This is a genomic window from Streptomyces sp. NPDC026394 (assembly GCF_055567735.1).
In genome coordinates this window covers 221,742-337,084 of sequence record NZ_JBVHPX010000006.1, presented here as the reverse complement: position 1 = coordinate 337,084, position 115,343 = coordinate 221,742, and the positions used below count along the sequence as shown (strand labels likewise).

Sequence of the window (115,343 nt, the reverse complement as noted above, 5' to 3'; positions counted from 1 at the left end):
CCGGCCGCCGCGCGTCCAGCCGCAGCCGGTCCGTGCCGACCCACACCAGCCGGTCCCGCCAGACGAGCCGGCCGGTGGGCGCCGTCGCCCGGCCGCGTGCCGGGCCGGGACGGCGCTTGGCCAGGACGAGGTCGAGGCGGCCTGCCGCCAGCAGTTCGTGCAGCGTCCCGGAGAGTTCGACCGTCAGCTCCAGGTCCACCTCGGGGTGATCGCGCCGGAACTCCTCCAGTACCTCCGGCATCCGGGTCAGCACGAAGTCCTCCGAGGCGCCGAACCGCAGCCGGCCGCGCAGCCGCGTGCCCGTGAAGAAGGTCGCGGCCCGCTCGTTGGCCTCCAGGATGGTGCGGGCGAAGCCGAGCATCGCCTCACCGTCCTCGGTGAGGTCCACGGCATGGGTGTCCCGGGCGAACAGCCGCCGCCCGGCCGCGTCCTCCAGCTTGCGCACGTGCTGGCTCACGGTGGACTGCCGCAGGCCGAGCCGGTGCGCGGCCTGCGTGAAGCTCAGCGTCTGCGCCACCGCGAGGAACGTCTGCAGTTGCACGGGGTCGAACATCGCCCCGGTCCGGTCACTCGTCACGCGTCATCATCCGTCATCACACTTCATGATGACAGTCACCACGGTAAGAGGGCTTCCCGATGGCTGTGCCGCCAGGCAGGCTGGAGAGGGCACCGTCCGCCCCACCTGCACCTTCAGTCCCTCGGGTACTGTCCGCCCCCGTCCCGCCCGCTCCGTCAGCCCCACCCGCTCCGTCCGCCCCGCCCCGCCCGCGAAGAGAGAACATGCGCCGTCCTCAGCTCAGAATCCCCTCCTGGCTCCCCGTGGACGGATTCATCCTGACCCTCGTCGGTACCGTCGGCCTCGCGGCCCTGCTCCCCGCCCGGGGTGCGGCCGCCACCGTCGCCGGCGACGCGTCGACCGGCGCCGTGGCGCTGCTCTTCTTCCTCTACGGCGCCCGGCTCTCCACCCGGGAGGCGGTGGACGGGATGCGCCAGTGGCGGCTGCACCTGACGGTGCTGGGGTGCACGTTCGTGCTCTTCCCCCTGCTGGGGCTGGCCGCCGGCGGCCTCGTCCCGTACCTCCTGACACCGCCCCTCTACACCGGCCTGCTCTTCCTGTGCCTGGTGCCCTCCACCGTGCAGTCCTCGATCGCCTTCACCTCCATGGCGCGCGGCAACGTCGCGGCGGCGATCTGCGCGGGCTCCTTCTCCAGCCTCATCGGGATCGTCGTGACGCCGCTGCTCGCGGCGCTCCTCCTGGGCGGTGACGGCGGCGGGTTCTCGGCCGGCTCACTGGTCTCGATCGTCTTCCAATTGCTGGTGCCGTTCCTCGCCGGTCAGCTTCTGCGCCGCTGGATCGCCGGCTTCGTCACCCGCCACAAGAAGATCCTCGGCCTCGTCGACCGCGGCTCGATACTCCTCGTCGTCTACACCGCCTTCAGCACGGGCATGGTCGAGGGCATATGGCACCAGGTCTCGCCGTGGCGCCTGCTGAGCCTGCTGGCCGTCGAGGCCGTCCTGCTGGCGCTGATGCTGACGATCACGTCGTACGGTTCCAGGAAGGCCGGTTTCGCCCGCGGCGACCGGATCGCCATCACGTTCGCGGGCTCGAAGAAGAGCCTGGCCGCCGGGCTGCCCATGGCCAGCGTCCTGTTCGGCGCCCAGGCCGGGCTGGCGGTGCTGCCGCTGATGCTGTTCCACCAGATGCAGCTGATGGTCTGCGCGGTCCTCGCGAAGCGGTACGCGGCACAGGCACCCGACGAGCGGGAATCCGGGGCCGAGCCCGGGGCGCTGCCCGAGCCCGGGGAGAGCAAGGCGGTCGTGCGGCCACGGCGCGGCGAAAGCGTCGGCGCGGGCGGCTCCCGCTAGCCCTCGGGACCGCGCCACCAAGCGGCCGACATCGCCCGCCGGACCCGGGCCCCGGCCGAACTCTCCCGGCTGCGCGCGAGGCCAAGGGGCAGGCGGCGGCGTTGCTGCCGCCCGCCGAGACGCTGGCGGACGGGCGCACCGTCGAGCCGGGCGGGCGGGTCCCGGAGCCCCCGGCGGCCCACCGGGTGGACGCCGTCGGCCGTCGGCCGGCTGCTCGCCGGGGCGTGGCGCGCCGAGCAGTACCTGTCGGTGCTGCTGCTCACCAGGGGCGGGACGCACGTGGTGCGGGTCCGGCCCTCCTCCGACGGCAAGAGGGCCGCCGGCGCGGCCGGGCACGCCTACGCCGTCGCCCGCCAGGACATCACCTGGCTGCGGGACCGCGGGGAGGTGCGGCACGGTACGCACGGGACCGGCTTCGCCGACGGCTCGTGGGCGACGGTGTTCTTCCCGCTCGGCGGCTGGAGCACGCTCGCGAAGGCGTTCCCGCACCGGCTGCGGCACACCGGCCCGATCGCCTGAGCGTCCGCTCCGGGGCCCGGGGCGGCGCGGAGCAGGCCGGTGCGGTACGACCGGCCTGCTCCGCGATCACCGCGGGGTGCCTGGGGCATGACGCTCCGTCAGTGATACTCGTCCACGCGGTCCAGCGGCAGATTCAGGACCACGGGGCCAGGGACGCGCGCGTTGTCCCGGCGTACACGTGCCAGCTCGTCGTCGTCCAACGCGCGCCCGTAGACCCGCACTTCGTCCAGATCGCCGGAGAGCTGGGAACGGCTGTCCGCCTTCTGCCCCGCGTGGACACCGAAGACCGAGGTGCGGCTCACGGAGCCCGGCACGTCGGGGACCGTGCGGGTCTCGGCGCCGTCGACGGTGAGCGTCAGCCGCCCGCCGGTGCGCCGCAGCGCCAAGTGGTGCCACGCGCCGTCGTTGTACGCGGCGGTGGCGGCGACCTCGGCGGTGGCGGGCGGCCGGGCGCCGTCGAGCGCGGTGATGTGGGCGACGACCCGGTTACGGGCGGGGTCGCCGCGCAGCGCCACCTGTGGACTGCGGCTGCCCACCCCGCCCATCCACAGGAAGGGCTGCTCACCGGAGGCGGCGCGGTGGCGGAACCAGAGGCTGCACGTGAAGTCGCCGCTGCCGAGGGGCAGCGAGCGGCGGAAGGGCAGTCGTACGGCGTCGTCCCGGCCGTCGAAGGAGAGCCCGTAGCCGAAGCGTCCGGCGGTCGGCCGGGCGCCGCCCAGGACGAGCGCCGCGCGGGCGTGCCGCCCGAGGTCGGGTGTCGTCGGATCGGGCGCGCGGCGCGGGCCGAGCCAGCCGTCGGTGAAGCGCGCGAAGCGGATCTCGTCGCGGGCGTCGGCCGCGCCGCCCTCGTACAGCAGACCGGTCAGGCCGGGCGCGACGGACACCAGGTCGGAGTAGCCGGACCAGTCGGTGGTGACCCGGGCGCCCCGGTCCACACCTTCCCAGGTGCGGCCCTCGTCGTAGGAGGAGCGGACGGTCATGGTGCGGCGGCGGTCCGGGTCGGCGGGCGCGGCGAGCAGCGTACGGCCCGTCTTGCCGGGGCCGCGGGCCGGCAGCCGTAGCACCGAGCCCTGCACCATCGGCGCGTACAGGCCGGGCAGGGTGCGGAAGGGCCGGGTGAAGGTCTCGCCACCGTCGTGGCTGACGGCCGCCGTGCGGTGGCCGAGGTCGGTGCCGTCCTGCTCGCGTGCGTTGACGTGGACCGAGCCGTCGGAACGTTCCAGCAGGCTCATCTCGGACGGCTTCTGGCGGAACGTGCCGTCGGCGGCGATCGGGTAGCTGTCCACGGCGCCGACGCGCCAGTTGTCACCGCCGTCGTCGCTGAGCATCAGCGCCGCGTGGTTGGCGGTGATCCGGCCGCCCGCGTAGCTCTCGGCGTTGACGGTGAAGACCAGGCGCCCGGCGTGCCGGCCCCGGGCGAGCTGGACGCCGTGCACGGGGCCGGTGGCGTACCAGGAGTTCCATCCGGCGGGCCGGAGTTCGGCGGTCAGGTCGCGTGGCGTGGACCAGGTCGCGCCGTCGTCGTCGCTGTACTGGAGGTGCGGGGTGCGGTCGCAGGGCACGCCGCAGTTCGCGGCGTCGGGGCGGCCCTTGTTGTAGGTCTCCGCGAGCAGGATGCGGCCGGTCTCGCGGTCGACGACGGGGGCGGGGTTGCCGTGGGTGTCCCCGCCGCCCTCGTTGACGATCTGGAGGGGACCCCAGGTGCGGCCGCCGTCGGTGGAGCGTTTCAGTACGAGGTCTATGTCGCCGGCGTCGCCGCAGTCGCGCACCCGGCCTTCGGCGAAGGCCAGCAGGGTGCCGTCGGCGGACCGGACGATCGCCGGGATGCGGAAGCACGCGTAGCCGTGCTCCTGGGACGCCTTGAACAGCACCTGCTGCTCGAAGCCGGTGGCGGGGGAGGCGGCGCCGGAAGCGGTGGCGGGCGCCGCCGGGCGGGCCTGGGCGGTGGCCACCGGGACGAGGACGGCGGCCGCCGTGGCGAGCGCGGCCAGGGTGCGGACCCGGGGCCGGTGGCCGCCGTGGGCGGGACCACCGGCCCCGGTGGCGGGTCTGCGGCGGTGGTCGTCGTGGGCGCAGAATGGTGACGTCATGATCCGACCTGCCCTTCGAGGCATCGGCGAGGCGTCGGGGAACCGGGGAGGAGGGGAGAGGAGCCATGCGACCTGAGATGTCCGGCCTGTGCCGGACATCCGACGTAGAACGTCCCATGTCTGCTCTCCGGTGCGCAGGAAGCTACTGGGCCCCCGGCACCGCCACAAGCCACACGCGGCGGTTCTTCGCACCCGGCCGGATTTCCCCCGTCCGTACCATGGCGGGCACATCCGTACGGGCCTTGCCACGGGGCCGCTCAGGGGGTCAGTACGACTTTGCCGAGGTTGGCGCGGGCCTCGATGATCTCGTGCGCGCGAGCCGCTTCGGTCAGCGGAACCCGGGCGTGCACGGCGGCCCGCAGGCGCCCGGCGAAGAAGTGGTCCCACAGCTCGGCGCCGTGCCGCGCGTACAGCTCCGGGCGGGTGGCGGCGAACCGCGCCATGGTGAGGCCGGTGATCGTCTTCGAGCCCGCGAGGAGGTCGTAGGCCGGGACCGTGCCGCCGCCCGAGGCGAAGAACGCCAGCCGCCCGCCCGGCGCGAGGGCCGCCACCGCGCGCGGCAGCAGCTCCCCGCCGACGCCGTCCAGGACGATGTCGACGGGCTCGCCCCAGGACGCTTCCTCGTACGTCACGACCTCGTCGGCGCCGAGCCCGTACAGGAAGTCCGCCTTCGCGGCGGAGCCGACGGCCGCCACCACCCGCGGCACGCCCCGCAGCTTGGCCAGTTGCACCGCCAGGTGCCCGGTGGCGCCGGCCGCGCCCGTGATCAGTACCGACTCCCCGTCGGCCGGGGCGGCGGTGGCCAGCGCCGCGAGCGCGACCTGTCCGCCGCGTACCAGTGCGACGGCGTCCACGCTGGACGCGGCGTCCGGTATACGGGCGGCCATCGCGGCGGGCACGGTGGCCGCCTCGGTGTACGAGCCGGTGAAGGAGAGCGAGGTGACGCGGTCGCCGGCCGTGAAACCGGTGACGTCCGGGCCCAGGCCGACGACCTCGCCGGCCACCTCGCCGCCGAGTACGGCGGGCAACGGTACGCCCCCGCCGTTCCCGTCACCGCGTGTCCGGCGGACGGACGGCAGGGTCACGCCGATGGCCTCCGTACGGACGAGCAGCTCGCCGGGGCCCGGCTCGGGTGCCCGGGTCTCTTCGACACGCAGGACTTCGGGTCCGCCGTAGGTATGGAAACGGACTCGCCGCACGGGCACCTCCGGGAGGGGGGGCGCGGCCGGACGCCGCGCAGGGGCGGTCGCCCGGGGCGTCCGGGAACCGTTGGGCGCCCCAACGGTAACAGTGATTGTTGGGTGGCCCAATGGTTTTACGGATAGGGTGATCCCGTGCCAGAGACTCCGTACGCCCCCTCCCGCATCCGCTCCCTCCCCAGTTGGCTGCTCGGCCGGGCGGCGGCCCGCGGCCACCGCCTCGTCGCGGAAGCGCTGGCCGAGGAGGGGATGCGGATGACGCACCACGCGGTGCTCTCGGCCGTCGGCGAACTGGGGCCCGTCTCCCAGGCCGAACTGGGCCGCAGTGTGGGCATCGACCCCAAGGACATGGTCGCGGTCGTCAACGACCTGCAGGCCGACGGGCTGGTGACGCGCACCCCCGACCCTGAGGACCGGCGCAAGAACGCCGTCGAGATCTCCGCGGCGGGAGAGCGCCGGCTCCGGCGTACGGAGGAACTGGGCGACCGGGCCAACGACGAGCTGACCGCGGGCCTCACCCCCGCCGAACGGGAGCAACTGATGGCGCTGCTGGCGCGCATCGTGGAGCCGGGGGCGGGGGCGAAGGAGGGATCGGGGGCGGGCTGACGCCGTGTCCTGGCCTGCGCCTCGCTCTCGGACCCTCCCGCTCTCAGGTCCGCCCCGCCGCCGCGCCCAGCGCGAGCCGTTCCTCGCCCGCGTACACGTTCATCGACGTCCCCCGCAGGAACCCCACCAGCGTCAGGCCGCTCTCGACGGCCAGGTCGACGGCGAGGGAGGACGGCGCGGAGACGGCTGCGAGGGCCGGGATGCCCGCCATGACCGCTTTCTGTACGAGTTCGAACGACGCCCGGCCCGAGACCATCAGCACGGTGTCCCGCAGCGGCAGCCGGCCCTCCTGGAGGGCGCGGCCGACGACCTTGTCGACGGCGTTGTGGCGGCCCACGTCCTCGCGGACGTCGAGGAGTTCGCCGTCGGAGTCGAAGAGCGCGGCGGCGTGCAGCCCGCCGGTCCGGTCGAACACGCGCTGCGCGGCCCGCAGTCGGCCGGGGAGGGCGGACAGGGTCGCGGGCGTGATGCGGGCCGCGGCGTCGGCGGGCGGGTCCAGGCGCCAGCGGGCGGACGTGCGGACCGCGTCCAGGCTCGCCTTGCCGCACAGGCCGCAGGACGACGTCGTGTAGACGTTGCGCTCCAGGGAGATGTCGGGGACGGGGACACCGGGCGCGAGCTGCACGTCCACCACGTTGTACGTGTTCGACCCGTCCTCGGTGGCGCCCGCGCAGTACACGATGTTCGCCAGCTCCCCGGCGCTCCCCAGCACGCCCTCGCTGACGAGGAAGCCCGCGGCCAGCGCGAAGTCGTCGCCCGGTGTGCGCATCGTGACGGCGAGCGGCCGGCCGCCGAGGCGGATCTCCAGCGGCTCCTCGCCGACGAGGGTGTCCGGGCGCGTGCTCACGGCGCCGTCGCGGATGCGGATGACGCGGCGTCGCTCGGTGACCCGTCCCATGTCTGATCAGTCCCGTCCGTCCTGGTGCGCCGGCCCGTGGCAGCGGGCCGGTCTCGGCGGTTCCATTGTCCGGTACGCGTTCGGCTGCCCGTACGGGGTCCGCCGTCCGCTGTACGAGGCCCGCCGCCCGCCGCCGGTGCGTACGCGCCCCACTCCGCCGCCAATGCGTACGCGCCCCGCCGCCCGCGGCCGGTGCGTACGCGTCCCGCTGCCCCTACCGCTTCGTCCCGCGCGCCACGGGCCTGTTCGCTCCCCGCAGTGCGCGCCCGCCGAACGCGGCCGCGCCCGCGCCGGCCCACAGCGCGTCCAACTGCGCCTGACCCACCGTCCGCCAGTCGGTGCTCCGCAGGACGAGGGCCTCGCCCAGCCGGCGGCCCAGCTCCATCATCGAGACTCCTACGGGACCGCGCGCGGCCTCGTACGCGGCGGACACCTCGGACCAGGTGGACGCGGCGGCGAACGCCGTCTCCAGCGCGGTGGCGTCCTGAAGGGCCTTCACCGCGCCGCTGCCGGTGTGCGGCCGGGCGACCGTGGCCGCGTCACCGGCGAGCAGCAGACGGCCCGCGGCGTAGTGGGGCGCCGTGAAGTCGTACAGCGGCTGGATGAACAGCTCCTCGGGCCGGGTCAGCCGGAGCAGGCCGCCCCAATAGGGCGGCAGGAGTTCCCCGGTGACCTGTGCGAAGCAGGCGTGCAGCGCCTCGCTGAGGGTGCCGGGCGGCAGGCTGGTGGGGGTGTCCAGGCCGAGGGCGGTGCCCGGCGGCGGGACGGCGTACAGCACCCAGTTGGCGCGGTGGCCCCCGGTGCCGTCCGGAATGCGGTAGATGACGGCGTGACCGCGGGGAAAGACGGCGAAGACGCAGTCCTCGACCGGCCAGGCGTCGTCCGGGTCCGGGCCGAGCGCGGCCAGCCGCTCGGCGGGGAACGCGCCGCGCCAGGCGAGGTATCCGGCGTACGCGGGCCGTATGTCGGGGAAGGCGGCGCCGCGCACCACGGAGCGGTAGCCGTCCGCGCCGACGACCAGGTCGGCGTGGTGGGCGCTGCCGTCCTCAAGGCGCACCGCGGCGCCGTCGGGTGAGGTCTCGACCGTACGGACCGGGCTGTCACCGCGGAACACGGCGGTCTCGGGCATCCGGGCGCGCAGCTCGCGCCAGAGCGGCCCCCAGTTGTACGTACGGAACGGGAAGGGCAGTTCACCCACCGGCCGGCCGAGCGGCAGTTCACCGTCGCGCGTGTACCAGCGGCGACGGCAGAGCTGTAGCCACGGGATGCCGGTGTCCAGGTAGCCCGCCGACGCCAGCTCCGCGTAGCGGTCGTTGTGCACGGCCAGCCCGGCGCCGCGGTCCGCCAGGTGACCGGCGGCCCGTTCGTACACCGTGACCTCCGCCGCGCCGCCCCGGTGTGCGGCGAGTGCGGCGGCGCAACCGGCGATGCTGCCGCCCACGACGGCGACCGTTCCTCCGTGCATCGGCAACCCGCTTCGCTCGGCGGCTCCGAGAGCAAGCGGAGCCGCGGTGGATCGAGGGTGTGGAGACGGGCGTAGTTTCTCAGGAAGCGCCGGTGTCCGGGATGACGGTGGTCGGCGGTGGCTGAACGTGGCGGCTGTGCGAGTGACCTGCGCGGGGGCCGCTGCGGTCGGTAGACTGTAGACGATAACCAATCGTGCGTCCGCAGCACGGACGCCCGCGCGGGAACACCGTCCCGGCCGCGTCACGGAGGGGTACTCGATGCTGTCCACAGGGCTGCCGCAGGGCGCCGTACCGAAGCTGGAACGCCCCGGACCGCTGCGCGAGCGCGTCTACGAAGCGCTCCTCGAACTGATCACCACGCGCACGCTGCGCCCCGGCCAGCACCTGGTCGAGAGCGAGCTGGCGGGGCACCTCGGGGTCTCCCGGCAGCCGGTCCGCGAGGCGCTCCAGCGGCTCAACACCGAGGGCTGGGTCGATCTGCGCCCGGCGCAGGGCGCGTTCGTGCACGAGCCCACCGAGGAGGAGGCCGACCAACTGTTCACCGTACGGACGCTGCTGGAGGCGGAGGCCGCCCGGCTCGCCGCCGCCAACGCAGGGTCGGCGGGCATCGCGGAGCTGGAAGCGCTGTGCGACAAGGGTGAACAGGCGGTACGGGACGACGCGGTGGAGACCGCGGTCGCCACCAACGCGGAGTTCCACGCCAAGGTGATGGAGCTGGCCGGCAACGCCGTACTGGCCGGTCTGGCGGCGCAGGTCGGGCGACGGGTGCGCTGGTACTACACGCCCGTCGCCCGGCAGCGCGGCAAACAGTCCTGGGCCGAGCACCGGGAGCTGATCGCGGCGATCACCGACCGGGACGAGGCACGGGCGTCCGCCGTCATGCGGGCGCACACCGAGCACACCCGGCGTACGTACCACGAGCGCGACCGGGACTGACGGCGGAGCCGAGGCACTCAGCCCGCCGGCCGGGCCGCTTCGGCCGCCTTGGTCGCCTCGTCGGCCTCGTCCGTCTCGTCGGCCGAGACGGCCCGCCCGCCGCCGGACGCCTACTCGACGAGCCTGCCCTGCGCCCGCAGAAACCTCTGCGTCAGAGACAGCGCGGCGTCGTCCGCATGGTGCAGCGCGGCGGTCAGGGTCCTGCTGCCGTCGAGCGTGCTGCCCATGGCGACCGGGTCCTGCTGCCCGACCGGCTTGCGCGGTCCTGGACCGGCTCACCGACCTCGGCTCCGGCCCGACTACGCGGCCGCTCAGCGGGAGGCGCTGGTGCTGGCCCGGGCGCTTGGTCCGGAGCCCGTCGACAGCCTTCTGCCCCGGCTCGAACTCCTCCTCGACGATCCCGGACACGTCGAGCTGACCCGGCGCGGCGGGGACGCGCGGTCCTGGGAGCCGGACGACCCGCGGACCGGGGAACCGGCACCCGCGCTGACCGGCGAACTGCTGGCCGACCGCGCGCGGCTGACGATGCCGGCCGGCTTCGGGAACCAGTCCGACGCCGCCGCACGGTACGGGCTGGTCAACCGGCACGGTGAGGACCAGGCCTCGCCCATCGCCCGGTTGAACACGCTGATCGAGGCGAACCTCCGCGCGGTCGGCGTCGGCGTCCCGTGGCGGTGACGCCCCGTCAGGCCGCCACCGCCACGGACAGCGGGCTCAGTCGGACGCCATCTGGTGCAGCGGGCCCATGGCCACGTCGTTCACCGGGTCGACGGCCGTGTCACTGACCGGGCGGGGCGCGACGTGCGATGCCTGGCCCTGGGAGGTACCCGGCGCCTGCTTCCGAGGGGCGGCCGGCGTCTGCTTCTGGGCGGTGCCCGGTGCCTGCTTCTGGGCGGTGCCGGTGGTCCCGGGTGACGTGCCGGCGGCTGCCGGTGCGGCGAGCCGGACCGTACCGTCCCCGTCGAACACCCGCTGGCCCGCGGCGAGCGGCGAACGCCCCTGGAACGCGCCGCGGAAGGCGCCGACACCACGCTCGGTCAGGGTGAAGGGAAACTGCGCACGCACCTGTCCGCCGCCCACCTTGACCCGGTTGCGGTCCACGCGGAACGCCAGGAAGTCGGTCCGGTGCGCCTTGGAACCGCCCACGTTCGCGGTGACGCGCGAGGTGGCGAGGTCCGCCCGCAGGGAGTCGACCTTCAGATGGCGCTTGTCCTTGCGTACGAAGTCGAAGCCGCCCCTGAAGGTGAGGTGCCCGGAGGTGAAACGGGGGTCGAACGCGCCGCCCGCGACGGGCGCGGACACGCACCGCCGCCCGGTCGGGCCGGTGAGCTTGGCCGGGGCGATCGCCGTGAGGCGGATCCCGGCCGTGGCGAGCGCGCGGGTGGCGCCGGGGGTGAGGCAGAAGTCGGCGGTGCCGGTCCCCACCCGCACCGACGCGTCCCGGGGTGCCTGCGGCGCGGCGTGTGCGGGGGAGGCGGCGAGGGCGGTTCCGGCGCCCAGGGCGGCGGCGAGGGCCATGACGCCCGCCGCGGCGAAGGGGTGCGGGCGGCGGCGGTCCGTGGGCAGGGGCATGGTGTGGGGTTCCGTTCTCGTGCGGGATCTCGTGCGGGACGGCTGTCAGCAGACCTATTGACGGTGGAGCGCCCCCTGTGACGGCCCTGCCGGCGAATCACCCGGATAGCTGGGCCGCGCGCGGCACGCGGGACCGGCTTTCCGTGCGGGGGGGCGTCGTACACGCCCGTACGTGCCCGTGCACGCCCGTACATGCCCGTGCAGGTGAGCTGTAGGCGGCGTGTCGGCGGTGGCTGCGACGGTCGTGTCCTCCCTGTCCCGCACAGCGCGCCACCGCCGCAGTCGGCCGGTGGCCCGCCTCTCAGGAGAAGTGATGCAGCAGCAGACTCCCCGGCCGGAACGCCTCCCCGTCCGATACCTCCAGGTCACCGCGGTCCGACGGCTCTCGCCGCACCTGACCAGGATCACCTTCGGCGGCCCCGGCCTCGCCGGATTCCGCCTGGACGGGCCGGACCAGCAGGTGAAGCTCTACTTTCCCCGGCACGGTCAGCGCGCCCCGCGGCTCCCGGAACCGTCGGCCGACGGCGACCTGATGCGGTGGTACCAGGCGTTCCGGACGATCCCCGAGGACGAACGGCCGTGGATGCGCAGCTACACCGTCCGCGCGCACCACCCCGGGGACGGCACGATCGACATCGACTTCGTGCTGCACGGTACGGACACGGCGAGGGGACCGGCGACCCGCTGGGCGCACCGCGCGGCGCCGGGCGACACGCTCGGCATGTTCGGCCCGTCGGCGTACTTCGCCCGTCCGGTCCCGCTCGGCACGGCCGACTGGATGCTGCTCGCCGGGGACGAGAGCGCGCTGCCGGCCATCGGCACCCCGGCCGAGTGGCTGCCCGAAGGCGCCCGCGCGGCGGCGTACATCGAGGTCCCGGACGCGGCGGACGAGCAGACCTTCGACACCCGCGGGGACCTGACCGTGCACTGGCTGCACCGGGGTACGGGCCCGGGTCCGGCACCGGGTACGGGTCCGGCCGGGCCGGGTGAGCGGCTGGTCGAGGCGGTGCGCGGGGCCCGGTTCCCGGTGGGGTCGGTGTTCGCCTGGCTCGCCGGGGAGGCGGGCGCGGTCCGCGCGCTGCGCAGGCATCTCGTCGAGGACCGCGGCCTGGGCAGGCGGGACATCGACTTCACCGGTTACTGGCGGCGCGCGCTGACCCAGGACGACGCGCCGACGGAAGCCGACCTGGCCGATGCGCGGGAACGGTCGGCCGACGCGCGGTAGGGCAGGCGGCGCCGCCCGTCAGACGAGGGCGGCGGCTTCACGCACCGTGAGGCCGCCGCCCTCGGCGTGGGCGCGCCGGTACGCGTCAGTGCCCAGCGCGGCACGCAGTGCCGCCTCGGCCTGTTGCCGGATCCGGGCCTCGGCCTCGGGCGGCAGCAGCGGCCGGAGTCCGAAACCGTCGGCGCCGGTGGCGTGCCGGTCGTACGCCCCCAGCAGGCGGGCCCCGTCCTCGGCCGCGCCCGAGTGGGCCATGGACCACCCGCCGCAGAGCAACTGATGGGCCAGCAACTGCGGAGCCACCAAGGGCGCGAGGTCGGCGAGTTGCCGTACGGCCCGGCGCACGTGCTCGCGCGCCCGTACGAACTCCCCGTCGAGACAGTCCAGCCAGCCGTGCAGCCCGGTCACCATGCCGGTGAAGAGGGCCGGAGTGCCGGTGGTGAACGCCTGCTCGGCCTCCCGCAACTGCTCCCGGGCGAGGCCGGTGCGCCCGGTCCGGCCGTAGTGCCGGGCCAGCAGCAGCCGCGCCGTGCTGAGCGTTTCGCCGGCGGAGGGCCGGGACTCGGCCACGGCTTCCAGCAGCAGCCGCTCGGCCTCCCGTGCCCGGAGCGGGAGGGGAACGTCGGCTGCCACGGAGTTGCCGCTCTCCACGGCGTTGCCGACCTCCGCACCTGCCCTGTACGTGTCGTCCCTCCCGTACGTGCCTTCCAGTCGTACGGCCGCCAGCCTCGCCTTGAACTCCGGCACCTGCACGTCCGCCCCGATCCGGGCGGAAAACTCCATGGCGCGCTCGAAGTCCGCGTCCGCCAGTGCGTACTGCCCGCGCCGCTCGTACGTGTCGCCGCGCGCGGAGAGGGCCTCGGCCGTACCCCACAGGTCCCCGGCCGCCTCGAAGAGCGCCAGCGCTTCCTCCGCGTCGCGCGCCGACCGGTCCAGCTCGCCCGGCCGCCCGCCGAGCACCTTGGTGCGCAGCAGCAGGGCCAGGCCCAGGTCCCAGCCGTCCCCCGACTCCCGGCAGTGCCGCACCACGGCGTCGACGGTCTCTTCGAGCCCCGCGAACCCGCCGGCCATCAGCTGGGCGAAGAACCACATGACGCCCGGCTGCCGCACGGTCTGCGGCAGTCCCGGCCGGTACGCGGCCACCACCGACTCCGGCCGCACCGTCGCGGACGGCCCGGCTCGGTCGCTGCTGCTCGCCAGCACCAGCAGCCGGACGCCACGCCGTGCCTCGCGCAGCCGCTCGCCCGACCACGGCGGAGGGACCGCCGTGCACCGCTCCGCCAGTGGCCCGGCGGGCCGCACGGGGTCCGCGAAGGGGTCGGGGCCGAGGCCCGCGACGGCGGCGGCCCAGTGCCGGGCGTCCGCCTGGTGGTTGCGCAACTGCCAGAACCAGCTCATGGACAGCGCCAGGCACAGTCCTTCCTGCTCCTCGGCCAGGGCGACCGCCGTACGCAGCGCGGCCCGTACGTTGGCGTGCTCGGTCTCGAAGCGCTCCAGCCACACCGCCTGGCCCGGCCCGCGCAGCTCGGGCTCCCCGGTCCGGGCCAGTTCCCGGTACGCCGTCAGGTGCCGCCGCTCCACGGCCGCCCGCTCCCCGGCCTCCGTCAGCCGCTCCCCGGCGTACTCGGCGACCGTTTCGAGCAGCCGGTAACGCATCCCGCGCGGACTCTCGGGGGCGGCGGTGACCAGGGACTTGTCGACCAGGGAGGTGAGTACGGGCAGCACGTCGGCGGGGGAGTGGGGGCCGTCGGCCGGGGCGGGGACGGCACACACGTCCTCCGCCTCCGTCGCCTCGCAGCCGCCGGAGAAGACGGACAGGCGGCGCAGCACCGCGCGCTCGTCGGCCGTGAGCAGGTCCCAGGACCAGTCCACCACGGCGCGCAGCGTCTGCTGCCGGGGCAGGGACGTCCGGCTGCCGCCGGTCAGCAGCCGGAACCGGTCGTCCAGCCGTTCCACGATCTGACGCGGCGTCAGGGCGCGCAGTCGTGCGGCCGCCAGTTCGACGGCGAGCGGCAGCCCGTCCAGCCTGCGGCAGACCTCGGCGCACGCGGCCGGATCGTCCTCGGTACGGAATCCGGGGCGCGCGGCGGCGCCCCGCTCGCCCAGCAACCGGAGCGCGGCCTGCGGCGGCAGCGGCTCGACGGGGCGTACCGACTCGCCGGGGACACCGAGCGGTTCTCGGCTGGTGGCCAGCACCGTCACGCCCGGGCAGTGGGTCAGTACGGTGTCGGCCAGTTCGGCAGCCGCGTCGATCACGTGCTCGCAGTTGTCGAGCACCAGCACCATACGCCGCTGCCCGCAGTACTCCACGAGCTGGCCGAGCGGGACCGCCGGGCTCCCGGAGGCGCGCAGGCTGTCGGCGCCCGGCGCCCGTACCTGTGTGGTCCGGCCGCCGAGCGCGGTCAGTACGGCCTCGGGCACGCTCTTCCCGTCCCGTACGGAGGCCAGCTCGGCGACCCGGATGCCGTCGGGCCACCGTTCGCCCCGCGTGCCGGCGGCGTCCGCGGCCTCCAGGGCCAGGCGGGTCTTTCCGACGCCGCCCGCGCCCAGCAGCGTCACGAGGCGTTGCTCGGTCAACTCGCGGGTGAGGGAGATCAGTTCGTCGGCGCGCCCCACGAAGGAGGTGATCCGGGCGCGGAGACGGCCGGGCGGTGCGGGGGTGGTGGGAGCCGGTGCGGTGGGTGGTGCTGGGGTGAAGGGGACTGGTGCGGTGGGTGGTTCTGTGGTGGATGGAGCCGGTGCGGCGGGCGGTTTCATGGTGACGAGGGCTGGTGCGGCGGCGGGAGCCGGTGCGATGGGCGGTTCCATGGTCCCGGCCAGCAGGTGTGCGTGGAGGGCGCGCAGTTCGGTGCCGGGGTCGGCGCCCAGCCGCTCCGCGAGTCCCGTCCGTACTTCCTCGTACGCCTGCAGCGCCTCGGCCTGCCGCCCCGCCGCCCACAGGGCCCGGATGCGCAGGGCCTGCAAGGGCTCGTCCAGGGGTTCCGCCGTGGCCAGCGACGCCAGTTCGGCCAGTGTGTCCGCCGCCCGGCCCAGCGCCACCTCGGCCGCCAGCCGGGTGCGGCGGGCCTCGCCGTGCCGCCGTTCGGCCCGTACGGCGAGCGGATCGCTGTCCCTCCCCGGCAGGTCCGCCAGGGCAGGGCCCTGCCACAGCGCCAGCGCCTCGTGCAGCAGCGCGGCCGCCCGCGCGGGGTCGCCGTCGCGCAGCGCGGCGGTGCCGTCCGCCGTCAGCCGTTCGAAGTGGAAGAGGTCGATGCTGTCCGGCCCGGCCGCCAGCGCGTACCCGCCGGGCGACGAGGTGACCGCCGGCCCGCCGAGAGCCCGGCGCAGCCGGCCGACCAGGGCCTGGAGCGCCGCCGGGGCGTCCGCGGGCGGTTCCGCGTCCTCGCCCCATACCTGGGCGATCAGCCGGTCCGCCGGTACGGGCCGCCCGCCGCCCGCCGCGAGCGCGGCCAGCAGGGCACGGAGTCGCGCCCCCTTCACGGGCGCCTCGGTGCCGTCGGGGCGGCGCGCCTGAGTGGCGCCGAGCACGCGGTAGCGGTAGTTCACCGGCCCATTCTCCCCGGACCGCCGCCGGCCGGTGGCGGCGGGAGCTGTGCGGGGCTTTGTCCTCACACAGGAGAAAGTCTGTGGCGATCCTGTCCCTACTTCTTCCCCGCCCGGACAAGCGCTGCTACGTTCCCCTCGAAAGCCCCGGCGCCTCCCGGTGCCGGACCACGTACGGCCGACGACGGCTGGAGGGGTGGCGTGAGGCGCATGACGGCGAGGCCGGCCAACGCGCACCAGGCGCGGCTCCTGCGCCTGCTCCGCGACCACGGCCCCAACTCCCGTGCCCAACTGGGCGACCAGGTCGACCTCTCGCGTTCCAAGCTGGCGGTGGAGGTGGACCGGCTGCTGGAGACCGGGCTGGTCGTCGCCGACGGTCTCGCCGCCTCCCGGGGCGGCCGCCGCTCGCACAACGTCCGGCTCGCGCCCGCCCTGCGCTTCCTGGGCATCGACATCGGCGCCACCTCCGTCGACGTGGCCGTCACCAACGCCGAGCTGGAGGTGCTGGGTCATCTGACCCAGCCCATGGACGTGCGCGAAGGGCCGGTCGCCGTCTTCGAGCAGGCCCTCGCGCTGGCGGGCAAGCTGAAGGCGAGCGGGGTGGCCGAAGGGTTCGACGGCGCGGGCATCGGCGTGCCGGGGCCGGTCCGCTTCCCCGAAGGCGTACCGGTGGCGCCGCCCATCATGCCGGGCTGGGACGGCTTCCCCGTACGGGAGGCGCTCAGCCAGGAACTGGGCTGCCCGGTCATGGTCGACAACGACGTCAACCTGATGGCGGTGGGGGAGCAGCACGCGGGCGTCGCCCGCACCGTGCAGGACTTCCTCTTCGTCAAGATCGGTACGGGGATCGGCTGCGGCATCGTGGTGGGCGGCGAGGTCTACCGCGGGACGACGGGCAGCGCCGGCGACATCGGCCACATCCAGGTCGAGCCGGACGGCCGTCCGTGCGCCTGCGGCAACCGCGGCTGCCTGGAGGCGTACTTCGGCGGGGCTTCCCTCGCCCGTGACGCGGAGGCCGCCGCGCGCGAGGGCACCTCACCGGAGCTGGCGGCGCGGCTGGCGACGGCCGGTTCGCTCGGCGCGCCCGAGGTGGCCGCCGCTGCCGCCGCCGGCGACCCCGTCGCACTGGACCTGATCCGGACCGGCGGGAGCCGCACCGGCCAGGTCATCGCCGGTCTCGTCAGCTTCTTCAACCCGGGGCTGGTGGTGATCGGGGGCGGGGTGACCGGCCTCGGCCACACCCTCCTCGCCGCGATCCGCACCCAGGTCTACCGCCAGTCGCTGCCGCTGGCGACGAACAACCTGCCCATCGTGCTGGGGGAGCTGGGGCAGGCGGCCGGCGTCACCGGCGCCGCCCGCCTCATCAGCGACCACCTCTTCTCGCCCGCCTGACGCACCGTTCGCAGCACCACCCGCCGTACCGCTTCACGCACCATGTCACGCGCCCGCTCCCGCACACCGCCCGCACACCGCCCGAGCGGCGCCCGGGCGGCGCCGAGCACGCCGTACGTCCGTACCGAAGTGACTCCGTACGCCAGTGACCGCCGTACCGCCCCTGTCGCGTCGTACCGCCTGCGTTTCGTCGTATCGCCACCGTTCCGTCGTACCGTCCCCGTTTCGTCGCACCGCCTGCGTTCTTTCGTACCGCCCCCGTACCGCCGTACCGCCCCGTACCGCCTTACGTTCCGCACGCGTCCGTCCGCGCCGCAGCGTGCCTGTACCGCCCGCACCGCCCGCACCGTCCGGCCGCTCACCGACGTCGTCGAGGAGGCTGCACGCCATGGCACCAGAGCACCACCCCGGACCGCCGGCCTCGTCCGGACCGCCGGGCCCCGGTGAACCCCTGCTCACCATGTACGGCATCAGCAAGTCCTTCCCCGGCGTACGGGCCCTGGACGGTGTCGACCTCGATGTGGCGGCCGGTGAGACGCACTGCCTCCTCGGCCAGAACGGCGCCGGGAAGTCCACCCTGATCAAGGTGCTGGCCGGGGTCCACCAGCCCGACGCGGGCGAGATCTGCTGGCAGGGCGCACCGGTCGTACTGAAGTCGCCGGCCGCCGCCATGCGGCTCGGCATCGCCACCATCTACCAGGAACTCGACCTGGTGGAGCAACTGTCGGTGGCCGAGAACGTCTTCCTCGGGCACGAACGGGCCACCGCAGGTTTTGTCCGCCCCCGTGAGGCCCGGACCGCCACCGCCACGATCCTGCGCCGTCTCGGTCACCCCGAGATCGACCCGCGCGCGCCGGTCGGCTCGCTGTCCGCCGCCGGGCAGCAGATCGCCTCCATGGCCCGTGCTCTTTCCCACGACGTACGGCTGATCGTCATGGACGAGCCGTCCGCCGCCCTCGATCCGGACGAGGTCGGCAACCTCTTCCGGATCGTCGCCGGCCTGACCGGCGCGGGTGTCGCGGTCGTGTACATCTCGCACCGGCTGGAGGAGATCCGCCAGGTCGGCGACCGGGTCACCGTCCTCAAGGACGGCCGGGCGGCGGCCCGTGGGCTGGACGCGCGGACGACCCGTACCGGGGACATCGTGACCCTGATGACGGGCCGCACCGTCGAGCACACCTTCCCCGTACGGCAGCGCGCGGCGCCCCCCGCGGCCCCCGTGCCCACCGCGGACAGTGCCCCCGCCCCCACCCCGGCCTTCACCCCCGTCCCCACCGCCGCCCCCACCCCCACCCCCGCTCTCACCGTCCAAGGGCTCGCCCGCCGCGGCGAGTTCGCACCGCTGGACTTCGACCTGTACCCGGGGGAAATCCTTGGGCTCGCCGGGCTCGTCGGGTCCGGGCGCTCGGAGATCCTGGAGACCGTCTTCGGCGCGCGCCGTCCGACCGCGGGCCGTGTCCTCGTCGGCGGACGCCCGCTGCGCCCCGGCAGCGTCCCCGCCGCCGTACGCGCGGGGCTCGGCCTCGCCCCGGAGGAGCGCAAGTCCCAGGCCCTGCTGCTCCTGGAGTCCGTCAACCGCAACGTCGCGGTCTCCTCGCTGCTGCGCTTCTCCCGTGCCGGGTGGCTGGACCGCGTGGCGGAACGTTCCGCCACCAGCGCCGCCACCCGGAACCTGTCGCTGCGGCCCGACGACCCGGACCGGCCGGTGCGGACCCTGTCCGGCGGCAACCAGCAGAAGGCCGTACTGGCCCGCTGGCTGCTGCGCGGCTGCCGGGTGCTGCTGCTCGACGAGCCGACCCGCGGGGTGGACGTCGGCGCGCGCGCCGAGCTGTACGCGCTGGTCAGGCGGCTCGCCGACGACGGGGTGGCGGTGCTGCTGGTGTCGAGCGAACTTCCCGAAGTCCTGGGTCTGGCCGACCGCGTGCTCGTCCTGCGCGAAGGCCGGGTCGTGCACGAGGACAGCGCGGCGGCCCTGGACGAACACCGGGTGCTCGACCTGGTCATGGCAGGCAGCGCCGACACACCGCGAGGAGACCGACCGTGAACACCTCCGGAGAGAAAGTGCCCCGCCGACCGGTGCCCGCGGGTGCCGGAAGCGCCCCGGCGTCGGACCTCGCGCCGGGCCCCGCGCCGGAAGCGCCCGGCCCGCCGCCGGTCCGCGCCCCCGGCGTGCGCGGCCGGCTGCGCGCCCGCGCCGACGTCCGCAACCTTTCCCTGCTCGGCGTGCTCGCGGCGCTCGTGGCCGTCGGCGCCCTCACCCGGCCCGAGCAGTTCCTGAGCGTGCAGAACCTGCAACTGGTGCTCACCCAGGCATCGGTGATCGGTGTGGTGACCGTCGGCGTCACCTTCGTGATCATCGGGGGCGGGATCGACCTGTCCGTCGGCGCGATGGTCGCCCTCGCGACGGTCTGGGCGACGACGGTGGCCACGCAGGAGTACGGACTCGGCGGCATCCTGCTCTGCGCGCTGCTGGTCGGCCTCGGCTGCGGGCTGGTCAACGGGCTGCTGGTCTCGTTCGGCGGCATGGTGCCGTTCATCGCCACGCTCGCCATGCTCGCCGCCGCCCGCGGACTCGCCCTCCAGATCAGCCAGGGCGGCACGCAGATCGTGTCGGTACCGTCCGTACTGGATCTGGGCCGCCGCGACGCGTACGTCCTCGGCGTCCCGCCGATCGTGCTGGTCTTCGCCGCCGTCACCATCACGGGCTGGCTGCTGCTGAACCGTACGACCTTCGGGCGGCGCACCGTGGCCGTCGGCGGCAACCCGGAGGCGGCGCGGCTGGCGGGCATCGACGTACGGCGGCAGCGGCTGCTGCTCTACCTGCTGTCCGGACTGTGCTGCGGCATCGCCGCGTTCCTGCTGATCGTGCTGACCGGGTCGGGCCAGAACACCAACGGCAACCTCTACGAGCTGGACGCCATCGCCGCCGCGATCATCGGCGGCACCCTGCTCAGCGGCGGCCGCGGCACCGTCACCGGCTCGGTGCTCGGCGTCCTCGTCTTCACCACGATCACCAACCTGTTCGCCCTGAACAACCTGGAGACCGCCGTCCAGCAGATCGCCAAGGGCGCCATCATCGTCGTCGCCGTACTGGTCCAGAAGGGGCACAAGTCATGACCGACAGCACGCCAGGCCCGTACGGCCCGCCAGCCCCGTACGGCCCGCCAGGCGCGAACGACATGCCAGGCCCGTACGACACGTCTGACACGTTCGACACGTCTGGCCCGTACGACACGTCTGGCTCGTACGGCACATCCGGCCCGTGCGGCAGGGAGGCGGGCGCCTCGGCCACTGCCCGCTGCGGCAGTCGCCGGAGCATGCTCTTCGGCGCGGCGGCCGTCTCGGCCGGAGCCCTGCTCAGCGCCTGTACGAGCAACCAGCGCGGCGACGCGTCCGCGGGCGCCACGCAGCAGCAGGCGGACGGCGCCGACGACAAGCCGGGCAAGAAGGTCACCATCGGTTTCGCCGGACCGCAGGCCGACCACGGCTGGCTCAACGCCATCAACCAGAACGCCAGGAACCGCGCGAAGCGCTACCGGGACGTCACCCTCGACATCACCGAGGGCTCCAACGACACCGCTCAGCAGATCGGGCAGATCGAGACCCTCATCAACAAGAGGGTCGACGTCCTGGTCGTCCTCCCTGCCGACGGCAAGGCGCTCACCCAGGTCGGGTTGAAGGCCATGCGGGCCGGCATCCCCGTCGTCAACCTCGACCGGGTCTTCGCCTCCCCGCAGGCGTACCGCTGCTGGATCGGCGGCGACAACTACGGCATGGGCCTGAACGCCGGGCGCTACATCGGCGAGCAGCTCAAGGACAAGCCGGACGCGAGGGTCGTGGAACTGGCCGGCATCGACACCCTCGAACTGACCCGGGAGCGCACCAGGGGATTCGACGACGCCCTGAAGAACTACCCCAACATCCGCAAGGTGGGGCGGCAGGCCGCCGAGTTCACCGTGGAGTCGGGGCAGGCTAAGATGGCCGGTCTGCTCCAGGCACACCCCTCCTTCGACGCCCTGTGGAACCACGACGACGACCAGGGCGTGGGCGCCGAGCGCGCCATCGAACAGGCCGGGCGGGACGGCTTCCTGATGGTCGGCGGCGCCGGCTCCCGGCGCGTCATGGAGACCATCAAGGCGGGCAACTCGGTGCTGAAGGCCACCGTCCTGTACCCGCCGACCATGTCGGCCTCGGCCGTCGACCTGGCCCGCGCCCTCGCCCAGGGCCGGGGCATCTCCGGCACCGCCGAGCTGGAGATCCCCGCCTCGGTGACCCTCTACTCCGCCGTCGTCACCAAGGACAACGTCGACGACTACCTCCCCACCGGCTTCAACTGACCGAACCGACCGCACAGTTCCACGGAAGACCGCCGACCACGGCCGACCGACGAGGTGATGCATGAATGACCGCGACGAGCACGGTGAGAACGCCGACCGTGACGAGCACGGTGAGCACGGCGATCGTGGTGACCGCGACGATCGTGGTGACCGCGACGACCGCGACGACCACGTGCGGAATCCGGCCCCGCACGCCGCACGGCCGGTTGCGGAGGTGACCCCGCCGGCCCCGCGCCCCCAGCAGCCCCCGTCGCCCGGCCCGCGGGCCGAACTCGGCATCGGCATGGTCGGTTACGCCTTCATGGGCGCCGCCCACTCCCAGGGCTGGCGCACCGCGGGCCGTGTCTTCGACCTGCCGCTGCGCCCCGCGATGAACGCGGTGTGCGGCCGGGACCGGGACGCCGTCGCGGCGGCCGCGGCCCGGCACGGCTGGGCCGCCGCCGAGACCGACTGGCGGCGCCTGCTCGACCGCGCCGACGTGCAGCTCGTCGACATCTGCACGCCGGGCGACAGTCACGCCGAGATCGCCCTCGCCGCGCTGGCGGCCGGCAAGCACGTACTGTGCGAGAAGCCGCTGGCCAACTCCGTGACGGAGGCGGAGGCGATGGCGGCCGCCGCCGAGACCGCCCGGGCCCGCGGCCAACGCGCCATGGTCGGCTTCAACTACCGCCGCACCCCGGCCGTCGCCCTCGCCCGCCGTATGATCCGGGACGGCCGGATCGGCACCCTGCGGCATGTACGCGCCACCTACCTCCAGGACTGGCTGGTCGACCCCGAAGCGCCCCTGACCTGGCGGCTGCGCCGGGAACAGGCGGGCTCCGGAGCGCTCGGCGACCTCGGCGCGCACCTTGTCGATCTCGCCCAGTACCTGGCGGGGGAACAGCTCGCGGGCGTCTCCGCGGTCACCGGCACCTTCGTACGGGAACGGCCGCTGCCCACCGGCGGCCCGGGCGCCGTCACCGTCGACGACGCCGCGCTGTTCACCGGCCGTTTCGCCTCCGGCGCGCTCGCCTCCTTCGAGGCCAGCCGGGTCGCCGCGGGCCGCAAGAACGCGCTGCGCCTCGAACTCAACGGGGCCCACGGCTCGCTCGCCTTCGACCTGGAACGGCTCAACGAACTGTCCTTCCACGACCACACCGAACCGGCCGTCGCGGCCGGCTTCCGCCGCATCCTGGTCACCGAACCCGACCATCCGTACCTGGAGGCGTGGTGGCCGCCCGGCCACGGTCTCGGCTACGAGCACACCTTCGTCCACCAGGCACGCGACCTCGTGCACGCCATCGCGGCCGGCCGTGAGCCCGCGCCGTCCTTCGCGGACGGGCTGCAGGTGCAGCGGGTGCTGGCGGCCGTCGAGGACAGCGCGGCAAGGAACTGCGCGTACACGCCCGTACCCGTATCCGCACCCGAATCCGCTTCCGCCCCCCACTCCGCTCCCGTACCCGGATCCGGTCCCGCAGCCGTGCCGGTGGCCGACATCCCCACCTGACGCGGCCCTCCCTCTTGTCAGCCGCGCCCGCCGACCGGATCGTTTCCTCGCAAGCGGCCACCGCACCACCCGTACCGCCCCGCTCGCCTCCGTACTCCCGTACCGCCCCGTACTCCCGTACCGCCTCGTACCCCCGAACCTCTCCGCCCGCCCGCCCACTCGTCCGCCCGCCCCGAGGAGTCACGTATGGCCAGACCGTTCACGCTCTTCACCGGCCAGTGGGCCGACCTGCCCCTGGAGGAGGTCTGCCGGCTCGCCCGCGACTTCGGCTACGACGGTCTCGAACTCGCCTGCTGGGGCGATCACTTCGAAGTGGACCGGGCCCTCGGCGAGCCGGGCTACCTCGCCACCCGGGGCGGGCTCCTCGACAAGTACGGCCTGAAGTGCTGGGCCGTCTCCAACCACCTGGTGGGCCAGGCCGTCTGCGACGCGATCATCGACGAGCGGCACCGTGCCATCCTGCCCGCCCGCGTCTGGGGCGACGGCGAGCCGGAGGGCGTACGGCGCCGGGCCGCCGCCGAGATGGCGGACACCGCACGCGCCGCCGCGGCCTTCGGCGTACGGACCGTGGTCGGCTTCACCGGCTCCGCGATCTGGCACCTGGTCGCCATGTTCCCGCCCGTACCGCCCTCGACGATCGACGCCGGTTACACGGACTTCGCCGAGCGGTGGGGGCCGGTCCTGGACGTCTTCGACGCGGAGGGCGTGCGCTTCGCCCACGAGGTGCACCCCGGCGAGATCGCGTACGACTACTGGACCACCCGCCGCGCCCTGGAGGCGGTCGGCGACCGGCCCGCCTTCGGTCTGAACTTCGACCCCAGCCACTTCGTCTGGCAGGACATCGACCCGGTCGGCTTCCTGTACGACTTCCGGGACCGCATCTACCACGTGGACTGCAAGGAAGCGCGGCGCCGGCTGGACGGCCGCAACGGCCGTCTCGGCTCCCACCTGCCCTGGGGCGACCCGCGCCGCGGCTGGGACTTCGTCTCGGCCGGGCACGGTGAGGTGCCCTGGGAGGACGTTTTCCGGATGCTGCGTTCGATCGGTTACGAGGGCCCGGTGTCGGTCGAGTGGGAGGACCCGGGCATGGACCGCCTCCAGGGCGCGCCCGAAGCGCTGGCCCACCTCAAGTCGTACGACTACGAGCCGCCCGCCGCCGCGTTCGACGCGGCATTCGGAGCGGACCCGTCCGGCGGCTGAGGACCGGGCGCTCACGACGTATCTCCGCGGGCATCGCGACTCCCCAGCTTCCGCCGGGAGGTGCCCCCAGGCGCGCACCCCGGCCGGGCCGCATGGCCGAGCGTCACCCCTTCGCCCACCCACCCGCAAGGGAGGCACCGTGCACCGAAGATCACGCCGAGGCACCCTGCGCCCGGCACTCGCCCTGTTCGCGAGCGCGCTGCTGGCCGCCACGTCCCTGTCCCTGGCCGGAGTCCCGGCCGCCACCGCCGTACCGGCCGCGGGCGCGACGCAGTCCGCCGCGGCCGCCGCCGAGGACTTCCAGCAGGTCACCCTCGCCAAGGGGGAGCCGGAGACGGGCGAGCCGATGACGCTCGCCGTGCTGCCGGACCGGTCCGTGCTGCACACCTCCCGCGACGGAACGGTTCGCCTGACCGACGCGGGCGGCACCACCAAGGTCGCCGGCAAGCTGCCCGTCTACAGCCACGACGAGGAGGGCCTCCAGGGTGTCGGCATCGACCCCGGGTTCGCCGCCAACCGCTTCGTCTACCTCTACTACGCGCCCCCGCTCGACACCCCCTCCGGCGACGCCCCCGACGAGGGCACCGCGGCGGACTTCGCGAAGTTCGACGGCGTCAACCGCCTCTCCCGCTTCGTCCTGAAGGCCGACGGCACCCTGGACCCGGCCAGCGAGAAGAAGATCCTGGACGTGCCCGCCTCCCGTGGCATCTGCTGTCACGTGGGCGGCGACATCGACTTCGACGCACAGGGCAACCTCTACCTCTCCACCGGCGACGACTCCAATCCGTTCGCCTCCGACGGCTACACGCCCATCGACGAGCGCGCGATCCGCAACCCTGCCTACGACGCCCAGCGCAGTGCGGGGAACACCGATGACCTTCGCGGCAAGATCCTGCGTATAAAGGTCAACGCCGACGGCACGTATTCCGTTCCCGACGGCAACCTCTTCCCGGCCGGCACCGCGAAGACCCGGCCCGAGATCTACGCGATGGGCTTCCGCAACCCCTTCCGGATGAGCGTCGACAAGCCCACCGGCACCGTGTACGTGGGGGACTACGGGCCCGACGCGGGCACCGCCGACCCGAAGCGCGGCCCGTCGGGCCAGGTCGAGTTCGCGCGTGTCACCAAGCCCGGCAACTACGGCTGGCCGTACTGCACCGGCGACAACGACGCCTACGTCGACTACGACTTCGCCACCGAGACCCCGGGCACCCCCTTCGACTGCGCCGCGCCCAGGAACACCTCGCCACGCAACACCGGGCTGGCCGACCTGCCGGCCGCCCAGCCCGCGTGGATCCCGTACGACGGCGGGTCGGTGCCCGAGTTCGGTACCGGCTCCGAGTCCCCGATGGCCGGACCCGTCTACCGCTACGACGCCGCCTCCACCTCGCAGATCAAGTTCCCGCAGGCGTACGACGGGAACTTCTTCGCCGGGGAGTTCGGACGCCGCTGGATCAAGCGCATCGAACAGGCCGCCGACGGCACCGGGCGGACCATCAACGCCTTCCCCTGGAAGGGCACCCAGGTCATGGACATGGCCTTCGGCCCGGACGGCGCGCTGTACGTCCTGGACTACGGGACCGGCTACTTCAACGGAGACGAGAACTCCGCCCTCTACCGTATCGAGAACGCCACCGGCGGCCACTCACCGGTCGCCGAGGCCAAGGCCGACCGTACCTCCGGACAGGCGCCGCTCCGGGCGAAGTTCACCGCCTCGGCCACCGACGCGGACGGCGACGCGCTGACGTACACCTGGGACTTCGGCGACGGCACCACCTCGCAGCAGCAGAACCCCGCCCACACGTACCGCAAGAACGGCACCTACACCGCGACAGTCACCGCCGAGGACCCCGGCGGCCGCACCGGCACGGCGAGCGTGTACCTGACCGTCGGCAACACCGCTCCCAAAGTCACCCTGCGACTCCCCGGGGACGGCCAGCTCTTCACCTTCGGCGACAAGGTCCCGTTCGAGGTCGAGGTCACCGACCCCGAGGACCGCACCGTCGACTGCGCCAAGGTCAAGGTCACCCACATCCTCGGCCATGACAGCCACGGCCACCCCGTCACCTCCGCCACCGGCTGCTCCGGCACCATCCAGACCTCTGCGGACCACGAGCACGACCCCGACGCCAACATCTTCGGGGTCTTCGACGCCGAGTACACCGACCGGGGAGCCAACGGCCAGCCGCCGCTGACCACCCATGACCAGGCCGTCACCCAGCCCCGGCACCGCCAGGCCGAGCACTTCGGCACCTCCCGCGGCGTCCAGGTCATCACCCACACACCGGCGCACGGCGGCCGGACCGTGGGCGACATCCACGACGGCGACTGGATCGCGTTCCAGCCGTACCTCGTCAAGAACGCCAAGAAGTTCACCGCCCGGGTGTCCTCCGCCGGGTCCGGCGGCACGCTGGAGATCCGTACGGGCCGGGCGGACGGACGGCTGCTCGGCAGCGTCAAGGTACCGGTGACCGGCGGCTGGGAGACCTTCACCGAGGTCTCGGCCGTCCTCGGCGGCAAACCCCCGGCCGGTACCACCACCCTCTACCTCGTCTTCAAGGGCAGTGGCACCGGCGCCCTCTACGACCTGGACGACTTCACCTTCACCACCGGCTGACCCCAGGTGGCCACCGGGGCGGGCGGACGGCGCCCGGGACGACCGGACGCGGAACCGCCGGCCGCCCGCCCCGTGGCCGGAGGAAGGAGACCCCGTATGCACCCGTTTGCCCGGCTGGCCACCACCGCGGCCGCCGCCGCCCTGCTGGCGACCACGGCCCTGCCCGGCGGCACCACCCGTGCCCCGGAACGCGACGCGCACCGGGTCCTGGTCTTCTCCAAGACCGCCGGATTCCGGCACGACTCGATCCCCGACGGCATCGCTGCCGTCAAGGCCCTCGGCAAGCAGCACGGCTTCACCGTGGACGCCACCGAGGACGCCGACACCTTCAACGACAAGCACCTGTCCCGGTACGCCGCCGTCGTCTTCCTCTCCACCACCGGAGACGTGCTGCACCCCGCCCAGCAGCAGGCGTTCGAACGCTACATCGCGCGCGGCGGCGGATACGTCGGGGTGCACGCTGCCGCCGACACCGAGTACGACTGGCCCTTCTACGGCGAACTGGCGGGCGCCTACTTCCAGTCCCACCCCGCCGTGCAGCCCGCCACCGTACGCGTCGAGGACCGCGCCCACCCGGCCACAGCCCACCTTGCGGCGGTCTGGAACCGCACCGACGAGTGGTACAACTACCGCAGCAACCCGCGCACCCGCGCCCACGTCCTCGCCACCCTCGACGAGTCCACCTACAACGGCGGTACCATGCGCGGCGACCACCCCATCGCCTGGTGCCAGGAGTACCGCGGCGGCCGGGCCTTCTACACCGGCCGCGGCCACACCCGTCAGTCCTTCGCCGACCCCGCCTTCCGCACGCACCTGCTGGGCGGCATCCGCTGGGCCACCGGCGCCGCACAGGCCGACTGCCGCCCGGAGACCGGCTACCGGCCCCTCTTCGACGGCACCTCCACCCGTGGCTGGAAACAGGCCGGCCCCGGCTCCTTCGCCCTGGAGGACGGCACCCTCACCTCCACCGGCGGCATGGGTCTGCTCTGGTACGCGGCAAAGGAGTTCGGGTCGTACTCCCTCAAACTGGACTGGAAGATGTCCGGCGCCGACGGCGACGACAACTCCGGGGTCTTCCTCGGGTTTCCGCCCTCCGACGACCCCTGGTCAGCGGTGAACAACGGCTACGAGATCCAGATCGACGCCACCGACGCCCCGGACCGCACCACCGGTTCCGTCTACGGATTCCAGGCAGCCGACACCGAGGCGCGCGACGCCGCGCTCAACCCGCCGGGGGAGTGGAACACCTACGAACTCCGGGTCGAGGGCGAACGGCTACGCGTGTTCCTCAACGGACGCAAGATCAACGACTTCACGAACACGGACCCGGCGCGCAGCCTGCGCCAGGGCCACATCGGCATCCAGAACCACGGCGACGAGGACCGGATCTCCTTCCGCACCATCCGGGTGAAGGAGTACGAGACGGCGGCGAAGGGCGGCAGATGATGACGGGGTCGGAGTGGGCGGTGGGGGCGGAGCGCACGGCGGAGGCGGGCATGGGTGTGGAGGGGGTTGGGAGTGGTAGTGGGCTGAGGCCGGGCTGGGGTGCTGGGGGTGGTGGCGGGTCGAGGCCGGGTAAGGGGGCTGGGGACGGTGGCGGTGGCCGGCTGGATTCTGGCGGGGAGTTCAGGGGCGGTGGTGGGCGCACGGGGGTGTGGCTGGTCGGGGCGCGGGGATCGGTCGCGACGACCGTGGTCGCCGGCTGCGCCGCCGTCGCCGCCGGGCTGCACCCGCCGACCGGCATGGTCACCGAGACCGCGCCGTTCGACGGAGTCCCGCTGCCGCCACTGTCCGCCCTCGTCTTCGGCGGCCACGACACCACCTCGTACCCGCTGTCCAAGCGGGCCGAGGAACTCGCGGCCGGCGGCGTGCTCCCGTACGGCCTGCCGGACGCCGTACGCGCCGAACTGGTCGCGGCGGACGAAGCCGTACGGCCCGGCGGCCCGCTCCCCGGCGACGACCGCGACGACCGGGAGCTGGTCACCGCCTTCACCGCCGACCTGCGCGCGTTCCTGCGGACCCACGCACTCGACCGTGCCGTCGTCGTCAACGTGGCCTCCACGGAGCCCGCGGCCGGGGGCGAGCGCGCTGACGACCGCCTTCCGCCCAGTTCCCTCTACGCGCACGCGGCGCTGCGCGCGGGCTGTCCGTACGTCAATTTCACGCCCTCCACCGGGATGCACCACCCGCTGCTCCAGCAGATGGCCGTGTGCAGCGGGCTGCCGTACGCGGGCCGCGACGGCAAGACCGGACAGACCCTGCTGCGCTCCGTGCTCGCCCCGATGTTCGCCCAACGGGCCCTCTCCGTCCGGGCCTGGTCCGGCACCAACCTGCTCGGCGGTGGCGACGGTGCCACCCTGACCGACCCGGCGGCCGCGGCCGCCAAGAACGCGGGCAAGGCACGTGTCCTCGCGGACAACCTCGGCGCCGCACCGCCCGGCGAGGTGCACATCGACAACGTCCCCGCCCTCGGCGACTGGAAGACCGCCTGGGACCACGTCGCCTTCGAAGGGTTCCTCGGCAACCGCATGATCCTCCAGACCGTCTGGCAGGGCTGCGACTCGGCGCTCGCCGCGCCGCTGGTCCTCGACCTGGTGCGGCTGGTGGCCGCCGCGCACGCGGCCGGCATCTCCGGGCCCCTCGGCCCCCTCGGCTTCTACTTCAAGGACCCGGACGGCGGGCCCGCCGCCCTGGCCGACCAGTACGCCGAACTCCTCGCCTTCGCCCACGACCTCCGGATCCGCCGATGAACCTCCCGCCGACCGCCGCCACCGGGTCTACCGGGCCTACCGGCCCCGCCGACGTCTCTTCCGTTCCCTCTCCCTCACGCGTCGCGCCGATCCGTGCCTCCTCTCCCTGGCTGGAACTCTTCCGGGTCTCCGCCCTGTTCAGCGTGCCGGGGGACCTGCTGACGGGGGCCGCGGCAGCCGGCGCCCGGCCCGGCCGCCGCACCCTCCTCGCCACCGGCTCCTCGCTCTGCCTCTACGAGGCGGGCATGGCGCTCAACGACTGGGCCGACCGCGACACCGATGCTGTCGAACGCCCAGGACGCCCCATCCCGTCCGGCCGCATCGCCCCGGCCGCCGCCCTCGGCGCGGCCGCCGGGCTGACGGGGGCGGGCCTCGCCCTGGCGGCCGCGGCCGGTCGGCCGTCCCTCGTCACCGCCACGGCGCTCGCCGCCACCGTCTGGGCGTACGACCTCCACCTCAAGAACACCCCGGCGGGCCCGCTCGCCATGGCCTGGGCCCGCGCCCTCGACGTACTGCAGGGCGCGGCTTCGGTGGCTCCGGTGCGATCGGGGCGGGCGATATGGACGCTGCGGAGGGCGTTGCCATCGGCCGCGTTGCTCGGCACGCACACGCTCGCGGTCACCACGGTCTCGCGCCGCGAAGCGCAGGGCAGTTCGCCGGCCCTGCCGCTGGCCGCGTTGGGGGTAGTGGCTGCGGTGGGCAGGGTGGTCGGAGGGGCGAGGGGGATCGGTGGTCCCAGTGGTTCTAGTGGATCCGGTGGTACGAGTGAGCTCTATGGTGCTAGTAGGTCCATCGGGCCCGTCGGGACTGTCGGTGCCAACGGCAACACCTCCGTCACCGACCCGGTGACCAAGCCCCTCGCCAACGCCCTCCCCGACGCCTTCCCCGCATCCCTCGCCAGGCCCCTCGCCCGAGCCGCCGCCGTCCTCTACGCCGGGACCGCCGCCCGCCCCTTCTTCCACGCGGCCCTCAATCCCTCGCCCTACCTGCTCCAGCGCGCCGTCGGCAGCGGGATCCGCGCCATGATCCCGCTCCAGGCGGCTCTCGCGGCCCGGGCCGGCGCTCCCGGAACGGGGGCCGCACTGATGGCTCTGGTGCCCGCCGCCCGGCGGCTGTCCCGGAAGGTCAGCCCGACATGACCACGACGAGTCCGCTTCGCCTGGCCTACGGCACCAACGGCCTGACCGACCTTCGGCTGACCGACGCCCTGGCCCTCCTGGCCGACCTCGGTTACGACGGCGTCGCCCTCACCCTCGACCACATGCACCTCGACCCCCTCGCCCCCGACCTCGCGTCGTGCACCGGTCAACTGGCACGCCGCCTCGACACCTTGGGCCTGTCCGTCGCCGTCGAGACCGGCGCCCGGTACGTCCTCGATCCCCGGCGCAAGCACCACCCCACTCTCCTCGATCCCGATCCGGACGCCCGTACGGCCCGCGTCGACCTGCTCCGCACCGCGGTCCGCGTCGGCGCCGACCTCGGCGCCACGGCCGTGCACTGCTTCAGCGGGCCCCGGCCCTCCGGTACGCCGGAACCGGACGCCTGGCACCGCCTCGCCGGTGCGCTCACCCCTGTACTCGATGCGGCCGCCACCGCCCGCATCCCCCTTGCCGTCGAACCCGAACCGGGCCACCTCCTCTCCGACCTCGCCGGTTTCCACCGCCTACGCGCCGCCCTCGACGCCCCGCCCGCCGAAGTCCTCGGCGTCACCCTGGACATCGGCCACTGCCAGTGCCTGGAGCCCGAACCGCCCGCCGCGTGCGTCCGCGCCGCCGCGCCTTGGCTGCGGCACGTCCAGATCGAGGACATGCGGCGCGGCGTGCACGAGCATCTCCCGTTCGGCACGGGGGAGATCGACTTCCCGCCGGTCCTGGCAGCGCTCCGGGACACCGGCTACCAGGGCCTGGTCAGCGTCGAGCTGCCCCGCCACTCCCACGCGGGCCCCGACCTCGCCCGTACCTCCCTCTCCTTCCTGCGCGCCGCCGACCCCGCCCACACCGACCCCGCCCACGCCGACACCGGACCACCGAGCCCCACCCGCACCCCTGAACCGGCCCGCGCCACCGTCCCCTCACACCCGTCCTTCCCGAGCGCAGGAGACCCGCGATGCTGACGCCGGAGGCATGGATGGCCCAGCTCCAGACGGCCCTGCGCGACCGGCTCGGCGGCGCCGCACGCGCCTGGCTCGACGAGGCGCTGGACGAAGCACACGCCGAAGCCCGAGCCACAGCCCGAGCCGCAGCCGAAGCCCGAGCCACAGCACGAGCCGGAGCCGAAGCTGAAGCCACAGCACGAGCCACGGCCGAAGCCGCAGCCGCAGCAGAAGCCCGGACCGCAGCACCAGCCGCGCCCGAAGTCCGGACCGCGGCACCAGCCGAAACCGCAGGCCCCCGGGCCCCGGCGAGCAGCAGCGGCCCCGCCCTCTCCTACACGGCATACGCCCCGCCCGTGTGGGAGATGCGCTTCGCCTCGGCGGGCCGGCACTGCACCCGTCGTGAGCCGCCGCACGCGCGGGACCGGGAAGCGGCCGAGGCCGCCCGCATCCTGCTCCTGCACACGGCCCACGCCGACACCCGTACCGTCACCCGGCTCTACGAGCACGGCACCGCCGCCGAACGCCGCGCCGTGCTCATGGCGCTGCCCCACCTGGACCTCGGCCCGAGCGCCCGGCCGCTCGTCGAGGACGCGCTGCGCACCGACGACACCCGGCTGGTCGCCGCCGCCGTGGGCCCGTACGCCGCCCGTCACCTCGACGCGCACACCTGGCGGCACGCCGTACTGAAGTGCCTGTTCACCGGCGTCCCGGTGACTGCCGTGGCCGGCCTGGCCGAACGTGCCCGCGGCGATACGGAGCTGGCCCACATGCTCACCGCGTACGCCCGGGAGCGCACTGCCGCGTACCGCCCCGTACCCGCCGACCTTCAGCGCGTCCTGGACCTCACCGCACCGTCCGCATCCACCGCCCCACACGCACCCCCTTTCCCGTCCGATCCCGACCTCGACCCTGATCCCGCACCCGCCTCCACGCCCGCGTCCCCTCCCGCCTCCACGCCCACGTCCCCTCCCGCCTCCACGCCCCCTCCCGCCTCCGCGCCCGCAGCCGCGCCCGCCACCGCTCCCGACCCCGCCTCCTCACCCGACGTCCCCCTGCGACCTCCCGTACCTCCCTTCCAGCACCGCACCGCGCCTGAGCCCGGCACCTGAGCCCCGCACCTGAGCCCCGCACCCGAGTCCGGCACCGGCGTCCCCGCACTTGTCCTCACCGGTGTGCCGAGCCCGGCCCCCGGCACGCGCACCGGCTCCACGTCCCCAGCCCCGTCCACCGGCCCCGCCTCCCCCGGCCCGCGAGGAGACCAAGATGCGCATCTTCGACCCGCACATCCACATGACCTCCCGCACCACGGACGACTACGAAGCCATGCACGCCGCGGGTGTCCGCGCCGTCGTCGAGCCCTCCTTCTGGCTGGGGCAGCCCCGCACCTCGCCCGCCAGTTTCTTCGACTACTTCGACTCCCTCCTCGGCTGGGAACCCTTCCGTGCCGCCCAGTACGGCATCGCCCACCACTGCACGCTCGCCCTCAACCCCAAGGAGGCGAACGACCCCCGCTGTACCCCCGTCCTCGAAGCCCTGCCCCGCTACCTCGTAAAAGACCCGGTCGTCGCCGTCGGCGAGATCGGCTACGACTCGATGACCCCCGCCGAGGACACCGCCCTCGCCGCCCAGCTCCAGCTCGCCGTGGACCACGGCCTGCCGTCCCTCGTCCACACCCCCCACCGCGACAAGGCGGCGGGCCTCAGGCGCACCCTCGACGTCCTGCGTGAATCCGACCTGCCCCCCGATCACGTCGTCCTGGACCATCTCAATGAGACAACGGTAGGGGAGGCCACTGACAGTGGCTGCTGGCTGGGCTTTTCCCTCTACCCGGACACCAAGATGGACCCCGACCGCATGGTGCGCATCCTGCGTCTGCACGGCACCGGCCGGGTACTGGTCAACTCCGCCGCCGACTGGGGCCGCAGCGATCCGCTGAAGACGCGGCGCGTCGGCGAGGCCATGCTGGCCGCCGGGTTCACCGAGGACGACGTGGACCAGGTGCTGTGGCGCAACCCCGTCGAGTTCTACGGGCTCAGCGGCCGGCTGGACCTCAGTACGCCGTCGCCGGGCGCCCTGCACGAGGGCAACTCCATCCTCCGCGGCGGGGAATGAGAGGGGGCGGGCCATGCGCTTCCGGCACCCCGACGGTTCGACCGTCCACCTCGCGTACTGCACCAATGTCCACCCGGCCGAGACCCTGGACGGGGTGATCGCCCAACTCCGTGATCACTGCGAGCCCGTACGCAAGCGGCTCGGCCGGGACCGCCTCGGTATCGGCCTGTGGCTGGCCCGCGACGCCGCCCGCGCGCTCGTCCACGATCCCGCCGCACTGCGCGGGCTGCGTCGTGAACTCGACCTCCGCGGCCTCGAAGTCGTCACCCTCAACGGTTTCCCGTACCGCGGCTTCGGCGACAGCCACGTCAAATACCGCGTCTACCGGCCCGACTGGACCGAGCCCGCGCGCCTGGACCACACGGCCGACCTCGCCCGGCTGCTGGCCGCGCTCCTCCCCGACGACATGACCGAGGGCACGATCTCCACCCTGCCCCTCGCCTGGCGCACCGACTTCGACGCGGTACGCGACGCCGCCACCCGGCGCGCCACCGTTCGCACCGCCCTGCACACCCTCGCCGGCCGGCTCGACGCCCTCGAAGAACTCACCGGCCGGTCCGTCCGTGTCGGCCTGGAGCCCGAGCCCGGCTGTCTCGTCGAAACCACCGCCGACGCCGTCGAGGCGCTGGGACACGGACGAAGCGAGCCGTCCGGGCCCGCCGAGCCACCAGGGCCCGCCGGCCCCGCCGGCCCCGCCGAGTCACCCAGCCCCGCCGGCCCCGCCGAGCCGTCCGGCCCTGCCAGGCTGCCCGGCCCCGCCGAGCCGTCCCGGCCCGCCGCGCCCCCCGCCCACCGCATCGGTGTCTGCGTCGACACCTGCCACCTCGCCACCTCCTTCGAGGACCCGCACACCGCCCTCGAAGCCCTCGGCCGGGCAAGCATCCCCGTCGTCAAGGCCCAACTGTCCGCCGCGCTGCACGCCGAACACCCCGACCGCCGGGATGTACGCGCCGCCTTGGGTGCCTTCGCCGAACCGCGCTTCCTCCACCAGACCCGCACCCGCACTTCCGACGGGCGGCTGCGCGCCACGGACGATCTCGACGAAGCCCTGGCGGGGGAGGCCGCCGGCGGCCTGCCGGACACGGCGCCGTGGCGCGCCCACTTCCACGTGCCGCTGCACGCCCCGCCCGAGCCGCCGCTCACCTCCACCCTCCCTGTCCTCCGGGACACGCTGGCCCTCCTCGTGGGCGGGTCCGTACCGCGCACCCGTCACCTCGAAGTCGAGACCTACACCTGGCAGGCCCTCCCGCCGGGCCTGCGCCCCCGCAGCAGAAGCCGCCTCGCCGACGGCATCGCGGCCGAACTCGCCCTCGCCCGCGACCTGCTGGCCGACCTCGGACTCAAGGAACTCCCATGAGCGCAGCACCGAACCGCCTGCTCGTCCTCGACGTCGTCGGCCTCACCCCCCGCCTCCTCGCCCACATGCCGCACCTCCAGGCGCTCGCGGACACCGGCGCGACCGCACCGCTGGACACCGTGCTGCCCGCCGTGACCTGTACGGTCCAGTCCACGTTCCTCACCGGCGCGACGCCCGCCCGGCACGGCGTCGTCGGCAACGGCTGGTACTTCCGGGACGTCGGCGAAGTCCACCTCTGGCGCCAGCACAACGCCCTCGTCGCAGGTGACAAGGTCTGGGACGCCGCCCGCCGCGAACACCCCGGCTACACGGTCGCCAACGTCTGCTGGTGGTACGCCATGGGCGCCGACACCGACTGGACCGTCACCCCGCGCCCCGTCTACTACGCCGACGGCCGCAAGGAACCCGACTGCTACACCCGGCCGCCGTCCCTCCACGACGAACTCACCAGCCGCTTCGGCACCTTTCCCCTCTTCACCTACTGGGGGCCCACCGCATCCCTCCCCTCCTCCCAGTGGATCGCCGACGCGACCCGCCACCTGCTGCACACCCGCCGTCCCGACCTCACCCTCTGCTACCTCCCGCACCTCGACTACGACCTGCAGCGGTACGGCCCGGACGACCCCCGCGCCGCCGTGGCCGCCGCCGCGCTCGACACCGTCATCGGTCCCCTCCTGTCCGACGCGCGCTCCGCGGGCGTCACGGTCGTCGCCCTGTCCGAATACGGCATCCGGCCCGTCCGGCGGTCCGTGGACGTCAACCGCGCCCTGCGCCGCTCCGGCCTGCTGGAGGTGCACACGCAGGACGGGATGGAATACCTGGACCCCACCGCTTCCCGGGCCTTCGCCGTCGCCGACCACCAGATCGCCCACGTCTACGTACGCCGTCCCGAAGACCTCGACGCGGCCCGCGCGGCCCTCACCGGACTGCCCGGCCTGGACCGGCTGCTCGACGACGAAGGCAAGAAGGCGTACGGCCTGGACCACCCCCGCTCCGGCGAACTCGTCGCCCTCGCCGAGCCCGACGCCTGGTTCACCTACTACTACTGGCTCGACGACGCCCGTGCACCCGACTTCGCGCGCCTCGTCGAGATCCACCGCAAACCCGGCTACGACCCGGCCGAACTCTTCATGGACCCCCGGGACCCGTACGTACGCCTGCGCGCGGCGACCGCCCTGGCCCGCAAGAAGGCAGGCCTCCGCTACCGGATGGCGGTCGTCCCGCTCGACCCCGAGCCCGTACGCGGCAGCCACGGCCTGCTCCCCGCGGCCGGAGCCGACCCCGCCGACGGCCCGCTCCTCATCTGCTCCGCACCCGACGCACCCCTGCACACCCCCTTCGCCGCCACCGACGTGAAGTCCCTGCTCCTTCATCTTGCCCGCACCCACTGACAACGCGCCCCCGGCCAGCCACCGACAACGCGCCCCGCCACCCACCGCCCACCCACCGACAACCCGCTTCGCCCACCCACCGGCCATTGATCGAGGAGCCCACCCACCATGCCGTTCCACCGACACAGCCACGACGACCCGCAGCAAGCCGCCCTCAGACGCACCCTCCACCGCCGCGGATTCCTCGGCGTCGCCGCCGGCGCCTCGGCGGCCGCACTCCTCACCACCGGATCGGCCCCCGCACGTGCCGCCCAGTCCGCCGCCCCGGCGACTCCCGCCCGGTACCCCCTCCACCGCCCCGTACTCCCGCCCGGCCGCCTCGGCATCCAGCTCTACACGCTCCGCGACCAGACCTCGTCCCTCGGTTTCGCCCGCGTCTTCGAGGAGCTGGCCCGGTACGGCTACGACGAGGTCGAGTTCGCCGGCTACACCCAGGGCTCCGCCGGCGCGATCACCCTGCGCCGGATCAGGCGGCTCCTCAGGGACAACGGCCTGCGCGGGATCGGCAGCCACGTCGGGTACGCCTCGGCAGACCCCACCGCGTACACGTTCGCCACCGCCCTGACCAGGGTCCTCGACGACGCGGAGGCCCTGGGCCTGCCGTACGTCGGCACCCCGTCCGGCCCCGACCGGTACGGCAACACCGTCGACGCCTGGAAACGTGCCGCCGCCGAATTCAACGCGTACGGCGCCGCCGCCCGGGCCCGCGGCATGCGTTTCTACCACCACAATCACGCCGAGGAATTCGCTTTCGCCACCGACGACCCACGCGTCCGTCTTTATGACGTCCTGCTCGCGGAGACCGACCCGCGGCTCGTCTTCTTCGAGATGGACATCTTCTGGGCCTATGTGGCGCAGTACCGTTTCTCCCGGCGTCCGGACGGCACCCCCGCCCCCTTCGAACCTCTCGACTACGTCCTGGCCGCGCCCGCCCGCTACCCCCTCTTCCACGTCAAGGACGGCGAGCACGACACCGCTACCCAGGACGGCTACCGCATGGTCGACGTCGGCGACGGCGACATCGACTACCGCCGCTTCCTCTCCGCGGTGGAACACCGCCGCGGCCGCCGCTCCGTCCACTGGATCGTCGAACGGGACGACGCCGTGGACCCGGCCGCCAACCCGGCGGGCTCCCTGTCGACCGCCCGCCGCTCCGCCCGCCATCTGCGGAGCCTGCGCGCACCGTGCGGTTAAGCCGTACGCCGGTGGCCGGGTAGTGTGCTCAGGATCAGCGCTACCCGACCGGGGCCACCGGTACGACCAGATTGGCGAGACGTACATGAGCGAGAGGACCGCACCACCGGCGGGCGACGCGACCTCCGTCGCCGACGAGGAGGCGCGGGAGCGCCTGCTCTACCTGCGCGGCAGCATCGACAACCTGGACGCCGCACTCGTGCACCTGCTCGCCGAGCGCTTCAAGTGCACCCAGCAGGTCGGTGAACTGAAGGCCCGCCACAACCTCCCGCCCGCCGACCCGGCCCGCGAGGCCACCCAGATCGCCCGCCTGCGCAGACTGGCCGAGGACGCCAAACTGGACCCGGCCTTCGCCGAGAAGTTCCTAAATTTCATCATCGGCGAGGTCGTACGCCACCACAAAGCCATCGCGGACCAGGAAGTCGGCCGGGAGGACGCCCCCGGCCGACGCGATGTGGCCATCGGCTGACGGTCCTCCCGACACGCTCAGGTCCGGCTGAGAGGGCGAGGGCCGCCGGTCCGGGGAACCCCCGCTGTCAGTGGCCGTCGTTATCGTCCTTGCCATGACCGCGGGAAACCGTCTGCTGGACCGGATCGAGCGCACCCCGGACGTCCGGGAACTGCTGCGCTCGTCCTTCGCCTTCGACACCGGGCGGCGGAACGGCGACGGCCTGCGCCTCGCCTCGGGCGCGCCGCTGGAGCCGATCGCCGGGGAGTTCGCAGGCGGGACGTACTTCCTGTGCCCTGAAACAGACGGCCGTCGGCCGGTGGTGTACGCGAACTCCGAGGGGCAAGGCGGTCTGATCGCCGACGACCTGGCGGATGCGCTGGAGATCATCGTCGGCCTCGACTGGAGGGACTGTCTCGGCTTCTCCGGCGGCGGTGACGCAGCCGTCATGCAGGTCTCCGCCCAGCACCTCGAACGGCAACTGGCCAGGGACGATCCGGAGATCGCCGAGGACCGTGCCCGGGTCGCGGAGGCTCTTTCGCTACGTGTCGTGCCGGTCACCGACCTCGTCGTCCGGCTGCACGAGGCCGCCTCGCGGACTGTGCCCGAGTACGTGGTGACCACCGAGGGCGGGGACGAGTACGGGCCGCTCTTCGGCGCACCCTCGGAACCGCGTCCCGGAGGGTGGGACTGAGCCACCGGCCGCGCCCGGCCCCGCGAACAGGTTTTCCCCCGGTTCCGCGTACAACCCTTGCCGGTGATCGGAGGTCTCCGTCTCCGTCACGGTCTGTTACGGCGTCGTCTCTGAACCGGCGTCCTTCCCGTACTGGGGGAACCATGCACCGCACCACCGTCTCCGCCGCTGCTCTCGCGGCGCTCTGTCTCGGGCTCACCGCCTGTCAGCCCGCGGGGAGCGCCGACGGCGGTGGGGGCTCGCCCACGAAGGCGGTGGCGGAGCCCAGTGTGGCCGCGGAGACCACACCAGGGCCCGCTCCGGCCCGGAAGGCCACGTTGCCCGATCTGGTGGGGAAGGGGTTGCAGAGCGCGCAGGACTCCGCCCAGGCGGCGGGATTCCGGGTGCTGCGCAGTCATGATGCGCTCGGCCGCGGACGGATGCAGGCGCTCGACCGGAACTGGAAGGTCTGTACGCAGACCCCGGGGCCAGGCCAGGCCGACACCGGCAGGACGGTGGACTTCGGCGCGGTGAAGCTGACGGAGTCCTGCCCCGAGACCGACGCCGGGTCCGGGGCCGCGGCGGACGCGTCCGCCGCGGCCGGATCAGCCATGCCGGACTTCCGGGACAAGTCGGTGAAGGTGGCCCGGCGCGCTCTCGACGCCGGTACCGGCATCACGGTCAAGGACGCGTCGGGCCGCGGGCGGATGGTGCTCGTGGAGTCCAACTGGAAGGTGTGCCGACAGAGCCCGGCAGCGGGCACGAAGCTGGAGGGGCAGCCGGTGACGCTGGAGGCGGTGAAGTTCCAGGAGGACTGTTGAGGCTGGATGGGCCTGTTGAGATCCGCTGAGTCTACTGAGCCGGCTTAGTCCGCTGAGCCGGTTGAGCCTGCCGAGCCCACTGGGTCGGCTGAACCTGCCGAGTCGGCTGGTTCGGCTCAGCCTGCTGAGTATGCCGAGTCGGCCGAAGTCCGGTTCAGCGCGGGCGCCGGGCTCGCAGGACGGTGTCGTGAGTGTGGGGGGTGCCGGCGGGCGCGGGAACCGTCCGGGGGCGGGTTTCGTTGATCTGTACGGTCCAGTCGGGGTCGAGGAGCCGGGCGACGTCCGCGGGCCGGTAGTAGTCGGCCGGATCGAAGTCGGGCTGTGCGGGCAGGCCGGTCATGTCGTGGCCGACGAAGAGCAGGGTGCCGCCGGGGGCGACGGCGGCCAGCAGCCCGCGCAGCGCGGTGTGCTCCGGCTCGCGCACGAGCGGGAAGTACTGGACGGACACCAGGTCGAACGCGTCGGCCGGGGGCGGCGTGACGGCCAGGTCGGCCCGTGCCCAGGCGACGCGGTCGGCGACGTCCGCGGTCGCCTCGGCGGCGCGCCGCAGGGCGACCTCGGAGATGTCCACCCCGGTGACCTGCCAGCCTTGCCGGGCGAGCCACCGGGCGTCGGCGCCTTCACCGCACCCGACGTCGAGTGCCTGCCCCGGCGGGCAGCCGGTGATCTCGGTGACGAGCACACCGTTGGGCGATCCGCTGAAGAGCTGGTCGCGGCTGCTGTACCGGTCGTCCCAGAACTGGGCGTCCATGATGTTCTCCTGCATGTGTTTCTCCTGGGGGAGAGGAAGAGGGGTCGGGGTCACAGGCCGTGGCGTCGGTCGCCGGCCACCAGCTCGCAGACGCGGGTCTCCGACGCGACGGAGAACGGGTCCTTACGGGACCGCACCGCGCGGCGGGTGTCCTCGGCGACGAGGTCGGCGTTGATCGCTCCCGCCGCGGCCGAGCCGGAGGCGGCGGCCGCGAGGACGTTCGCGGTGAGGTCGGCGGCGTTGCCCGCGGCCCATACGCTCGGCACGGACGTCAGTCCGGCCGGACCGGCGGCGAGGTACGAGCCCATGCCGCTCGGGTGCTCGGTGGGGGCCAGCCCGAGGGAGTCCAGGAACGCGGCCGCAGCGGCGCCCGGGACGGCGCGGGGCGCCACGGTCAGCGCCCGGAGCGGGAACAGCTCGCCGGTGTCCAGGTGGACCCCGCTGAGACGGTCGTCGGTGATCTCCAGGCCGGTCACCTCGCCGGGGACGACCGCGATGCCGCGCGCCGCCAACTGCTCGGACTCCTCGTCCGTAGGGCGGGGGCCGGTGTGCAGCAGGAGGGTGAGCCGGTCGGTCCACTGGCGGAACAGCAGGGCCTGGTGCACGCTCATCGGGCCGGTGGCCAGGACACCGATCGGCTCGTCGCGTACCTCCCAGCCGTGGCAGTACGGGCAGTGCAGCACATCCCGACCCCACCGCCGGGCGAGGCCGGGGACGTCGGGCAGTTCGTCGGTGAACCCGGTGGCCACCAGCAGCCGCCGCGCCCGTACGGTACGCCCCGCCTCGTCGGTGACCGCGAACAGACCGCCGTCCCGTACCGCCGACCGCACCCGGCCGGTGCGCACCTCGACCCCGTAACCGGCCACTTCCCGCCGCCCCGCCGCCAGCAGATCGCCGGGCGGCGCGCCGTCGCGGGAGAGGAAGCCGTGCATGTGCGCCGCCGGCGCGTTGCGGGGCTCACCGGCGTCGATCACCAGGACGGACCGCCGGGCGCGGCCCAGCATGAGCGCCGCGCTCAGGCCCGCTGGACCGCCTCCGACGATCACCACGTCGTACCAATCGCCGTGGCCCGTCCGGGCTTCGCGGGCTTCTCGGGCTTCGCGGGTTTCCCGGGTATCTAGGGTTTCTCGGGTCATCGTGACCACCTCCGCCCCCAACCTGCGCCCTCTCCCACCGGGCTGACAAAGTTCTTTGCGGAAACCGCAAAACAGGGGCACGATGGAGCGGTGGGCAGCGAGCGGGCAGGCGACGACTTCGATGCCGTGCTGGCCGCGGTCGGGCCGCGGCTGCGCGAGGTACGGCGCCGCCACGGAGCCACGCTGACGGCCGTGTCGGAGACCACCGGCATCCCGGTCAGCACCCTGTCCCGGCTGGAGTCCGGGCACCGCAAGCCGGGTCTGGAACTGCTGCTGCCGTTGGCCAAGGCTTACCGGATGCCGCTCGACGAGCTGATCGCCGTCCCGGCCGCCCTCGACCCGCGGGTGCACCCGCAGCCGTTCACCCGCAACGGCATGACCGTCGTCCCGCTGAGCCGCAACCCCGGCGGCCTCCAGGCGTTCAAGCAGTTGCTTCCCGCGGGCCCGGCCGACCTGGAGCCCGACCCGCGTTCGCACGAGGGCTACCACTGGCTGTACGTCCTCAGCGGACGGCTGCGCATCGTCCTCGGCGCTCAGGATCTCGTCCTGACCAGCGGCGAGGTCGCCGAGTTCGACACCCACCTGCCGCACTGGTTCGGCAACGCCGACGCGCGGCCGGTGGAGTTCCTCAGCATCCTCGGTCCCCAGGGCGAGCGCTTCCACGTCAAGGCCCGCTACCGGCCCACCGATTCCCGGTAGGCCGGAGCGGGCCCGGCACGTCCGCCCGCACCCGGAGCGGGCCGAACCCGGCCCTCACCCCGGACCGGCCGGCCCTCCCTTCCCCGCCGGCCGCCGCAGCAGCAGGGACAGGCCCGCTGCCAGCAGGCCCACGCATCCGGCAATCGCGTACGCCCCCTCGTAGCCCCACGCCGCCACGACCGCCGCGCCGATGCCGCCGCCCAGGAGGCCGGAGACCAGTTTCGAGCTGTAGACGAGGCCGTAGTTCGACGCGTTGTTGTTCTCGCCGAAGTAGTCGGGGACGAGGGCGGCGAAGAGCGGGAAGAACGCGCCGCCGCCGAAGCCGGACAGGAAGGCGAAGACGAGGAACAGGGGCTGGTTGGCGCTCTCCCCGGCCCACAGGACACCGAACTGGGCCAGGCCGAGGACCAGGCACACGTACGTCAGGGTCACCCGCCGCCCCAGCCGGTCCGAGAGCCAGCCGACCACGCCCCGGCCCGTCCCGTTGACGACCGACATGATGCCCATGGAGGACGCCGCGACCAGCGGCCCGAACCCGGCGTCCTTGGCGTACGGCACCTGGAAGGAGATGCCGAAGATCGAGACGCCGGCGGTGCACAGCAGGCAGACCCACATCAGGGGCAGCATGCCCGTACGGACGGCCTCGCGCGGGGTGAACTGGGCCGCCGCGGGCGGGTTCTTGCGCAGCGCGGCGGAGGTACGGGCGTCGCGCGGTACGGCCAGCGGGTCGACGTGGGCGGGCCACCAGTTCTTCGGCGGGTCCTTGAAGAACAGGCCCGCCACGGCGGTCAGCAGCAGCACGTACAGGCCGACCAGGTCGAGGACGGTCCGGTAGTTGTCGGCGTCGAAGCCGTAGGAGAACAGGAAGATGAACGGCACGGCGCCGTACGCGAAGCCGCCGTTGACGAACCCGGTCTTGCCGCCGCGCCGTTCCGGATACCACTTGCCGACCGTGTTGATGCAGGTCGCGTAGACCAGCCCGGCGCCGGTGCCGCCCAGCACGCCGAACCCGGCGATCGCCCACCAGACGTCCGCGGCGTGGCTCAGGCTCAGAAAGCCCGCCAGGGACAGTACGGACCCGCAGAGCATCGCGGCCCGGCTGGTGAGCAGGCCCTTCTCCCGCAGTCTGCCCGCGGGGAAGGCCACCGCCGCCTGGAAGAAGACCCAGACGCTCAGCACCCAGAACGTGTCCGTGTGCGTCCAGTGGTGCGCCGCGGAGAGGGTGGTCTCGGCGGCTCCGAAGGCGTACTCGAAGATGCTGATGCCGAGCATCGCCGCCCAGGGCAGCAGCACCATGGTCCACCGGGGGTGACCGAGCAACTGCCGGTCGGTCTCGCCCAGGCGGTAGACCCGCCCGTGTGTGTCGCGGACCTCGGTGACCGTGGTGCGGTCCGCGCTCCTGACGTCCTGAGTGGTCACCTCACATCGCCTCCCGTCGCGCAGCCGTCCGGATCACAGCAGGCCGGCGGCGCGTGCCCACCGGTATTTCGCGCCGAGCGCCGCCACCGGCTTCTCGGTCGTGTACGGGTACGCCACCACGCCCCGCGCGAAGAGGTACGCGCCCGCCTCCGCCACCTCGGTGTCCCCGGCCAGCGACGCCACCACCGGCTTCTCGACACCGGCTGCCCGGAACTCGGCCACCACGCGCGCCGTCAGCTCCGCGAACACCATCGGCGGGGTGACGAGGGTGTGCCAGTAGCCGAGGACCAGGGCGTGGACCCGGGGGTCGCGCAGGGCGAGCCGGATGGCGGCCTCGTACGTGGCGGGCGGTTCGCCGCCCGTGATGTCCACGGGGTTGCCGGACGCCCCGAAGGGCGGGATGAGCTGCCGGAAGGCGGCGTCCAGGTCGTCCGGGACGGTCATCAGGCGCAGCCCGTGATCGACGGCCGCGTCCGAGAGCAGGACGCCGGAGCCGCCCGCCCCGGTGACGATCAGGACGTTCTCGCCCTGCGGTGTGGGCAGCACCGGCAGCGCCCGCGCGTACTCCAGCATCTCGTCGAGTCCCGGCGCCCGGATGACGCCGGCCTGCCGCAGGATGGCGTCGTAGACCGCGTCGTCACCGGCCAGCGCGCCGGTGTGCGACCCGGCGGCCTTGGCGCCCGCACCGGTCCGCCCCGCCTTCAGCACCACGACGGGCTTCTCGCGTACGGTCTTCCGCGCGGCCGCCACGAACGCGCGGCCGTCCTTCAGGTCCTCCAGATGCATCGCGATGCTCCGGGTGTGCGGGTCGTGGGCGAAGTACGTGAGGAGGTCGTCCTCGTCCACGTCCGCCTTGTTGCCGAGGCCGACGATGGCCGAGACGCCCGTCCCGGTGGCGCGCGCGAAGCCCAGGACGGCCATGCCGATGCCGCCGGACTGCGAGGTCAGCGCGACCGGGCCGGTGACGTCGTACGGGGTGCAGAACGTGGCGCACAGGCGGTGCCAGGGGGAGTAGTAGCCGTAGATGTTCGGGCCGAGCAGCCTGGTCCCGTACTTCTCGGCGATGGCCACCAGCCGTTCCTGGAGGGCGTGTTCGCCGGTCTCGGTGAAGCCGGAGGGGATCAGTACGGCGTTCGGGATGCCCTTGCGCCCCACTTCCTCCAGGGCCGCGGGCACCAGGCGCGCCGGAACGGCGAAGACCGCCACGTCGGCGCCGTCCGGTACGTCCGCGACCGACCGGTACGCGGTACGGCCGAGGATGGTCCCGCCCTTCGGGTTCACCGGGTGGACCGCGCCGTCGAAGCCGCCGTCGAGCAGGTTGCGCAGTACCGCGTGCCCGATCTTTCCCGGCTCCGCGGAGGCACCGACGACGACCACCGAGCGCGGCCGCATCAGCCGCTCCATCGAGGCGAGGATCTCCTCCTCGGAGTACCGGCGGCGCTCCGGGGGCGGCCCGTCGCCGAGCACGATCCGTACGTCGGCGGCCAGCACGCCGTCCGGGGAGGCGAACACCGGGTTCAGATCGATCTCGGCCACTTCGGGATGGTCGGCGGCCAGCCGGGACACCCGGACGATCAGGTCCGCCAGCGCCGCGCGGTCCACGGCGGGCCCGCCGCGTACGCCGCGCAGCACCTCGGCCGCGCGGATGCCGTCCAGCATGGACTCCGCATCCGCCGTGGAGGCCGGCGCGAGACGGAAGGTGACGTCCTTGAGCGTCTCCACCAGCACTCCGCCGAGTCCGAAGGCGACGACCTTCCCGAAGGTCGGGTCGGTCACCGCGCCGACCAGCACCTCCAGCCCGCCCTCCGGCGCCATCCGCTGCACCAGTACGCCCTCGACGCGGGCTTCCGGGGCGTACGCGGCGGCGTTCCGCACGATCGTCGGGAACGCTTCGCGCACCTCGGCGGCCGAGGAGAGCCCCACCCGTACGCCGCCCGCGTCCGTCTTGTGGGAGATGTCCGGTGAGACGATCTTCAGGGCGACCGGCCCGCCGATGCGGGCGGCGAGCGCCACCGCCTCGTCCGCCGTCTCCGCCAGCCCTTCCGCCGGGGTGGGAATCCCGTACGCGTCCGCGAGCAGCCTGCCCTCGGGAGCCGTCAGCGTCGTACGCCCGGCCGCCCGCGCGGCCCGCAACACCGATGCCACGTCCACCGTCGCCGCGTCCACCGCTGCCGCATCCGTCTGTCGGTCCGCCATCAGATGACTCCGTCCGCTGCCAGCCGCCGCAGTTCCTCGTCGTCGAGCCCGAGCTCGCCGCCGTACACCTCGTCGTTGTGCTCACCGAGCAGCGGTGAACGGTCGATCTCCACGGGGGAGTCGGACAGCTTCAGCGGCGATCCGACCGTGGTGAACGTGCCGCGCCGCGGATGCCGGACCCGGACGATCATCCCGTCGGCGGCCAGCGACGCGTCCCGCACGATCTCCTTCGTGGAGAGCACCGGACCGCAGGGGATGTCGTGCGCGGTCAGCCGCTCCAGCACCTCCCACTTGGGCAGCGTGGCGCTCCACTCCTCGACCAGTTGGAAGACCTTCGCCAGCTTGGGCAGCCGGGCGGCCGGCGTCGACCACTCCGGGTCGTGGGCCAGTTCAGGCCGTCCGATGAGCCGGGAGAGCGGTTCCCAGCCGGCCGGCTGCACGATGACGTACACATAGTCGTTGGGGCCGCCGGGCGCGCACCTGACCGCCCAGCCGGGCTGCCCGCCGCCGCTCGCGTTGCCGCTGCGCGGCACCTCGTCCCCGGAGGTGTCGTCCGGGTACTCCGGCAGCGGACCGTGCTCCAGCCGCTGCTGGTCGCGGATCTTGACCCGGCACAGGTTGAGCACCGCGTGCTGCATCGCGACCTGCACCCGCTGCCCGCGTCCGGTGTGCTCGCGCTGGTAGAGCGCGGCGAGGATGCCGGCGACGCAGTGCACGCCGGTGCCCGAGTCGCCGATCTGCGCGCCGGTCGCCAGCGGCGGCCCGTCCGCGAAGCCGGTGGTCGCCATCGACCCGCCCATGGCCTGCGCGACGACCTCGTACGCCTTGAACCGGGTGTACGGGCCGTCGCCGAAGCCCTTGATCGAGGCGTACACGAGCCGCGGATTGATCTCCCGGACACGCTCCCAGGGAAAGCCCATCCGGTCCACGGCGCCCGGCCCGAAGTTCTCCACCAGTACGTCCGAGCGGCGGATCAGCTCGGTCAGCAGCTCCTTGCCGCGGTCGGTCTTGGTGTTGAGGGTGATACTGCGCTTGTTGCAGTTGAGCATCGTGAAGTACAGGGAATCCACGTCCGGTATGTCGCGGAGCTGGCCCCGGGTGACGTCGCCGGTGACCGCCTCCAGCTTGACGACGTCCGCGCCGAGCCAGGCGAGCAGTTGCGTGGCGGACGGACCCGACTGCACATGCGTCATGTCCAGCACCCGCACACCACTGAGCGCCTTCCCGCCGGTCTCCTGAGCTGTGGCTGTGCTCATCAGCGGCTCCTCGCTGCTCACTTGTACATGGTCTGGTTGACGGTGCCGGGGGCGTACGCGTCCGGGTCGATCCAGACGTTGACCAGCGACGGCTTGCCGGACTGCCGGGCGCGTTCCAGGGCCGGCCGGATCTGCGCCGGGTCGCGGACCTCCTCGCCGTGCCCGCCGAGCATCCGCGCGAACGCGTCGTACGGCACGTCGCCCAGCGTGTTGCCGAGCCGCTCGCGCGCCGCGCCGTACTTGGCGCGCTGGCCGTAACGGATCTGGTTCATCGACGAGTTGTTGCCGACGATCCCCACGAACGGCAGGCCGAAGCGGACCAGCGTCTCGAAGTCCCAGCCGGTCAGTGAGAACGCGCCGTCCCCGAAGAGCGCCACGACCTCCGTCTCCGGCCGCGCCTTCTTCGCCGCCAGCACGAACGGCACACCGACGCCGAGCGTCCCCAGCGGCCCCGGGTCCATCCAGCGGCCCGGCGCCTTCGGCTGCACCACCTGACCGGAGAAGGTGACGATGTCGCCGCCGTCCCCGATGTAGAGCGAGTCCTCGGTCAGGAACTCGTTGATCTCGCTGACCAGGCGGTACGGGTGGATGGGCGCCGCGTCCGAGCGGAGCAGCGGCAGCCGCTTGGCCGCCGCGGCCTCCTCGACGGCCCGCAGCTCCTCGATCCACTCCTTGCGCCGCCCGGCGCCCGCGCCCGCGTCCACGCGGCCCGAAGCGGCCTGCGCGGCGGCGGCCAGGACCAGCCCCGCGTCGCCCACGATGCCCAGGTCGACGTCCCGGTTCTTGCCGACGGTGCGGTAGTCCAGATCGATCTGCACGACGCGCGCGGTGGGGGACAGCCGCTTCCCGTACCCCATCCGGAAGTCGAAGGGGGTGCCGACGATCACGATCAGGTCGGCGCGGGCGAAGGCGTGGCGGCGGGAGAGGTGGAAGTGGTGCGGGTCGCCGGGCGGCAATGTGCCGCGGCCCGCGCCGTTCAGGTACGCGGGGACGTTCAGGGCCCGTACGAGATCGACCGCCGCGTCCGTACCGCGCGTCGTCCACACCTGGCTCCCGTACAGGATCGCCGGCCTCTCGGAGCGTACGAGCAGGTCGGCCAGCTTCTCGACGGCCTCCGGATCACCCGCCGAACGGGTCGAGGCGCGGTAGTGCCCGGCCCGGGGCGTCCGCGCCGTGTCCCGCGGCACCTTCGCGTCCAGCACGTCCCGGGGTATCTCCAGGAAGGCGGGCCCGGGCGCGCCGTGGAAGCACTCGCGGAACGCCATCGAGACCATGTCGGCCACCCGCGCCGTGTCCGGCACGGTGGCCGCGAACTTCGTGATCGGCGTCATCATCTCGACGTGCGGCAGGTCCTGGAGCGACCCCATCTTGTGCTGGCCGCGCGCGCCCTGGCCGCCGATCAGCAGCATCGGCGACTCGGCACGCAAGGCGTTGGCCACACCGGTCACGGCGTCCGTCGTGCCGGGGCCCGCGGTGACGACGGCGCACCCCGGCCGCCCGGTGATCCGGGCGTGGGCGTCCGCCGCATGCGCGGCGACCTGCTCGTGCCGTACGTCGACCACCTCGATGCCCTCGTCGGCACAGCCGTCGTAGATGTCGATGATGTGGCCGCCGCAGAGGGTGTAGACGACGTCCACCCCCTCCGCCTTGAGCGCTTTGGCGACGAGGTGACCGCCGGAGACGAGGTCCTGGCGGGCGGGGTCCGGGGCGAGGTCGTGGGCTTCGTCGGGCATGGGGGCATCGCTTCCCTTCGGGGGCACGGGCTTGGGCTTGGGCTCGGGCTTCGGCTTCCGGCAGATCGCATACAGTCGACGAATACTGTATGGAGCCTGTATCCCGCATCGAGCCGCCGCTGTCCAGAGCCGACCACACCGTTCCAGCCACTGGGTCGAGGCCCGGGATGCCCCATAACCTCCGGTTATGGCCTCGGCGGATACGCAGGTGAAACCCACTCCAAAACCTTGGTATTGTTGTCCATGTCGCCGCGGGGAACACCCCGCGAAGACCACACCTGGTCCGGGTGGCGGAATGGCAGACGCGCTAGCTTGAGGTGCTAGTGCCCTTTATCGGGCGTGGGGGTTCAAGTCCCCCCTCGGACACAGAGGTCAACCGACCCAATGAGGCCGGTCGGCCCGACGTTTTGTCGGGTCGACCGGCCTTTTTGCTGTTGTCGGGTATGAGGCAGCCCCTTGCCCGTTGGCAGGGGGCTGTCGGGCGTTTTTGCTGGTCAGGTCAGGTGAGGTCAGGGGTGGGGGAGGTGCCTGGGGGCAGTGATGGGGGTTTTGCGTGGGGTGGGGCGGGTGCGGCTGCGTTCAACGGCTTCTTGGTCTTCGGCGTAGCCGTTGATGTGCTCGGCGCATATCCACCCTCGTCTTCGCCTGTCTGCATGACTCACATGGGCCGCCGGGACCGGTGAGTTCGGCAGTCCGGCGCAGTGCCGACGGAGGGTCTTCGGACGTCTGGCACGGCCGTCGGCGGGTGGGGACGAGCCGACGGTGCAAGTAGCGGCGTCTGCGGCCTGGTGCGAGCCGGTGCGGGTGAGGACCAGTGGCCAGTGGGAGGGGGCGGGGTGAGCATGCCGTCGACGCCCTTGTCGTCCATCGCGGCGAAGACCAGCACAGGCGGGACTGCGTGACCGTCCGCGTGAGCATGGCGAAGGATCTCCGAGGCGACGGTCGCGACCCCCTGCGGGTTGGTGGCGCCCTCCAGGAGGGCGCGGCCCGTCCAGTCGTTCCACCGGGCCTGGGGGCAGTTCCAGGCGGCCGGGCCAGAATATTGCCGCCAGCCGTCTGCTGGGCGCCGGACAGCGGGCAGGGCAGATCCCGGTGCACGGAGCGGGGGGGAGTGATGTCGGCCAGCGTCCCCGGGCCGCGGTTGCCGTTGCGGCCGACGGAACGGGCGGAGTAGTGGATCTCCTGGTCCATGCGCCACTAGGACAGTCCCGTCCGCTCTTCGAGTACATGCCTCGCAGCGGTGGCCGCTTCGGGGCCAGCCGGCCGAGGACGACATGGTCCCCGGCCTGGGTGGCTGTGACTTCGGCCCGGACGATCTTGGTCAGGGAATCACCGAGCAGCCCCTGTCATTTGGTTACTTCCAGTGCTTCTCGCACGGTTCCTGTCCGGGGCAGGATTTGCTGCCAAGGGCCTCGGTGCAGGGCCGTAGAGCGGACTGGCCGGGTCCTCGTCTGCCATGGCCGCCGCAGGTCCGGCCCGCCTGGGTCCTACTGCCTCTCCCTCCGGAAACGAGGTCGGCCGATTCTTGCCTCGCGATGCGAGACGTCCTGCATTGCAGACGATCCGGGCCGGGTACCCGCGGGACCAGCCAGCGGCCGGCTGCGGTCTTCGTAATGCGTTCGCGGCCGGGCGGCGACCGAGACGCCACAGATTTCCGGTGGGTTCGTCCGCGAAAATGACTTCCGGCTGGTTCAGCAGCGCACGGGTACAGGCCTGTCGCTGCTGCTGACCGCCGGACAGTCAAGGACGGAACGAGCAGGCGAGAGCGTACGGGGGCGAGCCGCACCGGGGAAGCCGAGGCGAGGCGCGGCGGGCGTACGACACCGACCAAGGCGCCGCTGGTACAGGCCACAACCCGAACGGCGCGGACGCCGTCACGGCAGCGCTGAAGGCCGCCGGCACGGCCCGGGAACGCACTGCCGAGTACTGTCGGCGACGCGGTTGGAGCAGCTGCGCGGACAGGCCGCTGAGCTCTGCTGCGAGGAATCCGCCACCACCACTCCCGCATGCTCCGCTGCCTCGGACCAACTGGGCGGCTGCGCGTGTGGTGCCTGGCACGGGTCTGGTCGGTCCGGATGAAGCTGCTCGGCCAGCCTGTGACGGGGAGCCTGAACGCGGCGCCGCCTGTGGCGGGTTGGATATGAACATCAGCCGTGCGGGCAGCGTCGGTGATGACACGATGGGCTGGCTGGGGCTGGGGCTGGGGCTGGGGCAGGAGGCGGGGGCTCGTGCGAGATGACCGAAGGCAGATTCAGACGGCAGTACTGGGGTCGGTGGATTCCCAGGAACCTCTTGCCCTGCCGCTGGAGGCGATCGAGTTGGACGCGTTCCGCAAGCGGTATCAGGGACAGAGCTTCTGGTGCGGAACCTGGCTGGGCGGCTGCGGCCGGCAGCTGACGACGAAGCTGTACGTGGACCGCGTGTGCCACTTCGCCCATCATCCTGACCCGGACAGCACACGGTCGCCGTGCGCACGCCGCGCCCGCGACGTGACCAGCGCCGACCATCTCTATGTCAGAGCCGCTGCCGAAAGTCTGCTGCGCACCCAGGGCTTGCCGGGCGAGGTGACGTGCTCTCCGCCAAGGCCGGGCCAGGCCACGGCCGGCTCCGTGGTGCGAGTGCAGCTCGAAGACGGCTCCGGACTGACCATCCACATGAGTCCGGCTGTCCCGCCCGACTGGGACGATCCGCAGGCCGCCGCCCGGACCGTGGTCGAAGCCGGAGTACTGCTGGACCGGGCAGCCCTGCAGCGTCTGCGCTACGTGCATCGCATCCGCTGCGACAGCCAGGGCACGAGCCGCCGCGTCCAGATCGGCACCGAGACCGCCCGCGGCACCCAATGGTTCAGCACCGAACAGTGCTCCCTGAGCTCTGCCGGCCTGATGACCCCCGCGCTGACCGACTTGCCAGACCGGCCCATCGCCCGCCCGCCGTCGCGGAGTCAAGACCGACCACAAGGCCGGCCCGCCCGGATCTCCGAGGAGATCCGCCACCTTCTGCTGCGCCTGGCCACCGCCCGCCGAGGCCGCGACATCGCCCTCACCCGCAGACTGATCAAGGAATGCGACGGCGTGCTGAGCCGCAGAGCCGCAGCGCCGACCGTGCTGAAGGAGGCCCGCGACTCAGCCGAGCGGTGGCTGTCGGGGCACAGCAAGGAGGTCGTCGCACAAGGCCGTCCCAAAGGCCGGGTCGTCGTCCTGACCGGCAAGACCGCGGCGCAGGAGAAGAAGAAGCGGGAGCACGAAGCACAGCAGGCTGCACTCCAGCGCCAGGAATACCTGCTGGAGCTGGCCCCAGCCCTTGAACAAGAGCGCTTCGGAGACGCGCGTGCTCTGCTCAGGGCAATCTCCCAGTTGCCGGACACTCGCATGCCGCTGACGCGGGCGCAGGTCGACCTGCTGCGAGGGGCCAGGGAGCGTGTGTACGGCCAGAAGCTGGGCGCGTTCCACGACCAGGTCGCGCGCCGGAAGTGGCTTGCGCGGCACTGTCCGGCGTGCCGGGCCAGGGCGGGCAAGGAGTGCTTCGACGACCTGCCGGAAGGGCAACGGCTGCGGCGCTTCGGCGGCCATGCCGAACGACTGCGCCTGGTCATCGAGGACCGGGAAAAGGAAGCGGCCCGCAAACGGGCACGAGGCGGCGGGAAGCAGCCCGCACACAGCCGTGGCACCACGGCCGAGGACCTGGCCCACAGCGTCGCTCGCGTCCCCTGCCCGACCTGCAATGCCGGGGCGGGCAAGCCCTGCACGGTACCAGGCAGCCACCCGGCCAGGCTTCGACGCCTTCAGCAGCAGCGGCCGTGAAGACCGAAACCAGCGACCTCGGGTGACGGCCGGGACCTACAGGGTGCGTGGTGCGTCAGCCGGGAACGATCCGCCGGCCGGTGCGGTGCGTCGGTGCGATGCTCGTGCCTGTGGCCGAGGGGGTTCGCATGCAGGGCCGCGGCCGTCCGCATCGGGGAGTAGCGGGAAACGCCCCGGCGGCGCGGGACATCGGGCCGGTTGACCTACCGCACCACCGCCGCGCCGCGCGGCCCGGGGCTACTTGAGCATGCGGGCCGCCTTCACCCGGTGGAAGTGGATGACGACGTCGTGTGAGTCCGCGAGCCGGATCTGCGGGGCGTCCGCGATCCCGGGGTAGGTGGCGCCGATGTTCTTGACGGTGTGCGGCGCGGCGAGCCAGGTGCGGGCCGCCGCCGGGGCCTTGCGCAGGTCCACCACGAAGTCGCGGTGCCGTACCCGGTCGAGGGTGTGCTCAGTGGTGCCGGGCGCGGCCGGGCCGACGGTGAAGCGGTGGGCGCCGCCGTCCTGGCCGAAGGCGTTGAACGAGCCGCGGTCGAAGGTGAGGCCGACACTGAGGTAGCCGGTGCCCAACCGCTCGCGGAGGAAGTCGCCCTGGACCTTCGGGTAATGGTCGGGGACGTAAGTCCTGAGGCTGAGGTGGCTGTTGTGGGCGGCGAGCACAATTTTGTCGCCGGTCCGCTGCTGCCACCAGGCGACGTTCTCCGCCATGATCCGGTCGCGGTGGAGCATGGCGCCGGCGATGCTCTGCGGGTCGTCCAGGTCGAAGGCGAACAGCGTGGTCATCTGGTGGATCGCGGTGGCGTGCTGGAGGGCCCAGGCGTGCGCGTCGGCGTCGGTGCCCGTGCCGGGCCGCTGCTTGAGCAGGTCGACCGCCCGGCCGGTCCGCTCGGCGAGCTCCTTGCGTTCGGCCGGCGGCTTCGACAGGTAGTCGTTGACGTATGTGTCGGCGTCGGTGGCGGGCCGCAGGCCCCGGTACAGCTCGGTGAGCTTCGGGACGAGTTCGGGGCGGGCCTTGGCCGCGTAGGCGCTCACCTTGTCGTACAGCTCGGCACCGGCGAACCCGCCGTCGTCGCCGACGAAGCGGACCGGGTCCTTCGGGTGCTTGACGTTGTACGCGCGCATCCACTGGAGCAGATCGCGGTACTCGGCGTTGTTCCACCACCGGTAGGTGCCCTGGAACTCCTCGTCCATGATCTGCTTCAGGTTGCCCTTGCCGCTCGTGAGGTAGGCGTTGAGCCGCAGTCCGGTGCTCCACGGGGCTTCGAGGGCGAAGGCCCGGAAGCCCTTCTCCTCGACCAGGTACCGCAAGACCCGGTGCTTGACGGTGAAGAACTCGTGCGAGCTGTGGGTGGCCTCGCCCAGCCCCACCACCCGGGCGTCGCCGACCATCCGGCCGAAGGGGCGGAGGTCGGCCAGGCCGCCGCGGGGCTCGCTGGTGCGCAGCGGGTGGGCCACCCGGTCCAGGGCCGCCTCGGGGGCGCGGAACGCGGTGGCCGCGGCCTTCTCCGGGTCGGCGTGCGGGGCGGCACCGGCGGAGACCGATGCGGCGGGCGGGGTGGTGGCGGAGGCGGCCGGGGCGACGGCCAGGGTGGCACCGAGCGGGACGAGCAGGGCGGCGAGCAGGGCCTTGTGCGTGTTCATGGGCCCCAACTCTCCCCGCGCGGGGGCCACCGGACCATCCACTGCGCACCCCAATCGGCCGGGGGGTTAGCTACACCCCTCGATGGTGGGTGGAGCACTGGGGCCCTGACCCGGCTTTACGGATGGGCGCCCCCGAACCCGGCCCCGCTGCCGTCCCGGCATCCGGGGCGGGCCTGATGCGGAAGCGGTCCTTGCGACGGCGGAAGACGAGGCGCCGGGGCCCGTACTGGGATCTGCAGCCCGTGGCGTGGTGGTCGCCGTGAAGGAAGGCCGCCCTGGGGCCCTGTCAGGGTCTCGAAAGGGCCTGTTCGACAAGCGCCCGCACGGCGCTACCGGGAGCCGCGCTCAGCGGGCGTTGCGCACCGGATGATGCCTTCCGGTTGGCGCGACCGGGTCCGCGGGACCGTGGAGAGGCGGTCGGCGCAGGGAGGAGCGGCAGGCTTCCCCCTGCCGGACAGGCTGAGGGTGTGCACGTCGCCGCACACCACTTCCCTCCGGCTCCGGCCCAGCACGGCCCAGAAGTGGGCATCCAGCCGAGTCTGCGGGCCCGAGCAGGAAGAAGGCCGCCGGGCGCGGCCGCGGGCGGTCGGCGGCGAGTTGGCGGTTCACGCCCGGATGGACAGGCGTGCGAGTGCCGCGTCGTACCGTGCCTGGAATCCCGCGTCGGCTGATACACGCAGCAGAGCGCCGAGCGCCCGTACCGCGCCGTCGTCGTAGCCGGAGGACTCCGCTTCCCGGGCCGCCAGGTCGAGTTGCCTGATGCCCTCGATTTCGTTGCCGAGCCCCAGCAGCGCCTCTCCCTTCACCATCAGCAGCAGGGTGTGGGGGATGTCGGTCGTGCCCGGCCGGTCGTGGAGGGCCAGGGCCTGGGTCGCGGTGTCGAGGGCCCGGCGCCATCTGCCGGCGTCGGCCCAGTGGCGGGCGAGGTGCTGCAGGGCCAGTTTCTCGGTGGTCCGGTCGCCGGCCTGACGCGCCAGCCGAACCGCCCGCTCGCACCCCTGCGCGGCCTCGTCCAGGCGGCCGAGCGCCGCTTGCGCCATGGCCACAACGAGCAGGGCGTTCGCCTCGGCCACCGCGTCATCTGCCCGGGAGGCCAGGGCGCGGGCGGCCTCCAGGTGGGTGAGCGCCTGCGGGATGCGCCCTTCCTCGATCAGGATCCAGCCGAGCACGTTGAGCACCCGTGACTCGCCGTGCTGGTCGGCGTCGGCCCGGGCCGCTTCGAGCGCGGTCTCAAGGAGCGGGGCCCAGCCGTCGCGCACGCGCCACACGATCAGCGGCCACAGCGTCAGGACGATCCGCCAGGTCCGCTCGTGCAGTGCGGCGGCGTGCGCCGCGGCCACCGCCAGGGTGAGGTCGTCCCGCTCGGCCGCGTACCAGGCCACGGCGGCGGACCGGTCGCCGAACTCCCGCACGGCGGCGGGCGGCAGGTAGTCCCTGGGCAGCGGGAAGCACTCCTCGTTGCCGGGCTCGGCCGCGGCCACCGCCGCGAGGCCCGTGGCGATGTAGTGGTCGAGCACGCGCTTGAGCGCATCGGGCCCGGCGTCCAGGCTCCGTGCGTAGAGCCGCACCAGATCGTGCATCGTCCAGCGGCCGGGCGCCGTCTCCGTGACGAGGTGCGCGACGGCCAGCCGCTCCAGACAGGCCTCGGCGGCTACCGGGTCCGTGTCCGCCAGGGCCGCCGCGGCATACCGGTCGACGTGCGTGCCGGGATGGCGGCCGAGATGGGCGAACAGGCGGGAGACCGGCCCCGGGAGCTGGTGCAGCGTCACCCGCAGCGCCGCCCGTACGCCGGTGTCCTCCACCTCCAGCAGGCTCAGCCGACGCGTCTCGTCGGACAGCTCGGCGGCCATCGCGCCCAGCGGCCAGGCGGGCCGTTGCGCCAGCCGGGCGGCCGCCACCCGCAGCGCCAGGGGCAGCCCGCCGCACAGCTCGGCCAGCCGTCGCGCAGCCGCCGGCTCCGCGCGTACCCGTTCGGCGCCGAGGACCTCGGCGAGGAGCAGCGTGCCCTCCCTCGGCCCGAGCACGTCCACGGCGACGGGCCGGGCGGTGTCGGTGACGATCAGCCCCGGCAGCCGGTGTCTGCTGGTGACGACGGTGACGCAGCGGCGCCCGCCGGGCAGGAGCGGTCTGACCTGCTCGGAGTCCCGCGCGTTGTCGAGCACCACCAGGAGCCGGCGGTCGGCGGCCAGCGACCGGAACAGCGCGGCCGCGCCGTTGGCCGACTGAGGTATCCGGCCGTGCGCCACACCGAGCGCCGGCAGGAACTCGCGCAGCACCTCCATGAGAGAGGGCTCGCCCTGGTCGCCGAAGCCGCGCAGGTCGGCGTAGAGCTGCCCGTCGGGAAACCTCGCACGGCTGTGGTGGGCCCAGTGCAGCACGAGCGCCGTCTTGCCCACCCCGGCGGGCCCGATGACCAGGCAGACGGGCGCCTCGCCCGCAGCGGCCCGGGACACAGCGGCCAGCTCCGCCGCCCGCCCGTGAAAGCCGCGCGGCGCCCTTGGCAGCAGATCGGGCGCCCCCGCCACGGTATCCACTACGGCGACAGGCGGCAGTACCTCCTTGGCGGGGGCCCGGCGGGGCCGTCCCAGGCTCGCCAGGCGCTCCAGTTCCCTCGCGTCCTGCGGGCTCAGCCGCAGGGTCGTGGCCAGGGCGGACACAGTCCGGCGCTGCGGCCCACGGGAGTGGCCGCGCTCCATGTACGACAGGGCCCGCACGCTGATTCCCGCCGCCTGCGCCAGCTCCTCCTGGGTGAGCCCGGCGCCCTGGCGCAAGCTGTGCAGGAGCGCGCCGAAGCCGCCCGCGGCCGGTGTACCGGTACCCATGCTCAAAGCCCCCACAACGCCAGGGCCCACCGGATGCGCAACCCCACCCGCAAAAGTATGCAGCACCCTACTTTTGCCGGTGGATTTTCCTGTTGCGCCCAGGTTCCGTCGGGTTGACTCAAGGGCGCACGAACGCGGGGCCGGCCCCACCCGGCCGCCGCGCTCCGTCACTTCACGTACCCCGTGTCCGCCGGTGATCCCCGTGCCGAACACCACCGGGAGTGGACCCACCGGTGTCACCAACACGCCTTGCCCGCGCCGCGACATCCACCTCTCCCCGGCCTTCGCGCACACCGACGAACCCACCTAGGAAAGGCCTGCTCCGATGTCATTCACCCTGTCCGAGGCGCGAAGAAGGGTCCCTGCGCCAGTCGTGGCACTGGCCGTTCTGCTCGGCCTGCTCATCGGATATCCCGCTCCGGCCGCTCATGCCACTCCGCCCGACGAAGAGACGGTAGCGACGTACAACTCGCAGGGCTACAGACCGGATGATCTGAGGACTCTCACCAGGCGCAACACCATCGTCATGGTTCAGGAGGCGGGTCCCCGCCCGGCGCAATGGAGCTACATAGGCTGGCACGATCGGGGCACCTACCGCGTTCACCAGTACGAATGGCGTCTGGGCGGCAGGGATGGGGTCCGGCATGTCTACTGGCTCTCGGGTGACCCGAACGGAGGGACCGGCGGCCGGGTCAATCTGATGATCATCACGCATCGGCTCGCGGACGATGTGTACGTCGCTCCCCCCGGCCGGAACGGGGCGCGGCCCGCCCTGGGCCTGCGCTTCGGTGACGACATCTACTACTCCGTGCACGCACAGGCGTCCGGCACCCAGAACGAAGCCCCCGACCTGCTCGCGAACATCGCGAATCAGGCACGCCAGGCGGGGAACCACGGTTGGACGGCGGTAGGAGACTGGAACCGTGACCCGAGCGCGATGCGTGGGGCGATCACCCTGCAGGCCGGGTTCATGTTCAGGTACGGGGACAGCACTCAGCAGAGTGGCGGGGAGCTGGACTACATGATCACCTCTCGTAACATGCCCAACTACTTCGCGCGGCGGTCCGCGGGCATGAGTTCGGACCACTACCCCATAGAATTTCGCGGCCACCGCTACCACGACGAGTGGATGGGCCTCGAAAGCGCCAGTGATCTCAACAGTGTCCTGGGCATCGAGGGACGCAGCCCGGCGAACGGCACGCGGATCGTCCCGGTCACTGACAGTTACATGGCCGACGTCACCTGGCGCACGCGGGGCGCCGGGCGCGGCCACGTCAATCTCGTCAACAATCAGACCCAGAAATGCATCGATGTCTCCGGCGGCAATGACGCCACCAGCGGAAGCTCCCTCAACGAATGGGACTGCGCCGGACAGCTCAGCCAGGAATTCCTTGTCTTTCAATATGGCGGGCATCTTCAGCTTCTGCACACGAGGACCAATCTGTGCGTGACCATGATGGGCGACAAGCGCAACAGATACCCCGCCTTGAACAAGTGCACCTCCTCGAATGACACCCAGTACTTCATACCGAGGTTCCGTGGCGACTCCTGACCAGTGACACGCGCGCGGCCGGCAGCCCCCCGCTGCTGGCCGCGCGCTCCCGCAGGCACCGCTGCCCGGCGGCGCCGGGGCTCGCGAGGTCGAGACCGGCGGGGCCGACGCGGCGTGCGACCGTTCCGTGGCCCTTCAGGGCACCGAGGTCGGCCATGCGTGTTCTCGGACGTTGGCGGTGCGCTGTTCGTCAGGCAGGCCGATCCAGGAGGGCGAGGACTCGCTGCCCACGTAAGTCCGCTGCCGGAACCGGTCTGTCGTGGGCGTCTGTTGCCATGCCTTGATCTCCTCGGGTCGTCAGAGATCAAGTCTGCCGTTCAAGCTGCCGGTTCCGGGGTCTTTTCCCGACAACTCCGACCTGTCCAGGCTCGGAGCCGCTGCGGTCCGCCCTGTCTACCGCGAGATCATTGTCAGCGCCTTCCGAGGGTGCAGTACGGCATCTCGTGGCGTCACGGGCCTGACCGTTCCCCACGCCAGTCGCCGGCCGGTCGCTGCCCCGAAGGCCGAGCCCGCCGCGATGTGACTGAGGCCGTGGAGGCGGCCGGCGCTCGTGGGGTGTTCAGGGGCGGCGGGGCGGGTGGTGTGTTCGGGTGAAGAGGGGGTGGTGTATCTGATGGGGTGGAATTCTGGAGCTTCTCCGGCGCTTTTCGTTACGCGTAGTAAGGGTTTTGGGGGAGGTCGCGGGGAGGGGTTCGGAGGAGAATGGTGGACTTCTGAAATACTTTCCGGTGCGGCCTGGTCGGGGGGGCGGGCCGGGGTAATGTTGAGGTAATGCGGAACATGTCAGATGGGGCGGTCGGCGCCGGGGTGCGGACGCGGGCGGTGACCGTTTCGGAGGCCGGGGCAACCGGTCGGTGTGGAATTCCTGTGACCGTTGGAGCCGAAGGGTCGGTTGCGGCTGGATTCCCGTCCAACTGAACAACGCGAGTCCGGATACGGGGGTGAACCGGCTCATGAGGTTGGTGGAGCGGGACACGGAGCTCTCCGTCCTGGAGGGCCTGCTCGACGCCTGCGCGGCCGGGCGCGGGGGAGCGGTGGTGGTCAGCGGCGCGGTGGGCAGCGGCAAGACGGCCCTGCTGCGCGCCTTCCGGGAGCGGGCCGCGCCCACCGGGGCCTTGTGGTTGCAGGCCACGGCGGCCGCGGCGGAGAAGGACGTGCCGCTGCGCGCGGCCGGGCAACTGCTGCGCACCGCGGAGCTGGCCGGCGCGGGCGCGGGACCGGTGGTGTGGCTGCCGCCGCCGGCCGGGGGCGGTGGCGCGCCGGTGCGGGCGGCCGCGGGGTCCATTCCCGCGGAAGTCGCCGTGAACGTCATTCCCCGGGTGTGCGGCATTCTGCTCGCGCAGGCCAGGAAGCGGCCGGTCGTCGTGTGTATCGACGATGTCCATCAGGCCGACGCCTATTCGTTGGAATGTGTGCTGTACGTGGTGCGGCGGCTGGCCGTCAGCAGGATTCTGGTGGTCCTCGGGGAAAGCAGTGGTACGGCCTGGGAGGACAGTCCGGTGCGGCGGGAATTGCTGCGCGGTCCGGCGTGCAGATTTCTGCACGTCGGTCCGTTGCCGCGGGACGGTGTCGTCGCCATGCTGGCCGCCGGGCAGAAAGGGCGGCGTTCGGCGCCGCCCGTCGCGGAATTCCACCGGCTGAGCGGCGGCAGTCCGCTGCTGATGCGGGCGCTGCTGGACGACTACGCGGACGCGGAGCGGGCCGGGGGCGCCGGACCGGTGCCCGGTGAGGCGTACGAACGTGCCGTGGCACAGTGCCTGAGCCGCGGCGACGACCTCACGCGCCGTACCGCGTGGCTGCTGGCGGTGCTCGGGGAGCGGGCCGCGCACGGCGGGTTCGCCGAACTGCTCGGGGTGCCCCGCCAGGCCGGCGAACGTAGCCTGCGCGCCTTGCACGACATGGGGTTGCTCGCCGATGGCCGGTTCCGTCACGAGGCGGGACGGACGGCGGTGCTGCGGCGGGCGGAACCGCCGCGCAGCGCGCGCCTGGAGGCCCGCGTCGCCCAGGTGCTTTACGAGCACGGTGCGCCGGCGACCGCACTGGCCCGTCATCTGGTGGCCGCGGAGACCGTGGACGCGCCGTGGGCGCTGCCCGTGCTGCTGGAGGCGGCGGAGGCGGCGCTGGCCCGTGACGAGGTGGGCACCGCGCTGGACTGCCTGCGCGTGGCCAGGGACGGCTGTGCGGACGAGCGGCAGCTGCTGGAGGTCAGGCTCGCCCTGGTACGGGCCGGGTGGCGGGTCGATCCGTCCGCCGCCGTACGGCACTTGTCGGCGCTCACCGACGCGGCACCGGCCGGGCGGCTCACGGCGCGCGCCATGAAGGAGTTGGTCGGCCATCTGCTGTGGTTCGGCAGGGCGGACGATGCCTTGGAGGTTCTGCGGATCGTGGAGGAGAAGGAGGGCGACGAGGGGGAAGAGGCGGAAGAGGAGGGAGGCGGAGCGCTGGAGCCGGTGCGGTTCTGGTTCGCCTACGGGTATCCGGGGCTGGCGGGGAAGTACCGCGCCGAGGTGGCGGCGGGCCCGTACCGAGGTACGGCGGCGGGCGCCCGGGCCTCCGGCCTGACGCCCGAGCAGGACAACCAGCAGCGCGCGCTCGCCCTGATGGCTTCCGTACTGGACCAGAGGGTTACCGGCGACGTGACCGGCCGTGCGGAGCGGATCCTCCAGGAGACCCGGCCGGAGGACCGTACCCCGGCGGCGGGGCTGGCGGCGCTGGTCGCGCTCATCGTCGCCGACGGGCTGCCGGAGGCCGCCCGCTGGTGCGAGATCCTGCTCGCGGAGGCGCGGGAGCACCGTACGCCCATGTGGCAGTCGCTGTTCGCCTCGGCCAAGGCGTTCATCGAGATCAGACTCGGCGAGCTGGCCGCGGCGGAGGAGTCGGCGCACACCGCGCTCACCGTCGTCCCGCCCGAAGGGTGGGGCGCGGCCGTCGCCGTCCCGGTCGCCGCGCTGCTGTACACGAAGGCCGCCACGGGACGGCTGGACGAGGCGGCGGCCCACCTGGAGGTCCCGGTGCCCGACGCGGCGTTCCGGACGCCCGCCGGGCTGCTGTATCTCTGGGCCCGCGGTCACCACCAGTTCGCCGCCGGCCGGCCGTATGCTGCGCTGGAGGACTTCCACCGCTGCGGCGACCTGATGGCACGGTGGCGCCTGGACCTGTCCGGGCTCGTGCCGTGGCGGACGGACGCCGCGCAGGTCCATGTCGCGCTGGGGGACGACCGCCGCGCGCGGGCCCTGCTGGAGGAGGAGCTGGTCCGTACCGGGCGCCGCCCGCTGTGGACACGGGGCGTCGCGCTGCGGGTGCTGGCGGCGCTGGCCGAGCGCGCGGACCGGCCGCGGCTCCTGGGGGAGGCGATGGACATCCTCCAGCGCGGCGGGCACCGGCTGGAGCTGGCGTACGCGATGGCGGAACTGTCGTACAGCTACTGGGACGTGAACGACGACAGCCGGGCACGGATCGCGGCGCGCAAGGCGCAGCAGCTGATGCGGGAGTGCGGCATCAAGGCGCCCGTCCTGAAGGCGTCGCCGGTCGGTGCGGCGAGCGCCGGTCCGCCCGAACGGTCCGGGGCGGGCTGCGCGGGACGCCCGCCCGCCGAGCTGAGCGGCGCGGAGCTGCGGGTCGCGACGCTCGCCGCCCGGGGCTACACCAACCGGCAGATCGCCGGGGCGCTGTTCATCACGATCAGCACCGTGGAGCAGCACCTGACCCGGGCGTACCGGAAGCTGGGTGTGCAGCGCCGTACCGACCTGGCGACGCGGCTGGAGCCGGACACCGGTCTCGACGGGTGCGGGGACGGCGCTCAGCGGGACTGCCTGCGTGCCGGGTAGGCGCGGGGCGGGCGGGAGCGGGGGACGGGCGTGCGGAGCCGCGGTGCATGTTGCGCGGTTGGACAGCCCGGCGCGTGCGTGTGGAATCATTGACGGTGAAAAGAAATTCCGCGAACTCCATTGCGGGACAAGGGAGTTGTCGTGTTCTGGCAGCGCGACCGGAGTTGGCGGGCGGGTGCGTACCGGGGCCGGCGCCGGAGGCGTCCGGGGCGGCGGTGCCGCGGCCGGACGGCCCGTACGAGCCCCGGCATCTGGTCCGGCGCACGGCGGTGCGGGCGTGCGCCGGACTCTCGTCCCACCGCATCCGGCCGGCCGGTGCCGGCCACTCAACGGGAGGAACCCCTCATGGTGGTGGTGATGGCCCCCGGGGCCACGCAGGAGGATGTCGACGCCGTCGTCGGCCTGGTGCGCTCGGCGGGTGGTGACGCCTTCGTCAGCCGGGGGGTGACCCGGACGATCGTCGGACTCGTCGGGGACGTGGACGAGTTCGAGGCGCTCAACCTGCGCAGCCGCAGGGGCGTCCTCGACGTCGTACGGATCTCCGTGCCCTACAAGCTCGTCAGCCGGGAGCACCACCCCGCCCGGTCGGTCGTGCGGGTCGGCGGTGTGCCGATCGGGCCCGACACCCTGTCCGTCGTCGCGGGCCCGTGCGCGGTGGAGTCCGCCGAGCAGACACTCGCCGCGGCGCGGATGGCCCAGGCCGCCGGGGCCGCGATGCTGCGCGGCGGCGCGTTCAAGCCGCGCACCTCGCCGTACGCCTACCAGGGGCTGGGCGAGACCGGGCTGCGCATCCTCGCCGACGTGCGGGCCGAGACCGGGCTGCCGGTGGTCACCGAGGTCATCGACCCGGGCAGCGTCGAACTGGTCGCCTCCTACGCGGACATGCTCCAGGTCGGCACCCGCAACATGCAGAACTTCGCGCTGCTCCAGGCGGTGGGCTCCGCGGGCAAACCCGTGCTGCTCAAGCGCGGGTTCGGCGCGACCATCGACGAGTGGCTGATGGCCGCCGAGTACATCGCGCAGCGCGGCAACCTGGACATCGTGCTGTGCGAGCGCGGCATCCGCACGTTCGAGACCGCGACCCGCAACACGCTGGACATCAGCGCGGTGCCGGTGGCCCAGCGGCTGTCGCACCTGCCGGTGATCGTGGACCCGTCGCACTCCGGCGGCCGCCGGGAGCTGGTCCTGCCGCTGATGCGGGCGGCGCTGGCGGTCGGCGCGGACGGCGTCATGATCGATGTGCATCCGGCGCCGGAGACGGCGCGGTGCGACGGTGACCAGGCGCTGCTGGAGGCCGACATGCGGGAGATCGCCAGTACCGCCACGATCCTGTCGCCGCTGATGGGCCGGACGCTCACGCAGCCGGTGCCGCAGGCGGCGGCCGTCGCCTCCTGAGATTCCAGGAGCCCCGGCTCCTCCCGGCGGGGTGCGCACCGCCGGTAGGGGTACCCCGACAGGCGGCCGGACGAAAGCGCACACGACCCACCGTCCGGCCGCTTGGTACAGGCCAATTTCCGCGCCGGCGGCCGGACGGACGGGACGCCCGGGGACCGGTGTTCCCCGGTGCACGGCGCCGCCCGCGATAGGGGTAGCGGCGCTGAACCCGTGATGTCGCCGGAGGCCGGCCCGTCGCACATCTTGGGGTATGTCGGAGAGATGCGATACGCACAGGGCGGCGGACTGACCGCCGAGCGGCGGGAGTTCCGCGAACGGCTGCGGCTGAAGGCGGTCGAACGCTTCGCGCGGGGCGAGACCAACGCGGTGATCGCCCGGGAGCTGCGGGTGAGTGTGCGGTCGGTGCAGCGGTGGCGCCGGGCCTGGCAGCAGGCGGGGGAGCGGGCGCTGGACTCGAAGGGGCCGGCGTCCCGGCCGCGGCTGAGCCCGGCCCAGTTCCGCCTGCTGGAGGCGGAACTCGCCCGGGGCCCCGCGGCGTACGGCTGGTCGGGGGACCGCTGGACGCTGGAGCGCATCCAGGCCGTGATCGTGCGGCGCTTCCGGGTCACGTACACGGTGCAGGGCGTACGCAAGCTGATGCGCCGCCACGGGTGGACGTACGTGCCGCCGGTGGCCGGCGGGGAGGGACGGGAGCCCGGTGGCTGGACGCGGGCGGAGGACGGGCGCGGGGGGCGCGCCCGGCGGGGAAAGCGGGCCGGCTGACCGGCTCGCGCGTCCACCGGTGTCGCGGTGGCGGGGCGGGAGCCGAAATCGCCGATTCCGGTGCCCGGGGGAATGCGACATCGCGGGTTCAGGCACTTCAGGTAGGGGTGCCCCGTAGATAAAGGCACTGTTAGAGTATGTATCTGAATGGGGGAAGATGGTTTGTTTGAATATGTGTTCCGCTTCGCGTGGGGCGTTTTCTGCGGTTCGGGAACCTTCCTCCCCCGCCGGGAGTTGTAACCGGTCGAGAAGCGGGGGTGGGTTCTACACACCTGAACGGCCCGGTGATGTCCTACTCAGGCCGGCATCGCCGAAGCACGGGCCTGCCGTACGTCGTTAGGGTGCGTCAGCGCGAGCTTGCGCACGGGGGAATCACAACGCGAGGAGCCTGGAGTGGAACCTGGGCAGGCGCACCTGGATATGCAGACGGTCGTCGAGGTGGAGATCAATTCTCTCTCGGTGGCCGGCTCTCCGCGTATATCCGGGGAAGACACCGAACATGTGGAGATGCTGACGGTGGCACAGGCACCGCTGCCGCCCATCATCGCGCATCGCGCGACGATGCGGGTCATCGACGGCGTCCACCGACTGCGCGCCGCGGAACGGCGCGGCGACGACAAGATCGCGGTGCGGTTCTTCGACGGTGACGAGGCCGACGCCTTCGTCCTCGCCGTCGAGTCGAACATCACGCACGGCCTTCCGCTGTCCATGGCGGACCGCAAGAACGCGGCCGAACGCATCATCCGTTCGCACCCGTTGTGGTCGGACCGGATGATCGCCTCGGTCACCGGAATCGCGCCGGGCACCGTCGCGGACATCCGCCGGCGGGTGGCGGGCGCGGCGTCCGCGGGGCGCGGCAGGATCGGCCAGGACGGCCGCTTCCGGCCGCTCAACGGGGCCGAGGGCCGCCGGCTCGCCGGCAATCTCATCGCCGAGAACCCCGGTCTGTCGCTGCGGCAGATCGCGCGGGCGTCCGGGATCTCGCCCGAGACGGCGCGCGACGTCCGCAACCGGCTGCGCCGGGGCGAGGAGCCGCTCCTGAAGGGGCGGGGCCGGCCGGCCAGGGCACCGCAGGAGCAACTGTCCGCCGGGCCCGCCGACGCGGGCGACGGCGGTGACGGCAACGCGCCCGTCCGGATGCCCGTCCAGGACCGGACGGTGGTGGTCCGCCGCCTCAAGGTCGACCCGGCCCTGCGGTTCAGCGAGACCGGACGGACGCTGCTGCGGCTGCTGAGCATTCACACGATCAGCGCGGAGGAGTGGGACGACATCATGGCAAACATTCCTCCGCACTGCAGCGGCATCATCGCGCAACTGGCCCGGGAATGCGCGGACATCTGGGCGGACTTCGCCCAGCGGGCCGAGCGCAACGTCGCCGAGGCCGTCTGACAGGCGGCCGCACCATGTCCAAGTGAGGAACGCGGCCGGTTGGACGAATGCCGGGCCGGCCGCACCCGATGAGAATGCGCGATACGGTCGGTACCGGCGGGCGCCCGCGAAAGCGCCGCCCGCCGGGCCGCCCGGCACCCGGCACCGTGAATTCCCCGGTGCACCGGTGTGCCGGGGGCCGGTGCTGCACTTTCACCTTTTTCCGTGGCCGGGCGAGAAATCCCTGGAGCCGCCCCGGGCCCATCGGCCTGGCTGGCGGGAGTTGATATGGGTATCGTCGAAAAGGCGCACGGCAGCAGGACAGCATTCCGGTCACCGCATCCGGTGGGCCGGCCTTCGTGAAAGCCCGCCGAACATGACGGATCGGGCGCCCCTCGGGGTGCCGCCTTTTCCATGCGGTCCGACCGCATGACCAGGAATCCCGACCCAGGAGGTTTCCGCTGATATGTTTGCCGGACAAGGCTCGGGCATCATGCTGGCGACGTACGACGACCCGGGCAATTCCACGGCTTCGCAGCGGCTCCGGCCGGGAACGCTCCGCCGGATTCTCGCGTATGCGAAACCGCATTCCCGCGAGAGCGTCCTGCTGTTGCTGCTGACCGTGGTGGACTCGCTCATCGTCGTCTCCACCCCGCTGCTCCTCAAAGAGCTCATCGACGTCGGCATCCTCCAGAAGGACACCACGGTGCTGACGGTCATCTCGCTCGTCGTCGCGGGGCTCGCCCTCCTCGACGCGGGGCTGCAACTCGCGCAGAGCTGGTACTCGGGCCGGATCAGCCAGGGCGTCAGCTACGACCTGCGGGTGCAGGCGTTCACCCACGTACAGCGCCAGCCGCTGGCCTTCTTCACCCGGACCCAGACCGGGTCCCTGGTCAGCCGGCTCAACACGGACGTGGTGGGCGCGCAGCACGCGCTGGGCACCCTGCTGGGCTCGCTGTCCAGCGTGTTCACGCTGGTGCTGGTCCTCGGCAGCATGTTCTACCTGTCGTGGCTGGTCAGCCTGATCGCGCTGGTGATCCTGCCGGTGTTCATGATTCCCGGCGCGCTGGTCGGGCGGCGGCTGACCCGCTACTCCCGTGAACAGATGCAGATGAACGCCGAGATGGGCGCGACCATCGGCGAGCGCTTCAACGTGGCGGGCGCGATGCTCTCCAAGCTCTTCGGCCGCCCGCACGAGGAGGCGCGGCTGTTCGCCGAGCGCGCGGGCAAGGTGCGCGAGGTCGGCGTCACCTGGATGGTGCTGAGCCGGCTGACGGTCATCATCATGACGCTGCTGGCCGCCGTCGTCACCGCGCTCGTCTACGGCCTCGGCGGTGCCATGGTCGTCGACGGCACCTTCCAGGTCGGCACGCTGGTGGCGCTGGCCGCCCTGCTGGCCCGCCTGTACGGCCCGATCACCCAGCTCTCCAGCATCCAGGGCGAGGCGCACACCGCGATGGTCAGCTTCGACCGGATCTTCGAACTGCTCGACCTGAAGCCGCTGATCACCGAGCGGGAGAACGCCACCGACCTGCCGGCGCCGGACGACGGAGCCGCCCCCGAGATCACCTTCGACGGGGTGTCCTTCCGCTACCCGAAGGCCAGCGAGGTCTCCCTGGCGTCCCTGGAGTCGCACGCGCTGCCCGCCGACGAGCGGTCCCAGGAGTCGCCCGAGGTGCTGCGCGACATCAGCTTCACGGCGCCGTCCGGCAAGCTCACCGCGCTGGTGGGCCCGTCCGGCGTGGGCAAGACGACCGCCACGCACCTGGTGTCGCGGCTGTACGACCCGTCGGCGGGCAGTGTCCGCATCGCCGGGCAGGACCTGCGCGACGTCACCCTGGACTCGCTGCGCCGGACCGTCGGTGTGGTCTCCCAGGACGCCCACCTCTTCCACGACACCATCCGCAACAACCTCACCTACGCCCGCCCCGGCGCCACCGAGGAGGAGCTGATCGAGGCGTGCCGGGCCGCGCAGATCTGGGACACCATCAGCTCGCTGCCCAGCGGCCTGGACACGGTGGCGGGCGACCGCGGCTACCGGCTCTCGGGCGGCGAGAAGCAACGTCTGGCACTGGCCCGGCTGCTGCTCAAGGCCCCCTCGATCGTGGTCCTCGACGAGGCGACCGCACACCTGGACTCGGAGTCCGAGGCGGCCGTCCAGCGGGCCCTGAAGACGGCGCTGCACGGCCGTACCTCCGTCGTCATCGCGCACCGGCTGTCCACCATCCGGGAGGCCGACCAGATCCTGGTCTTCGATGAGGGCGGCATCCGCGAGCGGGGCACGCACGAGGAGCTGCTGGCGGCCGGCGGGCTCTACGCGGAGCTGTACCACACGCAGTTCGCCCGGCAGGCGGTCAACGGCAGCGGGCCCGAACCGGCCGGGCCCGGTTCCGAGGAGGAGCGCAGCCCGCAGGAGGCCGCGCCGCAGATGATGCCGGGCGGCATGGTCTTCTTCGACGGCTCCGGGCCCGGCGACGGCGGCGGCGCCCCGGGTGGCGGGGTGTGGCACACCAACGGGCCGGGCCCCGGCGGCCGCTGAGCCGCCGACCGACGGCCGCCGGGCGGCCGCGTACACGGGGAACGACGCGCCACCGCCGCGGGCGACCGCCGCGGTGGCGCGGCAGGCAGAAGCGAGCAACGGGTTGTCCGTCAAAGGGGGAGAAATGGAAGGCCAGGCACAGTTCACTGCGCCCCTGACCGCTTGCCAGGAGGGGACGTGGCTGGCCCAGCGCGCGGAGAACCCGCCCCGGCAGTACGACATCAGGCAGTACGCCGATGTGCTGGGCCCGCTCGACACGGACGTCTTCCGGCGGGCGCTGCGGCAGGCCGTCGCCGAGACCGAGGCGCTCCGGCTGCGGTTCACGCAGGACGGCGGCGTCCCGGTGCAGGTGATCCGGGCGGCCGGGGAGAAGATCGCGCTGCGGCACGTCGACCTCACCGACGAGAACGCACCGTGGGAGGCGGCGCAGGCACTGATGCGCGCGGACGGCCGGCACCCGGCCGATCCCACCGAAGGGGACCTCTGCGCGCACGTCCTCTTCAAGCTGGCCCCCGACCGGTACGTCTGGTACCAGCGCCACCACCAACTGCTGGTCGACCACTTCGGGAGCACCCTGCTGGCCCGCCGCGTCGCCGCTCTCTACAGCGCGACCCTGCGCGGTGAGCCGTACTGCCCGCCCGGGCACGTCCCGCTGCGCGAGCTGTGGGAGCAGGAGGCCGCCTACCGGGAGTCGCCGCGGCACGAGGCCGACCGCCGGTACTGGCACGAGCACTTCGCCGACCGGCCGGAACCGGCCACCGTGCCGGGCCACCGGTCGGTGAGCCGGGACGCCCGCCCTCGCGCGTCCGGACACCTGTCGGCCGCCGGCCGGGAAGCGCTGCGGACCGCCGCCGACCGTACGGGGGTGAGCCGCGGCGCGCTCGTCGTCGCCGCGGTCGCCACCTTCGTGTGTCGCACGACGGGGGCGGAGGAGGCGCTGCTGAGCTTCCCGGTCGACGGGCGTACGGGTCCGGCGGCCCGGCGGACGCCCTGCGCGACCGCCAACGTGCTGCCGCTGCGGCTGCCCGCCCGGCCCGGCGACAGCCTCGCCGGGCTGGCCCGCGCCGCGCAGCGGGAGATCGACGGGCTGCTGGAACACCGGAGGTACCGCGGCGAGCGCCTGCACGCCGAACTGGGGCGGCCGGGCGGCCGCCGTGACTTCGGCCCTTCGGTCGCCGTCCCGGCGAACGGCACGGACCTGCGGTTCGGCGAGGCCCGGGGCGCCCTGCACGACCTGCCGGGCGGGCCCGTCGAGGCGTTCTCCGTGGTGCTGCGCGAGCTGCCGGACGACGCCGGGACGAGTGTCGTCCTCGAAGCCGACCCGGCGCTGTACGACCAGGAGTGGGCCGGGGCGGGACACCGGGCCTTCGTCCGGCTCCTGGAGCAGGCGGCGGCCGAACCCGAACTGCCCGTCGGGCGGTTCGGGGTGCTGGGCGCGCCGGAGCACGGGCTCGTCGTGGAGGGCTGGAACGCCACGGGCGCCGAGCGGCCGGGCACCTCGGTGCCGGAGCTGGTCGCCCGCCAGGCCGCGCGCCGGCCCGGCTCCGTCGCCGTGTCCGACGACGAACGCGCCCTGACGTACGCGGAGTTGGACACGGAGGCGGGCCGTCTGGCCACGTACCTGATCAGCCGGGGCGTGACACGCGGGAGCCGGGTCGCCGTGCTGATGGAGCGCTCGGCCGGACTGCTGGTGGCGCTGCTCGGAGTCTGGAAGGCGGGCGCGGCGTACGTGCCGGTGGACGCCGCGTACCCGGCGGAGCGGGTGGCGGTCATGCTGGCCGACTCGGCGCCCGCGGCCGTGCTGTGCACCGGGAGCACCCGGGCCGCGGTGCCGCCCGGCGTGCCCGCCGGCGTCGTGGTGCTGGACGACCCCCGGACCCGGGCGGCCGTGGCCGGGAGCCCGGCGCAGGCCCCTGCGGTCCGGGTGGGCCCCGAGGACCTGGCGTACGTGATGTACACCTCCGGCTCGACCGGGGTGCCGAAGGGTGTGTCGATGCCGCACGGCAGCGTCGCCGGGCTCGTCGGGCAGCGCGACTGGTCCGTCGGCGCGGACGACGCGGTGCTGATGCACGCGCCGCACGCCTTCGACGCCTCGCTGTTCGAGGTGTGGGTGCCGCTGGTGTCCGGGGCGCGCGTGGTGGTGGACGGGCAGGGCGTGGTGGACGGGCCGCGGATCCGTGCGGCCGTGGCGGCGGGGGTCACGGCGGTACATCTGACCGCGGGCTCGTTCCGGGTGGTGGCCGAGGAGTCGCCGGAGTGCTTCGCCGGGCTGCGCGAGGTGCTGACCGGGGGTGACGTGGTGCCGCCCGCCGCTGTGGCGCGGGTGCGCGCGGCCTGCCCCGAGGTGGCCGTACGGCATCTGTACGGGCCGACCGAGGCCGCCCTGTGCGCCACCTGGCACCGGCTGCGGCCCGGTGATCCGGTGCCGTCCGTACTGCCGGTGGGCCGCCCGCTGGACAACCGCCAGGTGTACGTACTGGACGCGTTCCTCCAGCCCGTACCGCCGGGCGTGACGGGCGAACTGTGCATCGCCGGCACGGGCCTGGCGCGCGGCTACCTCTCCCGCCCCGGCCTGACAGCGGAACGCTTCACCGCCAGCCCCTTCGTCCCCGGCGAGCGGATGTACCGCACCGGCGACATGGTGCGCTGGACCGACGACGGCGAACTGGTCTTCGTCGGGCGGGCGGACGCCCAGGTCAAGGTGCGCGGCTTCCGTATCGAGCCCGGGGAGATCGAAGCGGCGCTGGCGGCCCACCCGGCGGTCGGCGAGGCGGTGGTGGTGGCCCGCGAGGACCGGCCGGGAGAGCGCCGGCTGGTGGCCTACGTCGTGGCGCAGCCCGCGTCCGACGGCGGGTCGCGGGACGGTCAGCCGTCGCGCGACGAGCGGCCGTTCCGCGACGAGCCGGGCGGCGAGCGGGCCGCCGCGGGCGCGGGCAGCGCTTCGGAAGCCCTGCTCACCGGGGAGTCCGGCGGCAGCGCGGGCGCGGCGGGCCGGGACACCGGCGCGCTGCTCGCGGCGCTGCGCGAGTTCGTGGGCGGGCGGCTGCCCGAGTACATGGTGCCGTCGGCGTTCGTCCCGCTGGACGGGCTCCCGCTGACCGTGAACGGCAAGGTCGACCACCAGGCGCTGCCCGCACCCGACTTCACCGGCAGCGGGTCGGCGCGGGAGCCGCGCGGCGCCGCCGAGGAGACCCTGTGCGCGCTGTTCGCGCAGGTGCTCGGCCGGGAACGGGTGGGACCCGAGGACAGCTTCTTCGAGCTGGGCGGCGACTCGATCATGGCGGTGCAGCTCGCCTCGCGGGCGCGCCGCGCCGGGCTGGTGCTGACCACACGCCAGGTCTTCGACGAGCGGACCCCGGAGCGGCTGGCCCGGGTGGCCCCCGCCCCGCAGGCCGGGCCGCCGGACGCGGACACGGAGACCGGCGAGGTGCCCTGGGCGTCGCTGAGCCCCGCGCGGGGCGGGAACTTCGCGCGCTGGGCGGTCCTGGCGGCCCCGGACGGTCTGCGGCCGGAGTCACTGCGGGCCGCAGTCACCGCCCTCCTGGACACCCATGCCGTACTGCGCGCACGGACCACCGACGGGGGCAACGGCCCCCGCACGGTGGTGCCCGCCCGCGGCACGGTGGACGCGACGGCACTGGTCACCCGCGAGTCCGTGGCCGCGGCGGACCTCGGCCCCGCCGCCGAACGCGCGGCCCGCGAAGCGGTGGCACGGCTCGACCCCTCGGCCGGGGCGAACCTCCGGGCGACATGGCTGGACGCGGGCGCCGCACAGCCCGGCCGCCTGGTGCTCGCGGTCCACCACGCGGTGGCGGACGCGGCGTCCTGGCGCATCCTGGTCCCGGACTTCGTGGCCGCGTGCGAGGCCGCGGCCGCCGGCCGCACGCCGGCGCTCGGCCCGGTGGGCACGTCCTTCCGGCACTGGGCGGGCCTGCTGGCCGCGCAGGCGACCCAGGAGCACCGGGACGCGGAGACGGACGGCCCGCGCGCCGGCACCCTTCCAGAGGGGGGCGCCCCCGCGAGCACAGCGGCGGACGCGGACGCGGAACCTGCCGGAACGGCGCGCCGCATGGTCTGGACCGTGCCGCCGCAGCAGACGGCGGCGCTGGTGGACCGGGCACCCGCCGTGTTCCACTGCACCGCCGACGAGGTGCTGCTGGCCGCGCTGGCCGCAGCGGTCGCCCACGGGCGCGAGGGGCGTGCGGACGCCCGTACCGGTGTCCTGCTGGACATCGAGCGGGACGGCCGTCGCGGTGGCCCGGACGGGCTCGACCTGTCCCGTACGGTGGGCCGGTTCACCCGTGTGCACCCCGTACGGCTGGACCTCTCCGGGACCGCCCTGAGCGAGGTCCTCGCGGGCGGCCCGGCGGCCGGGACGCTGCTCAAGTCGGTGAAGGAGCAGGTACGTTCGGCCCCCGACGGCGGCGATGGCGACGGCGACGGCTTCGGCCACGGCCCACTACGGCACCGCCACCCGGAGACGGGCACCGCACCGGCCGCCTCCGCGTCCCCCCGCATCGCGTTCAGTTGCTCGGGACGCCCGGAGCGGGGCGGCGCGCAGGTCACGGCCGGAGCCGTGGCGACCGGCCGCGACGCGCCGTCCCCGTACGACCTGGAAGCCGGGGCGGCGATCGGTACGTCCGCCGCCGGACCCACCCTGACCCTCACGCTCACCTGGCGGCACCGGGACGAGCACGGCCAGGCCGACGCGGCGGCGCAGCGGCTCGGCCGCCGCTGGGTGGAGATGCTGGGCGGCCTGGCCGCCCACGCCGCCCGGCCGGGAGCGGGCGGCCACACGCCCTCCGACTTCCCGCTGCTCGCCCTCACCCAGGACGGCGTCGCGGAGCTGGAGGCCGTCGTGCCGCGGCCGGCGGACATCTGGCCGCTGTCGTCCCTCCAGGAGGGGCTGCTGTTCCAGTCCTCCTTCGAGGAGGAGGGCCCGGACGTCTACGAGACCCAGTGGATGCTGGAGCTGTCCGGCCCGCTGGACGCCGCCCGGCTGCGCGCCTCGTGGGAGGCGCTGCTGGACCGGCACGCCGCGCTGCGCGCGAGCTTCCACCGGCGCGCGTCGGGCGAGGCCGTCCAGGTCGTGGCCCGTGAGGTGCGGCTGCCCTGGCGGGAGATCGACCTGTCCGGCCTGTCGGAGGCCGACGCGCTCTCCGGCATCGAGGAACTGGCCACCCGGGAGCAGGAGCGCCGCTTCGACACGGCGGCGGCGCCGCTGCTGCGGCTGCTGCTGATCCGCCTCGGCGCGGACCGGCACCGGCTCGTCGTCATCAGCCACCACATCCTGATGGACGGCTGGTCCATGCCGGTCCTGCTGGCCGAACTGGCCGAGGTCTACGCGGCGGGCGGCGACGCGTCGGCCCTGGCCCCGGCCGCGTCCTACGGCGACTACCTCGCCTGGCGCGCCCGCCAGGACCAGGACGCCGCACGGGCCGCCTGGGCCGCCGAGTTCACCGGCGCCGACGAGCCGACGCTCGTCGCGCCGGGGGCGGCCGACCGGGGCCCGGTGGACGCCGGCCACGTGATCACCGACATCCCCGAACGGACCACCCGCGGCCTCACCGGGCTGGCGCGCCGCCACGGTCTGACCGTGAACACGGTGATGCAGGGGGCCTGGGCCCTGGTGCTGGCCCGGCTGGCGGGCCGTACCGACGTGGTGTTCGGCGCCACCGTCGCGGGCCGGCCGCCGGAGCTGCCCGGCATGGAGTCCATGGTCGGTCTGCTGATCAACACCGTGCCGGTACGGGTACGTCTGGACGCCGCGCAGCCGGTGCTCGGGCTGCTGCGCGACCTCCAGGAGCGCCAGTCCGCACTGGTGGCCCACCAGCACCTGGGCCTGCCGGAGATCCAGCGGCTGGCCGGTCCCGGCGCCGTCTTCGACACGCTGGTCGTGCACGAGAACTACCCCCGCGCGATCGCCGCGCCCGGCTCCCCGGACGCGCTCTCCTTCGCCGTCCTGGGCACCCGCGAGGCCACGCACTACCCGCTGACCCTGGGCGTCATACCGGGCGAGCGGCTGCGCGTGCACGTGGCGCACCGCCGCGGCCAGGTGGCGGCGGACATCGCCGAGAAGCTGGTCGGGCGGCTGGTGCGGGTCTTCGAACAGCTCATGGCGGACTGCTCGGTGCCGGTGGGCCGGGTCGGTGTCCTGGACGCGGACGAGCGCGCGCTGGTCGTGGCGGACTGGAACCGTACGGACGCGCCGGTGACCGTGGCGACGATGCCCGAGCTGTTCCGCGCCCAGGCGGAGCGCACCCCCGGCGCCGTCGCGGTGCAGGACGGGCACGAGGCGCTCACCTACGCCGAGCTGGAACACCAGGCCGGGCAGTTGGCCCGGCACCTGACCGGGCACGGCGTGGGCCCCGAGTGCCGGGTGGCGGTCGTCGTCGAGCGGTCGGTGGCGATGGCCGTCGCCGTGCTGGCCGTGGCGATGGCGGGCGGTGTGTACGTACCGGTCGACCCCGCATACCCGGCCGAGCGCATCGCGTTCGTGCTGCGGGACGCCGGACCGGCCGTCGTGGTGTGCACGACGCGCACCCGGGCCGCGGTCCCGGCCGGTGCGTACGGCGGCACGGTCGTCCTGGACGACCCCACGGTGGCCGCGGCGGTGGCGCGCCGGGCGGGCGGCTCGCTGTCCGACGCCGAGCGGCCCGCGCCGCTGCACGCCGACCACGCGGCGTACGTGATCTACACCTCCGGATCGACCGGTGTGCCCAAGGGCGTCCTGGTACCGCACCGAGGGCTGGCCAACCTCGTCGCCGACCGCGTCGGGCGCTACCGCATCGGCCCGGACAGCCGCGTCGTCCAACGCGTCTCGCCCAGCTTCGACGTGTCCATGGGGGACATCTGGCCGGTGCTGTGCGCGGGCGGGCGGCTCGTGCTGGCCCCGACCGGGCAGGAGTCCTTCGGCGAGGACCTGGCCGACCTGCTGCGCGAACGCAAGGCCACCCACGTGGTGCTGCCCGCCGCGTTCCTGCCCCAACTGCCGTCCGACGGGCTGTCCCGGCTGCGGGTCCTGGTCACCGGCGGCGAGCCGATGACCGACGAGGTACGCCGCCGCTGGTCCGCCGGACGGGAGCTGTTCAACGAGTACGGCGTCACCGAGGCGACCGTCACCTCCACCGTGACCGCGCCGCTGGACGCCGGCAGCGCGCCCGCGATCGGCCGCCCGATCACCAATTCCCGTGCGTACGTCCTGGACGCCTTCCTCCAGCCGGTGCCGCCGGGTGTGGTCGGCGAGCTGTACGTGGCCGGGGTGAACCTGGCGCGCGGCTACCTGGGGCGCGCGGGGCTGAGCGCGTCGCGGTTCGTGGCGGACCCGTTCGCGCCCGGCATGGGGGTCCCCCCGGCCGAAGGCTGGGGGAGGATGTACCGGACCGGGGACCTGGTCCGCTGGACCGGCGACGGCGAACTGGTCTTCGCCGGGCGGGCGGACGCCCAGGTCAAGGTGCGCGGCTTCCGTGTCGAACTCGGCGAGGTGGAGGCCGCGCTGGCCGCGCACCCCGCGGTGGCGGACGCGGTCGCGGTGGTCCGTGAGGACCGCCCCGGCGAACGCCGGCTGGTCGGCTACGCGGTCCCTGCCGGTCCCGGCCTGGACGAACGGTCCGTCCGTACGCATGTCGCCGGGACCCTGCCGGACTACATGGTGCCCGCGGCCGTGGTGGCCCTCGACGAGCTGCCGAGGACCCCGAACGGGAAGCTGGACCGCGCGGCGCTGCCCGCGCCCGACTTCGCCGGACAGGTCACCGGCCGGGAGCCGCGTACCCCCGCCGAGACGGTGCTGTGCGCCCTGTTCGCCGAACTCCTGGGCCTGGACCGGGCCGGCGCCGAGGACAGCTTCTTCGAGCTGGGCGGCGACTCGATCACCTCGCTCCAACTGGTGGCGCGGGCCCGCCGGGCCGGGCTGCTGCTCACCTCCCGCCAGGTCTTCGACGAACAGACCCCGGAGCGCCTGGCCGAGGTGGCGGAGCCGGTGACGTCCGGCCCCCGCGCGGACACCGCGGGCGCGGGCACCGGCGAGGTGCCGTGGACACCGGTGATGCGGCTGCTCGGGGAGCGGATCACCGGTGGGCGGTTCGCGCAGTGGATGACCGTGGGCGCCCCGGCCGGACTGGGCCGGGACGTGCTGGCCGCCGGACTGGCCGCCGTACTGGACACCCACGCCATGCTGCGGGCCCGGGTGGTGCCGCGCCCCGGCGGGCCGGTGCTGGCCGTCGGCGGCCGGGGCTCGGTGGACGCCGACGCGCTGGTCACCCGGGTGGACGTGGCCGGGGCACCGGACACCGGCCTCGACGGCCTCGCGGAACGGGCCGCCGGAGAAGCGGTCGGACGGCTCGACCCGGCCGCGGGCGTCCTGGTCCAGGCGGTCTGGCTGGACGCGGGACCGCACCGCACCGGCCGGCTGGTGCTGGCCGTGCACCACCTCGCGGTCGACGGCGTGTCCTGGCGCATCCTGCTCCCGGACCTGCGGGCCGCCTGCGAAGCGGTGGCGGCCGGGCGCGCACCGGAACCCGACCGCGTCGGTACGGCGTTCCGGCAGTGGGCCGGACTGCTGGCCGCGCAGGCGGCACAGCCGTGGCGGGTGGCGGAACTGCCGCACTGGACCGCCGTACTCGACGGACCCGACCCGGTGCTCGGCGCCCGCACCCTCGACCCGGGCACGGACACCCAGGCGACCGTGCGTCACCGCACCTGGCAGGTGCCCCGGGAGCAGGTGGCGGTCCTCGCCATCCGCACCCCCGCGGTCTTCCACTGCGGCGTGCACGAAGTGCTGCTCGCGGCACTGGCCGCGGCGGTCGTGTGCGCCCGGCCGGTCACGGAAGCGGCGGCCGGGGTCCTGGTGGACATCGAGGGGCACGGCCGGGAACCGGTCGCCGGGGTCGACCTGTCCCGGACGGTGGGCTGGTTCACCAGCGTGCACCCCGTACGGCTCGACCTGTCCGGTGTGGACCTGCACCAGGTCATGGCGGGCGGGCCCGCGGCCGGAGCGCTGCTCAAGGCGGTCAAGGAACAGACGCGCGCGGTGCCCGGCGACGGCCTCGGCCACGGGCTGCTGCGCCACCTGAACCCGGAGACCGGCCCCGTGCTGGCCGCCCTCCCGGCCCCGCAGATCGGCTTCAACTACCTCGGCCGGTTCCCCGCGGGCGCGCCCGCGGGCACCGTCCGGCCGTGGGAAGCGGCGGGCAGCACCGCACTGGGCGGCTCGGACGACCCGGACATGCCCGCACCGCACGCCCTGGAGGCCGGCGCGGTCATCCGCGACACGCCCGAGGGCCCCGCGCTGACCCTCACCGTCGGCGGGCCGGCCGGCGTCCTCGACGACGCGGCCGTCACCCGCCTGGGCGGCCTCTGGAAGGACCTGCTAGGCGGCCTGGCCGCCCACACGGCCGCGCCCGAGGCGGGCGGCCACACACCCTCCGACTTCCCGCTCCTGGACCTCGGCCAGGACGAGGTCGAGGAGTTCGAAGCGATCGCGGCACGGCTCGAAGGGGGACTGTCGCTGTGAAGACCTCACCACCCGCCACGGCACCGGCATCCGGCAAGGGCTCGGCACTCGCCGAAGTGTGGCCGCTGTCCCCGTTGCAGGAAGGGATGCTCTTCCACGCCGGGTTCGGCGACCAGGGGCCCGACGTCTACGTCATCCAGCGCACCTTGACCATCGACGGCCCGCTGGACGCGGACCGCTGGCACGCGTCCTGGCAGGCGCTGCTCGGCCGGCACGCGGCGCTCCGCGCCAGCTTCCACCGCCGCAAGTCGGGGGAGGCGGTCCAGCTCGTCAGCCGGGAGGCGGTGCTGCCCTGGCGCGAGGCCGACCTGTCCGGCCTGCCCGAGGCCGACGCGCTCGCCGAGGTCGGACGGCTGGCCGCCGACGCGTGCGCGGAACGCTTCGACCTCGGGGTGGCGCCGCTGCTGCGGGTGCTGCTCGTACGCCTCGGCGCCGAGCGGCACTGCATGGTGCTGACGGCCCATCACATCCTGCTCGACGGCTGGTCGATGCCCATCCTCTTCGACGAGGCGACCACGGTGTACGCGGCGGGCGGCGACCCCTCGGTGCTGCGGCGCACCGTCTCCTACCGCGACTACCTGGCGTGGCTGGGCCGGCAGGACAAGGACGCCGCGCGGGCCGCGTGGCGCGCCGAACTGGCCGGGGACGGCGAGCCGACGCTCGTCGCCCCCGCGGACCCGGCGCGCACTCCCGAGCTGCCCGACCAGACCAAGGCCGACCTGCCCGCGTCCCTCACCCGCGCCCTCACCGACCTGGCCCGCCGCCACGGCCTGACCGTCAACACCGTCGTGCAGGGCGCCTGGGCGCTGCTCCTGGCCCGGCTGTCCGGGCGCGACGACGTGGTCTACGGCACGACCGTGGCGGGCCGCCCGCCGGAACTCCCCGGCGTCGAGTCGATGGTCGGTCTCTTCATCAACACGGTGCCGGTACGGGTGCGCCTGCACGCGGGGCAGCCCGTGGTGGAGATGCTCAAGGACGTACAGGCGCGCCAGTCCGCGCTGCTCCCGCACCAGCACCTGGGGCTGGCCGACATCCAGAAGCACGCCGGTCCGGAAGCGGGCTTCGACACGCTGGTGGTGTACGAGAACTACCCGCGCCCGGCTGCCGAATCGGCTCCCGGCACGCTCACCTTCACCACACTCGGCCTGCGCCAGGCCACCCACTACCCGCTGACCCTCGGCATCCTCCCCGGCGACCGGCTGGAGGTGGAGGTCTCCTACCGGCCCGACCTGGTCACCGCCGAGCCGGCCCGCGCGCTGGCCGGGCGGCTGGTGCGGGTGCTGGAGCAACTGGTGGCGGACCCGACGGTCCCGGTGGGCCGGGTCGACGTCCTGGACGCGGCCGAGCGGCGCCGGGCCGTGACGGAGTGGAACGCCACGGCGGCGGAACCGGCGGGCGCCACCGTGCCGGAGCTGTTCGCGGCGCGGGTGGCGGCCGCGCCGGATGCCGTGGCCGTGACGGACGGGCGTCAAAGTGTTCAATTCGGTGAGTTGGACACCGCGTCGGACCGCCTCGCCGCGTACCTGCGCGGCCTGGGGGCGGGCCGTGGCGACCGGGTCGCGGTGGTGCTGGAACGGTCGGCCGGGCTGCTCACGTCGCTGCTGGCGGTGTGGAAGGCGGGCGCCGCGTACGTGCCGGTGGACGCCGGGTACCCGGCGGAGCGGATCACGTTCCTGCTGGCCGACTCGGGGCCCGCGCTCGTGCTGTGCGCCGAGGCCACCCGCGCGGCGGTCCCGGCGGAACTGGCCGGGCAGACGGTCGTGCTGGACGACCCGAAGGTGCGGACGGCGGTGGCGGAAGCACCCGCCGGGGAGCCCCGACCGCCCCTGCACCCGCAGGACTTGGCGTATGTGATGTACACCTCCGGCTCCACCGGTGTGCCCAAGGGCGTCGGCGTGCCGCACGGCAGTGTGGCGGCGCTGGCCGGGGACCGCGGCTGGGCGCTCGGCCCGGACGACGCGGTACTGATGCACGCCCCGCACGCCTTCGACGCCTCCCTGTTCGAGATATGGGTGCCGCTGGTCTCCGGCGCCCGGGTGGCCGTGGCGGCGGCCGGTGCGGTGGACGCGCAGCGGGTGCGGGAGGCGGTGGCGGCGGGTGTCACGGCGGTGCACCTGACCGCCGGGTCCTTCCGGGTGGCCGCGCAGGAGGACCCGGAGTGCTTCGCCGGGCTGCGCGAGGTGCTGACCGGCGGCGACGTGGTGCCCGCCGGGGTGGTGGCGCGGGTGCGCGCGGCCTGCCCCGAGGTGTCCGTACGGCATCTGTACGGGCCCACCGAGACCACCCTGAGCGCCACCTGGCACCGGCTCCGGCCCGGCGGGCCCACCCCGGACGTGCTGCCCATCGGACGCCCGCTGGCCAACCGGCAGGCGTACGTGCTCGACGCGTTCCTCCAGCCCGTACCGCCCGGCGTGGCCGGCGAGCTGTACCTGGCCGGTACGGGCCTGGCCCGCGGCTACCTCGACCGCCCCGGCGCCACGGCTGAACGCTTCACGGCCAACCCCTTCGGACCCGGCGGGAGGATGTACCGCACGGGCGATCTCGCGCGCTGGACGCCGGACGGCGAACTGGTCTTCGCCGGGCGCGCCGACGCGCAGGTCAAGGTGCGCGGCTACCGGATCGAACCGGGCGAGATCGAGACCGTGCTCGCGGCCGCGCCGGGAGTGGCCCAGGCCGCCGTCGTCGCCCGCGAGGACCGGCCGGGTGAGCGCAGGCTGGTCGGCTACGTGGTGGCGGCCGGGGGCGGCAAGGACGGCACTGACGGCTCAGCGCCGGACGGCCAGGCACTGCGCGAGCACCTCGCCCGCGTACTGCCGGAGTACATGGTGCCCGCCGCCGTCCTCGTCCTGGACGCCCTGCCGGTCACGGCCAACGGGAAGGTGGACCGCAAGGCCCTGCCCGCGCCCGGCTTCGCCGGGAAGGCGGCGGGCCGCGCACCGCGCACGGCGGCGGAGGACATCCTGTGCGGACTCTTCGCCGAACTGCTCGGCCTGGAACGCGTCGGCGCGGAGGACGGCTTCTTCCAACTGGGCGGCGACTCCATCATGTCCATGCAGCTCGCCACCCGGGCCCGCCGCGAAGGGGTGGTCTTCAGCGCCCAGGACGTCTTCGAACAGGAGACGCCGGGCGCGCTGGCCGCCGTCGCCCGCCTCGCCGACGAGGTGCGCGCAGCCCCGGACGCGGGCGTGGGCGAGGTGGCCTGGACCCCCACGATGGCGGCGCTCGGGGAGTACGCGCTGAGCGGCGGCTTCGCGCAGTGGATGGTCGTCACCACCCCTGCGGGCCTGCGGCCGGACGCGCTCACCGGCGGGCTGGCCGCCGTACTGGACACCCACGACATGCTGCGGGCCCGCGTGGTGCGCGCGGAGGGCGGACCACGCCTGGTGGTGCCGGGGCGCGGCACGGTCGACGCCACCGCCCTGCTCACCCGTATCGACGCCACGGACGTACCGGCCGGTGCCCTGGACGGCATGGCCGACGGCGCGGCCCGGGAGGCGACCGGACGGCTGGACACCGAGGACGGCGTGCTGGTGCAGGCCGTCTGGCTGGACGCCGGGCCCGCGGAGCCCGGCCGGCTGGCGCTCGTGGTGCACCACCTGGTGACGGACGGAGTGTCCTGGCGCATCCTGCTCCCGGACCTGCAAGCCGCCTGCGAAGCGGTGGCCGGCGGGCGCGCACCGGAACTCGACCCCGTCCCCACCTCCTTCCGGCAGTGGGCGGGCGCCCTCGCGGCCCAGGCCACCGCCGAACACCGAATATCGGAACTGCCGGACTGGGCGGCCCTGTTCAAGAACGTGGCGCCCCCGCTGGGCGGACGGGCGCTCGATCCGGCCGAGGACACCCTGGCCGCCATGGTCTGGCGCACCTGGACGCTGCCGGGGCCGACGGCGGCCACCCTCGTGGGCACGGCTCCCGGAGTGTTCCACTGCGGCGTCCACGAAGTGCTGCTCGCGACGCTGGCGGGCGCGGTCGCGTACGACCGGCCGGAAGCCGCGCTCGTCGTGGACATCGAAGGACACGGACGCGAACCGGCCGGCGGGGCGGACCTGTCCCGGACGGTGGGCTGGTTCACCAGCGTCCACCCGGTACGCCTGGACGTGTCGGGCATCGACCTGGACGAGGCGCCGCGCGGCGGCCCGGCCGCCGGTGAGCTGCTCAAACGCGTCAAGGAGCAGGCGCGGGCGGTGCCCGGCGACGGCCTCGGCCATGCCCTGCTGCGCCACCTGAACCCGCTCACCGCACCGGAGTTGGACACCCTGCCGGACGCCCACATCGGGTTCAATTACCTGGGCAGGTTCGCGGGTGCGGGCCGGGCCGGAGCGCCGGGGGACGTCTGGCAGCCGGCCGGCACCTCGGTGGTCGGCAGTTCGGCCGACCCCCGCACACCCGCCCCGCACGCCCTGGAGGCGGGGGCGTACGTCCAGGACACCCCGGACGGGCCGGAACTGACCCTCACGCTCGGCCGGCCCGCCGGTCTGTGGCCGGAGGCGGCCGCCGAGCGGCTGGGCCGGCGCTGGCTGGACCTGCTGGACGGCCTGGCGGCGCACACCGCCGATCCGGCCGCGGGCGGGCACACCGCCTCCGACTTCCCCCTGCTGGACCTAGGCCAGGACGAGGTCGAGGAGTTCGAAGCCGGTTTCGCGGACGGTGCCCCGTAGTCCGTGAGCCGCCGCAGCACCCGTAGCCCGATGAACGCACGTCGTTTTGAGGAGTAAGCGATGACCCGATCTCTTGTCGAGGACGTGTGGCCGCTCTCGCCGTTGCAGGAAGGGCTGCTGTTCCACGCCGCCTTCGACGAGGAGGGCCCGGACGTCTACCAGGGCCAGCGGACGCTGGCCCTGGACGGCCCGCTGGACGCGGACCGGCTGCGCGCCTCGTGGGAGGCGCTGGTCGCCCGGCACCCGGTGCTGCGGGCGGGCTTCCGGCGGCGCAGGTCGGGCGACCCGGTGCAGGTCGTCGCGCGCGAGGTGACGCTGCCGTGGCGGGAGGCCGACGTGTCGGGCCTGGACGAGGAGGCGGCCGACGCCGAGGCCGAACGGCTGGCCGCGGGGGAACGGGCCGAGCGGTTCGACCCGGCGGTGCCGCCCCTGCTGCGCCTGCTGCTGATCCGCCTGGGCACCGACCGGCACCGACTGGTCATCACCTCCCACCACGTCCTGATGGACGGCTGGTCGATGCCGGTGCTGCTCAACGAACTGACCACGGTGTACGCGGCGGACGGTGACGCGCGCGGCCTGCCCAGGGCGGCCCGCTACCGCGACTACCTGGCCTGGCTGAACCGCCAGGACAAGGACGCCGCCCGGCAGGCGTGGCGGGCCGAACTGGCCGGCAACGACGAGCCGACCCTGGTGGCACCGGCCGACCCGGCCCGGCTGCCGGTGGTCCCCGAGAGCCTGATCAGCGAGATCCCCGAGGACCTGACGCGCGGCCTGGTGGGGCTGGCCCGCGCCCACGGGCTGACGGTGAACACCGTGGTGCAGGGCGCCTGGGCGCTGCTCCTGGCGCGGCTCGCCGGGCGCGACGACGTGGTGTTCGGCGCCACGGTGGCCGGCCGCCCCGACGCCCTGCCCGGTGTCGAGTCGATGGTGGGCCTGTTCATCAACACGCTGCCGGTCCGCGTCCGGCTGGACGGCGGTCAGCCGCTGCACCGGCTCCTCGCGGGCATCCAGGAGCGGCAGACCGCGCTCATGTCCCACCAGCACCTGGGCCTGGGGGAGATCCAGAAACTGGCCGGGCCCGGGGCGGTCTTCGACACCCTGGTGGTGTTCGAGAACTATCCGGCGGCGCCCGCCGGGGCGACCGGTCCGGACGCCTTCACCCTGCGCTTCCTCGAAGGGCGGGAGACCTCCCACTACCCCTTCACGCTGGTCGTCGTGCCGGGCGAGCGGATGCTCTGCAAGCTCGACTTCCGCCCTGACCTGTTCGACCTCCGTACCGCCGAGGCCGTGTTCGCCCGGCTGGTGCGGGTGCTGGAGCAGATGGTGGCGGACCCGTCCGCACCGGTGGGCCGGATCGGTGTCCTGGGGACGGACGAGCGGCAGCTCGTGGTGGACGGCTGGAACGCGACGGCGGCGGAGGCGCCGGGCCCGTCGGTGCCGGAGCTGTTCGCCCGGCGCGTGGCGGCGGCGCCGGACGCCGTGGCGGTCCGGGACGAGCGGCGGACGCTGACGTACGGCGGGCTGGACGCCGAGGCGGGCCGGCTGGCCGCGTACTTGGACGGTGCGGGCGTGCGGCGCGGCGACCGGGTCGCGGTGGTGCTGGAACGGTCCGCCGACCTGGTGGTGGCGCTGCTCGCGGTGTGGAAGGCCGGAGCGGCGTACGTGCCGGTGGACGCGGGGTACCCGGCGGAACGGATCGCGTTCATGCTGGCCGACGCGCGGCCCGCGGCGGTGCTGTGCACGGAGGCGACGCGCTCGGCGGTCCCGGTCGACACGGACGGCCGCCTGGCGGTGCTGGACGCGCCGGAGGTCGCCGAGTACGACGGCCCGGCCCCCGGACCGCCGCTCACGGCCGACGACACGGCGTACGTGATGTACACCTCCGGCTCGACCGGCGTACCGAAGGGTGTGTCCGTGCCGCACGGCAGCGTGGCGGCGCTGACCGGCAGCCGCGGCTGGGCGCTCGGCCCGGACGACGCGGTGCTGACGCACGCCCCGCACGCCTTCGACGTGTCGCTGTTCGAGATCTGGGCGCCGCTGGTCGCCGGTGGCCGCGTCGAGGTGGCGCGGCCGGGCGCGGTGGACGCGCAGCGGATCCGCGAGGCCGTCGCGGACGGCGTGACGGCGGTGCACGTCACGGCCGGGCTGTTCCGGGTGGTCGCGGAGGACGCCCCGGAGTGCTTCGCCGGGCTGCGCGAGGTGCTGACCGGCGGCGACGTGGTCCCGGCGGCGTCGGTCGCGCGGGTGCGCGCGGCGTGCCCCGAGGTGACCGTACGGCATCTGTACGGGCCCACCGAGGTCACGCTGTGCGCCACCTGGCACGTCCTGCCGCCCGGCGCCGACGCGGGTGCGGAACTGCCGGTGGGCCGCCCGCTGGACAACCGGCAGGTGTACGTCCTGGACGCGTTCCTCCAGCCCGTACCGCCGGACGTCGTGGGCGAGCTGTACGTCGCGGGCACCGGCCTGGCCCAGGGCTACTGGCAGCGCGCGGGGCTCAGCGCCGAACGCTTCGTGGCGTGCCCGTTCGGCGCCGGCGGGCGGATGTACCGCACCGGCGACCTGGTGCGCTGGACGGCCGAGGGCGAGCTGGTCTTCGTCGGGCGGGCGGACGCGCAGGTCAAGGTGCGCGGGTTCCGCGTCGAGCTGGGCGAGGTGGAAGCGGCGCTGGCCGCGCACCCGGCCGTCGGCCAGGCCGTGGTCGTGGCCCGTACGGACGGCCCCGGCGAGCGGCGCCTGGTGGGCTACGTGGTGCCCGACGGACAGGAGACGGACGCGGACGAGATCCGCGAGCACGTCGCCAAGGTGCTGCCGGACTACATGGTCCCGGCGGCCGTGCTGGTGCTGCCGTCGCTGCCGGTGACGGTCAACGGCAAGGTGGACCGGGTGGCGCTGCCCGCCCCCGACTTCGCCGGACGGGTGTCCGGACGGGCCCCGCGCACCCCGGCCGAAGAGCTGTTGTGCGGCCTGTTCGCCGAGGTGCTCGGCCTGGAGCGGGTGGGGGCCGACGACGGCTTCTTCGCGCTGGGCGGCGACTCGATCGGCTCGATGCAACTGGTGTCGCGGGCCCGCCGCGCCGGACTGGTCCTGACGCCGCGTCAGGTCTTCGACCTCAAGACGCCCGGGCGGCTGGCGGCGGTGGCGGCCCCCGCCGACGCGGCGGCCCGCACCGGCTCCGACACGGACGACGGCGAGATCCCGTGGACGCCCGTGATGCGGGCGCTGGGGGAACGGGCCGCCCGTCCCGGCTTCGCCCAGTGGATGGTCATGGGCGCGCCGGCCGGGCTGGGACTGGACGCGCTGACCGCCGGACTCGCCGCCGTACTGGACACCCATGCCGTGCTGCGGGCCCGGGCCGAGACCGGCGAGCGGCCCGCGCTGCACGTGCCGGGCCGCGGCGCGGTGGACGCCGCCGCGCTGGTCACCCGTACCGACGCCGCGGAAGCGCCGGACGACGCCCTGGACGGCATCGCCGAGGACGCGGCCCGCGAGGCCGCCGCCCGGCTGGATCCGGCCGCGGGCGTGATGGTCCGCGCGGTGTGGGTGGACGCCGGACCGCACCGGACCGGGCGGCTGGCCCTGGTCGCCCACCACCTGGTCGTGGACGGCGTGTCCTGGCGCATCCTCGCCCCCGACCTGCGAGCAGCCTGCGAAGCGGCGGCCGCGGGAGAGGTGCCCGAACTGGACCCCGTCGGCACGTCCTTCCGCCGGTGGGCCGAACTCCTCGCCGCCCAGGCGACCGACGCGGCCCGTACCGCCGAACTCGCCGACTGGACCGCCCTGCTCGACACCCCGGCCCCCCAGCTCGGCACCCGTACGCCCGACCCGGACACCGACACCGCGGCCACCCTGCGCCGCCGCTCCTGGACGCTGACCGGCGCGACGGCCGCGGCCGTGCTGAACCGCGCCCCGGCGGCGTTCCACTGCGGAGCGCACGACGTCCTGCTGGCCACGCTGGCCGGAGCGGTCGCCCACCGGCGGCCCGGCAACGGAACCGCGCTCCTGGTGGACGTCGAAGGGCACGGCCGGGAACCGCTCGACGGCACCGACCTGACCCGTACGGTGGGCTGGTTCACCAGCGTCCACCCGGTCCGCCTGGACCTCTCCGGCCTCGACCTGGCCCAGGCCCTGACGGGCGGGCCCGCGGCCGGGGCGCTGCTCAAGACCGTCAAGGAACAGGCGCGTGCCGTGCCCGGCGACGGGCTCGGTCACGAGCTGCTGCGCCACCTGAACCCGGAGACCGGCCCCGTGCTGGCCGCCCTCCCGGCCCCGCAGATCGGCTTCAACTACCTCGGCCGCTTCGCCGCGGGCGCGGACGGCGGCGCCGTCGGCCCGTGGCAGACGGCCGGCACCACCGCGATCGGCGGTACGGCCGCGCCGGACCTGCCCGTCCAGCACGCCCTGGAGGCGAGCGCCGTCGTCCGCGACACCCCGGACGGGCCGGCCCTGGACCTCGCGCTGAGCTGGCCCGCCGCCCTCCTCGACGAGACCGCCGTGGACGGACTCGGCCAGGCCTGGCTGGACCTCCTCGGCGGCCTGGCCGCCCACACCGACAGCCCCGGCGCGGGCGGGCACACCCCGGGCGACTTCCCGCTCCTGGACATCAGCCAGGAGACCGTGGCGGCGCTGGAGGCCGCCGTGCCGTCCCTGACGGACATCTGGCCGCTCTCTCCCCTCCAGGAAGGGCTGCTGTTCCACGCCGCCTTCGACGAGGAAGGCCCGGACGTCTACGAGACCCAGCGGCTGCTGGAACTGACCGGCCCCCTGGACGCCGCCCGGCTGCGCGCCTCCTGGCAGACACTGCTCGCCCGGCACGACGCGCTGCGGGCCGGCTTCCACCAGCGGGAGTCCGGCGACACCGTGCAGGTCGTCGCCGGGAACGTCGAACTGCCCTGGGGCGAGGCGGACGTGTCGGCGCTGCCGGAACCCGAGCAGCAGGCCGCGCTGGACCGGCTCGCCGCCAACGAGCGGGCCCGCCGCTTCGACCTCGCGGCGGCCCCGCTGCTGCGGCTGCTCCTCGTACGCCTGACGGAGCACCGGCACTTCCTCGTGGTCACCAGCCATCACATCCTGCTGGACGGCTGGTCGATGCCGATCGTCCTCGACGAACTGGGCGCGGCCTACGCCGCGGGCGGCGACGGCGCGGGCCTGAAGCGGACCGCCTCCTACCGCGACTACCTGGCCTGGCTGGACGAGCAGGACAAGGACGCCGCGCGGGCCGCCTGGCAGGCGGAACTGGCCGGAGCCGAGGAATCCACCCTGGTGGCCCGCTCCGGCCAGGGCCGGGCCCCGGCGGAGCCCGAGACCGGCGCCGCCGAACTCTCCGAGGACGGCACCCGGGCCCTGACCCGGCTGGCCCGGCAGCACGGCCTGACCGTCAACACCGTGGTGCAGGGTGCCTGGGCGATGGTGCTGGCGCGCCTGGCCGGGCGGACCGACGTGGTGTTCGGCGGCACCGTCTCCGGCCGGCCGCCGGAGCTGCCCGACGTCGAGTCGATGGTCGGCCTGTTCATCAACACCCAGCCGGTACGGGTACGGCTGGACGGCGCCGAGCCGGTCCTGCGGATGCTCACCGGCCTCCAGGAGCGCCAGTCCGCGCTCATGGCCCACCAGCACCTCGGCCTGCCGGAGGTGCAGGGCCTGGCCGGTCCCGGCGCGGTCTTCGACACCATGCTGATGTTCGAGAACTACCCGCGGACCACCGCCACCCTGTCCGCCTCCATGCGGGCGGGCGGCGAGGTGACGATCTCCCAGGCGAACCTGGTGGCGGGCACCCACTACCCGCTGGCCGTGGGCGTCGTCCCCGGCGACCGGCTGCGGATCTACGTGACGTACCGCCCGGACCTGTTCGACCGGCGCGAGGCCCGGCAACTGGGCGAGCGCGTCGTCCGCGTACTGGAACAGGTCGTGGCGGACCCGCAGGCGCCCGTCGGCCGGATCGGCGTCCTGGGCGCACCGGAGCACCACCGTGCCGTGGCGGAGTGGAACCCGGCTGCCGCCGTGGAGCCGTCCGCCGCCTCGGTGCCCGAGCTGTTCGCCCGCCAGGTGGCCCGTGCCCGCTCGGCGGTGGCCGTGGCGGACGGGGGTCGAACTGTTCACTATGGCGAGTTGGACACCGAGTCGGACCGTCTCGCCGCGTACCTGGGGGGCCTCGGTGTGGGCCGTGGCGACCGGGTCGCGGTGCTGATGGAGCGCTCGGCCCACCTGGTGGCGGTGCTGCTGGGCATCTGGAAGGCCGGTGCGGCGTACGTGCCGGTCGACGCCGGATACCCGGCGGAGCGGGTCGCGTTCATGCTGGCCGACTCGGGCCCGTCGGCCGTACTGTGCACCGGGGCCACGCGGGCGGCGGTGCCGGCCGACGTGGCCGGGCAGGTGGTCGTGCTGGACACGCCGGAGGTACGGGCGGCCGTGGCGGCGTGCCCGGCCGGTGCCCAGCAACCGCCGCTCTCCGCACACGACTTGGCGTATGTGATGTACACCTCCGGCTCCACCGGTGTGCCCAAGGGCGTCGGCGTGCCGCACGGCAGTGTGGCGGGGCTGGCGGCGGACCGCGGCTGGGCGCTCGGCCCCGACGACGCGGTGCTGCTGCACGCCCCGCACGTCTTCGACGCCTCGCTGTACGAGATCTGGGCGCCGCTGGCCACCGGCGGCCGTGTGGTGGTGGCCGCCCCCGGCACGGTCGACGCCCGGCGCGTCCGCGAGGCGGTGGCGGCGGGCGTGACGGCGGTCCACCTCACGGCGGGCCTGTTCCGCGTGGTCGCCGAGGAGTCCCCGGACTGCTTCGCGGGCCTGCGTGAGGTGCTGACCGGCGGCGACGTGGTCCCGGCCGGGTCCGTCGCCCGCGTACGGGAAGCGTGCCCCGGCGTCGTGGTCCGGCACATGTACGGGCCGACCGAGACCACCCTGTGCGCCACCTGGCGGCCGCTGCGGCCGGGTGAGCCGGTGACGGACGACGTGCTGCCCATCGGGCGCCCGCTGGACGGCCGCCGGGCGTATGTGCTCGACGCCTTCCTGCGGCCCGTACCGCCGGGAGTGGACGGCGAGCTGTACCTGGCCGGCGCCGGTCTGGCCCGCGGCTACCTCGACCGTCCCGGCGCGACCGCCGAACGGTTCGTCGCCTGCCCGTTCCCGCCCGGCACGGGGGTCCCCCCGGCCGAGGGCTGGGGGAGGATGTACCGCACGGGCGACCTGGCGCACTGGACGTACGACGGCGAACTGGTCTTCGCCGGGCGGACGGACACCCAGGTCAAGGTGCGCGGCTACCGGGTGGAGCCCGGCGAGGTGGAAGCGGCGCTGGCCGGGCACCCCGAGGTCGCCCAGGCCGTGGTGGTGGCCCGCGAGGACCGGCCCGGCGAGCGGCGCCTGATCGGATACGTCGTCCCGGACGGGACCGCCGTGGCCGCCGAGGCGGTCCGCGAGCACGTCGCCGGACTGCTGCCCGACTACCTCGTCCCGGCCGCCGTGGTGGTCCTCGACACCCTCCCGGTGACCGCGAACGGCAAGGTCGACCGGGCCGCGCTGCCCGCACCCGACTTCGCCGCGCGCGCCGCGCGGCGGGCGCCGCGCACCGGCACCGAGGAGACCCTGTGCGCGCTGTTCGCCGAGGTGCTGGGCCTGGACCGGGTCGGCGTCGAGGACAGCTTCTTCGAGCTGGGCGGCGACTCGATCATGTCGCTGCAACTGGTGTCCCGGGCCCGGCGCGCCGGGGTGGTCGTCACGCCCTGGCAGGTGTTCGAGGAGAAGACCCCGGAACGGCTGGCCGAGGTGGCCGAGACGGCCGGGGACGACACCGCGGCCGCGCCGGAACCGGCCGACGCCGGATCGGGCGAGGTCGCCTGGACCCCGGTCGTACGGGCCCTCGGCGTACCGGCCGCGACGCGCGGCGAGTTCGCTCAGTGGGCCGTCGTGGGCGCCCCCGCCGGGCTCGGCCAGGAGGTGCTGGCCGCCGGGCTGGCCGCCGTACTGGACACCCACGCCATGCTGCGTGCCAAGGTGACCGGCGGCCCCGAACCGGCGCTGCACGTCGCCCCGCGCGGCGCGGTGGACGCCGCCGCGCTGGTCAGCCGCGTCGACGCCACGCACGTGCCGGACGACGGCCTGGACGGGGCGGCGGACCGCGCCGCGCGGGAGGCGGTACGGCGCCTGGCGCCCGCCGACGGCGTCCTGGTGCAGGCGGTGTGGCTGGACGCCGGTCCCGCGCGGACCGGCCGGCTGGTGCTCGCCGTCCACCACCTGGTCGTCGACGGCGTCTCCTGGCGCATCCTCGTCCCGGACCTGCAAGCCGCCTGCGAAGCCGTCGCGGCGGACCGCGAGCCGGACCTCGACCCGGTCGGCACGACCTTCGCACAGTGGTCGGCCCTGCTCGCCGAACAGGCGGCGGACCCCGCACGCACCGCCGAACTGGAGCACTGGACCGCCCTCCTGGACGGCCCCGACCCGCTGGTGGGCGAGCGCGCACTCGACCCGGAGCGGGACACCGCGGCCACCGTCCGCCGCCTCACCTGGACCGTGCCCGCCACCGCGGCCGCCGTCCTCGCGGCCCGGACACCGGCCGCCTTCCACTGCGGCGTCCACGACGTGCTGCTGGCCACGCTGGCCGCCGCCGTGACCCGGCGGCAGCAGGAGCGCGGCCAGGACACCGGCGCCGGAGTCCTGGTGGACGTCGAAGGACACGGGCGCGAGCCGGTCGCGGGAGCCGACCTCTCCCGTACGGTCGGCTGGTTCACCAGCACGCACCCGCTGCGGCTGCGCCTGACCGGCCTCGACCTGGCCCAGGCCCTGACGGGCGGGCCCGCGGCCGGAGCGCTGCTCAAGACCGTCAAGGAACAGGCGCGTGCCGTGCCCGGTGACGGGCTCGGTCACGAGCTGCTGCGCCACCTGAACCCGGAGACCGGCCCCGTGCTGGCCGCCCTCCCGGCCCCGCAGATCGCGTTCAACTACCTCGGCCGGTTCACCGCCGGGGCCGCGCCGGAGACGACCGCGCCCTGGCAGATGGCAGGCGAGGCGGCGCTCGGCGGTTCGGTGGACGAGACCATGCCCGCGCGGCACGCCCTGGAAGCGGGCGCGGTGGTCCAGGACGGCCCCGGCGGGCCCGCTCTGACCCTGACCCTCAGCTGGCCCGGCGGGCTGCTGGACGAGGACGCCGTACGGCGGCTCGGACAGGACTGGCTCACGGCGCTCGGCGGCCTGGCCGCGCACACCGACGGGCCCGGCGCGGGCGGGCACACCCCCTCCGACTTCCCCCTCCTGGAGCTCACCCAGGACACCGTGGCGGAACTGGAGACCGCCGTGCCGTCCCTGGCCGACATCTGGCCGCTGTCGCCCCTCCAGGAAGGGCTGCTGTTCCACGCCGCGTTCGACGAGGACGGCCCCGACATCTACGAGGGCCAGCGGATGATGGAGCTGACCGGCCCGCTCGACGTCGCCCGGCTGCGCGCCACATGGGAGACGCTGCTGGTACGCCACCCGTCCCTGCGGGCCAGCTTCCATCCGCGCGCGTCGGGCGAGACCGCGCAGGTCATCGCCCGGGACGTGCCGCTGCCGTGGCGCGAGGCCGACCTGTCGGACGTGCCCGCCGATGCCGTACCGGCCGCGCTCCAGGAACTGGCCGACGGCGACCGCGAGCACCGGCTGGACCTGACGGTCGCGCCGCTGCTGCGGCTGCTGCTGGTCCGGCTCGGCGAGCGGCGGCACATGCTGGTGCTGACCAGCCACCACATCGTCAAGGACGGCTGGTCGCTGCCGGTGCTCATCAACGAGATGGCCGCGGTGTACGCGGCGGGCGGCCACGACCGCACGCTGCCGCCGGCCACCTCCTACCGCGAGTACCTGTCCTGGCTGGACCGCCAGGACAAGGCGGCCGCCCGGGCCGCGTGGCGGGCGGAACTGGCCGGGGTGGACGAGCCGACCAGCGTGGTCCCGGCCGAACTGGTCCGGGAGCCCGCCGTGCCGGAACGCATCCGCTTCGAGCTGACCGACGACCTCACCCGGCGGCTGACGGAGCTGACCCGCGGCCTCGGCCTGACCACGAACACCGTGCTGCAGGGCATGTGGGCCCTGCTGCTGGCCCGGCTGACCGGCCGCACCGACGTGGTCTTCGGGACCACCGTGGCCGGCCGCCCGCCGGAGCTGCCGGGCGTCGAGTCGATGATCGGCCTGTTCATCAACACCCTGCCGGTCCGCGTGCACCTGGACGGCGCGCAGCCGGTCGTCGACATGCTCACCGACCTCCAGCGCCGCCGTACCGCGCTCATGGCCCACCAGCACGTCGGACTGCCGGAGATCCAGCACCTCGCCGGGCCCGGCGCGACCTTCGACACGCTCGTGGTCTACGAGAACTATCCGCAGCCGCCCGAGCCGCCCGAGCCGCCCGCCGACCCGGACTCCCTCGCCGTACGCCCGGCCGGGATCCCCGAGGACCGGGGCCACTACCCCCTCACCTGGATCGTGGCCCCCGGGGAGCGCGCCCAGGGCGACTTCATCTACCGCCCGGACGTCTTCCCGCGCGCCCGCGCCGAGCGGATGCAGGCCGCACTGGTCCGGGCCCTGGAACAGGTGGTCGCCGACCCTACGACGCCCGTGGGCCGCGTCCGGCTGCTGGGCGCGGACGAACGCGAGCTGGTCGAGACACGGTGGAACCGCACCGCGGTGTCGGCCCCGGCCGCCACCCTGCCGGACCTGTTCGCCCGCCGAGCCGCCGCGTCCCCGGACGCGACGGCCCTGGTCTCGGACGACCGCACGCTGACCTACGGCGAACTGGCGCAGGAGACCGGTCGCCTGGCCCGCTACCTGACCGGGCTAGGCGTCGGGCCGGAGCAGCGCGTCGCGGTCGCCGTGCAGCGGTCGGCGGCCATGGTGACCGCCGTACTGGCCGTGGCGGCGGCGGGCGGCGCGTTCGTACCGGTGGACCCGGCACACCCGGCGGAGCGCGTGGCGTACGTCCTCGCCGACGCCGGTCCGCCGGTGGTGCTGTGCACCACGCGGACCCGGCACGTCGTACCGGACGGGTACGCCGGACGCGTCGTCATCCTGGACGACCCGGCGGTGGCGGCCGAGACCGCGGCCCTGCCGGGCGGCCCCCTGGCCGACGCCGAGCGGACCGCGCCGCTGCGCCCGGCCCACGCGGCGTACGTCACCTACACGTCCGGCTCCACCGGACGGCCCAAGGGCGTCGTCGTCCCGCACGCGGGCGTGGGGAACCTGGCCCGCGCCCAGATCGAACGGTTCGCGGTGACACCGGAGTCCCGGGTCCTGCAGATGGCGTCGCTGAGCTTCGACGCCGCGGTCTCCGAACTGTGCATGGCCCTGCTGTCCGGCGCGGCCTCGGTCGTCCCCGGCGCGGAAGGGCTGCCGCCCCACGTGGCGCTGGGCGCCGCGCTGCGCCGCTGGGACATCACCCACGCCACGGTCCCGCCGAGCGTGCTGGCGGTGGCCGAGGAACTGCCCGCGACGCTGGAGACGCTGACCGTGGCGGGCGAGGCCTGCCCGCCGGGCCTGCCCGCCCGCTGGGCCGGGACACGGCGCATGGTCAACGCGTACGGGCCGACCGAGACGACGGTGTGCGCGGCGATGAGCGCCCCGCTGACACCGGACGCCGACGTGGTGCCGATCGGCCGGCCGATCATCAATTCCCGTACGTACGTGCTGGACGCCTTCCTCCAGCCGGTCCCGCCGGACGTCGCCGGCGAGCTGTACGTCACCGGCGTCAACCTCGCCCGCGGCTACCTCGACCGGCCGGGCCTGACCGGGGAACGCTTCGTGGCCTGCCCGTTCGCGCCGGGCGAGCGGATGTACCGCACCGGTGACGTGGCGCGCTGGACGCCGGACGGCGACCTGGTCTTCGTCGGCCGCGCCGATGCCCAGGTCAAGGTGCGCGGGTACCGCGTCGAGCCGGGCGAGGTCGAGGCCGCGCTGGCCACCCACCCGGCCGTGGCCCAGGCCGTCGTGGTGGCCCGCGAGGACCGGCCCGGCGAACGCCGCCTGGTCGGCTACGTGGTCGCGGACACGGCCACCGGCGACCGCGACGAGCGGCTCGAACAGGAACACGTCGGCGAGTGGCAGGACCTGTACGACACGCTGCACGCCAACCCGGAGTCCGATGTCCTCGGCGAGAACTTCGCCGGCTGGAACAGCAGTTACGACGGACAGCCCATCCCGCTGGAGCAGATGCGCGAATGGCGGGCACGCACCGTCGAACGCATCCGCGCCCTGCGCCCCCGCCGGGTGCTGGAGCTCGGCGTCGGCACCGGCCTGCTCCTGTCCCAGCTCGCTCCCGACTGCGAGACGTACTGGGGCACCGACTTCTCCGCCTCCGCGATCGAGGAATTGCGGCGGCACGTGAACGCCGACAAGGAGCTGGCCGAACGGGTCGAGCTGCGCACCCAGGCAGCGCACGAGGCCGAGGGCCTGCCCGCCGGGTACTTCGACACGATCGTGCTCAACTCGGTCGCGCAGTACTTCCCCAACGCCGGATACCTCCAGGAGGTCGTCGAACTGGCCCTACGGCTGCTGGCACCGGGCGGCGCGCTGTTCGTCGGCGACGTGCGCAACGTCCGTCTCCTGCGGGCCCTGGCCACCGCCGTGCACGCGGGCCGCGCGGCGCACGACGGCGACCCGGCCGCACTGCGGCGGGCCGTGGAGCGCAGCGTCGTCCTGGAGAAGGAACTCCTGGTCGACCCGGAGTTCTTCACCGCGCTGCGGGACCGGCTGCCGGACGCCGCCGGAGTGGACATCCAGCTCAAGCGCGGACACCACCACAACGAGCTGACCCGCTACCGCTACGACGTGACGCTGCACAAGCGGGGAGCCGCCGTGCTCTCCCTCGACGGCGCGCCCGAGCGGGACTGGGACGGGCAGCACGGTGGCCTCACCGCGCTGCGGCGCCACCTGGACGCCGAACGCCCGGACCGGCTGCGCGTCACCGGCGTGCCCAACACCCGCGTCGCGCACGAGGCCGCGCTCGCCCGTACCGTGCAGGACGGCGGAGACCCGGCACAGCCGGCCTCCGGCGGCGCCACGGGGCACTGGCGCCCGGATGTCGAAACCCCCGACGTCGAGGCGTTCCACGAGCTGGGGGAGAGCCTGGGCTACTGGGTGGGCGCCACCTGGTCCACCGGCACACCGGAGACACTGGGCCTCGCGTTCGTCCGCACCGAACTGGCCGACGGCCGCGCGCCGGTGGACACCTACGTCCCCGCCGCGGGCCCGGCGGACCCGGCGGCCCCGCTGACGGCGTGGACCAACGCGCCCGCCGCGGGCCGCGACACCGGAGCGCTGCTGGCCGCCCTGCGCGAACACGTCGCCGAGCGGCTGCCCGAGTACATGGTCCCCGCGGCCCTGGTGCCGCTGGACCGGCTGCCGCTGACCCCGAACGGCAAGACCGACCGCGCGGCGCTGCCCGCGCCGGACTTCGCCGGCCAGGTCTCCGGACGCGCCCCGCGTACCCCGGTGGAAGAGACCCTGTGCACATTGTTCGCCGAGGTTCTCGGGCTCGAACGGGTGGGCATCGACGACAACTTCTTCCACGTGGGCGGCGACTCCGTCATGTCGATGCAACTGGCCTCCCGGGCCCGCCGCGCCGGACTGACCCTGACACCGCGTCAGGTCTTCGAGCAGCCGACCCCCGAACGCCTCGCCGAGGCCGTGGAATCGGACCGGGCGGCGGACCGCGCGCGGGCGGCCGGAAACGTGGGCACCGGAGAGATCGCACCGACCCCCGCCATGCGGGAACTGGGCGCAGTCGCCTTCGGCCGGGGCCTCGCCGAGTGGATCGTCGTGACCGCGCCGGCCGGCCTGCGGACGCACACCCTGACCGCCGGCCTCGCCGCCGTACTGGACACGCACGACATGCTGCGGGCCCGCGTCCTGCCGGACGGTGACGGGCGGCCGGTGCTGGTGGCCGGTGAACGCGGCACGGTGGACGCCGACTCGGCCGTCCTCCGTATCGACGGCACCCGCATCCCCGACGACGACCTGGACGCCGTGGCGGACCGGGCAGGGCGCGAGGCGGCGGAACAACTGGACCCCGCCACCGGCCCCGCGCTCCGCGCCGTCTGGCTCGACGCCGGAACCGGACGGACCGGCCGGCTGGCCCTCGCGGCCCACCACCTCGTCGTGGACGAGCCGTCCTGGCGCGTCCTGGTCACCGACCTCGCGGCGGCCTGCGCCGCCGCGGCGGCCGACGCCGTACCGGAACTCGCACCCGTCGGTACGTCCTTCCGGCGGTGGGCCGCGGACCTGGACGCGCCGCGGACCGAGGACGGCGGGCCCACCGGGCAGCCGCCGGAACCGCACGCCGCCGCCTCCGTACAGCACCGGTCGTGGACCGTACCGCGCGACATCGCCGCCACTTTGCTGCACCGGACCCTGCCCCTCTACCACTGCGGGACCGACGAGGTGCTGCTCGCGGCCCTGGTGGGCGCGATCGCCCGCCAGGGGGACGGCGAACCCGTCCTGGTGGCCGTCGAGGCGGACGGCAGGCGGTCGGCGCCGGACGCGGACGACGGGGAACTGGCCCGTACGGTCGGCCGGTTCACCCGCACCCGCTCCGTACGGCTGGACCTGTCCGGCGCGGATTTGGACGGGGCTTGGGCAGGCGGACCGGCGGCCGGTACGTTGTTGAAGGCCGTCAAGGAACACCTGCGTGCCGACCCCGGGCCCGGCGCGGTCCCGGACGCCCTGCCGGAACCCCGCCTCTCCTTCACCCACCGGGACCGGACCCGCACCGGGCCCGGGGACACGCCCTGGCAGCCGGCCGGACCCGCGGCCGCCGGCGGCACCACCCGGCCGGGCCCGGCCGCCCCGTACGACCTGGAGGCGAGCACCGTCCTCCGGGGCACCCCGGACGAGCCGGAACTGACCCTCACGCTCGCCCGGACCGCCCACACCGCGGACGCGACGGCCGAGCGCGTCGGCCAGGCCTGGCTGGACCTGCTGGCCGCCCTGGCCGCGCACACCACCGATCCCACGGCGGGCGGTCACACCCCCTCCGACTTCGGCCTGATCGATCTCGCCCAGCAGCAGATCGACGAGCTGGAAGCCGGATTCACCGACGACAAGCGCTAGCTACCGAGGACGACGAGGCGTTGTGAGGAGAAAGCGATGACCCGATCCATGGTCGAGGACGTGTGGCCGCTGTCACCACTGCAGGAGGGGCTGCTCTTCCACGCCACCTTTGACGAGGAGGGGCCGGACGTCTACACGGTGCAGTCCGCACACGCCGTCGACGGACCCTTGGAAGCGGGCCGGCTGCGCGCGGCATGGGAGACCCTGGTCGCCCGGCACGCGGCCCTGCGCGCCTGCTTCCGCCGGGTCAGCGGGGCCCGCATGGTGCAGGTCATCGCCCGCGAGGTGGAACTGCCCTGGCAGGAGGCCGACCTGTCCGGCCTCGCCCCGGACGACGCCGAGGCCGAGGCCGGGCGGCTGGCCGACGCCGAGCGCGCCCGCCGCTTCGACCTGGCCACCGCGCCCCTGCTGCGGGTCCTGCTGATCCGCCTCGGCGCGGACCGGCACCGGATGGTCGTCACCAGCCACCACATCCTGATGGACGGCTGGTCGATGCCGATCGTCCTCACGGAGCTGTCCGCGGCCTACGCGGCGGGCGGCGATGCCGCCGCCCTCCCGCCGACCGCCTCCTACCGCGACTACCTGGCCTGGCTGAACCGGCAGGACAAGGACGCCGCCCGCGAGGCGTGGCGGGCCGAGCTGGCCGGTGCCGACGAGCCCACCCTGGTGGTCCCGGCGGACCGCACCCGCGCCAGTGTGGTGCCCGAGGACGTCCTGATCGACATCCCCGAGGGGCCCTCCAGGGAGCTGACCGACCTGGCCCGCCGCTACGGACTGACCCTCAACACCCTCTTCCAGGGCGCCTGGGCCCTGGTGCTGGCCCGGCTGGCAGGCCGTACCGACGTGGTGTTCGGCGCCACCGTCGCGGGCCGCCCGCACGACCTGCCGCACGTCGAGTCGATGGTCGGCCTGTTCATCAACACCCTTCCGGTACGGGTACGGCTCGACGGCGGACAGCCCGCGATCGACATGCTCAGCGCGCTCCAGGAACGCCAGTCGGCGCTCCTCCCGCACCAGCACCTGGGCCTGTCCGAGGTGCAGCAGCTCGCCGGGCCCGGCGCGTCCTTCGACACCCTCGTGGTCTACGAGAGCTTCCCGCGCCCGCCCGCCGGACCGGACGACCCGCGGGCCCTGACCCTGGAGCCGGCCGGGCTGTCCCGCAACGCGGCGCACTACCCGATCACCCTCGGCGTGTTCCCCGGCGACCGCATCAGCCTGCGGCTGTCCTCCCGCCCCGACCTGTTCGGCGCGGAGGCGACCCGGCTGATCGGGCAGCGGGTGGTCCGGGTGCTCACCCAACTGGCCGCCGACCCCACGATGCCGGTGGGCCGCATCGGCGTCCTGGAGGACCAGGAGCGCGCCCTGGTGCTGGCGGGCTGGAACGCCACCGCCGCCAAGGCCCCCGGCACCTCGGTGCCGCAACTGATCGCCGGACAGGCCGCGCAGGTGCCGGGCGCCGTCGCGGTGAGCGACCCGCGGCGCTCCCTGTCCTACGCCGAACTGGCCCGGGAGTCGGACCGGCTCGCGGCCTACCTCGCGGGCCGCGGCGTGACACGCGGCGACCGGGTCGCGGTGCTGATGGAACGCTCCGCCGACCTGCTCGTGACGCTGCTCGCGGTGTGGAAGACGGGCGCCGGGTACGTCCCGGTGGACCCCGGGTACCCGGCGGAGCGGGTCGCGTTCCTGCTGGCGGACTCCGGCCCCTCGGCGGTCGTGTGCACACGGGCCACCCGCGACGCGGTGCCCGTCGACGCCGCCGCGGAACTGGTGGTGCTGGACGACGACCGGACCCTGGCCGCCGTCGCGGTGGGCCCGGCCGACGCCCTGGAGCCGGTACGCGTGGGAGCGGAGGACCTCGCGTACGTCATGTACACCTCGGGATCGACCGGTGTGCCCAAGGGCGTGGCCGTACCGCACGGCAGCGTGGCCGGCCTGGTCGGCGACCTGGGCTGGTCGGTGGGCCCGCGGGACGCGGTGCTCATGCACGCGCCGCACGCCTTCGACGCCTCCCTGTTCGAGATCTGGGTGCCGCTGGCCTCCGGCGGCCGGGTGGTGGTCGCCGCGCCGGGCGCGGTGGACGCCCAGGACATCCGCGCCGCGGTGGCCGCCGGAGTGAGCGCGGTGCACCTGACGGCCGGCACGTTCCGCGTCGTGGCGGAGGAGTCGCCGGAGTGCCTGCACGGCCTGCGCGAGGTGCTGACCGGCGGCGACGTGGTGCCCGCCGCGGCCGTCGACCGGGTACGCGCGGCCTGCCCCGGCACCGCCGTACGCCACCTGTACGGACCGACCGAGACCACGCTCTGCGCCACCTGGCACCTGACCCGGCCGGACGACGGGCCGGCCGCCGTGCTGCCGATCGGACGCCCGCTGGGCAACCGGCAGGTCTACGTCCTGGACGCGTTCCTCCAGCCGGTGCCCGCGGGCACCGTGGGCGAACTGTACGTGGCCGGCACCGGACTGGCCCACGGCTACCTCAACCGCGCCGGACCGACCGCGGAACGCTTCGTGGCCTGCCCGTTCGCCCCCGGCGTGGGGGTCCCCCCGGCCGAAGGCGGGGGGAGGATGTACCGCACCGGGGACCTGGTGCGCTGGACCGAGGCGGGCGAGCTGCTGTTCGCCGGCCGGGCCGACGACCAGGTCAAGATCCGCGGCTTCCGGGTGGAGCTCGGCGAGGTCGAGGCGGCCCTGACCGCGCACCCGGCGGTCGGCCAGGCCGTGGTCGCGGCCCGCGAGGACCGGCCGGGCGAGCGGCTGCTGGTCGGCTACGTCGTCCCGGACGGCCAGGAGGTCGACTCCGACGAGGTACGCGCCCACGCCGCCAAGGTCCTGCCCGGCTACATGGTCCCGGCCGCGGTCGTCGTGATGGGCTCGCTGCCCGTCACCGCCAACGGCAAGGTCGACCACAAGTCCCTGCCCGCCCCCGACTTCGCCGAACGGGTCGCCCAGCGGGCGCCGCAGAACGAGACCGAGGAGATCCTCTGCGGCCTCTTCGCCGACGTCCTCAAACTCGAACAGGTCGGCGCCGACGACGACTTCTTCGAGCTGGGCGGCGAGTCCGGCCTGGCGATGCGCCTGATCGGGCGGATCCGCGAGGAGTTCGACGCGGCACTGAACCTGCGGCAGTTCTTCAGCGCGCCCACCGCGGCGGGCGTGGCCCGCACCCTGGCCACGAAGGCCCGCCCGGTCCTGAACCCGGCCGGCCACGACGGCGAGGCACCCGCCACCGTCGCCCAGCTCCGCACCTGGCTGCTGACCCGGCTGCACGACAGCGGCCCGGCCCACCAGTTCTCGGCCGCGTTGCGCCTGACCGGCGCGCTGGACCGCGCGGCGCTGGAAGCCGCACTCGGTGACGTGGCGGCCCGGCACGAGATCCTGCGGACCACCTTCTCCGGCGCCCGCAACGAGCTGCGCCAGCACATCGTGCCCGCCACCGACGACGCCGCCCGCCCGCGGCTGCCGGTCACCGCGGCCACCGAGGAGGAACTGCCGGAGCTGCTGGCCACCCGCGCCGCCCGCACCTTCGACCTGACCCGGGAAGCTCCCTGGGCGCCGCTCCTGTTCACGCTGTCGGACACCGAGCACGTCCTGCTGGTCACCGTCCACCGGATCGCCGCGGACGACCAGTCCCTCGACCCGCTCTTCCGCGACCTGTCGGCCGCGTACGGCGCGCGCTGCGAAGGCCGGGCACCCGAACGGGCCCCGCTGCCGCTCCAGTTCGCCGACTACGCCGTGTGGGAGCGGGAGCTGCTGCGCGGCGCCGACGAGCCGGAGAGCCTGGTCAGCGACCAGCTCACGTACTGGCAGGACGCCCTGGCCGGACTCGCCGGTGAACTGGAACTCCCCACCGACCGGCCGCGGCCCGCACTGCCCTCCCGGCGCGTCGAACGCGTACCGCTGCGCCTGGACCCGGCGGCCCACGCCCGGCTGATGGCGGCGGCCGAACCCCGCGAGGCCACCGGCTTCATGGTCGTCCAGGCCGCGCTGGCCCTGCTGCTCACCCGGCTCGGCGCGGGCACCGACATCGTCCTCGGCACCACCCGGGCACGCCGGGACGAGGACGGCCTGGAAGGACTGGTGGGTCCGTTCGACGGCCCGCTGGCCCTGCGTACGGACACCTCCGGCGACCCCGGTTTCCTCGAACTGCTGCGCCGCGTCCAGCAGACCCACCGGGAGGCCGTCAACCACCAGGACGTGCCCTTCGAGCGCCTGGTGGACGCGCTGCCGCTGCCGCCCTCCGTGGACCGGCACCCCGTCTTCCAGGTCGGCCTGGACGTCCACGAGGGCAAGACCGAGGTGTGGGACCCGTGGGAGCTGCCCGGCCTGCGCACCGGCCGCCTCGACGTGGGCGGCGCGACCGGCGAGCTGGACCTGTCGGTCGGCCTGACCGAGCGGCAGCGCGCCGACGGCACCCCGGACGGCATGGACGGCCACCTCACGTACGCCACCGACCTGTTCGACCAGGACACCGCGCAGGCGTTCGCCGACCGGCTGGTGCGCGTACTGGAACAGCTCGCGGCCGACCCCGAACTGTCCCTGGGCCAGGTGGACGTCCTGCTGGACGAGGAGGAGTTCCGCCGCCTGGTGGCGGACTTCCACGGCACCGCGGCCGAGGCCCCGGACCGTACCGTCGTCGAGCAGTTGGCCGCACAGGCGGCCCGCACCCCGGACGCGGTGGCCGCCACCGGCCCCGACGGCGTGCTCACCTACGGCGCGCTGGACACCGCGAGCGGAACGCTGGCCCGCCGGCTCACGGAGCGGGGTATCGGCGCCGAGGACGTCGTGGCCGTGGCGGAACCGGTCACCGCCGCGTTCCTGGTCGCGCTGACCGGCGTCCTGAAGACCGGCGCCGCCTGCCGCCTCGTGGACTCCCACCGGCCGGTCGAGGACATCGAGACCGACCTGCGCGCGAGCCGGCCCGCCGCCCTGGTCTGCACCCCGGCCACGGCCGCGCGGCTGTCCGCGGACGGCCCGGCGCCGACCGTCGTCCTGGACGGCCCGCTGACCGTCGCACCCGGCGGCGCCGAGCCGGCGGGACCGGAGTTCCGGCCGCCGCTGCCCGCCCAGCCCGCGCTGGTGCTCGGCGGCACGGCACCGGACGGCCCCGCGGCCGTCGTCGACCACCGGACCCTGGCCGCCCAGACGGCGTACCGAGCCCAGGCCACCCCGGCGGCCCGCGGCACGGCCCTGCTCGACACCCGGGCCCCCGTCGCGGCGCTCGTCACCCCGCTGCTCGCGGCCCTGTGCGGCGGCGGCAGCGTCCGGCTCGGCGCCCCGGAGGACGTCCGCACACCCGCCGGGCCCGGCACCGCACGGCTGCTGGTGACCACCCGGGACCTGCTGCCGACGCTCACCGAACTGCCGGACGGACAGCGGCCCACGGAAGTCCTCGTGGTGTCGGCGGGCACGCCGGAGGCCGACGACGGCCTGCTGAAGTGGCGGGCGATGCACCCGGACGTCACCGTGGTCACCGGCCACGGCGCCACCGGGACGGCGGGCCCCTGGCTCGAACACCGCGCGGCCCCGGGCGAGCCCGTACCGTCGCCGCTGCCCACGGGCCGGCCGGTGCACAACACCCGCGCCTACGTCCTCGACGACCTGCTGCGGCCGGTCCCGCCCGGTGTCACCGGCGACCTGTATGTCGCGGGCGCGGCGGTGGCACGCGGCTACGCGGGCGGCTCCGCGCGGACCGGTGAACGGTTCGTCGCCGACCCCTTCGGCCCCGCGGGCGAGCGGATGCTGCACACCGGCGACCGGGCGCGGCGCAGCACGACCGGCCTGATCACCGTGGCGGACGCGAGCAGCGCGCGCACGGCCGGTACCGGCGCGGCCCGCGGCACCAGCCGGGGCGACCTCGGCGTCCTGCTGCCCCTGCGGACCCAGGGCAGCCAGCCGCCACTGTTCTGCCTCCACCCCAGCCTGGGGCTGAGCTGGGGCTACCGGGGCCTGCTGCCGCACCTGCCCGCCGACCGGCCGGTCTACGGGCTCCAGGCCCGCGGCCTGTCGGGGCCCGAGCCGCTGCCGCTGACCATGGAGGAGATGGCCGCCGACTACGTCGACCAGATCCGCACCGTCCAGCCCAGCGGCCCGTACCACCTCCTCGGCTGGTCCTTCGGCGGTACGGTGGCCTACGCGGTCGCCACCGCCCTGGAGGCCCAGGGCGAGAAGGTCGCCCTGCTCGCCCTGCTCGACACCTACCTCGGCGGGGACACCGGCGAGTTCTTCGACGAGACGCCCGCCGCCCGCGAGGGCGAGGACGTCACGATGCGCCGCGAGCTGGGCGAGCAGGGTCCGCCGGACGGCGGCGAGGAGCCCGGCGGTGACGGTGGCGGCGCCGGACTGGGGCTGGACGAACAGCTCCTGACCGCCATCAGGGAAGTGACCGTCAACTCCGGCCGGCTCTCCTACGGCTACACCCCGAAGCGGTTCGGCGGCGACCTCGTGGTGTTCGTCGCCACCGTCGGCCGGCCCGAGAACTCCCAGGCGTGGGACGCCGTCGCCAGCTGGCGGACCTTCGTCGCGGGCGACATCGACACCCACGACATCGCCGTCGACCACAACGACATGCTCCAGCCCGCGCCCTTGGCGCAGATCGGGCGCGTCGTCGCAGAAAAGCTCCAGGCCGTGCGGCCGACAGGGGAAAGGAACCCGTCATGACCAATCCGTTCGACAACGAGAACGGCACCTTCCTGGTGCTCGTCAACGACGAGGGCCAGCACTCGCTCTGGCCCGCCTTCGCGGAAATTCCGGAAGGCTGGACCTCCGTGCACGGAGAAGCCGGCCGGCAGGAATGCCTCGACTACATCGACGAGAACTGGACGGATATGCGTCCGAAGAGTCTCATCGCGGAAATGAGCGCGAGCGGCAACGCCTCCTAGGCGCCCGCGCGGCACGGCCATGAAGGGGCGGCCCGGATACGGGCCGCCCCTGCGGGGGAGGCTTTCACAGTGAATACAGAAACCGTCGTCACCGTCGTCATCGGTGATGTCGCACTGATCGTCGTCGTCTCCTGGCTGCTGGGAGCGGCGGCCCGCCGGATCGGCCAGCCGGTCGTCATCGGCCAGATCGTGGCGGGTATCGCGCTGGGGCCGACCCTGCTGGGCCGGCTCCCCGGAAACCTGACGGAGCACCTCTTCCCGCGGGAGGTCCTGCCGTTCCTGACCGTGCTGTCCCAGGTCGCCATCGTGCTCTTCATGTTCGTGGCGGGCTACGAGATCGATCCGCGGCAACTGCGCCGGGGCGGCCGCGCGGCCGCGACGGTGGCGCTGTTCGCGCTGCTGGTGCCCGCGGGGCTGGGCGTCGGGACGGTGCAACTGCTGCCCGGCGTCTTCGAAGCGGTCGACCCGCACCACGCGGGCGGCCGGCCCTTCCTGCTCTTCATGGCGGTGGCGGTCTCCATCACCGCCCTGCCGGTGCTGGTCGCCATCGTCCGGGAACGCGGCCTGGCGGGCTCCCCGGCCGGCACGGTGGCGACCACCGCGGCCGGACTCATGGACGTCGCGGCGTGGCTGGTGCTGGCCGCGGCCCTGGTCGGCACCGGCCACGCGACGGGGCCGTCGTGGGCCGTGACCCTGCTGCTGCTCGTGGTGTTCGTGGCCGGCATGTTCCTGGTGGTGCGCCCGGTGCTCGGCTGGTGGCTGCGGCGCTCCAGGGCGCTGATGGCCAACCAGGTCACCCTCGCGCTGGCGCTGGCGCTGGGCAGCGCCTGGGTCACCGCGTCGCTGGGCCTGCACCCGGTCTTCGGCGGGCTGCTGGCCGGCCTGGCCATGCCCCGCCGCGACGGCGCGCCGGACGCCGACGTGCTGCGCCCGATGGAGCAGAGCGCCGGTCTGCTGCTGCCGCTCTTCTTCGTCACCACCGGCCTGTCGTTCAACCTCGGCGCGCTGGACGGGAACGCCGGTCTGCTGCTGCTGTTGATCGTGGCCGTGGCCACCGTCGGCAAACTCGTACCGGCCTATGCGGCGGCCCGGCTCAGCCGGCTCGACCGGCACCGGTCGGCAGTGGTGTCCGCGCTGGTCAACACCCGGGGACTGACCGAATTGATCGTCCTGAACGTGGGTCTGGAATCCGGTGTCATCGGCCCCGGACTTTTCACCGTGCTGGTACTCATGGCGCTGATCACCACCTTCATGACCGGACCATTGCTGTCCCTGATCGGACGGCGCGGTACACCTGAAGGAGTTGTCAAAACGCCTTCCTTGACGGCTTCTCAGGGAAAATTAACAATCGAATAGCAGGCGGACTGGAGCCCGTGCGCAAACGCACAGGCGCATTCCGCCCGAGAATGGGGGAGAGGGCCGTGGTGAATTCAGCGGACGCAGGGAACTCCGCTCGCTCACAGACGTTCGACGTGGTGGTCGTCGGCGGCGGGCCGGCCGGCTCGACGCTGGCCGCGCTGGTGGCGCGGCAGGGCCACCGGGTACTGGTGCTGGAGAAGGAGTTCTTCCCCCGCTACCAGATCGGCGAGTCGCTGCTGCCGTCGACGGTGCACGGGGTGTGCCGGCTGACCGGGGTCGCGGACGACCTGGCGGCAGCGGGCTTCACCCGCAAACGGGGCGGCACCTTCCGCTGGGGGGCGACGCCCGAGCCGTGGACGTTCTCCTTCTCCGTCTCGGAACGCATGGCCGGGCCGACCTCGTACGCGTACCAGGTGGAGCGCTCGAAGTTCGACGAGATCCTGCTGCGGCACGCCGGCCGGTGCGGCGCGGTGGTGCGTGAGGGGTGCGCCGTCGCGGACGTGATCGCGGACGCCGAGCGGGTACGCGGCGTGCGCTACACCGACGCCGACGGGGTGGAGCACGAGGCGTACGGGACGTACGTGGTGGACGCCTCGGGCAACAAGAGCCGGCTGTTCCAGCGGGTGGGCGGCGAACGGAAGTACTCGGAGTTCTTCCGCAGCCTCGCCCTGTTCGGCTACTTCGAGGGCGGCAAGCGACTGCCCGAGCCGAACTCCGGCAACATCCTCTCGGTCGCCTTCGACAGCGGCTGGTTCTGGTACATCCCGCTCAGCCCCACCCTGACCAGCGTGGGCGCGGTGGTACGGCGCGAGATGGCGGACAAGATCCAGGGCGACCGCGAGCGCGCGCTCGCGGCCCTGATCGCCGAGTGCCCCCTGATCTCGGAGTACCTGTCCGGCGCCACCCGGGTCACCGACGGCCAGTACGGCCACCTGCGCGTCCGCAAGGACTACTCGTACCACCAGACGACGTTCGCCCGCCCCGGCATGTTCCTGGTGGGCGACGCGGCGTGCTTCGTCGACCCGGTGTTCTCCTCTGGCGTCCACCTGGCGACCTACAGCGGCCTGCTGGCCGCCCGCAGCATCAACAGCGCGCTGGCCGGGCTGGTCGACGAGACGGTGGCGATCCGCGAGTTCGAGGCCCGCTACCGGCGCGAGTACGGCGTCTTCTACGAGTTCCTGCTCTCGTTCTACGAGATGCACCACAGCGAGCAGTCCTACTTCTGGCAGGCGAAGAAGGTCACCCACCACGACCGCTCCGAGATGGAGGCGTTCGTCGACCTGGTCGGCGGCGTCTCGTCGGGGGAGGCGGCGCTCTCCGAAGCCGACGCGATGGCGGAGCGGCTGCAGGCCGGCTCGGCGGAGTTCGCGGGCGCCGTGGACCAACTGGCGCACAGCGAGGACGGCAGCATGCTGCCGCTGTTCAAGTCCGCCGTGGTCAGCCAGGTGACCCGCGAGGGCTCGCAGGTGCAGATGCGGGCCCTGCTGGGCGCCGACGCCGAACCGGAGGCCCCTCTCGTCCCCGGCGGGCTCGTCTCGTCCCCCGACGGCATGTTCTGGCTCCCCGCCAGCAGCGGCTGACCCCGAGGAAGGAAAGGATCCGCGGATGCCCGAGACACCCGAGATTCCCGCCCACTACCGGCGGGACCGCTTCGACCCGGTGCCCGAACTCGTCCGGATGGCCAGGGAGACGCCCCTGGTCGAGACCGACGTGACCATCGGCCCGTCCCGCCAGCTCGGCTGGGTGGCCACCGGGCACGCCGAGGTACGGGCGGTGCTCTCCGACACCGAACGGTTCAGCACCCGGCCGCCCGCCGACAGCGAGGAGGACGCGCAGAACCTGGTGCAGGCGGGCAACCTCCTCCAGTACGACCCGCCCGACCACACCCGGCTGCGCAAACTGCTCACCGCGGAGTACACGGTGCGGCGGATGCGCCGGCTGGAGCCCCGCGTCGAGGAGGTCGTCGAGGACTGTCTCGACACCATGGAGCGCATCGGGCGCCCGGCGGACCTCGTACGGTACTTCGCCTGGCCGATCCCGGGGCTCGTCAGCTGCGAGCTGCTCGGCGTGCCCCGGGACGACCAGACGGAACTGGCGCGCTACCTCGACATCACCCGCGACGTCGGCCGCACCCAGGAACAGCAGCTGGCCGCCGGCAAGGCGTACTGGGCGTACATGGGACAGCTCGCCGAGCGGCGCCGCCGCAACCCCGGCGAGGACATGATCGGGAACCTGGTCCGCGAACAGGGCTCGGCCGTCTCCGACGCGGAACTGGCCGGCATCGGCGCGACGGTGATGGCGGCCGGCTTCGAACAGGTCGCCAGCATCATCGGCCTGGGCACCCTGCTGCTGCTGGAGCACCCGGACCAGCTCGCCCTCTGGCGCGACAACCCCGAGCTGACCGACCGCGCCGTGGAGGAGATGGTCCGCTACCTCACCGTCATCCACACCGCCTCGCCCCGCACCGCGCTGGAAGACGTCACCATCGGCGGCCGGCACATCAAGGCCGGGGAGAGCGTGGCCTGTTCGCTGCTGGCCGCCAACCGTGTACCGGCCGCCGGCGAACCCGAGGACCGCTTCGACATCACCCGCGAGCCGACCCCGCACATGGCCTTCGGGCACGGCATCCACCACTGCCTCGGCGCCCCGCTGGCCAGGATGGAACTGCGCATCGCCTTCCCGGCACTGCTGCGCCGCTTCCCCGGCCTCCGGCTGGCGGTACCGCCGGAGAAGGTCCGCTTCCGGCCCGCCCGCTCACGCCAGTACGCCTTGGAATCCTTGCCCGTCGAATGGTAGGAGACGCAATGCCGGAGGAGACCCAGCACCAGTTCGACCACGCCCGCCGGGCGGGCTTCGGCCCGTCGGACGAGATCCGTCAGCAGCGCGCCCAGGGCGCCCTCGTCAAGGAAGAGGTGGCCCCGGCGCCCGGGGCCGCGACCGAGTCCATCTGGATGGCCCTGGGCTACGAAGCGGTCCGGCAGGTGATGGGCGACCACGTCCGCTTCAGCAACCAGCGCCGGTTCCGCGCCCAGGCCGTCCGCGGGGGGAGCAAGCACCGCCCGCAGGAGATGTCCGGCCACCTCATGGACTACGACCAGCCCGAGCACACCCGGCTCCGCAAGATGCTCACACCGGAGTTCACGGTGCGCCGCATCCAGCGGCTCAAGCCGGTGACCGAACAGATCGCGGAACGCTGTCTGGACGCCATGGAGCGCAACGGTCGGCCCGCCGACCTCGTCGAGCTCTACGCGAGCCCGATCTCCGGCGCCGTCCTGTGCGAACTGCTCGGCGTGCCCCGCGACGACCGGCGCGAGTTCCTGGTCAAGCACCAGTGGCAGTTGGAGCAGGACCGCAGCCGCAAGGACCGGGCCGCCGCCCAGGCGTACACCTCCGGCTACCTGCGCGCACTGGTCAAACGGCAGCGCAAGGACCCCGACGAGGGGTTCATCGGCCAGCTCATCCGCGACCACGGCGACCACTTCGACGACGAGGAACTGCTCGGCATCTGCGGCCTGATGGTGCTCGCCGGGCTCGACAACGTCACCGGCATGATCAGCCTCGGCGTACTGGCCCTCCTGGAACACCCGGACCAGCTCGCCATCCTGCTGGCGGACCCCGAGAAGAACGTGGACCGCGTGGTCGACGAACTGCTGCGCTTCCTGTCCGTCGCCCACGCGCCGACCCCGCGCACCGCCGTCGAGGACGTGGTCGTGGCGGGACAGCTCGTCAAGGCCGGGGAGGAGATCGTCTGCTCGATCCCGATGGCCAACCGCGACCCGGTACTCGGCCCCGACGTCGACCGGTTCGACGTCGAGCGCGACCCGCTGCCGCACATCGCCTTCGGGCACGGCATCCACCACTGCATCGGGGCCGCACTCGGCAGGATGGAACTGCGCACCGCCTACCTGGCGCTGTGGCGGCGCTTCCCCGACCTGCGGCTGGCCGTACCCGCCGCGGACGTACCGCACAAGACGAACTCCATCGCCTACGGCCTGGAGCGCCTCCCGGTCGCCTGGTGACGGCCGGGAACCACCAGGGCGCCCGGCGCCCGGACACCCCGGAGATGAGGAGAGCACGATGGTCGAGGTACGGGTGGACCCGGAGATCTGCGCCGCTTCCGGCATGTGCAAGCTGCTGGTGCCCGCGGTCTTCGACCAGTCGGAGGAGGACGGCACGGTGCGGCTCACCGACCCGGTGCCGCCCGCGGAACTGGTGGCGAAGGTACGGACGGCGGCCCTGCGCTGCCCGGCCGGCGCCATCGCGGTGCACGAGATGGAGACCGACGCCTCGTAGCGCCACCGGGCCCGGCACCGCGCCGGGCCACCGGGAACACCACGACAAAGCTCCTGGGGGCCGGGAATCGGCCACCAGGAGCTTCGCCGTGCCTGCCGTGCGGAACCCCGCATGCCGGGGCTGCGGCCCGCCGGCCTCGGACCGGCCAAGGCCCGCCGGTCTCCGGCTGACTAAGGCCCGTCCGGCTCCGACCGGACGGCGTCGGCCCGGGCCCCGGGACCGCCCGGCCGGTCCGGTGTGGTCGGCCCGGTCGATCCGATCGGCCCGGCCGCCCCCGCCGGAGCGCCGATCCGCACCGTACGCAGCCGACGCGCGTCCGCCACCGTGGCGCAGCCCGCCAGCCCCAGCGCGTCGGAGAGTTCGGCGGCCAGCAGGCCCAGCACCCGGCGCACACCCGCCTCCCCGGCCGCGGCCAGGCCCCACACCGGCGGGCGCCCGACCAGTACCCCGGACGCGCCCAGCGCCAGCGCCTTGAGCACGTCCGTGCCCGAGCGGACGCCGCTGTCCAGCAGCACCTGGCAGCTCCCGCCGACCGCCTCGGCGATCTCCGGCAGCGCCTCGATGCTCGGCAGGGCACCGTCCAACTGTCGACCTCCATGGTTGGACACCACGACGGCATCCACCCCGAACTCCGCCGCCCGCACCGCGTCCTCGGCCGCCAGCACCCCCTTGAGCAGCAGCGGAAGCCGGGTCTGCGCCCGCAGTTCCGCCACCTGCGACCAGGTCAGCGCCGACGAGAACTCCTGGCCGGTGTGCACGGCCACCGCCGAGGCTCCGGCGGCGCGCCGGTGCGCGGCCGAGGCGCCGCCGCCGTCCAGGTGGGCCGCCCGCACCCGCTCCGGCAGCGCGAACTCGTTGCGTACGTCGCGCAGCCGCCGCCCCATCCAGGGCACGTCCACGGTCAGCATCAGCGCCTCGCAGCCGGCGTCCTCCGCACGCCGCGCCAGCTCCAGGGCCCGGCCCGGCTCGCGCAGCCAGTACAACTGGAACCAGACCCGGCCGCCGAGCACGGTGATCTCCTCCACCGGCACGGTGCTCAGTGTGCTGACTGTGAACGGCACCCCCGCGGCCTTCGCCGCCCGCGCCGCCGCGAGCTCACCGTCCGGATGCACCAGGGCCTGGTACGCGACCGGTGCCACCGCCACCGGCATCCGCGCCGGACGGCCCAGCAGGTCGGCGCCGGTCGCACACCGCGACACGTCCCGCAGCACCCGCGGCCGCACGAAGACCCGGTCGAACGCCTCCCGGTTGGCGGCGAGCGTACGCTCACTTCCGCTGCCGCCCGCGACGAAGTCCCGTACCCCGGCGGGCAGCACCGCGGCGGCGGCACGCTCGACGTCGTCGAGCGTCAGGAGCGTGTCCGCCGCCGCGCCGCCGGGCGCCGGGTCCTCACAGGACACGCTGGCCCTTCTTCTCCAGCTCCACGGCCTCGTACAGCGCCTTGATGTTGGAGCTGCCGAACGTCTCCGCGCCCTGCCGCTCGATGATCTCGTAGAAGATCGTGCGCCGCGGGTGGGTGGAGGCGGTGAAGATCTGGAAGAGCTGCCCGCCGTGGTCCTGGTCCGCCAGCAGACCGGTCGACCGCAGGTCGTCCAGGCTGTGGTCGCTGAGGGCGATCCGCTCGCCCAGCAGGTCGTAGTAGGCGGCGGGGGAGCTGAGGAACTCCACGCCGCGGCCGCCGAGGGTGCGCACCGCGTGCACGGCGTCGTCACAGGAGAAGGCGAGATGCTGGACCCCCGCCCCGTGGTGGCTCTTGAGGAAGTCGTCGATCTGCCCCGGGTCGGCGGTGGTGTCCGGCTCGATGAGGGTCAGGGTGACCCGGCCGGTGGGGCTCTGGACGACCTTGGAGTCCATCGCCTGCGCGCCCACGACGATGTGCTCCTCGAAGATCTCCTGGAAGCCGAGCGCCCGCTGGTAGTACGCGACGGTCGCGTCGAGGTCGCCGTTGTTCAGGCACACCGCGATGTGGTCCAGTTCGAGCAGCCCCACCTCGCTGGGCACCGGCTGCCGGGACTTGAGCGTCGGTACGAAGCCGACCGGCAGCCCGGGACCCTCCTCCGGGGCGCGCTGCACCAGCGTGTGCACCACGTCGCCGAAGCCGCTGACGGTGGCCGTGACACCGCCGTCGGGCCCGTGCCGGGCAGGCTCGCGCAGCGGCTGGGAGCCGTTGGCCACCGCGTGGGCGTACGCGCCCTCGACGTCGGCGGTGCGCAGCGCGATGTCCGCGACGCCCTCGCCGTGCGCCAGGACGTACACCGACGCCGGGTGCCGGTCGGAGGTCGCCATGGTGAGCACCAGGGTGATCGTGCCGTGCCGCAGGGCGATGCTGCGGTGCTCGCTGGAGCCGCCGGTGCCGACGACGGTGAACGCGTACCGGTCGACCCAGGCGAACGCCGCCGCGTCCAGGTCTTCCACGTACATCTCGACGTAGTCGATCGCGAGATCGCTGACCGGGCTGACAGCAGCCGTGGCCGCTGTGGTGGTAGAAACTGTCATGAGAGTCCCCGTTTGAAGGAATGATCTGGACGCGGCTCGTCGAGCCGGCTCGCCTACCGGAGTGGACGGATTTCCTGCCGCACGACCGCGCCGATGACCGCCCGGCCCGGCCCGGTCCAATCCGTGGACCTCTTCGTCCTCTTCGCGTGTTCGCCACTGCCGCCGGACAGCGGAAGGCGAACCATTTCGGTGATGCCCGACATTACTCCGGCGCTACGGCTGTCGCACCTGTCAAGAAATACGATGGGCCCGGCCGTCGGAGTGGTATCACCTTGACCCCGTACGCGCGCGGGAGAACCATTGCTGTCGATCCGGCCCTGGGGGATGCTGAGGGCCCGGCGCGGACCGCGGACGCGCGCGCCGTACCCCTTCCTGACTGACAGAAGGCAGCCATGGAAATCATGCAACCGGAAATTGTCGCCGAGTTGAATGCCGCGACGCTGCACGCTTCGCTGGCCGACGCCTCGATGGAGTCCATGAATCTTCTGAATCAGATCGCCGACGAGTATCCGGAAGCGATCTCTTTCGCGGCGGGACGGCCGTACGAAGGCTTTTATGACGCAGCTCAGGTGCATGAATACCTGCAAACCTTCTGCGATCACTTGCGGACCGAGCGCCGGATGACCGAAACGGAAATCGCGCGGACCCTCTACCAGTACGGCGAGACGAAAGGGATCATCGCCGGACTGATCGCGCGGGGCCTGGCCGTGGACGAGGGCATCGAGACCGTGGACGGGTCCGTGGTCGTCACGGTCGGCTGCCAGGAGGCGATGTTCCTCGTCCTGCGCGCGCTGCGGGCCGGCAGCCGCGACGCCGTGCTCGCGCCCCGGCCCGCCTACGTCGGCCTCACCGGCGCCGCGCTCCTCGCCGACCTGCCCGTGCTGCCGGTGCACACCGGGGAGCACGGCATCGATCTGGACGACCTGCTCACCCAGTTGCGCCGCGCGCGGGCCGCGGGCCGGCGGGTGCGCGCCTGCTACGTGACGCCCGACTTCGCCAACCCGGTGGGCGCCAGCATGGAACCGGCCGACCGGCACCGGCTGCTGGAGATCGCCGAGCAGGAGAACCTCCTCCTGCTGGAGGACAACGCGTACGGCGTCTTCCACACGTCCGCCGAACGGCCGCCGACGCTGAAGTCCCTGGACCGCAACCGCCGGGTCGTCTACCTGGGCTCGTTCGCCAAGACCGGGGTCCCCGGGGCGCGGGTCGGCTTCGTGGTCGCCGACCAGCGGGTGACCGGCGACGGCGGCGACCGGCTGCTCGCCGACGAACTGTCGAAGATCAAGAGCATGCTCACCGTCAACACCTCGCCGATCGCCCAGGCGGTCATCGGCGGCAAACTGCTCCGGCACGGTTGCAGCATGGTCGAGGCCAACCGCCGCGAGACGGACGTCTACCGGCGCAACCTCAGCCAGGTACTGGCCGGACTGGCCCGGCGCTTCGCCGACTGCCCCGGCGTCACCTGGAACGAACCGACCGGCGGCTTCTTCGTCGTCGTCAGCGTGCCGTTCGTCGTCACCGACGCCTTCCTGCAGCACGCGGCCCGCCGCTACGGCGTGCTGTTCACCCCGATGCACCACTTCTACGGCGCGTCCGCGCAGTGCCGCCAGCTCCGGCTGTCCATCAGCACCCTCACCCCCGAACGCATCGAGCAGGGCCTCGACCGGCTCGCCGCGCTCATCACCGACCGGCTCCGCACCAACGGTGGTGCGGCGGCCCAGGAGGCCGGTGCGGCGGACGGGGCCGCCACCTCGCCCGCCGCACCGGCCGGCCCGCCCCCGGACGGTGCCCGGTGATCCGCACCCTCGCCGTCGTCGGCACCGGACTGATCGGCACCTCACTCGCCCTCGCGGCGGCCCGCCACGGCGTCCGGGTGTACCTCCAGGACAGCGACCCGTCCGCCGTACGGACCGCTGCCGCGCTGGGCGCCGGGCTGCCGGGGCCGCCGCCCGAACCGGTGGACCTCGCCGTGATCGCCGTCCCGCCCAGCCTCGTCGCCCCCGTCCTCGCCCAGCAGCAGGCCCGCGGACTCGCCGGTACGTACACCGACGTGGCCAGCGTGAAGTACGAGCCGGAACGGGCGGTCCTGGCCAGGGCACCCGACCCGACCCGCTACATCGGCGGCCACCCGCTGGCCGGCCGTGAACGCTCCGGCCCCCTCGCGGCCCGCGTCGACCTCTTCCAGGACCGCGTCTGGGTGCTCACCCCGTCCCGGCTCACCTCCCGCACCGCCCTCGACCGCGCGCTCTCCCTGATCGGGCTCTGCGGAGCCGTACCGCTGGTGATGCAGAGCAAGGCGCACGACGACGCGGTGGCGCTCACGTCCCACGTGCCGCACGTGGTGTCCAGCCTGATGGCGGCCCGGCTCGGCGCCGGGCCTCCGCAGGCCGCGCGGCTCGCGGGCC

General features: G+C 73.8%; 60 protein-coding genes, 1 tRNA gene and 3 pseudogenes (2 of these 64 cut by a window edge). 46 read left to right on the top strand and 18 right to left on the bottom strand.

Annotated elements, in window-relative coordinates; translation table 11 throughout:
- A protein-coding gene (locus tag ACZ4QV_RS17470) for a LysR family transcriptional regulator (RefSeq protein ID WP_467763108.1) crosses the window boundary here: on the bottom strand, positions 1–553 show its 5' portion. 332 nt of this gene lie to the left of the window's left edge; 553 of the gene's 885 nt are visible here — the first part of the coding sequence; it begins with the start codon at positions 551–553; the stop codon falls past the left edge of the window.
- 227 nt (positions 554–780) lie between these two features.
- Between ACZ4QV_RS17470 and ACZ4QV_RS17465 the strand changes: the two genes are divergently transcribed.
- Positions 781–1,866 (top strand): bile acid:sodium symporter family protein, encoded by a 1,086-nt coding sequence (locus tag ACZ4QV_RS17465; protein ID WP_361615461.1) that lies wholly within the window; start codon positions 781–783, stop codon positions 1,864–1,866.
- A gap of 249 nt (positions 1,867–2,115) precedes the next feature.
- Complete coding sequence (locus tag ACZ4QV_RS17460) at positions 2,116–2,385, top strand: hypothetical protein (protein ID WP_361148497.1); 270 nt, start codon at positions 2,116–2,118, stop codon at positions 2,383–2,385.
- A 98-nt stretch (positions 2,386–2,483) separates the two neighbouring features.
- Here the strand turns inward: ACZ4QV_RS17460 and ACZ4QV_RS17455 are convergent, their stop codons facing one another.
- On the bottom strand, positions 2,484–4,475 hold the full coding sequence (locus ACZ4QV_RS17455; RefSeq protein ID WP_467763083.1) for an exo-alpha-sialidase: 1,992 nt from the start codon (positions 4,473–4,475) through the stop codon (positions 2,484–2,486).
- 257 nt (positions 4,476–4,732) lie between these two features.
- Positions 4,733–5,674: a quinone oxidoreductase family protein gene (locus ACZ4QV_RS17450; protein WP_361615458.1), complete on the bottom strand. Its 942-nt coding sequence runs from the start codon at positions 5,672–5,674 to the stop codon at positions 4,733–4,735.
- A 135-nt stretch (positions 5,675–5,809) separates the two neighbouring features.
- On the opposite strand from ACZ4QV_RS17450, the gene ACZ4QV_RS17445 reads away from it, so the two are divergent.
- Positions 5,810–6,280 (top strand): MarR family winged helix-turn-helix transcriptional regulator, encoded by a 471-nt coding sequence (locus ACZ4QV_RS17445; RefSeq protein ID WP_361148493.1) that lies wholly within the window; start codon positions 5,810–5,812, stop codon positions 6,278–6,280.
- Positions 6,281–6,323: 43 nt separating this feature from the next.
- Here the strand turns inward: ACZ4QV_RS17445 and fdhD are convergent, their stop codons facing one another.
- Both fdhD and ACZ4QV_RS17435 read right to left on the bottom strand, forming a co-directional pair.
- Positions 6,324–7,178, bottom strand: coding sequence for a formate dehydrogenase accessory sulfurtransferase FdhD (fdhD, locus tag ACZ4QV_RS17440; RefSeq protein WP_361581689.1), 855 nt, complete (start codon positions 7,176–7,178; stop codon positions 6,324–6,326).
- A 214-nt stretch (positions 7,179–7,392) separates the two neighbouring features.
- Entirely contained in the window at positions 7,393–8,643 is a 1,251-nt protein-coding gene (locus tag ACZ4QV_RS17435; protein WP_467763082.1) for an FAD-dependent monooxygenase, read from the bottom strand.
- Between the two features lie 259 nt (positions 8,644–8,902).
- Here ACZ4QV_RS17435 and ACZ4QV_RS17430 point away from each other — a divergent pair, with 259 nt between their 5' ends.
- Together ACZ4QV_RS17430 and ACZ4QV_RS17425 are read left to right on the top strand one after the other, a co-directional pair.
- Complete coding sequence (locus ACZ4QV_RS17430; RefSeq protein WP_361148487.1) at positions 8,903–9,580, top strand: GntR family transcriptional regulator; 678 nt, start codon at positions 8,903–8,905, stop codon at positions 9,578–9,580.
- 225 nt (positions 9,581–9,805) lie between these two features.
- The gene (locus ACZ4QV_RS17425; protein ID WP_361615453.1) at positions 9,806–10,258 is read left to right on the top strand and encodes a hypothetical protein; all 453 of its coding nucleotides are present in this window, start codon (positions 9,806–9,808) and stop codon (positions 10,256–10,258) included.
- 36 nt (positions 10,259–10,294) lie between these two features.
- On the opposite strand, the gene ACZ4QV_RS17420 is transcribed toward ACZ4QV_RS17425, so the two are convergent.
- Positions 10,295–11,152, bottom strand: a complete 858-nt coding sequence (locus ACZ4QV_RS17420) for a hypothetical protein (RefSeq protein ID WP_361148483.1) — start codon at positions 11,150–11,152, stop codon at positions 10,295–10,297.
- A 313-nt stretch (positions 11,153–11,465) separates the two neighbouring features.
- Here ACZ4QV_RS17420 and ACZ4QV_RS17415 point away from each other — a divergent pair, with 313 nt between their 5' ends.
- The gene (locus tag ACZ4QV_RS17415) at positions 11,466–12,377 is read left to right on the top strand and encodes a siderophore-interacting protein (protein ID WP_467763081.1); all 912 of its coding nucleotides are present in this window, start codon (positions 11,466–11,468) and stop codon (positions 12,375–12,377) included.
- A gap of 18 nt (positions 12,378–12,395) precedes the next feature.
- Here ACZ4QV_RS17415 and ACZ4QV_RS17410 read toward each other — a convergent pair whose 3' ends face one another.
- Positions 12,396–15,920 (bottom strand): AfsR/SARP family transcriptional regulator, encoded by a 3,525-nt coding sequence (locus ACZ4QV_RS17410; protein WP_361581673.1) that lies wholly within the window; start codon positions 15,918–15,920, stop codon positions 12,396–12,398.
- Between the two features lie 207 nt (positions 15,921–16,127).
- Between ACZ4QV_RS17410 and ACZ4QV_RS17405 the strand changes: the two genes are divergently transcribed.
- The 19 genes and pseudogenes from ACZ4QV_RS17405 (at position 16,128) to ACZ4QV_RS17315 (ending at position 39,790) form a co-directional block, all read left to right on the top strand.
- Positions 16,128–17,309, top strand: coding sequence for an ROK family transcriptional regulator (locus ACZ4QV_RS17405; RefSeq protein WP_361148477.1), 1,182 nt, complete (start codon positions 16,128–16,130; stop codon positions 17,307–17,309).
- A 388-nt stretch (positions 17,310–17,697) separates the two neighbouring features.
- Positions 17,698–19,353, top strand: a complete 1,656-nt coding sequence (locus tag ACZ4QV_RS17400) for a sugar ABC transporter ATP-binding protein (RefSeq protein WP_361581669.1) — start codon at positions 17,698–17,700, stop codon at positions 19,351–19,353.
- 125 nt (positions 19,354–19,478) lie between these two features.
- Positions 19,479–20,426, top strand: coding sequence for an ABC transporter permease (locus ACZ4QV_RS17395; RefSeq protein ID WP_361582011.1), 948 nt, complete (start codon positions 19,479–19,481; stop codon positions 20,424–20,426).
- 200 nt (positions 20,427–20,626) lie between these two features.
- Positions 20,627–21,646 carry a substrate-binding domain-containing protein gene (locus ACZ4QV_RS17390; RefSeq protein WP_361581666.1) on the top strand — a complete coding sequence of 340 codons (1,020 nt, stop codon included), beginning with the start codon at positions 20,627–20,629 and terminating at the stop codon, positions 21,644–21,646.
- 283 nt (positions 21,647–21,929) lie between these two features.
- Positions 21,930–23,132, top strand: coding sequence for a Gfo/Idh/MocA family protein (locus ACZ4QV_RS17385; protein WP_361582008.1), 1,203 nt, complete (start codon positions 21,930–21,932; stop codon positions 23,130–23,132).
- 186 nt (positions 23,133–23,318) lie between these two features.
- On the top strand, positions 23,319–24,332 hold the full coding sequence (locus ACZ4QV_RS17380; RefSeq protein WP_361581663.1) for a sugar phosphate isomerase/epimerase family protein: 1,014 nt from the start codon (positions 23,319–23,321) through the stop codon (positions 24,330–24,332).
- 139 nt (positions 24,333–24,471) lie between these two features.
- Complete coding sequence (locus tag ACZ4QV_RS17375; protein WP_361636547.1) at positions 24,472–26,949, top strand: PQQ-dependent sugar dehydrogenase; 2,478 nt, start codon at positions 24,472–24,474, stop codon at positions 26,947–26,949.
- A 96-nt stretch (positions 26,950–27,045) separates the two neighbouring features.
- Positions 27,046–28,395 (top strand): ThuA domain-containing protein, encoded by a 1,350-nt coding sequence (locus ACZ4QV_RS17370; protein ID WP_467763080.1) that lies wholly within the window; start codon positions 27,046–27,048, stop codon positions 28,393–28,395.
- A gap of 161 nt (positions 28,396–28,556) precedes the next feature.
- Positions 28,557–29,699, top strand: a complete 1,143-nt coding sequence (locus tag ACZ4QV_RS17365) for an inositol-3-phosphate synthase (protein WP_361582005.1) — start codon at positions 28,557–28,559, stop codon at positions 29,697–29,699.
- Entirely contained in the window at positions 29,696–30,838 is a 1,143-nt protein-coding gene (locus ACZ4QV_RS17360; RefSeq protein WP_361636553.1) for an SCO3242 family prenyltransferase, read from the top strand. The genes ACZ4QV_RS17365 and ACZ4QV_RS17360 overlap by 4 nt, the downstream gene beginning before the upstream one ends.
- Positions 30,835–31,812: a sugar phosphate isomerase/epimerase family protein gene (locus ACZ4QV_RS17355; RefSeq protein ID WP_361581651.1), complete on the top strand. Its 978-nt coding sequence runs from the start codon at positions 30,835–30,837 to the stop codon at positions 31,810–31,812. Before ACZ4QV_RS17360 ends, ACZ4QV_RS17355 begins: the two co-directional genes overlap by 4 nt.
- Positions 31,813–31,826: 14 nt before the next feature.
- Positions 31,827–32,669, top strand: a pseudogene (locus tag ACZ4QV_RS17350) (EboA domain-containing protein); the annotation flags it as partial.
- 388 nt (positions 32,670–33,057) lie between these two features.
- Entirely contained in the window at positions 33,058–33,906 is an 849-nt protein-coding gene (locus ACZ4QV_RS17345; RefSeq protein WP_467763079.1) for a TatD family hydrolase, read from the top strand.
- 13 nt (positions 33,907–33,919) lie between these two features.
- Positions 33,920–35,263, top strand: a complete 1,344-nt coding sequence (eboE, locus tag ACZ4QV_RS17340) for a metabolite traffic protein EboE (RefSeq protein ID WP_361636560.1) — start codon at positions 33,920–33,922, stop codon at positions 35,261–35,263.
- The gene (locus tag ACZ4QV_RS17335) at positions 35,260–36,654 is read left to right on the top strand and encodes an alkaline phosphatase family protein (RefSeq protein ID WP_361148461.1); all 1,395 of its coding nucleotides are present in this window, start codon (positions 35,260–35,262) and stop codon (positions 36,652–36,654) included. The genes eboE and ACZ4QV_RS17335 overlap by 4 nt, the downstream gene beginning before the upstream one ends.
- A gap of 108 nt (positions 36,655–36,762) precedes the next feature.
- Positions 36,763–37,848 carry a sugar phosphate isomerase/epimerase family protein gene (locus tag ACZ4QV_RS17330; protein WP_361636563.1) on the top strand — a complete coding sequence of 362 codons (1,086 nt, stop codon included), beginning with the start codon at positions 36,763–36,765 and terminating at the stop codon, positions 37,846–37,848.
- 85 nt (positions 37,849–37,933) lie between these two features.
- The gene (locus ACZ4QV_RS17325) at positions 37,934–38,317 is read left to right on the top strand and encodes a chorismate mutase (protein WP_361148457.1); all 384 of its coding nucleotides are present in this window, start codon (positions 37,934–37,936) and stop codon (positions 38,315–38,317) included.
- A gap of 94 nt (positions 38,318–38,411) precedes the next feature.
- Positions 38,412–38,990 (top strand): hypothetical protein, encoded by a 579-nt coding sequence (locus ACZ4QV_RS17320; RefSeq protein ID WP_361636567.1) that lies wholly within the window; start codon positions 38,412–38,414, stop codon positions 38,988–38,990.
- Positions 38,991–39,133: 143 nt separating this feature from the next.
- On the top strand, positions 39,134–39,790 hold the full coding sequence (locus ACZ4QV_RS17315) for a PASTA domain-containing protein (RefSeq protein ID WP_361148453.1): 657 nt from the start codon (positions 39,134–39,136) through the stop codon (positions 39,788–39,790).
- A gap of 154 nt (positions 39,791–39,944) precedes the next feature.
- On the opposite strand, the gene ACZ4QV_RS17310 is transcribed toward ACZ4QV_RS17315, so the two are convergent.
- The gene (locus ACZ4QV_RS17310; protein ID WP_361148812.1) at positions 39,945–40,541 is read right to left on the bottom strand and encodes a class I SAM-dependent methyltransferase; all 597 of its coding nucleotides are present in this window, start codon (positions 40,539–40,541) and stop codon (positions 39,945–39,947) included.
- 50 nt (positions 40,542–40,591) lie between these two features.
- Entirely contained in the window at positions 40,592–41,677 is a 1,086-nt protein-coding gene (locus ACZ4QV_RS17305) for an NAD(P)/FAD-dependent oxidoreductase (RefSeq protein ID WP_467763078.1), read from the bottom strand.
- A 90-nt stretch (positions 41,678–41,767) separates the two neighbouring features.
- Here ACZ4QV_RS17305 and ACZ4QV_RS17300 point away from each other — a divergent pair, with 90 nt between their 5' ends.
- Positions 41,768–42,376 carry a helix-turn-helix domain-containing protein gene (locus tag ACZ4QV_RS17300; protein ID WP_361581631.1) on the top strand — a complete coding sequence of 203 codons (609 nt, stop codon included), beginning with the start codon at positions 41,768–41,770 and terminating at the stop codon, positions 42,374–42,376.
- A 54-nt stretch (positions 42,377–42,430) separates the two neighbouring features.
- Here ACZ4QV_RS17300 and ACZ4QV_RS17295 read toward each other — a convergent pair whose 3' ends face one another.
- From ACZ4QV_RS17295 to ACZ4QV_RS17280, 4 genes are read right to left on the bottom strand one after another with little or no spacing between them, the layout of a single operon-like run.
- Positions 42,431–43,795, bottom strand: coding sequence for an OFA family MFS transporter (locus ACZ4QV_RS17295; protein ID WP_361148447.1), 1,365 nt, complete (start codon positions 43,793–43,795; stop codon positions 42,431–42,433).
- Positions 43,796–43,828: 33 nt separating this feature from the next.
- Positions 43,829–45,991, bottom strand: coding sequence for an acetate--CoA ligase family protein (locus tag ACZ4QV_RS17290; RefSeq protein WP_467763077.1), 2,163 nt, complete (start codon positions 45,989–45,991; stop codon positions 43,829–43,831).
- Entirely contained in the window at positions 45,991–47,247 is a 1,257-nt protein-coding gene (frc, locus tag ACZ4QV_RS17285) for a formyl-CoA transferase (RefSeq protein WP_361148810.1), read from the bottom strand. The genes ACZ4QV_RS17290 and frc overlap by 1 nt, the downstream gene beginning before the upstream one ends.
- A gap of 17 nt (positions 47,248–47,264) precedes the next feature.
- Complete coding sequence (locus tag ACZ4QV_RS17280) at positions 47,265–48,980, bottom strand: thiamine pyrophosphate-binding protein (RefSeq protein ID WP_361148443.1); 1,716 nt, start codon at positions 48,978–48,980, stop codon at positions 47,265–47,267.
- Between the two features lie 281 nt (positions 48,981–49,261).
- Here ACZ4QV_RS17280 and ACZ4QV_RS17275 point away from each other — a divergent pair.
- Positions 49,262–49,346, top strand: a tRNA-Leu gene (locus ACZ4QV_RS17275).
- A gap of 1,281 nt (positions 49,347–50,627) precedes the next feature.
- On the opposite strand, the pseudogene ACZ4QV_RS17270 reads toward ACZ4QV_RS17275, so the two are convergent.
- Positions 50,628–50,720: pseudogene (locus ACZ4QV_RS17270) on the bottom strand (ATP-binding cassette domain-containing protein); the annotation flags it as partial.
- A gap of 413 nt (positions 50,721–51,133) precedes the next feature.
- Here ACZ4QV_RS17270 and ACZ4QV_RS17265 point away from each other — a divergent pair.
- Positions 51,134–52,780 carry a zinc finger domain-containing protein gene (locus ACZ4QV_RS17265; protein WP_467763076.1) on the top strand — a complete coding sequence of 549 codons (1,647 nt, stop codon included), beginning with the start codon at positions 51,134–51,136 and terminating at the stop codon, positions 52,778–52,780.
- Positions 52,781–53,017: 237 nt separating this feature from the next.
- On the opposite strand, the gene ACZ4QV_RS17260 is transcribed toward ACZ4QV_RS17265, so the two are convergent.
- Both ACZ4QV_RS17260 and ACZ4QV_RS17255 read right to left on the bottom strand, forming a co-directional pair.
- Positions 53,018–54,421 (bottom strand): erythromycin esterase family protein, encoded by a 1,404-nt coding sequence (locus ACZ4QV_RS17260; RefSeq protein ID WP_361148439.1) that lies wholly within the window; start codon positions 54,419–54,421, stop codon positions 53,018–53,020.
- A 605-nt stretch (positions 54,422–55,026) separates the two neighbouring features.
- Positions 55,027–57,243 (bottom strand): helix-turn-helix domain-containing protein, encoded by a 2,217-nt coding sequence (locus ACZ4QV_RS17255; RefSeq protein ID WP_467763075.1) that lies wholly within the window; start codon positions 57,241–57,243, stop codon positions 55,027–55,029.
- Positions 57,244–57,616: 373 nt separating this feature from the next.
- On the opposite strand from ACZ4QV_RS17255, the gene ACZ4QV_RS17250 reads away from it, so the two are divergent.
- The 16 genes and pseudogenes from ACZ4QV_RS17250 (at position 57,617) to ACZ4QV_RS17175 (ending at position 110,442) form a co-directional block, all read left to right on the top strand.
- Positions 57,617–58,795 (top strand): RICIN domain-containing protein, encoded by a 1,179-nt coding sequence (locus ACZ4QV_RS17250; protein ID WP_361636587.1) that lies wholly within the window; start codon positions 57,617–57,619, stop codon positions 58,793–58,795.
- Between the two features lie 953 nt (positions 58,796–59,748).
- The gene (locus ACZ4QV_RS17245; RefSeq protein ID WP_361148433.1) at positions 59,749–62,622 is read left to right on the top strand and encodes a helix-turn-helix transcriptional regulator; all 2,874 of its coding nucleotides are present in this window, start codon (positions 59,749–59,751) and stop codon (positions 62,620–62,622) included.
- 345 nt (positions 62,623–62,967) lie between these two features.
- The gene (aroF, locus tag ACZ4QV_RS17240; RefSeq protein WP_361148431.1) at positions 62,968–64,017 is read left to right on the top strand and encodes a 3-deoxy-7-phosphoheptulonate synthase; all 1,050 of its coding nucleotides are present in this window, start codon (positions 62,968–62,970) and stop codon (positions 64,015–64,017) included.
- Positions 64,018–64,278: 261 nt separating this feature from the next.
- A pseudogene (locus tag ACZ4QV_RS17235) lies at positions 64,279–64,773 on the top strand (winged helix-turn-helix domain-containing protein); the annotation flags it as partial.
- A gap of 399 nt (positions 64,774–65,172) precedes the next feature.
- Positions 65,173–66,168, top strand: coding sequence for a ParB/RepB/Spo0J family partition protein (locus ACZ4QV_RS17230; RefSeq protein ID WP_361148428.1), 996 nt, complete (start codon positions 65,173–65,175; stop codon positions 66,166–66,168).
- Positions 66,169–66,613: 445 nt separating this feature from the next.
- A complete protein-coding gene (locus ACZ4QV_RS17225; RefSeq protein ID WP_361581598.1) occupies positions 66,614–68,686 on the top strand; it encodes an ABC transporter ATP-binding protein in 2,073 nt (690 codons plus the stop codon).
- Between the two features lie 124 nt (positions 68,687–68,810).
- Positions 68,811–78,197: an amino acid adenylation domain-containing protein gene (locus tag ACZ4QV_RS17220; protein ID WP_467763074.1), complete on the top strand. Its 9,387-nt coding sequence runs from the start codon at positions 68,811–68,813 to the stop codon at positions 78,195–78,197.
- Between the two features lie 86 nt (positions 78,198–78,283).
- Positions 78,284–82,855 carry an amino acid adenylation domain-containing protein gene (locus tag ACZ4QV_RS17215; protein WP_467763107.1) on the top strand — a complete coding sequence of 1,524 codons (4,572 nt, stop codon included), beginning with the start codon at positions 78,284–78,286 and terminating at the stop codon, positions 82,853–82,855.
- A gap of 60 nt (positions 82,856–82,915) precedes the next feature.
- A complete protein-coding gene (locus ACZ4QV_RS17210; RefSeq protein ID WP_467763073.1) occupies positions 82,916–97,915 on the top strand; it encodes a non-ribosomal peptide synthetase in 15,000 nt (4,999 codons plus the stop codon).
- 36 nt (positions 97,916–97,951) lie between these two features.
- Positions 97,952–104,569 (top strand): amino acid adenylation domain-containing protein, encoded by a 6,618-nt coding sequence (locus ACZ4QV_RS17205; protein ID WP_467763072.1) that lies wholly within the window; start codon positions 97,952–97,954, stop codon positions 104,567–104,569.
- Positions 104,566–104,790: an MbtH family protein gene (locus ACZ4QV_RS17200; protein WP_361148416.1), complete on the top strand. Its 225-nt coding sequence runs from the start codon at positions 104,566–104,568 to the stop codon at positions 104,788–104,790. Before ACZ4QV_RS17205 ends, ACZ4QV_RS17200 begins: the two co-directional genes overlap by 4 nt.
- Positions 104,791–104,859: 69 nt before the next feature.
- Positions 104,860–106,146 carry a cation:proton antiporter gene (locus ACZ4QV_RS17195; protein ID WP_361581582.1) on the top strand — a complete coding sequence of 429 codons (1,287 nt, stop codon included), beginning with the start codon at positions 104,860–104,862 and terminating at the stop codon, positions 106,144–106,146.
- Positions 106,147–106,211: 65 nt separating this feature from the next.
- Positions 106,212–107,729: a tryptophan 7-halogenase gene (locus ACZ4QV_RS17190; protein ID WP_361581579.1), complete on the top strand. Its 1,518-nt coding sequence runs from the start codon at positions 106,212–106,214 to the stop codon at positions 107,727–107,729.
- A gap of 25 nt (positions 107,730–107,754) precedes the next feature.
- Positions 107,755–108,945, top strand: coding sequence for a cytochrome P450 (locus ACZ4QV_RS17185; protein WP_361148411.1), 1,191 nt, complete (start codon positions 107,755–107,757; stop codon positions 108,943–108,945).
- Between the two features lie 8 nt (positions 108,946–108,953).
- On the top strand, positions 108,954–110,168 hold the full coding sequence (locus ACZ4QV_RS17180) for a cytochrome P450 (protein WP_361581576.1): 1,215 nt from the start codon (positions 108,954–108,956) through the stop codon (positions 110,166–110,168).
- 58 nt (positions 110,169–110,226) lie between these two features.
- Complete coding sequence (locus ACZ4QV_RS17175; RefSeq protein WP_361581573.1) at positions 110,227–110,442, top strand: ferredoxin; 216 nt, start codon at positions 110,227–110,229, stop codon at positions 110,440–110,442.
- A gap of 170 nt (positions 110,443–110,612) precedes the next feature.
- On the opposite strand, the gene ACZ4QV_RS17170 is transcribed toward ACZ4QV_RS17175, so the two are convergent.
- Both ACZ4QV_RS17170 and hppD read right to left on the bottom strand, forming a co-directional pair.
- Positions 110,613–111,842 carry an alpha-hydroxy acid oxidase gene (locus ACZ4QV_RS17170; RefSeq protein ID WP_361581570.1) on the bottom strand — a complete coding sequence of 410 codons (1,230 nt, stop codon included), beginning with the start codon at positions 111,840–111,842 and terminating at the stop codon, positions 110,613–110,615.
- Complete coding sequence (gene hppD / locus ACZ4QV_RS17165; protein ID WP_361148403.1) at positions 111,832–112,938, bottom strand: 4-hydroxyphenylpyruvate dioxygenase; 1,107 nt, start codon at positions 112,936–112,938, stop codon at positions 111,832–111,834. The genes ACZ4QV_RS17170 and hppD overlap by 11 nt, the downstream gene beginning before the upstream one ends.
- 392 nt (positions 112,939–113,330) lie before the next feature.
- On the opposite strand from hppD, the gene ACZ4QV_RS17160 reads away from it, so the two are divergent.
- Both ACZ4QV_RS17160 and ACZ4QV_RS17155 read left to right on the top strand, forming a co-directional pair.
- Positions 113,331–114,734, top strand: a complete 1,404-nt coding sequence (locus tag ACZ4QV_RS17160) for an aminotransferase-like domain-containing protein (RefSeq protein WP_361581566.1) — start codon at positions 113,331–113,333, stop codon at positions 114,732–114,734.
- Positions 114,734–115,343 carry the 5' portion of a prephenate dehydrogenase gene (locus ACZ4QV_RS17155; protein WP_467763106.1) on the top strand. The gene runs 509 nt beyond the window's last position, so only the first 610 of its 1,119 coding nucleotides appear in the window; the start codon lies at positions 114,734–114,736; its stop codon lies off the right edge, out of view. The genes ACZ4QV_RS17160 and ACZ4QV_RS17155 overlap by 1 nt, the downstream gene beginning before the upstream one ends.

Coding starts and splice junctions, on each gene's coding strand:
- ACZ4QV_RS17465 (WP_361615461.1), top strand. CDS start 781: ATGCGCCGTCCTCAGCTCAGAATCCCCTCCTGGCTCCCCGTGGACGGA.
- ACZ4QV_RS17455 (WP_467763083.1), bottom strand. CDS start 4,475: ATGACGTCACCATTCTGCGCCCACGACGACCACCGCCGCAGACCCGCC.
- fdhD (WP_361581689.1), bottom strand. CDS start 7,178: ATGGGACGGGTCACCGAGCGACGCCGCGTCATCCGCATCCGCGACGGC.
- ACZ4QV_RS17435 (WP_467763082.1), bottom strand. CDS start 8,643: ATGCACGGAGGAACGGTCGCCGTCGTGGGCGGCAGCATCGCCGGTTGC.
- ACZ4QV_RS17430 (WP_361148487.1), top strand. CDS start 8,903: ATGCTGTCCACAGGGCTGCCGCAGGGCGCCGTACCGAAGCTGGAACGC.
- ACZ4QV_RS17425 (WP_361615453.1), top strand. CDS start 9,806: ATGGCGACCGGGTCCTGCTGCCCGACCGGCTTGCGCGGTCCTGGACCG.
- ACZ4QV_RS17420 (WP_361148483.1), bottom strand. CDS start 11,152: ATGCCCCTGCCCACGGACCGCCGCCGCCCGCACCCCTTCGCCGCGGCG.
- ACZ4QV_RS17415 (WP_467763081.1), top strand. CDS start 11,466: ATGCAGCAGCAGACTCCCCGGCCGGAACGCCTCCCCGTCCGATACCTC.
- ACZ4QV_RS17405 (WP_361148477.1), top strand. CDS start 16,128: ATGACGGCGAGGCCGGCCAACGCGCACCAGGCGCGGCTCCTGCGCCTG.
- ACZ4QV_RS17400 (WP_361581669.1), top strand. CDS start 17,698: ATGGCACCAGAGCACCACCCCGGACCGCCGGCCTCGTCCGGACCGCCG.
- ACZ4QV_RS17390 (WP_361581666.1), top strand. CDS start 20,627: ATGCTCTTCGGCGCGGCGGCCGTCTCGGCCGGAGCCCTGCTCAGCGCC.
- ACZ4QV_RS17385 (WP_361582008.1), top strand. CDS start 21,930: ATGGTCGGTTACGCCTTCATGGGCGCCGCCCACTCCCAGGGCTGGCGC.
- ACZ4QV_RS17380 (WP_361581663.1), top strand. CDS start 23,319: ATGGCCAGACCGTTCACGCTCTTCACCGGCCAGTGGGCCGACCTGCCC.
- ACZ4QV_RS17370 (WP_467763080.1), top strand. CDS start 27,046: ATGCACCCGTTTGCCCGGCTGGCCACCACCGCGGCCGCCGCCGCCCTG.
- ACZ4QV_RS17360 (WP_361636553.1), top strand. CDS start 29,696: ATGAACCTCCCGCCGACCGCCGCCACCGGGTCTACCGGGCCTACCGGC.
- ACZ4QV_RS17355 (WP_361581651.1), top strand. CDS start 30,835: ATGACCACGACGAGTCCGCTTCGCCTGGCCTACGGCACCAACGGCCTG.
- ACZ4QV_RS17345 (WP_467763079.1), top strand. CDS start 33,058: ATGCGCATCTTCGACCCGCACATCCACATGACCTCCCGCACCACGGAC.
- eboE (WP_361636560.1), top strand. CDS start 33,920: ATGCGCTTCCGGCACCCCGACGGTTCGACCGTCCACCTCGCGTACTGC.
- ACZ4QV_RS17335 (WP_361148461.1), top strand. CDS start 35,260: ATGAGCGCAGCACCGAACCGCCTGCTCGTCCTCGACGTCGTCGGCCTC.
- ACZ4QV_RS17330 (WP_361636563.1), top strand. CDS start 36,763: ATGCCGTTCCACCGACACAGCCACGACGACCCGCAGCAAGCCGCCCTC.
- ACZ4QV_RS17325 (WP_361148457.1), top strand. CDS start 37,934: ATGAGCGAGAGGACCGCACCACCGGCGGGCGACGCGACCTCCGTCGCC.
- ACZ4QV_RS17320 (WP_361636567.1), top strand. CDS start 38,412: ATGACCGCGGGAAACCGTCTGCTGGACCGGATCGAGCGCACCCCGGAC.
- ACZ4QV_RS17315 (WP_361148453.1), top strand. CDS start 39,134: ATGCACCGCACCACCGTCTCCGCCGCTGCTCTCGCGGCGCTCTGTCTC.
- ACZ4QV_RS17310 (WP_361148812.1), bottom strand. CDS start 40,541: ATGGACGCCCAGTTCTGGGACGACCGGTACAGCAGCCGCGACCAGCTC.
- ACZ4QV_RS17305 (WP_467763078.1), bottom strand. CDS start 41,677: ATGACCCGAGAAACCCTAGATACCCGGGAAACCCGCGAAGCCCGAGAA.
- ACZ4QV_RS17290 (WP_467763077.1), bottom strand. CDS start 45,991: ATGGCGGACCGACAGACGGATGCGGCAGCGGTGGACGCGGCGACGGTG.
- frc (WP_361148810.1), bottom strand. CDS start 47,247: ATGAGCACAGCCACAGCTCAGGAGACCGGCGGGAAGGCGCTCAGTGGT.
- ACZ4QV_RS17280 (WP_361148443.1), bottom strand. CDS start 48,980: ATGCCCGACGAAGCCCACGACCTCGCCCCGGACCCCGCCCGCCAGGAC.
- ACZ4QV_RS17260 (WP_361148439.1), bottom strand. CDS start 54,421: ATGAACACGCACAAGGCCCTGCTCGCCGCCCTGCTCGTCCCGCTCGGT.
- ACZ4QV_RS17255 (WP_467763075.1), bottom strand. CDS start 57,243: ATGGGTACCGGTACACCGGCCGCGGGCGGCTTCGGCGCGCTCCTGCAC.
- ACZ4QV_RS17245 (WP_361148433.1), top strand. CDS start 59,749: ATGAGGTTGGTGGAGCGGGACACGGAGCTCTCCGTCCTGGAGGGCCTG.
- aroF (WP_361148431.1), top strand. CDS start 62,968: ATGGTGGTGGTGATGGCCCCCGGGGCCACGCAGGAGGATGTCGACGCC.
- ACZ4QV_RS17225 (WP_361581598.1), top strand. CDS start 66,614: ATGTTTGCCGGACAAGGCTCGGGCATCATGCTGGCGACGTACGACGAC.
- ACZ4QV_RS17220 (WP_467763074.1), top strand. CDS start 68,811: ATGGAAGGCCAGGCACAGTTCACTGCGCCCCTGACCGCTTGCCAGGAG.
- ACZ4QV_RS17215 (WP_467763107.1), top strand. CDS start 78,284: ATGCTCTTCCACGCCGGGTTCGGCGACCAGGGGCCCGACGTCTACGTC.
- ACZ4QV_RS17210 (WP_467763073.1), top strand. CDS start 82,916: ATGACCCGATCTCTTGTCGAGGACGTGTGGCCGCTCTCGCCGTTGCAG.
- ACZ4QV_RS17205 (WP_467763072.1), top strand. CDS start 97,952: ATGACCCGATCCATGGTCGAGGACGTGTGGCCGCTGTCACCACTGCAG.
- ACZ4QV_RS17200 (WP_361148416.1), top strand. CDS start 104,566: ATGACCAATCCGTTCGACAACGAGAACGGCACCTTCCTGGTGCTCGTC.
- ACZ4QV_RS17185 (WP_361148411.1), top strand. CDS start 107,755: ATGCCCGAGACACCCGAGATTCCCGCCCACTACCGGCGGGACCGCTTC.
- ACZ4QV_RS17180 (WP_361581576.1), top strand. CDS start 108,954: ATGCCGGAGGAGACCCAGCACCAGTTCGACCACGCCCGCCGGGCGGGC.
- ACZ4QV_RS17175 (WP_361581573.1), top strand. CDS start 110,227: ATGGTCGAGGTACGGGTGGACCCGGAGATCTGCGCCGCTTCCGGCATG.
- hppD (WP_361148403.1), bottom strand. CDS start 112,938: ATGACAGTTTCTACCACCACAGCGGCCACGGCTGCTGTCAGCCCGGTC.
- ACZ4QV_RS17160 (WP_361581566.1), top strand. CDS start 113,331: ATGGAAATCATGCAACCGGAAATTGTCGCCGAGTTGAATGCCGCGACG.